100 protein-coding genes, 1 tRNA gene and 1 riboswitch (1 of these 102 running past the window's edge) are annotated in these 115,343 nt (G+C 43.7%); of the genes, 30 read left to right on the top strand and 71 right to left on the bottom strand.

Annotation, left to right across the window (positions count from 1 at the left end; genetic code table 11):
- Positions 1-843 carry the 3' portion of a metallophosphoesterase gene (locus tag MHH60_RS07070; protein WP_341161122.1) on the top strand. Its footprint begins 129 nt before the window's first position, so only the last 843 of its 972 coding nucleotides appear in the window; the start codon falls outside the window, past its left edge; it ends in the stop codon at positions 841-843.
- 368 nt (positions 844-1,211) lie between these two features.
- On the opposite strand, the gene MHH60_RS07065 is transcribed toward MHH60_RS07070, so the two are convergent.
- From MHH60_RS07065 to MHH60_RS07050, 4 genes are all read right to left on the bottom strand, one after another.
- Positions 1,212-2,624, bottom strand: coding sequence for an amino acid permease (locus MHH60_RS07065; RefSeq protein ID WP_076132853.1), 1,413 nt, complete (start codon positions 2,622-2,624; stop codon positions 1,212-1,214).
- A gap of 147 nt (positions 2,625-2,771) precedes the next feature.
- A riboswitch (glycine riboswitch) is annotated at positions 2,772-2,854 on the bottom strand.
- Between the two features lie 281 nt (positions 2,855-3,135).
- Positions 3,136-5,034 (bottom strand): AraC family transcriptional regulator, encoded by a 1,899-nt coding sequence (locus MHH60_RS07060; RefSeq protein ID WP_076132855.1) that lies wholly within the window; start codon positions 5,032-5,034, stop codon positions 3,136-3,138.
- Between the two features lie 6 nt (positions 5,035-5,040).
- Entirely contained in the window at positions 5,041-5,748 is a 708-nt protein-coding gene (locus MHH60_RS07055) for a DNA alkylation repair protein (RefSeq protein ID WP_076105124.1), read from the bottom strand.
- Between the two features lie 70 nt (positions 5,749-5,818).
- Positions 5,819-6,373 carry a TetR/AcrR family transcriptional regulator gene (locus tag MHH60_RS07050; RefSeq protein WP_076132857.1) on the bottom strand — a complete coding sequence of 185 codons (555 nt, stop codon included), beginning with the start codon at positions 6,371-6,373 and terminating at the stop codon, positions 5,819-5,821.
- A 166-nt stretch (positions 6,374-6,539) separates the two neighbouring features.
- Here MHH60_RS07050 and MHH60_RS07045 point away from each other — a divergent pair, with 166 nt between their 5' ends.
- The 3 genes from MHH60_RS07045 (at position 6,540) to MHH60_RS07035 (ending at position 9,653) form a co-directional block, all read left to right on the top strand.
- Positions 6,540-8,015, top strand: a complete 1,476-nt coding sequence (locus tag MHH60_RS07045) for a DHA2 family efflux MFS transporter permease subunit (protein ID WP_076132859.1) — start codon at positions 6,540-6,542, stop codon at positions 8,013-8,015.
- A 267-nt stretch (positions 8,016-8,282) separates the two neighbouring features.
- A complete protein-coding gene (locus MHH60_RS07040) occupies positions 8,283-8,858 on the top strand; it encodes a C39 family peptidase (RefSeq protein ID WP_076132861.1) in 576 nt (191 codons plus the stop codon).
- Between the two features lie 135 nt (positions 8,859-8,993).
- The gene (locus tag MHH60_RS07035) at positions 8,994-9,653 is read left to right on the top strand and encodes a hypothetical protein (protein ID WP_076132863.1); all 660 of its coding nucleotides are present in this window, start codon (positions 8,994-8,996) and stop codon (positions 9,651-9,653) included.
- Between the two features lie 153 nt (positions 9,654-9,806).
- Here the strand turns inward: MHH60_RS07035 and MHH60_RS07030 are convergent, their stop codons facing one another.
- Positions 9,807-10,355 carry a pyridoxamine 5'-phosphate oxidase family protein gene (locus MHH60_RS07030; protein WP_076132864.1) on the bottom strand — a complete coding sequence of 183 codons (549 nt, stop codon included), beginning with the start codon at positions 10,353-10,355 and terminating at the stop codon, positions 9,807-9,809.
- 153 nt (positions 10,356-10,508) lie between these two features.
- On the opposite strand from MHH60_RS07030, the gene pdxR reads away from it, so the two are divergent.
- On the top strand, positions 10,509-11,939 hold the full coding sequence (gene pdxR, locus MHH60_RS07025) for a MocR-like pyridoxine biosynthesis transcription factor PdxR (RefSeq protein WP_076132866.1): 1,431 nt from the start codon (positions 10,509-10,511) through the stop codon (positions 11,937-11,939).
- Between the two features lie 457 nt (positions 11,940-12,396).
- On the top strand, positions 12,397-12,969 hold the full coding sequence (locus tag MHH60_RS07020; protein WP_076132868.1) for a DUF4352 domain-containing protein: 573 nt from the start codon (positions 12,397-12,399) through the stop codon (positions 12,967-12,969).
- Between the two features lie 270 nt (positions 12,970-13,239).
- Here the strand turns inward: MHH60_RS07020 and MHH60_RS07015 are convergent, their stop codons facing one another.
- The 7 genes from MHH60_RS07015 to MHH60_RS06985 all read right to left on the bottom strand — a co-directional run bounded on the left by MHH60_RS07015 (position 13,240) and on the right by MHH60_RS06985 (position 22,048).
- Positions 13,240-14,604 (bottom strand): MATE family efflux transporter, encoded by a 1,365-nt coding sequence (locus MHH60_RS07015; protein ID WP_076132870.1) that lies wholly within the window; start codon positions 14,602-14,604, stop codon positions 13,240-13,242.
- 75 nt (positions 14,605-14,679) lie between these two features.
- The gene (locus tag MHH60_RS07010; protein ID WP_036682374.1) at positions 14,680-15,339 is read right to left on the bottom strand and encodes a dihydrofolate reductase family protein; all 660 of its coding nucleotides are present in this window, start codon (positions 15,337-15,339) and stop codon (positions 14,680-14,682) included.
- Positions 15,340-15,359: 20 nt separating this feature from the next.
- Positions 15,360-16,496 (bottom strand): sugar ABC transporter substrate-binding protein, encoded by a 1,137-nt coding sequence (locus MHH60_RS07005; protein ID WP_076132872.1) that lies wholly within the window; start codon positions 16,494-16,496, stop codon positions 15,360-15,362.
- A 15-nt stretch (positions 16,497-16,511) separates the two neighbouring features.
- Positions 16,512-18,452, bottom strand: a complete 1,941-nt coding sequence (locus tag MHH60_RS07000) for an alpha-amylase (RefSeq protein WP_081388818.1) — start codon at positions 18,450-18,452, stop codon at positions 16,512-16,514.
- Positions 18,453-18,488: 36 nt separating this feature from the next.
- Positions 18,489-19,529: a zinc-dependent alcohol dehydrogenase gene (locus tag MHH60_RS06995; protein WP_076132874.1), complete on the bottom strand. Its 1,041-nt coding sequence runs from the start codon at positions 19,527-19,529 to the stop codon at positions 18,489-18,491.
- Between the two features lie 271 nt (positions 19,530-19,800).
- Entirely contained in the window at positions 19,801-21,183 is a 1,383-nt protein-coding gene (locus tag MHH60_RS06990; protein ID WP_076132875.1) for an SMI1/KNR4 family protein, read from the bottom strand.
- 121 nt (positions 21,184-21,304) lie between these two features.
- Entirely contained in the window at positions 21,305-22,048 is a 744-nt protein-coding gene (locus tag MHH60_RS06985) for a glycoside hydrolase family 16 protein (RefSeq protein ID WP_076124265.1), read from the bottom strand.
- 148 nt (positions 22,049-22,196) lie between these two features.
- Between MHH60_RS06985 and MHH60_RS06980 the strand changes: the two genes are divergently transcribed.
- From MHH60_RS06980 to MHH60_RS06955, 6 genes are all read left to right on the top strand, one after another.
- Positions 22,197-23,117, top strand: a complete 921-nt coding sequence (locus MHH60_RS06980; RefSeq protein ID WP_076124267.1) for an ABC transporter permease — start codon at positions 22,197-22,199, stop codon at positions 23,115-23,117.
- A gap of 18 nt (positions 23,118-23,135) precedes the next feature.
- Positions 23,136-24,020, top strand: coding sequence for a carbohydrate ABC transporter permease (locus MHH60_RS06975; protein ID WP_038573901.1), 885 nt, complete (start codon positions 23,136-23,138; stop codon positions 24,018-24,020).
- 8 nt (positions 24,021-24,028) lie between these two features.
- The gene (locus MHH60_RS06970) at positions 24,029-25,747 is read left to right on the top strand and encodes an extracellular solute-binding protein (protein WP_143766618.1); all 1,719 of its coding nucleotides are present in this window, start codon (positions 24,029-24,031) and stop codon (positions 25,745-25,747) included.
- Between the two features lie 147 nt (positions 25,748-25,894).
- The gene (locus tag MHH60_RS06965; protein WP_076132879.1) at positions 25,895-27,733 is read left to right on the top strand and encodes a sensor histidine kinase; all 1,839 of its coding nucleotides are present in this window, start codon (positions 25,895-25,897) and stop codon (positions 27,731-27,733) included.
- A 3-nt stretch (positions 27,734-27,736) separates the two neighbouring features.
- Entirely contained in the window at positions 27,737-29,308 is a 1,572-nt protein-coding gene (locus MHH60_RS06960) for a response regulator transcription factor (protein WP_076132881.1), read from the top strand.
- A gap of 136 nt (positions 29,309-29,444) precedes the next feature.
- Complete coding sequence (locus tag MHH60_RS06955; RefSeq protein ID WP_076132882.1) at positions 29,445-32,066, top strand: family 16 glycosylhydrolase; 2,622 nt, start codon at positions 29,445-29,447, stop codon at positions 32,064-32,066.
- Between the two features lie 187 nt (positions 32,067-32,253).
- Here the strand turns inward: MHH60_RS06955 and MHH60_RS06950 are convergent, their stop codons facing one another.
- The 4 genes from MHH60_RS06950 to MHH60_RS06935 form a co-directional block, all read right to left on the bottom strand.
- Positions 32,254-32,634 (bottom strand): FlxA-like family protein, encoded by a 381-nt coding sequence (locus MHH60_RS06950; protein WP_038573907.1) that lies wholly within the window; start codon positions 32,632-32,634, stop codon positions 32,254-32,256.
- A gap of 199 nt (positions 32,635-32,833) precedes the next feature.
- A complete protein-coding gene (locus MHH60_RS06945) occupies positions 32,834-33,544 on the bottom strand; it encodes an ABC transporter permease (RefSeq protein WP_038573909.1) in 711 nt (236 codons plus the stop codon).
- On the bottom strand, positions 33,541-34,386 hold the full coding sequence (locus MHH60_RS06940) for an ABC transporter ATP-binding protein (protein WP_038573911.1): 846 nt from the start codon (positions 34,384-34,386) through the stop codon (positions 33,541-33,543). Before MHH60_RS06940 ends, MHH60_RS06945 begins: the two co-directional genes overlap by 4 nt.
- Before the next feature lie 104 nt (positions 34,387-34,490).
- Positions 34,491-35,426 carry a LytTR family transcriptional regulator DNA-binding domain-containing protein gene (locus tag MHH60_RS06935; protein ID WP_076132884.1) on the bottom strand — a complete coding sequence of 312 codons (936 nt, stop codon included), beginning with the start codon at positions 35,424-35,426 and terminating at the stop codon, positions 34,491-34,493.
- A 673-nt stretch (positions 35,427-36,099) separates the two neighbouring features.
- On the opposite strand from MHH60_RS06935, the gene MHH60_RS06930 reads away from it, so the two are divergent.
- Genes MHH60_RS06930 through MHH60_RS06910 form a run of 5 tightly spaced genes read left to right on the top strand, consistent with a single transcriptional unit; the run spans position 36,100 to position 43,441 of the window.
- On the top strand, positions 36,100-37,497 hold the full coding sequence (locus MHH60_RS06930) for a radical SAM/SPASM domain-containing protein (RefSeq protein WP_076132886.1): 1,398 nt from the start codon (positions 36,100-36,102) through the stop codon (positions 37,495-37,497).
- Positions 37,494-38,954, top strand: a complete 1,461-nt coding sequence (locus MHH60_RS06925; protein WP_076132888.1) for a radical SAM/SPASM domain-containing protein — start codon at positions 37,494-37,496, stop codon at positions 38,952-38,954. Before MHH60_RS06930 ends, MHH60_RS06925 begins: the two co-directional genes overlap by 4 nt.
- An 18-nt stretch (positions 38,955-38,972) precedes the next feature.
- The gene (locus MHH60_RS06920) at positions 38,973-40,205 is read left to right on the top strand and encodes a hypothetical protein (RefSeq protein ID WP_052097394.1); all 1,233 of its coding nucleotides are present in this window, start codon (positions 38,973-38,975) and stop codon (positions 40,203-40,205) included.
- Complete coding sequence (locus MHH60_RS06915) at positions 40,165-40,878, top strand: ABC transporter ATP-binding protein (RefSeq protein WP_036682398.1); 714 nt, start codon at positions 40,165-40,167, stop codon at positions 40,876-40,878. Before MHH60_RS06920 ends, MHH60_RS06915 begins: the two co-directional genes overlap by 41 nt.
- 7 nt (positions 40,879-40,885) lie before the next feature.
- Positions 40,886-43,441 carry an FtsX-like permease family protein gene (locus tag MHH60_RS06910; protein WP_051491238.1) on the top strand — a complete coding sequence of 852 codons (2,556 nt, stop codon included), beginning with the start codon at positions 40,886-40,888 and terminating at the stop codon, positions 43,439-43,441.
- 126 nt (positions 43,442-43,567) lie between these two features.
- Here MHH60_RS06910 and MHH60_RS06905 read toward each other — a convergent pair whose 3' ends face one another.
- From MHH60_RS06905 to MHH60_RS06890, 4 genes are all read right to left on the bottom strand, one after another.
- Entirely contained in the window at positions 43,568-44,101 is a 534-nt protein-coding gene (locus MHH60_RS06905; RefSeq protein WP_076105142.1) for a YceI family protein, read from the bottom strand.
- A gap of 251 nt (positions 44,102-44,352) precedes the next feature.
- Positions 44,353-44,787, bottom strand: coding sequence for a MarR family winged helix-turn-helix transcriptional regulator (locus MHH60_RS06900; protein WP_036682401.1), 435 nt, complete (start codon positions 44,785-44,787; stop codon positions 44,353-44,355).
- A gap of 1 nt (position 44,788) precedes the next feature.
- Positions 44,789-45,745, bottom strand: a complete 957-nt coding sequence (locus MHH60_RS06895; RefSeq protein WP_036682403.1) for a quinone oxidoreductase family protein — start codon at positions 45,743-45,745, stop codon at positions 44,789-44,791.
- Positions 45,746-45,917: 172 nt separating this feature from the next.
- Positions 45,918-48,794, bottom strand: a complete 2,877-nt coding sequence (locus MHH60_RS06890; protein ID WP_076132889.1) for an S-layer homology domain-containing protein — start codon at positions 48,792-48,794, stop codon at positions 45,918-45,920.
- 314 nt (positions 48,795-49,108) lie between these two features.
- Here MHH60_RS06890 and MHH60_RS06885 point away from each other — a divergent pair, with 314 nt between their 5' ends.
- The gene (locus MHH60_RS06885) at positions 49,109-49,579 is read left to right on the top strand and encodes a pyridoxamine 5'-phosphate oxidase family protein (protein ID WP_076132891.1); all 471 of its coding nucleotides are present in this window, start codon (positions 49,109-49,111) and stop codon (positions 49,577-49,579) included.
- Between the two features lie 16 nt (positions 49,580-49,595).
- Here the strand turns inward: MHH60_RS06885 and MHH60_RS06880 are convergent, their stop codons facing one another.
- From MHH60_RS06880 to MHH60_RS06860, 5 genes are all read right to left on the bottom strand, one after another.
- A complete protein-coding gene (locus tag MHH60_RS06880) occupies positions 49,596-49,772 on the bottom strand; it encodes a hypothetical protein (RefSeq protein WP_179088844.1) in 177 nt (58 codons plus the stop codon).
- Positions 49,773-49,784: 12 nt separating this feature from the next.
- The gene (locus tag MHH60_RS06875) at positions 49,785-52,028 is read right to left on the bottom strand and encodes a U32 family peptidase (RefSeq protein WP_076132893.1); all 2,244 of its coding nucleotides are present in this window, start codon (positions 52,026-52,028) and stop codon (positions 49,785-49,787) included.
- 100 nt (positions 52,029-52,128) lie between these two features.
- Positions 52,129-52,383, bottom strand: coding sequence for a hypothetical protein (locus MHH60_RS06870; protein WP_076132895.1), 255 nt, complete (start codon positions 52,381-52,383; stop codon positions 52,129-52,131).
- A gap of 338 nt (positions 52,384-52,721) precedes the next feature.
- Positions 52,722-53,201 carry a 23S rRNA (pseudouridine(1915)-N(3))-methyltransferase RlmH gene (gene rlmH, locus MHH60_RS06865; RefSeq protein WP_036677839.1) on the bottom strand — a complete coding sequence of 160 codons (480 nt, stop codon included), beginning with the start codon at positions 53,199-53,201 and terminating at the stop codon, positions 52,722-52,724.
- A gap of 257 nt (positions 53,202-53,458) precedes the next feature.
- Positions 53,459-53,809 (bottom strand): ArsR/SmtB family transcription factor, encoded by a 351-nt coding sequence (locus MHH60_RS06860; protein WP_076132896.1) that lies wholly within the window; start codon positions 53,807-53,809, stop codon positions 53,459-53,461.
- A gap of 142 nt (positions 53,810-53,951) precedes the next feature.
- On the opposite strand from MHH60_RS06860, the gene MHH60_RS06855 reads away from it, so the two are divergent.
- Positions 53,952-55,364, top strand: a complete 1,413-nt coding sequence (locus MHH60_RS06855; RefSeq protein ID WP_076132898.1) for an MFS transporter — start codon at positions 53,952-53,954, stop codon at positions 55,362-55,364.
- Between the two features lie 98 nt (positions 55,365-55,462).
- Here the strand turns inward: MHH60_RS06855 and MHH60_RS06850 are convergent, their stop codons facing one another.
- From MHH60_RS06850 to MHH60_RS06815, 8 genes are all read right to left on the bottom strand, one after another.
- Positions 55,463-55,630, bottom strand: coding sequence for a CxxH/CxxC protein (locus MHH60_RS06850; protein ID WP_063829780.1), 168 nt, complete (start codon positions 55,628-55,630; stop codon positions 55,463-55,465).
- 231 nt (positions 55,631-55,861) lie between these two features.
- Complete coding sequence (gene cydC, locus MHH60_RS06845; protein WP_076132900.1) at positions 55,862-57,613, bottom strand: thiol reductant ABC exporter subunit CydC; 1,752 nt, start codon at positions 57,611-57,613, stop codon at positions 55,862-55,864.
- Positions 57,610-59,376, bottom strand: a complete 1,767-nt coding sequence (gene cydD, locus MHH60_RS06840; protein WP_076132902.1) for a thiol reductant ABC exporter subunit CydD — start codon at positions 59,374-59,376, stop codon at positions 57,610-57,612. The genes cydC and cydD overlap by 4 nt, the downstream gene beginning before the upstream one ends.
- Entirely contained in the window at positions 59,376-60,392 is a 1,017-nt protein-coding gene (gene cydB, locus MHH60_RS06835) for a cytochrome d ubiquinol oxidase subunit II (RefSeq protein WP_076132903.1), read from the bottom strand. The genes cydD and cydB overlap by 1 nt, the downstream gene beginning before the upstream one ends.
- Complete coding sequence (locus tag MHH60_RS06830; RefSeq protein ID WP_036677831.1) at positions 60,379-61,782, bottom strand: cytochrome ubiquinol oxidase subunit I; 1,404 nt, start codon at positions 61,780-61,782, stop codon at positions 60,379-60,381. The genes cydB and MHH60_RS06830 overlap by 14 nt, the downstream gene beginning before the upstream one ends.
- 221 nt (positions 61,783-62,003) lie before the next feature.
- Complete coding sequence (locus MHH60_RS06825) at positions 62,004-62,231, bottom strand: cold-shock protein (RefSeq protein WP_036677829.1); 228 nt, start codon at positions 62,229-62,231, stop codon at positions 62,004-62,006.
- Positions 62,232-62,323: 92 nt separating this feature from the next.
- Positions 62,324-62,524: a cold-shock protein gene (locus MHH60_RS06820; RefSeq protein WP_019914582.1), complete on the bottom strand. Its 201-nt coding sequence runs from the start codon at positions 62,522-62,524 to the stop codon at positions 62,324-62,326.
- Between the two features lie 419 nt (positions 62,525-62,943).
- Entirely contained in the window at positions 62,944-64,191 is a 1,248-nt protein-coding gene (locus MHH60_RS06815; RefSeq protein WP_076124305.1) for a S1C family serine protease, read from the bottom strand.
- Positions 64,192-64,580: 389 nt separating this feature from the next.
- Between MHH60_RS06815 and MHH60_RS06810 the strand changes: the two genes are divergently transcribed.
- Complete coding sequence (locus MHH60_RS06810) at positions 64,581-64,787, top strand: hypothetical protein (protein WP_036677826.1); 207 nt, start codon at positions 64,581-64,583, stop codon at positions 64,785-64,787.
- Here MHH60_RS06810 and MHH60_RS06805 read toward each other — a convergent pair.
- From MHH60_RS06805 to rpsF, 21 genes are all read right to left on the bottom strand, one after another.
- Entirely contained in the window at positions 64,756-65,562 is an 807-nt protein-coding gene (locus MHH60_RS06805; RefSeq protein ID WP_076132904.1) for an MBL fold metallo-hydrolase, read from the bottom strand. The two genes, MHH60_RS06810 and MHH60_RS06805, sit on opposite strands and share 32 nt — an antisense overlap.
- A 14-nt stretch (positions 65,563-65,576) precedes the next feature.
- Positions 65,577-66,317, bottom strand: a complete 741-nt coding sequence (gene yycI / locus MHH60_RS06800) for a two-component system regulatory protein YycI (RefSeq protein ID WP_036677823.1) — start codon at positions 66,315-66,317, stop codon at positions 65,577-65,579.
- A 38-nt stretch (positions 66,318-66,355) separates the two neighbouring features.
- Positions 66,356-67,648 (bottom strand): YycH family regulatory protein, encoded by a 1,293-nt coding sequence (locus MHH60_RS06795; RefSeq protein WP_036677820.1) that lies wholly within the window; start codon positions 67,646-67,648, stop codon positions 66,356-66,358.
- Entirely contained in the window at positions 67,645-69,474 is a 1,830-nt protein-coding gene (gene walK / locus MHH60_RS06790) for a cell wall metabolism sensor histidine kinase WalK (protein ID WP_036677817.1), read from the bottom strand. The genes MHH60_RS06795 and walK overlap by 4 nt, the downstream gene beginning before the upstream one ends.
- Entirely contained in the window at positions 69,474-70,205 is a 732-nt protein-coding gene (yycF, locus tag MHH60_RS06785; protein WP_076124308.1) for a response regulator YycF, read from the bottom strand. The genes walK and yycF overlap by 1 nt, the downstream gene beginning before the upstream one ends.
- 191 nt (positions 70,206-70,396) lie before the next feature.
- Complete coding sequence (locus MHH60_RS06780; protein WP_076132906.1) at positions 70,397-71,944, bottom strand: M23 family metallopeptidase; 1,548 nt, start codon at positions 71,942-71,944, stop codon at positions 70,397-70,399.
- A 315-nt stretch (positions 71,945-72,259) separates the two neighbouring features.
- Complete coding sequence (locus MHH60_RS06775; RefSeq protein ID WP_076132908.1) at positions 72,260-72,904, bottom strand: hypothetical protein; 645 nt, start codon at positions 72,902-72,904, stop codon at positions 72,260-72,262.
- Positions 72,905-73,094: 190 nt separating this feature from the next.
- On the bottom strand, positions 73,095-74,381 hold the full coding sequence (locus MHH60_RS06770) for an adenylosuccinate synthase (RefSeq protein WP_076132910.1): 1,287 nt from the start codon (positions 74,379-74,381) through the stop codon (positions 73,095-73,097).
- A gap of 211 nt (positions 74,382-74,592) precedes the next feature.
- On the bottom strand, positions 74,593-75,954 hold the full coding sequence (gene dnaB, locus MHH60_RS06765; RefSeq protein ID WP_036677807.1) for a replicative DNA helicase: 1,362 nt from the start codon (positions 75,952-75,954) through the stop codon (positions 74,593-74,595).
- A gap of 1 nt (position 75,955) precedes the next feature.
- Positions 75,956-76,402: a 50S ribosomal protein L9 gene (rplI, locus tag MHH60_RS06760; RefSeq protein ID WP_036677804.1), complete on the bottom strand. Its 447-nt coding sequence runs from the start codon at positions 76,400-76,402 to the stop codon at positions 75,956-75,958.
- Positions 76,399-78,405, bottom strand: a complete 2,007-nt coding sequence (locus tag MHH60_RS06755; protein ID WP_076132912.1) for a DHH family phosphoesterase — start codon at positions 78,403-78,405, stop codon at positions 76,399-76,401. The genes rplI and MHH60_RS06755 overlap by 4 nt, the downstream gene beginning before the upstream one ends.
- Positions 78,406-78,416: 11 nt before the next feature.
- Positions 78,417-79,334 (bottom strand): DUF2232 domain-containing protein, encoded by a 918-nt coding sequence (locus tag MHH60_RS06750; protein ID WP_076124314.1) that lies wholly within the window; start codon positions 79,332-79,334, stop codon positions 78,417-78,419.
- Between the two features lie 6 nt (positions 79,335-79,340).
- On the bottom strand, positions 79,341-79,643 hold the full coding sequence (locus MHH60_RS06745) for a MazG-like family protein (RefSeq protein ID WP_170914153.1): 303 nt from the start codon (positions 79,641-79,643) through the stop codon (positions 79,341-79,343).
- Between the two features lie 223 nt (positions 79,644-79,866).
- Positions 79,867-80,292: a CBS domain-containing protein gene (locus MHH60_RS06740; protein ID WP_036677795.1), complete on the bottom strand. Its 426-nt coding sequence runs from the start codon at positions 80,290-80,292 to the stop codon at positions 79,867-79,869.
- A 194-nt stretch (positions 80,293-80,486) separates the two neighbouring features.
- On the bottom strand, positions 80,487-81,512 hold the full coding sequence (locus tag MHH60_RS06735) for an LCP family protein (protein WP_076099795.1): 1,026 nt from the start codon (positions 81,510-81,512) through the stop codon (positions 80,487-80,489).
- Between the two features lie 322 nt (positions 81,513-81,834).
- Entirely contained in the window at positions 81,835-82,779 is a 945-nt protein-coding gene (locus MHH60_RS06730; RefSeq protein WP_036677789.1) for a D-alanyl-D-alanine carboxypeptidase family protein, read from the bottom strand.
- An 84-nt stretch (positions 82,780-82,863) separates the two neighbouring features.
- On the bottom strand, positions 82,864-84,582 hold the full coding sequence (gene opp4A, locus MHH60_RS06725; protein WP_076132914.1) for an oligopeptide ABC transporter substrate-binding protein: 1,719 nt from the start codon (positions 84,580-84,582) through the stop codon (positions 82,864-82,866).
- Between the two features lie 193 nt (positions 84,583-84,775).
- Positions 84,776-86,725, bottom strand: coding sequence for an endonuclease MutS2 (locus MHH60_RS06720; RefSeq protein ID WP_076132916.1), 1,950 nt, complete (start codon positions 86,723-86,725; stop codon positions 84,776-84,778).
- A 514-nt stretch (positions 86,726-87,239) separates the two neighbouring features.
- The gene (gene rpsR / locus MHH60_RS06715) at positions 87,240-87,512 is read right to left on the bottom strand and encodes a 30S ribosomal protein S18 (protein ID WP_036651767.1); all 273 of its coding nucleotides are present in this window, start codon (positions 87,510-87,512) and stop codon (positions 87,240-87,242) included.
- A gap of 21 nt (positions 87,513-87,533) precedes the next feature.
- Positions 87,534-88,040 (bottom strand): single-stranded DNA-binding protein, encoded by a 507-nt coding sequence (gene ssb, locus MHH60_RS06710; protein WP_036677780.1) that lies wholly within the window; start codon positions 88,038-88,040, stop codon positions 87,534-87,536.
- Positions 88,041-88,088: 48 nt separating this feature from the next.
- Complete coding sequence (gene rpsF / locus MHH60_RS06705; RefSeq protein ID WP_036677776.1) at positions 88,089-88,373, bottom strand: 30S ribosomal protein S6; 285 nt, start codon at positions 88,371-88,373, stop codon at positions 88,089-88,091.
- A gap of 217 nt (positions 88,374-88,590) precedes the next feature.
- On the opposite strand from rpsF, the gene MHH60_RS06700 reads away from it, so the two are divergent.
- Complete coding sequence (locus tag MHH60_RS06700) at positions 88,591-88,788, top strand: YjzC family protein (RefSeq protein WP_036677774.1); 198 nt, start codon at positions 88,591-88,593, stop codon at positions 88,786-88,788.
- Between the two features lie 367 nt (positions 88,789-89,155).
- On the opposite strand, the gene MHH60_RS06695 is transcribed toward MHH60_RS06700, so the two are convergent.
- The 4 genes from MHH60_RS06695 to MHH60_RS06680 form a co-directional block, all read right to left on the bottom strand.
- Positions 89,156-89,246: transfer RNA gene (locus tag MHH60_RS06695), tRNA-Ser, on the bottom strand.
- A 43-nt stretch (positions 89,247-89,289) separates the two neighbouring features.
- Complete coding sequence (locus MHH60_RS06690; protein ID WP_076132917.1) at positions 89,290-89,502, bottom strand: DUF951 domain-containing protein; 213 nt, start codon at positions 89,500-89,502, stop codon at positions 89,290-89,292.
- Positions 89,502-90,542: a mechanosensitive ion channel family protein gene (locus MHH60_RS06685; RefSeq protein WP_076132919.1), complete on the bottom strand. Its 1,041-nt coding sequence runs from the start codon at positions 90,540-90,542 to the stop codon at positions 89,502-89,504. Before MHH60_RS06685 ends, MHH60_RS06690 begins: the two co-directional genes overlap by 1 nt.
- 21 nt (positions 90,543-90,563) lie before the next feature.
- A complete protein-coding gene (locus MHH60_RS06680) occupies positions 90,564-90,809 on the bottom strand; it encodes a DUF3343 domain-containing protein (protein ID WP_076124321.1) in 246 nt (81 codons plus the stop codon).
- A gap of 119 nt (positions 90,810-90,928) precedes the next feature.
- Between MHH60_RS06680 and yyaC the strand changes: the two genes are divergently transcribed.
- Positions 90,929-91,537 (top strand): spore protease YyaC, encoded by a 609-nt coding sequence (gene yyaC / locus MHH60_RS06675; protein WP_036677770.1) that lies wholly within the window; start codon positions 90,929-90,931, stop codon positions 91,535-91,537.
- Here the strand turns inward: yyaC and MHH60_RS06670 are convergent.
- The 12 genes from MHH60_RS06670 to rpmH all read right to left on the bottom strand — a co-directional run bounded on the left by MHH60_RS06670 (position 91,509) and on the right by rpmH (position 102,995).
- Positions 91,509-92,009, bottom strand: coding sequence for a DUF4446 family protein (locus tag MHH60_RS06670; protein ID WP_036677768.1), 501 nt, complete (start codon positions 92,007-92,009; stop codon positions 91,509-91,511). The two genes, yyaC and MHH60_RS06670, sit on opposite strands and share 29 nt — an antisense overlap.
- Before the next feature lie 36 nt (positions 92,010-92,045).
- Entirely contained in the window at positions 92,046-93,191 is a 1,146-nt protein-coding gene (locus tag MHH60_RS06665; RefSeq protein WP_076132921.1) for an aminotransferase class V-fold PLP-dependent enzyme, read from the bottom strand.
- 196 nt (positions 93,192-93,387) lie between these two features.
- Positions 93,388-94,230, bottom strand: a complete 843-nt coding sequence (locus MHH60_RS06660; protein ID WP_036677764.1) for a ParB/RepB/Spo0J family partition protein — start codon at positions 94,228-94,230, stop codon at positions 93,388-93,390.
- Positions 94,223-94,984 carry a ParA family protein gene (locus tag MHH60_RS06655; protein ID WP_036677762.1) on the bottom strand — a complete coding sequence of 254 codons (762 nt, stop codon included), beginning with the start codon at positions 94,982-94,984 and terminating at the stop codon, positions 94,223-94,225. The genes MHH60_RS06660 and MHH60_RS06655 overlap by 8 nt, the downstream gene beginning before the upstream one ends.
- 178 nt (positions 94,985-95,162) lie before the next feature.
- Positions 95,163-95,978, bottom strand: a complete 816-nt coding sequence (gene noc / locus MHH60_RS06650) for a nucleoid occlusion protein (protein WP_036677760.1) — start codon at positions 95,976-95,978, stop codon at positions 95,163-95,165.
- Between the two features lie 414 nt (positions 95,979-96,392).
- A complete protein-coding gene (gene rsmG / locus MHH60_RS06645) occupies positions 96,393-97,118 on the bottom strand; it encodes a 16S rRNA (guanine(527)-N(7))-methyltransferase RsmG (RefSeq protein WP_076132922.1) in 726 nt (241 codons plus the stop codon).
- Between the two features lie 3 nt (positions 97,119-97,121).
- Positions 97,122-99,008 (bottom strand): tRNA uridine-5-carboxymethylaminomethyl(34) synthesis enzyme MnmG, encoded by a 1,887-nt coding sequence (mnmG, locus tag MHH60_RS06640; RefSeq protein ID WP_036677754.1) that lies wholly within the window; start codon positions 99,006-99,008, stop codon positions 97,122-97,124.
- Between the two features lie 39 nt (positions 99,009-99,047).
- Positions 99,048-100,424 carry a tRNA uridine-5-carboxymethylaminomethyl(34) synthesis GTPase MnmE gene (gene mnmE / locus MHH60_RS06635; RefSeq protein WP_076132924.1) on the bottom strand — a complete coding sequence of 459 codons (1,377 nt, stop codon included), beginning with the start codon at positions 100,422-100,424 and terminating at the stop codon, positions 99,048-99,050.
- Between the two features lie 109 nt (positions 100,425-100,533).
- Positions 100,534-101,268, bottom strand: a complete 735-nt coding sequence (gene jag / locus MHH60_RS06630) for an RNA-binding cell elongation regulator Jag/EloR (protein ID WP_036677749.1) — start codon at positions 101,266-101,268, stop codon at positions 100,534-100,536.
- Positions 101,265-102,134 carry a YidC/Oxa1 family membrane protein insertase gene (locus tag MHH60_RS06625; protein ID WP_036677747.1) on the bottom strand — a complete coding sequence of 290 codons (870 nt, stop codon included), beginning with the start codon at positions 102,132-102,134 and terminating at the stop codon, positions 101,265-101,267. The genes jag and MHH60_RS06625 overlap by 4 nt, the downstream gene beginning before the upstream one ends.
- An 86-nt stretch (positions 102,135-102,220) precedes the next feature.
- Positions 102,221-102,571, bottom strand: coding sequence for a ribonuclease P protein component (gene rnpA / locus MHH60_RS06620; protein WP_036677842.1), 351 nt, complete (start codon positions 102,569-102,571; stop codon positions 102,221-102,223).
- Between the two features lie 289 nt (positions 102,572-102,860).
- Complete coding sequence (gene rpmH / locus MHH60_RS06615; protein ID WP_036677745.1) at positions 102,861-102,995, bottom strand: 50S ribosomal protein L34; 135 nt, start codon at positions 102,993-102,995, stop codon at positions 102,861-102,863.
- Between the two features lie 675 nt (positions 102,996-103,670).
- On the opposite strand from rpmH, the gene dnaA reads away from it, so the two are divergent.
- The 6 genes from dnaA to gyrB all read left to right on the top strand — a co-directional run bounded on the left by dnaA (position 103,671) and on the right by gyrB (position 109,999).
- Positions 103,671-105,017, top strand: coding sequence for a chromosomal replication initiator protein DnaA (gene dnaA, locus MHH60_RS06610; RefSeq protein WP_036677741.1), 1,347 nt, complete (start codon positions 103,671-103,673; stop codon positions 105,015-105,017).
- Positions 105,018-105,214: 197 nt separating this feature from the next.
- Positions 105,215-106,357, top strand: a complete 1,143-nt coding sequence (dnaN, locus tag MHH60_RS06605) for a DNA polymerase III subunit beta (protein WP_036677739.1) — start codon at positions 105,215-105,217, stop codon at positions 106,355-106,357.
- Positions 106,358-106,405: 48 nt separating this feature from the next.
- Positions 106,406-106,633, top strand: a complete 228-nt coding sequence (yaaA, locus tag MHH60_RS06600; protein ID WP_036677736.1) for a S4 domain-containing protein YaaA — start codon at positions 106,406-106,408, stop codon at positions 106,631-106,633.
- A gap of 23 nt (positions 106,634-106,656) precedes the next feature.
- Complete coding sequence (gene recF, locus MHH60_RS06595) at positions 106,657-107,775, top strand: DNA replication/repair protein RecF (protein WP_076132926.1); 1,119 nt, start codon at positions 106,657-106,659, stop codon at positions 107,773-107,775.
- Between the two features lie 17 nt (positions 107,776-107,792).
- On the top strand, positions 107,793-108,041 hold the full coding sequence (gene remB, locus MHH60_RS06590) for an extracellular matrix regulator RemB (RefSeq protein ID WP_036677731.1): 249 nt from the start codon (positions 107,793-107,795) through the stop codon (positions 108,039-108,041).
- A 47-nt stretch (positions 108,042-108,088) separates the two neighbouring features.
- A complete protein-coding gene (gene gyrB / locus MHH60_RS06585) occupies positions 108,089-109,999 on the top strand; it encodes a DNA topoisomerase (ATP-hydrolyzing) subunit B (RefSeq protein ID WP_036677726.1) in 1,911 nt (636 codons plus the stop codon).
- Positions 110,000-110,079: 80 nt separating this feature from the next.
- On the opposite strand, the gene MHH60_RS06580 is transcribed toward gyrB, so the two are convergent.
- A complete protein-coding gene (locus MHH60_RS06580; RefSeq protein WP_076132928.1) occupies positions 110,080-110,955 on the bottom strand; it encodes a YheC/YheD family protein in 876 nt (291 codons plus the stop codon).
- 356 nt (positions 110,956-111,311) lie between these two features.
- Here MHH60_RS06580 and gyrA point away from each other — a divergent pair, with 356 nt between their 5' ends.
- Together gyrA and MHH60_RS06570 are read left to right on the top strand one after the other, a co-directional pair.
- Entirely contained in the window at positions 111,312-113,885 is a 2,574-nt protein-coding gene (gyrA, locus tag MHH60_RS06575) for a DNA gyrase subunit A (RefSeq protein WP_076132930.1), read from the top strand.
- Between the two features lie 256 nt (positions 113,886-114,141).
- On the top strand, positions 114,142-115,239 hold the full coding sequence (locus MHH60_RS06570; RefSeq protein WP_076124333.1) for an HD-GYP domain-containing protein: 1,098 nt from the start codon (positions 114,142-114,144) through the stop codon (positions 115,237-115,239).
- The last annotated feature ends 104 nt before the right edge of the window (positions 115,240-115,343 follow it).

Here is a 115,343-nt window from a genome sequence, read left to right as displayed (position 1 = left end):
GTCCTCCCTTTTCCTACACCAGCACGTGTTATTTTTCATACAAGGTCCGTAGTATTAATTCTAGTCATAGGATTGGTGTCCTATGGGATTTATAATGCGAATCATTTAAAAGAAGTCACCTATCCGCTCCAAATACATAAAAACACTTCATTAGATCAGTTAAATATCGTCCTGATCAGCGACTTACATTTAGGCTACGTAAATGATGTAAAGTTTATTGAAGACGTTGTTGATCGTATTAATGGACTACAGCCGGATATGGTGTTGATGACAGGAGATATATTTAATGGTAACTACTATGCGCTCTCTAATCCTTCCAAAGGAATAGAGTTATTAAGCACTATTCAGTCAACCTATGGGGTTTATGCTTGTTTAGGTAACCATGATGCAGGACGCTCATACGATCAGATCGTGAACTTTATAGATAAGAGTAATATCAAACTTCTAAATGATGAGCATGTCGTTATTGATAATCAATTCGTTGTTGTGGGTAGAAGGGATTCCTCACCGATTGGTAATCAAGGGAACCCCAGAGCGATTACTTCAGAGGTGATGAGTGACATTGATACAAATATGCCCGTTATCGTAATGGATCATCAACCAACCAATAGGATTGAATACGCAGATGACGTTGATTTGATACTTAGCGGACATACGCATCAAGGACAAGTATTCCCTGCAAATCTGATCACTAATGCTATGTTTACAGTAGATTATGGCCACTATCAAAAGAATCCAAACAGCCCTCACGTCATCGTTACATCTGGTGCAGGGACTTGGGGACCGCCATTACGAATTGGCACGAATAGTGAGATAGCACTGATCAAAGTGGATTTTAAATAGAGGAGATTTTTTAGACTGATTAAAAAAGCGGCCCGCCTATGGACGAGAAGTAACGTCATAGACTGCCGCTTTTTTTTGCTCAGCAACATAAAAAACATGGAAGAATAACGGAAAAGACTGGAGTAGCATCTTACTAAACTTCGGCAAAAATGCAGCAACTCGTAAGGATTGGATACAGGAATACAAAGAGGATTTAACAAAACAAATTGGCAATATCCCCAGTGAGAACAGATTCCAAAATGCTTCCACTGCCAGCCTGAGCGAGTTTGTGGGAGATATCAAGGATATGCTTACCCAAGCAGGATTTAAGAATAGTGGATTTCTCTGACTGCCTATCTAACTGTAATATCAGCAAGCACCCTCATCGACTAATCATGCCGGATCTCCGTGTTAGTCCGAATACCTTCGAGACGATCTCTTGGATCAGGCGTTATTCTTTCCCTCTTTCTTCTATTTATTGAATACAAAACAAATAATAATATAAACCATAAAGGCGTCAACAATAAGGCCGGACGAGTTTCATCAGCAAATAGCATAATTATGAGTATGATTGCAAACAAGGCTAGAACAACATAATTCACAAAGGGTGTAAACGGTGCTTTGAATTTTGATTTGGCCTGCAATTCCGGCTTCGTCTTTTTATATCGCAAATGGCATATTAGAACGACGCCCCAAACCCAGATGAAACAAATGGCACTAATCGTTGTTACGATGCCAAAAGCCGTCTCCGGAATCAGCTTACTCAACAAAGCGCCTACAGATAAGACAAGCGTGGATATAAATAAAGCATTACTGGGTACATGATTTTTATTAAGCTTTGCAAAGTTGGCTGGAGCCTGATCATTTCTGCTTAGATTGTATAGAATCCGGCTTGTTGAGAACATCCCGCTGTTACAAGCGGACGCAGCTGAAGTTAATACAACGAAGTTAATAACCCCCGCGGCAATCGGAATCCCCACTAAACTAAATGTTTTAACAAAAGGACTTTCTGCCGGGTTTAGTTCTGTCCATGCGTTGATGCATAATAAGGCAATAATAGCACCCACGTAGAAAAATAGAATTCGTAAAGGTATTTTATTAATCGCCGATGGGATAGTTTTTTCTGGATTAGAAGTCTCTGCTGCCGATACGCCCACCAATTCCACACCCACAAAAGCAAACACAACCATTTGAAATGAAAGTAAGAACCCTGAAATCCCGTTTGGAAATACTCCCCCATGTGCCCAAATATTACTGAGCGCAACCGTTCCGGTAGTTGTTTTGAATCCAATCACCAGTAGAACTACCCCGATGGCAATCAATGCGAGAATAGTGATTACCTTAATTAAAGCAAACCAAAATTCCAATTCGCCAAAGCTTTTTACCGTCAATAAATTGAGTCCTAATAAAATAATTAAACAAATGACTGCGGGTATCCATTGCGGGATATCAAACCAATATTGTACATAGACCCCGACAGCTATAATATCGGCCATAGCCGTCATGATCCAACAAAACCAATAGGTCCATCCGGTTACAAACGCTGCCCGCGGTCCAAGATAGTCTTCGGCAATGTCTGTAAAAGATTGATAACCTGCTTTAGACAACAGAAGTTCTCCCAATGCCCTCATTACAAAGAAAATAGCGATACCCACGATTAAATAAGCAAAAATGATCGATGGTCCTGCCAGCTGTATAGCTTTACCTGATCCTAAAAATAATCCGGTACCGATGGTTCCACCAATCGCAATGAGCTGAACATGCCGATTCTCTAAATCTCTCTTTAATTCTTGTGCTGCCATTTCGAACTCCCCCTTATGCGAAAAAAATAACAAGTAAAAATGATAACAAAAAAGAGATTGGATACGCTCCAATCTCTTAGGTCTAAGAATAATAAATAAAATACATTCCTTTATTCTGACGATGATCAGAATAACAAATGAATTATCTAGTACTCTTCTGTCCTTTTGCCTGAGATTGTGAACCCTTCGGCGCCGGGGGAATCCCCCACGGTCTCTCCAGAAGCTGCTCCTGCTATAGTGTGATCCATAGCAATCATAGCTTGCGAATTATTTAATTGTTATGCCGCTAACTTCATTTTTAATATTTTTCAATACTAATCATTGTCAAATATTTTGTCAATAACATTAATTACCGCTGAATTTAAATGCATAATACGCGAATATCATGCCTTGCTTCGGAAACATCGCAACCAACAGACCAAGATTGGCTGATGGTTAATATGAAAAAAGGGCTATCTCATTGTAGAATTCTACTCCTGAGACAGTCCCTTTATGTTTGAAACACACTCAATTAGTGGCTTGTCAGCCAATCCGCCAACTCTTCTGTCTGACTCAGAATAGCTATTGGATCCCAGTAGCCGGAACGATCGCTTGTCCAAAGAAATACGTGATCATTTTTGACTGCTGGCAGTGCGCCCCAGATCGGGTCGGCTTTAAGTTCATCCAGCTTTTTTGAGTCAGAGGTAAGAATGACATAGTCACCGGCATACTTTGGTAAGACCTCAGCAGAGAATGAAGCCCAACCCGGATCGGCCATTTCGGCGGCGATATCCGCGGGAGGCTTAAATCCCAATCCATTATAGACCGGCTGTCCACCTTTACCGAAGTCTGTTCCGACGGCCATCAAGCTGTTTTCAGACCATTCAATAATGGAAAATGTGCTGTCTGCAGGCACAACCTTCAATACACTCTCCTTGGCACTGGCCATACGGCTGTCATAGTCTGCAAGCCAGGTTTTTGCCTTATCTTCTTCACTAAGCAGCTCTCCGAAATAAGCCACTTCCTCATGTACCGTTTTTAGGGAAGCGTATGGAATAACGACCGTAGGTGCGATTTTTGACATCTGCTCATTTAGCTCAGGATAGAAATCATCCATTATAATCAAATCAGGATTTAGCGACAGAATTTTCTCTACATTTCCATTCCCGTCCCCTATATTCTCAACGTCTTTCAAATACTCCTGAAAATATGGATTTTTAATATGATGTTCGGAGGTTCCGATAGGTGTAATGCCAAGCGCAATTAAGCTGCCAAGATATTCACCTGCAACAATTCTCTGGGGATGAAGGGGGATCTCCACCTCACCGTTAACCGTTTTAACGATTTTGGTCTTCGGCTGCTGTGAGACAGCATTTTCCGTAGCCCCGTTTGTACCACATGCGCTCAGCACCAAAATGAAGCTTAGCAGCAGTACCGATGCCAGCGTAGGCCTTGAATGTTTAAACATGAATGAATCTCCCTCTTGATCAAAATGATACTGATAATCGTTATCAATATAATCAGTATAGTGAAATGATTCAAGGGCGACAATGGAGGATTCTATGTTTGTGGCAGGACTATCTTCTAGTTTGTTCTTTCTGGAATGCAATTCTCTATAGCTAATCGGGGAAACTCCCTTGTACTTTTTGAACAGCCTGCCCAAATAACTAGGGTCTTGATAACCGACACCCACTGCAATTTCCTTCAGCGTAGCATCTGTTTCCAGCAGCAGTGCCACCGCTTTTTCGATGCGCACCTTAATTAAGTAATCAATCGGGCTAAGTCCAGTACGGATTTTGAAGTAGGAAGATAAATGGGGGACGCTATAGTTCAGGCTTTCCGATAATGATTCCAGCGTAATGTTATCCGTATAATGTTCATGAATGATGTCGGCGACTCGGGCGGCCAGATTGCGCTTAGTCGTATTAACCCCTTGCACTGACATTTGATGGAGTAGCTCATACACAAACTGATGGAATAAAGTGCGAACATGCAACCGCGCAAGCGGCTGCTGCTTTCCCCACTCCTTAAACATTTCGCTCACTATACGATACAACGTTACCGAATGGTCAGGCGTTATGCTGTACGAATGATCAAGGGGTTGAGCACCCTCGTATAGCGTAGCAATCTCTAAGGGTAGTGAGGGATGCATACTCACTTTATAATAAATGCTATAGTAATCCAGCCCTTCGCTGCCTGCATCAATGTTGAGCACAGTTCCTTTGCCTACGTGAAGCACTGTAAAGCGCTGTAAACGATGAACTTCGCTTCCCAGATTAACTGTAGCATTACCGCGAATCGACATAAGAAACAGCCTTGAGGGGACGTAATAGGAAGGTATAGATTCGCCAGGTCTATGGGTCATCCGACGAATATCAACTACTTTGCAATTGGCGTGATTCCATACAGCAATAAGGTCATTGATGTCCATCACTGACTAACACCTTACATGTTTTCGTTTGAAGCCGAGCTGCGATTTATCAACTGCCTTTTGAATATTAATTGAAGCATTCAAAATCTTGCTTTTTGCACTACTGGTATGGACTTCCACCGGGCCAACTTCCTTTGCAATCTCAACCGCTTTATCATGAAGCGGCAGATAGGATACGCCCACAGTGTAAATGAAATTGTTCATTGCGTATTTCGTTCGCTCAGGAGCATCATGAATCGTATTTTTAGCAAGCTCCAACATAGCGGCTAATTTTTCTGCGGAAAATTCACTGTCCGGGCGATTTCCGAGCAGCCAGCAGTAACAGTTCCAGCCCGCCGACATTTTCAGCTCTATCTCACTTGCAATCCATTTATCAGAAACCTCTTGCGCAATATCCGTCTCCGCCAACGTTACTGCCACCACAAAGTCCGATAGCATATAGAAATAAGCCCCAGCAATCCACCGCTCAAAATCCGACTCGGTCATTGCTTTAGGCTCCGCGATCACCCCGGCAAAATACATAGCGTCGTAATTTCCCGTAGCATAAAGCTGCTCGGCCAAGGGTTGATTATGTTTTATTTTTCTGAAGATAGGCTTCATCTGGCCTGTGGCCACACCAAAAAGCGGTTCGTGCGCGCCATTGGATAGATATATTTTCTTGGTGCGTTCCTTGCCGAGAGCTTCAAGCTCTTGCATGACCGTTTCTAAATCCATTGTTCGCACTTCCTTTTTAATGAATATTGGCTAGGGACTCAAACTTTACTTGAATATATCATAAAAGCCCTTATAAATACCTTCTTTTATACATCAGGGTAATTTGCCCCGCTATGTATTCAGCGCTATATTGGTTGCCATCCTTAATCCACCACATAATAATCCCCAGTAGTGAGGCTGCAATAATATCAACGGAGACTACCTCCTTAGTAGAGTCAATGTTCCTCATGTTTCTTCGTTTATTGACAGTACTTTTTAACAGGTTGGTCAAATGTTTTTTGAAGCCTTTATGCTCAATCAATACAGCAAAAACTTTCCGGTATTCATAAAAATAATTTAAAAAGGTGACCAGCTGCTCCTGTTCGTTGTTGCTCTTCATTTGTAATAGCGGTTCAACCTTCATGGATAGGTCATCGAAGATTTCATGTACGATCTGCCGCAATAAATCGTTAATATCCTCATAATGCAAATAAAACGTTGCGCGATTTAGTTCCGCACGGTTGGCGATTTTTTGGACGGTCAATTGCGAAACCTCCACATTATCGGCCAATAATGAAAATACAGCGTTCTTAAGCATCTTTTTTGAACGAATAGCTCGTGGGTCAACTCTTTTATGTTCAGTCATTTCATCCCTCTATTATCGTTAAAATGGCCTTTCATCAACTAATTTGCCTATTCTGTCGATTAGTCGACATTTTCAATAAAATTGCAAATAGGAATACTATATAAATCCTGATATGATTTATTTTATTGACACTATGTCGAAAAAGCAATGAAGAGAGGACTGCAACATGCAAGAAGACACTAAGAAAATAAATAAAGGGATCTTACTAACCATCTTAATCTTTGGTTGTTTCTTATCCACACTCAATCAGACGCTTTTAAATGTCGCCTTAAGTAGTCTGATGGATGTTTTTGATGTCACGGCAACAACCGTACAATGGATTTCAACAGGATTTATGCTGATCAACGGGATTTTGATTCCGATTACGGCCTATTTAATGAAACGTTTTACAACACGGCAATTATTTATAAGTGCCATGTCATTTTTATTAATCGGTTCTATACTTTGTGCAGCAGCGCCGAGCTTTAGTCTACTCTTAATCGGACGGATGATCCAAGCTGCCGGTGCTGGCATTATAATGCCGCTCATGATGAGTGTTGTGCTGGCGATCTTCCCCGTTGAAAAACGTGGCAGCGCTATGGGACTGCTTGGACTGGCGATGATATTCGCTCCGGCTATTGGGCCAACGCTCGCGGGATTTGTTGTCGAATACCATTCTTGGCGCTGGTTATTTATCGGGCTTATTCCACTTGTCCTCATTGTAATAACTTTGGCGTTGAAGTATTTAGTGAATGTATCTGAGACGTCTAAGTCGAAGCTTGATGTGGTAAGTGTGCTTTTATCAACCGTCGGATTTGGCTTAATTTTATACGGCTTCAGTAGTGCAGGCAGTAAAGGCTGGGATGATGTAATCGTAATCCTGACCTTAGGGATTGGAGTCGCGGTAACAGCTGTATTCTGTCTTCGACAAATCAAATCGGATGATCCACTGCTAAACCTGTCGGTCTTCAAAAATAAAGTGTTTACGATGACATCTCTTATTAACGTATTAATCACAATGATGATGTACGCAGATATGATCTTATTGCCTATTTATCTGCAGAATGGTCGCGGGTTTACAGCATTTGATGCAGGACTACTATTGTTGCCGGGGGCACTCGTAAATGCGTTCATGTCACCCGTCACCGGTAAATTATACGACCGTTTTGGTGCGAAACCGCTGTTCATCATTGGCCTACTGTTTATTATTCCATCTATGTGGGCGGTAACAGATTTATCTGAATCGACCACGTATACTTATCTAATGATTCGTACCATTGGCCTGCGAATTGGATTAAGCTTCATTACTATGCCACTCAATACAGCCGGACTAAATGCATTGCCCAAACAACTCGGCACTCATGGTACAGCTGTGAACAATACTGTTCGCCAAATTGCCGGGGCCATTGGTACTGCTGTCGTAATTACAATTTATACAGTGCAGGCAACAAGTCATGCAACTACAGTGATGCTGAACAATCCCTCCACTACTCCTGAGATTCTTAAATCCCTTACATCGATTCTTGGGGCAAGTGACGCCTACTACTTCATGATGATTTTATCCGTTGCCGCATTTGTTATAACCTTATTTATGCCCACGAAAAACAAACTCATGACTGAAAAGAAAGCAAACCTAGTTAGCAAGGAAGAACCTCAGTTGTAACTAGTAATTGCAGAGTAAATAAAGAAAAGCCATTCCTTAGCGGAGTGGCTTTTGTTATGAATGGCTTGCTTTGGATCATTGGAGCACGTATTCCTACGAGCATCAATATTTCCTTATCCATATCAGTATCCCCCTCTCCATATCAAATGTGTAGACTCTATTATAAAAGCGAAAAAATATTTAAACTTTACACATAAGTTAATATATGGTATTTTAATAGTGTTATTAAAAGGAATATTAATCCATAATAAGGAGCTGATTCCATTCATGAAATTATCTTTAAAAAAGAGATTGATGCTTGTTGGAACCTTTGTTTCAGTCTTTCTTTTTTCTTTTGTTTCCCAAGCATATGCGACTAATTTAATTGGCTACCCTACAGCTACACAAGCTAAGAATAATTGGTGCTGGGCTGCGACTAGCGTTACCATACTTCAATATTACGGAATCTCTGTAAGCCAATGTTCTTTTTATGATCATGTGAAGGGAACCTCCGGCTGTACAACAGACGAGAGTGAATCTTATGGAACTGTTCAAGAAGGCATTCATGATTATGGTGTCTCCAGTTGGAATCATACAGGAGCACTATCTTACAGCGATGTAAAAAACCAGATTGATAATGTTGGCAGTCCTATATATGTAAGCTGGAAATGGAATAGTGCTACCGGTGGCGGGCACGCAGTAGTTATCTATGGGTTCGACACATATAGTGGAAATGATTGGATTCAACATATGAACCCGAGTGGGGGCACAAAAACCTCCATGTTATACACCAACGTTAAAGGTGGCTCCAGCTACGATAGAACCTGGAGATGGGGACTTCATGGCTTCAACAAATATATTTAAGGAGGGCTTCCCATTAAGAAAACGCTGCTGTTAACTGTAACTTCATTCGTTTTATTTCTGACTTTTTTCTCACCTGTATGGGCTCAGACCGTAACTGAAGATGTTGTTTCTTTTGCAAATACAGAAGGATTAACATTGATTAAAGAAGGGCTATCTAAAGATCCTGAAGGATATGGTTACAACAATGAAGCAGAGATTAGTGAAATTACCGTAGGTCAAGGAATGCAGATTCATTTTATTGATGGCGCTAAGCTTAGGACGGCTTCCGATAGTCTGATTGAAACGGTCACCCCCCAAGACAACTGGGAGTTTCTTATTTTATCGGGCGGAATACCCAAATCTAAAATGATCATTCAAAAGGATGCTAACGGGTCCTATCAAGTTACTGAGTTTGGAGGAAATCCTAATACTTTGGCCTATGCTATTCATTCACTACAAGCTGAGGGTGAAGTGAGTGAGCCTACACTTATCCGTGAGCGGGACGAATATATAGCTGCCTTCAAGAAAGACAATCAGGAACTAATCATCGCCCCACAACAAGTCTCATCAGCAGAAACAAAAGGACTAAGCAATATTTCGGAGCCTCAAGCACCCGGGCATTTAATAGATGTGTTACAAACGATGCAGAACGATTCTTCCGATGACGAGCAGGATGGGTCGGGAACCATTGCTTCCGCATATTATGCGGACGATAATAATCACCTAACAAGGTCTATCACCATTAGCGCCATTATTGCTCTAGTAGCGGTATTTGTGTTCTGGGCCTATCTCAGAAGACGTAAACAACCTAAATAAATGTAAAAATAAGTAGGCCGCCCTCCTTCATTGGATTGTGGCCTACTTTGATAGATAGTACCTCTAAAAAGCCTCCCTCTCCCCATCTGATTAGGACATAAAGGCTGCCAAAGACCTCGTTAGCATAACACCATTTGTAATGGTATCTTGCGGCTAAACATCTCGTCCAGTACCCATGCCCCTTTTATACATTTTTTCTGCTTCAATTGGACTTTCTTTTGCCGTGATATGATGCGGAATTACCCGATAAACTTGAACCGGACCGCCAAATACAGCCGATCTATATTTTTCCACATGCTGCTTGGACAAGCGGCGATTATAATAACCCGGTACGTATTTATTGATCAATTCCTGAAGTACATGTGTGGCTTCATCCAAATCTGAAATCGGCTCTGCTTGTCCAAATATCATTACGCTCATATAAGCTGTATCCGTTTTGGCTGGTACCGGATCTGTAATAGTTCCGTATTCCTCACATACCGTAAAACATACCTCCGGATTATCACGCATGACCTGATTACGTCTTCCATCTCCAGCCCCGTGAATATACAGTTTCCCTTCAGTCCATACATAATTAAGTGGCACAACATAAGGGAGGTTCCCATCAACCAACCCCAGATAACCTAATCTCGTTTGGTGAAGGAACCTTTCAATCTTCTCTTGATCTAGGCATTCCCTGGTCTTGTAACGAACCGAATTCATATCGAATCTCTCCTTTTATTTAAATTGCGGATACCAGCGTTGTTACGGTAGTATATCAATGAATGGATTGCATTAAAATATCCATAATTCGCTGTTTAGAGCAATCCATAAATCGCTTTTTATGATTGGCGTTTCTATTTGGAGGTATGTACGATGATGAAAGTAATTCGTAATGATAAGAGACCCATCTGGCAGCAATTGCTTGATCAAGCGATCCATAATATTACTAGCGGAGTCTGGGCACCAGGAGAACTACTGATTCCTACCCGCGAACTTGCGCACATCGTAGGTGTCTCCCGCTCAACTATACAGATCGTCTATGAGGAATTGTTAAGCCGGGGTTATACAGTTACCTCCCGCCGGGGAGGGACGCGAGTTAGTACATGGAAGCAAGTCACTATATCAACGAAGGAGATAGAAACAGAGGGCCCCATACCTCCTTCACTGTCCTTGCTAGACTCAGCTGTTGATCAATTACATGACTGGTTCAGGGGTAAAGAACCGCTAGAAGTGGATATTGATTTCAGTCCCCATGAACCCTATTTGGATGAACAATTTCAAAAAAACTGGCGGCAATCGCTGCTTCAGGCATCCGCTGAAATGGATTTATCAAGCTGGGCTTACGGTAACTGCTACGGGTACACACCATTACGTGAGCAAATACAGCGTTATTTATCACTTGAACGGGGCATACATGTCCAAACCAATCAGATTCTGTTGACCTCAGGAGCTCAGCATAGTATTGACTTAATCGCACAGTCACTTTTAGCTGATGGGGACACTGTCTCAGTAGAGGATCCAGGTTTCCCAGCTGCTTGGATGGCAATGAAATACCGACGTATGAATGTGGTACCCGTTCCTGTTGATGAGTATGGTCTAGTGGTTGAGCATATTCACCCGCAATCCAAACTGGTCTTTGCCACCCCTTCCCACCAGTGCGCAGTAGGGGTCGTTATGTCGGAGCCCCGCCGGCAACAATTGCTGCATAAGGCCGTTCAAGAACGATTTTGGATCATTGAAGACGATTATGATAGTGAATTTCGATATCGCGGGGAGCCGCTGCCAACGCTGTTTAGTCAGGCATCTAATAATACTTTGTACCTCATGAGTTTCTCTAAAATGATTGCACCAGGCATTCGTATTTCGGCTATTGTTGGATCAGTCGAGGCAATTGCTCAGCTAGCGAAGGTGCAGGAACTGACTTACCGTCATCTTCCGATTATGGATCAGCTAACACTAACCCACTTCATTAAAAATGGTCATTTTATGCGCCATATGCGAAGAGTCAGAAATGTGTACCGGCGAAGACACGAGGTCATGGCAAAAGCTATTATGGCTAGCGGATTAGGGGAGCGCTTCACGCTCAGTGGAGTAGAAACTGGATTACATATGTTATTAGAAGCTGAGGAAACATTCGACGAAGAAACTGTGACAAAGTTAGCCCTACAACATGGAATACGTGTGTACCCTCTTGGGCCCTATTGTTTGGATAGCAAAAGAAAAGGATGGGTATTAGGGTTTGCAAAAGTAGATGAGGCAGCGATTGAGCAGGGCATTCATCGTCTTGCGGAGTTGATCCTATAAAATCACCTCCGCAGCACTCACACAATTTGTTGAACAGTCCATAGACTATTTTAGATTTATGAAACCATTGCTTCCGCGTATTACGCGGACGATAATAATCACCTAACAAACTCTATCACCATTAGGGCCATTATTGCTCTAGCAGCAGTATTTGTGATCTGGGCCTATCTCAGAAGACGTAAGCAACCTAAGTAAATGTAAAAAAAATAGGCCGCTCTCCTTCATGGAGTGCGGCCTATCTTTCTCTCATCTACGGCTCGCGAGAAATATTCAAACACTGCACAAATACTATTAAAAACTTACCAAGAAACTACTCAAAGGCATATCGGTTTACTCAACTTTCCTTATAAACAATTTTTTTCAAAAAAAACATAATCCTTATAAAGAATTTTCTGGAATTTCCGATATATTTATAGTACACATAATGGTTCAAATTACCTAATTGGGAGGGTTTTATTTGAAAAAGATTTTTAAAATCGGGTGTCTGGGATTCATCGCTTTAATTGTACTAATCATTGTCATTGGTATATTTGCTAAAGATAAGGATAGTTCAAACGACACAACTAGCAAATCTAATAACACCGCAAACTCTGTAGAAACAAAGGGCACCTCAAAAGAAGATGCGAAAAAACTAGCAAAAAAAGGGGAAGAATTACAAGTTGGCGATGTTGTTTTCAAAGTTAACAAGGTAACTACTACCAAGGAAATTAAAGATGGAAATTACTTATCCTACTCACCTAGTGCTGACGGAAGTATTTTCCTAGTAGTAAATGTAACTGTTAAAAATGCTGGTAAAAAAATGATTACCACAGACTCATCATACTTTCAGCTCCTAAAAGATGAAGTTACGTATAACCCGTCAACGTTGATTACTACTTCCGGAGACTATTTTTTATATGAAGGAATCAATCCTGGATTGGCTCAAACAGGCAATGTAGTATTTGAAATCCCAGAAGATATGACTGGCTTTCTTTTGAATGTCCAAACTGGGTTCTGGGGAACCGAACAAGGACAGATTGAATTGAAATAATACTATATGAATCGTAAACCACCAATGTAAGTTGGTGGTTTTTTGTTACTTCTTCGACGTAAAAATTCTACTTTATGATCAAAATAACCGTCAACGAAGTAACTGGTGCTTTAAAACGTAGTAGTTAAGATACTTGGCAGTTAACAACTGAATATTTAAAAATCAATGCAAAAGGCACTACCTTGAGGCAGTACCTTTTGCATTGTTAAGTGAAGAGATATCCAATTTAGGTGAGGTTAATACTCCACATCAATTCAATCAGGTCCTACATTACATAGCTTTTTCAGCCAGATCGCTAACTAAATTTCTCATCCACTTACGGGAGTAAATCCGGGCGTAGCCGAAGCCAAAGCGGACAACCTCCTCCAGCGAGATGACGAGATACACAAGGTAGACAGGTTGCTTCCAAATGTATGACAGCAACAGCCCGGATGGGACACCTATCAGCCACGTTGCGGTAGACTCCATGCCGAATACGAACTTGCTGTCTCCTCCGCTGTTTAGAATACCGCCGGCTATAATCATATTGGATACTTTGACCCAAAGAAATCCAGCAAACACGATAACGATATACATGCTCATTTGTTTAGCATCCTCGGAGATATTGAACGCAGAGACATACAGCTTCGAGCCTGCCGCAATGATAACCCCGACGATCAGAGAGATAATGATGCCTAGACGAATGAACCGTTTCGCATGATCGAGTGCGATATCGGATTCATTCGCACCCAAACGGTTGCCAACCATTACCCCTGCTGCACTAGCCAGCCCCGATAATAAACCAATGCAAAGACCCTGAAGTGGGAAAGTAATGGTCATCGCAGTCATTTCCATCGTCCCCATACGGCTATAAATGACCGCATATGCTGTTTCACCCAATACCCAGATCAATTCAGTCAACAGCAGCGGATAGGTCGTTCCAAAAAACTTGCGGATGAGCGGTTTAGGAACGATGAATAAGTTCTTTAACCCGACAGCTCCCGGTAAACGATACCGGTACACGGCACCAATGATCAACAAGCATTCGAAGACTCTAGAAATAAGAGTAGCAATGGCAGCGCCCTTCAGGCCAAGCGCAGGAGCACCGAAATGACCGTAAATAAGTACGTAATTCAGTATAATATTCAAGCCAACTGCAATTAGACTTACATACATCGGCCACTTGGCATGGCCAGTACTGCGTAAAATCGCGGAATACATCATCGTGAGCATGACAGGCACAAAACCGATCGACATTATCTGGAGAAAGATATATCCCTCATCTATTACATTCACGTCTGTAGTGAATAGGCTCAGAAAGAGCGGCGAATCGATAAAGACAGCCGCAGAGAACAGGAACGAGAACGCAAAGCCGGTGATCAGTCCGAGACCCAGTACTTGAGAGACACTTTTGGAATCTTTATTTCCCCAAAACTGGGCTGCATATATGGATACACCCGTCGATAAACCGGCCAAGACAACCGCGATGATCCCGTATATTTTGGTCGACATCCCCACCGAGGCAATTGCCACATCTCCCAACTGCCCGACCATCAATTGATCCGTCAAATTAAGCAACGCCATCAGCAAGCTTTGAAGCGTAACGGGCACAGCGATTTTATACACACTTTTGTAGAAATCTTCTTTCTCTGACATGTATCGTTCACAACCCCCATATTCTCGATTTTTCCCGAACTCATTCCCATTCGCAGTCTATGACTTAGTGTGAGGTTAGATCACCTTTTTGTAGCGCATGAGCGTGTAGTTATCTTTTGGTTGAATTTCTACAACCTTGAACTTTTTCGCAAAGTTCAATTGCTGGTACCCGTCTCCATCCACTAAAGTAATGTTTGTGGAGCCGCCTATGATGATTGGAAGCTGCATTAGAATAATCTCATCGACGATATCCTGATTGAAAATATGCCAGTTTAAGAATCCTCCGCCTTCGACCATCAGACTGGTAATCCCATAGTTCTCCTCCAACTGACGTTCAAGCTCCACAAAATCTACTTTATCCTCGCCGCAGATAAGGCACTCCTTCCCTCTTTGCCGGATCTGTTTGATTTTTTCTTCATCCCGTCCTTTCTCGGTCGTGACAATAATTGTCTTCCCTTGGTCTGAGAGTACATTGCAATCTAGCGGAATATCCAAAGTAGTTGTCGGAATGATACGAATTGGATTTTTATTCTCCTCATACCGATTAGTAAGGAAGGGATTGTCCGTCAAAATTGTATTTTTGCCGACCATAATTCCCTGCACCTTCCCCCGGAATAGATGAATAAATTCCATATCCTCACTGGAAAATAAAGAAAAAAGCTCTTTACTCGAATTACCAGCGCCCATAGTGAGCTTTCCATCAATAGAAATTTGGCTGAATATCGTTGTTTTCATTTGGCTCTCCCCATCTCTAATTAGCTTTTAAATGCACCCCAAGAGGCTTGAATAGTCTGTTCTATTTTGTTCAATGCTTGTTCAGGATTGCTCAGGGGCAGCTCAATAAGACCCGCATTTAACGCCTCCCATACATGGATCATGAAGGGATAAGTCGGCATCGGCCGTGAATGATCCAAAAGCGATAAAATCATCTTTTTGTTAGGCGCAGCAGAGGCAGCTAAACGGTTTAGCACCTCTTCCTGAGCTGGAATCCGCTGTACACCCAGCGTCCACATAGTTTGGCTTTCGTCACTCAGCATAAAGCGTGTGAATGATAAAATATCTTCCCGCTCCTCGGACGTTAATGAATGATTAGGGTAGATCAGACCGATAGAAGAAGACATGGATAACGATTGCCGTCCTTCGATGCTCGGAAGCTGGCAAACCGCAAGCCTATTGTTCATATGCTTATCTAGATGGTTATAAATCCACTCGCCACAAATAATGGCACCGATCTTACCGTCAATGAACTGCTCAAGCAGTCCTGTAGAGCCGTCGAGACTAACGAGCACGCCTTGATCCATCTTGTCGCTAATAAACTGAAGCGCCTGCTTCATTTCAGAGGTGACGATATTCGGCTTTCCATTCTGTACAGGCCAGCCGCCGAAAGCTGTGAGGAACGGAATAAACCAATATCCTTGCTGTAAGTCTGCTCCAATCGGTACGATACCTTGGGCGGATAACCTTTCTGCTGCCTCTTCGAACACGTCCCATGTCGTCGGCGCACTAGGGTAAATCGACGGGTTGTAATACACAACCAGATGATTGCCCCGCAATACCGGTATACCATACTGAACACCATTCATTTGCATCGTTGAAAGGGCACCCTCAGTCAGCGTATCGCCTAATAGCCCGCCCGGCACTTCGGAGTAAAGACCGTTCTCAACATAGGAGGACATGTCGGCAGGAACCATCGCCAGATGCGGACCTTGCTGGGTATCCTTAATTTGGTTCAGGCGCGCAGTCAGCTCCGTAATATTCATGACTTGTGGCGTAATTTGTACCCCAAAGCGCTCTGTATACAGCTTACAAATTCCCTCCAGCACCTCAATCGAGGTATCTCCCGGACCATCAAACTCATGCCATACCACGACTTCCTTATTGTTTTTTTCCATTGCAGCCTCTCTCCCTTACCTAAATTGTCTATGATTGTTTACGAGCACTAAAGCCTGATTAGGCGCAAGCAGCAAGCAGTCCAACGCCTGACCTACGCTGCTACCCGTTAAGGAACTATCCAGTGTTACCGTCATTGGGCATCGGCCAGGTACGGCTACCTTCAAATCAACTTGGCAGAAAGCATCAGCACTCAAGTTAAAGCAGCACAGCAGCGTCTCATCCCCTTGCATATACCCGTACAAAACAATACCTTCCGGGGATTGAGCCACGAAAAAGTTTTCCGGCTTCACTAGGTGGCGCCAATCTTTCTTGAGTTCACTTAGCTCTGCCAACAGCGGCAGCATCGGTGTAGGATTGGTCCAGTTAATTTGCATAACGTTAAAAAAAGCTCGGGAAATCTCCTCACCATTCGTGTTATCTCCAAGACCACAGTTGAGCGGCTGCTCCTCATTCATTTCATAACCCGTCGTCACGTATGGAATTGCATTCGGAAGAAATTGATTAAATACCGCGATCATCCGAGCAACCTCTACACCGCCACGGCTGGTGATCCGAGGAGTATCTGCTGTTTCTGCACAGGCAAATACATGAATATTTAACTCAGGCAGCTCTTCTAAGAATGAAACGAGATTCTCTTTATTAATTTGTGTCATGACGTTCCATCCACTGCCAAGCATAATGTTATAGCCGGTGTTTGCTGCCTTCTTGTGGTTGCGATTGAACAAATCTTCACTGATTAAGATCGCATTGGGATTCATCTCTTTAACCGTTTCAAAAATACGAGTCAACAACGGAATAGGTAGCACGTGTCCGATATCGATGCGGAAGCCGTCAATCCCATATTTTTCGAGATTAACCCGTACTGCCTCCTCCAGAACATCCCACAGCTCCAGATTCGGCTCCTCTCCCGGGTAGTCATTGCATTTAATCGTATCAAAAAGGACATATGGCGCCTGATCCGGACTTATAAGATGTCTCACTTGCGGAGAGAAATCCTTGTAGAGACGTAAGAACGTAATGTCTGTCCAAATCGGCTGCACATCATTTATCCAATCCGAATGTGCTGGAGCAGTCGTTATCCCCATCTCTTGCTCCACCAAAGTTAATAGCTCATCCCCTGTTTTAGCAGCTTTCTCTTTCAAGTGCTGCCAAAGGATTGGATGAAGTTCATTGGGCGGTGGCGTGAACTTCCGCAGAAATACTGCTGTCTCCTGGCTACGGTAGACCGTCTCCAATTTGTCCGGCGTACACTCCTCAAAAAATCCAAGCTGGGGAATTGCGGGCGGCGCAAAGCCTTCTAATTCGTCCATTTTGATCCAATACACCCATTCAGGATGCTCGGTAATGAACACACTGTTTTTCGCCGTCACACGGGGAATGAAATCAACAACAGTCTTAATATCAAGTAAATGACAAGCCTCTACCAAAGCGCTGAGCTCATCATGAATCGTAAACTCCTCCATATCATCCAATAGGCTATCATGCAGGTTCTCGTCCAAATGGAATAACGATTGCACCGCGTAAGGGGACCCCATATCCCCCTTCAGATTCAACTTGCTGTACTGGTTAACTGGAAGCATGTACAGAATATTGATGCCCATTTTCTTTAGCAGCGGCAGAAGCATAAAGAATCTTAAAAAAGTACCCGATTCAATTTTTCCGTCATGGTTGTAATCCCAAGCGGTCGAATAGCGAATAAGCGAAGAATAGATCGCGCTATCGTCCAGATTTGTACGTTCCTTAAGCAGATATCTCCACGAAAGCCTGTCCACATAATTCAAATGATCTGTCAAAAAATCATACGGGTGTACACAAATTTCACCCTCTTTTTCTAAGAGAACACGCTCATATTGGCACTCATTCCACACTGCGGGTATCCAAATTGGCTCTACGTCTTTGGCCTTGTGTGCAGACAAGTAGTCTTGAATTAATCTGAATTTGCTGTCGTTGCTCATTAACAGTGCCACCTCTCATTGAATGTAGTTTTACGTTTAGGGAACAAAAACCGTCTTAACGGTTTCACTTCCAACCACCTTCAAAGAGTTCAATTCATAGCCGATCAACTCGTCTATCGCTGCTTCATGCTCACTGAGCTTAACTTTTCTAGTCACTAGTTTCTCCATTTCAGGAGTTTCAGCGGCAAACCGCAAAGCTTCCTCGAACATGTAGCGGTATTCACCTGCTGCTATAATTTTTATTGCATGCTGCACGAATTTAGTAGGGGAAAAGGTGTAGCGATACTTCGCATTAATACCAAAAGGAACGATGCGGCCTCCACGTTCAATCCACTTTTCCGCCATTTCGAGTTGAGTGCCCACCGTATCGATAATCACATCAAACTTATGTCCCGCACAGATTTTGTCTACGATAGCTTGATTTAATTGGGCAGGTGTTAAAGCAAAATCTGAGATCTCTCTGGCAAAAGCTAGCCGATAGGGATTAACTTCAGTCGCTACCGTGAGCGCAGATTTCGACTTGCTCACAATTTGGCTTAACAGTCCCATTGGACCCGATCCAAGAATGAGCACCTTGTCGTCTGCTGTGACATTGGCTTCTTTGAAATTGTGCAGTACACAGGCAAGCGGCTCAATCAAAACCCCCGTCTCCCAGCTCATATGATCGGGAAGACGGTGTGCAAACGTTTGTGCAGTGGAGTAAAAAAAAGTGAATGTCCCATTTCGATTCAAACCCGCAATAGGCATCCCATTTCCATCGATGCCCGTACAGAGGTGCGGCTGTTTCTTCAAGCAAAAATAGCATTCATCACAGCTTTGATTCGGATCGATAACTACGCGGTCGCCTACCTTAACACGATCAACGTTGCTGCCGATTTGAATTACAGTCCCTACTGCCTCATGACCACGAATGACCCCTGGAACCCCCTCCTCTTTCCCGGTGATGACTGCTAAATCTGTTCCACATACACCTGTCATCTCAATCCGGATCTTGACTTCATCCGGTGCTGCAATCTGCGGCTCTTCCCATTCGCAGAGCTCCAGCTTATGATTGGATGTCCACACCAATGCTTCCATACTCATTCCCCTTTCTCTTTTTTGTTATCCATATTCGCCCAGAATATATCATAACTACCATGTAAAAGTAAGGTGAATGTTGTCGAAAAATGTTAATAATTACATTTTTATATAAACAATTCACGAGTAAGCGCTTTAATTTTTTTTTGCTTATTATGCGGAGTGACTGTCTGAAACGGCAAGTTTAAGAGCCATCCTTTGTGGGATGACCCTTAAATACTATCGTGATCAATCGAGCTCCGCGAGGAAATAAATCCCGAATCAACGTCTCCTATTTTGCAGCTTCCGCTTCCAGCCGTGCAATGACCTCAGAGCGGGCTTGATCTGTGAAGCAAAGCACGCCGTTTTCCTGAACGATCAGTCCTTCCCGTATTCGGCCATCCAGCCAATCGCTGATCCAGCCGGGAGCATATCCGCCTTGGCCGAACTCGCCGCCAAAAGCAATCATTTCTTCATATACATCCAGATACTGTTGACGGCTTGTATTTGGATAAGAACTTGTGTATAGCCAGAACTGCACATCGTACATCAGAGTAGAAAGCTCATCCGCATGAAAGGAGAAGTGTCCCTTCTCTTCAACGATTCGGGTACAGACTTTACGGATCTTCTGCTCAAGCTGATCTACCTCAGACACATGGCTGCACAGCTTCGCAAGCAATGGTGAGAATTGGCCTACGGCTACTTTGCGCAAATCCTCCTCTTTATCTTCTTCAGAGGTGTCGTATTCCTCATCACTCACCAGGCCGCGTATAAACGTCTCGAAGTCTGGGGCCAGAAACGTAATCTCATAATTATCTTCCTGATCCACATGAATTACCTCGGGTTCGCCGCCCCTCCCGCAGTTCCGGTAATCCAGCATCACGACATCATGGCCTGCCGAAGGGCAATCACAAATTACCACGCCAATGTCAGGGTATCCCCACTCCTCAATCATAAACGGACTGCCGAGATCGCCGCAGAGTGAATAGCTTTTCTCACGTCCGATGCCCATAATGCCCGTAATCGCAATATGATCCTCAGCCCATGAGGTCGCATCCTCCGTGGGAAAACAAGTATTATAAGGCACTCCCCCATTGTGCTGCTTCATCAGACTGATATAAGAGGCAGGGAGCTTGTAACCCAGTTCTTCTTCTACAGAAGTAATCAGCTCATCCGTAGGCGGGGCAGAAACATATTCTTTTAGCGCATAATCGCTATCTTTCCAAAATTCGGAGAGGTCCATCCCTTCAAAAGGAGTTGCAGTCGTCCCCGAATCATTATGTTGCTCTCTGATTGCCTGTCTGGCTGCGGCGTGTTGTTCTTTGCGTAGCTTACGCTGGCTGAATTTCAAAAACATGGCCGTATTCTCATCATCCGGATCGAGGTCGTGGGCAATACCCAGCACTTTCACTGCTTCCTCATATCGATTCAAATAATAGTAGGAATATCCCACACGAAAATGCCACAGATAATCATTCTGCCCTTGTTCCGCAATCTTCGCGAAGTGTTCAAGGGCTTCTTCATAACGTTCCAGATTGTTATACGCTCTTGCCAGACTGCTGACCATCTCGTAATCTCTGTCCGCTGGAGGAATCTCCATCAGAGTGTCTACAATCTTCTGGTGTTCATCATCTTCATGCCACTGTGTCAGCTGTGCGATTAGTTCTTTGTCCATGGTCTACCTCCCCAAGCTTATAATCAAGTTGCTAGAATATAGAGAAATATGGTTTTCCCTATTCTACCAGATGGGATGTAGGTATTGAAAATCGATAATATAACCTCACAAAGATTCTTAATTATGGGTACAGCCATATCCCTGAAACCGTCATCACCGCTGGCAGGGCAGCCTCGTCAACCGCTACATTGTCATACCAGCCGCCCACTGCAAGGTTCAGCACCAGATAAAATGACTCGTTAAAGGGCATAACGCCTGGCTCCAAGCAACGCTCGGCAAAGCAATGTCCATCTACCAGCCATCGTATCGAACTGGCGGTCCATTCCAGTGCATAATCATGGAATTCATTAATGGTTCCGCTTTCAAAATGGTGCGAGAACTCCTCGACGATTTGATGTTCCCAATCCTTTCCGTAGTGCAGTGTTCCGGATATTTGCTGAGGCAAGCGGCCTTTGGCTTCCATGATATCAATCTCGCCGGAAGCTGGCCACGGTCCGTACGCCTGTTCCTGCGGAAGCAACCAGATGGCAGGCCAAACCCCTTGCCCCACCGGCAGCTTTGCACGCACAACTAACTTCCCATAGCAAAAGGAAAAATGGTCCTTTGTATCCAAACGAGCCGAGGTATATGCAAAATTGCGCCCATCCTTTCCAATGGATTCACTGCGTGCGCATAGGTTTAGGCCAAATTCATCGATGTACAGATTGCTGGAATGATCCGTGTAATACTGCTGTTCTCCGTTGCCCCAACCTGGGTCTATGGGATTACCTTCATTATCTAATAAGTCGTTGCCAAGGCGGATATTCCATAGCTTCAAATCGGCATTTCTATCTAAGAAATTCTGTTCCCATATAGGTTTATTCATCCTTTGCACACTCCCTTCATTTAATCACAGCATACTTAATTTTTGCGGCTGGTCAAACAAATCTAAAAAAATGGGATAGGGTCGATAATCATGGGCTTTTTTTCCTATGCGCTTTTTCATACGATGAAATAGAAAGGGGGCACGGAAAATGTTCCAATACAGAACGGAACAAATGAAAGCGCTTTTTAAGCAGTGGCAATTGCAAAGCATGGTTATCCCGGGAATCATCTGGATGTTTATCTTTTGTTATATCCCTATGTTTTGGCTCATTATTGCATTTATGGACTACAGCATCGCCAAACCCTTACTAGAATCACCGTTTGTCGGGCTGAAGCATTTTCAGGATTTTTTGACGGATGAGCGTTTTTGGCGTTCGATTCGCAATACTCTGGGGATGAGCAGCATCAAGCTGGTCCTGGGTTTTCCCATTCCTATCTTGTTTGCCTTGCTGCTGAATGAAATACGGAGTCTTCGATTTAAGCGAACGGTACAAACCATTTCGTACCTGCCGCACTTTATTGCCTGGACGATTTTTGGCGGCATTGCGCTCAATTGGCTGGGCGAGGGCGGTGTGATCAATCAGTTGATGATGGCGATCGGGCTCCAGGAACGCGAAATCCTGTTTAACAGCGACCCTAAGTACTTTTGGTGGATCACCTTTTTCACCGATACGTTAAAAGAAACCGGCTGGAGCGCCATTATCTACATAGCGGCAATATCCGGCATTGATCCGGGGCTGTACGAAGCGGCTGAGCTGGATGGCGCAAACCGGCGGCAGCGGATGTGGCATATCACCATTCAGAGCATACGCCCCACCATCGCTATTTTGTTCATCCTCGCTGTCAGCGGGATACTCGGCAGTAACTTTGAGCAGATCTTTATGTTGAAGAACAATATGAACATGAGGATGGCGGAAAGCCTAGACTTGTATATCTACAACATGGGGTTGGTCTCCGGGCGCCATTCCTTCTCAACAGCTGTCCTGTTCGCCCGCTCTATTGTGGCGCTAGGTTTGTTGTTTTTGGCAAATCACACATCCAAAAAACTAACCGGCGACAGCATTTTTTAGAAGGGAGAGGACAGAGGTATGGAAAGACGCAAAAGATTTCGGCAAATTGGAGTATTTGAGGTCTGCAACACCCTGCTAATGCTGGCGGTTTGCTTTTTAACACTGTACCCGATGTGGTTTGTATTCATTAACTCGCTTAATGCGCCGCAGCAGGCATCCCTGGGCACCGTCAACTGGTTTCCCAAAGAATTATCGCTGGCCAGCTACAGCGTTGTGTTCAATGATAAGACAATGATGAACGGTTTTTACATTACCACTCTGCGCACAGTGATCGGGACAGCAACGCATGTGTTGTTTACAGCCATTATTGCTTACGGAATGAGCAAGTCTAATCTGATCGGACGCAAGCTGTATCTTAAAATCGCATTGGTTACGATGTTGTTCTCAGGCGGGCTGATCCCTACATTTATTCTGATGACGAAGCTGGGCTTATATGATAATTTTTGGATATTCATCATTCCCTCTATGTACACTTTTTTTAATATGGTCATTTTCATGAGCTTCTTCCGCACCATACCCGATAGCCTGGAGGAGTCTGCGAAGGTAGACGGTGCTTCAGACTATGGCGTCCTGTTCAGAATCGTATTGCCCAATAGCATGGCTGTCATTGCGACTATATCGCTTTTTTCAGCCGTTTATCATTGGAATGATTATTACCAGGGGGTCATCTACATCCGTTCGCAGGAATTACTGCCACTGCAGACCATGCTGTACAAAATCATTGCGGAGAACTCTATGTCCTTCATGCAGCAGCAAGCTATGGCGCAATTCGGCGCAAGACTTCCCGGCAACTCTATTAAATTTGCATCCATGATGGTGGCCACACTGCCTATTCTGATAGTCTATCCTTTCATTCAACGCTATCTGGTCAAAGGCGTGATGATTGGCGCCATTAAGGGATAAGAGTGTGAGTGTCTAGAAACTGGTATACAAAAATTCAGAAGCAGCAAAGAAAGGATGATTATGTCATGAAACGCAATCTCATTAAGCCGGGGTTGACCCTCGTTCTGGCCGCAAGCCTGATGCTAGGCATAGCCGCGTGTTCCAATTCAGCGAATAGTGAAAATAAGCCGACATCACAGCCTACAGATAGTACACAGCCGCCGAGTGAAGCAAAGCTCAATCCCGATGATCCGGCATGGAAGCTGGATACCAGCCCTGTTGATTTGACCTGGTTCGTAGGTGCTAACTGGTATGCCCACACTTGGGGAGACAGCTTGACCTCCAAGTACGTAACGGAAAAAACAGGCGTAAACATCAAGCTTGAAGTACCTTCCGGTGAAGCCAATGAACATATTACCCTGATGATGACCTCGGGCAAGCTGCCAGACTTGATATCAATGGGTTCGTGGGAAACCGCTGTCAAAAAGCTGTGGGAAGGCGATCATGTCTACGCCTTAAATGAATTAGCTGACAAATATGATCCTTACTTCTTCAAGGTGGCCGGGGACGGTACACTGAAGTGGTATCGTCAAGAAAATGGCAATACCTATGGCGTTCCGAATGATTCATATAGCCCCAACCTGATGCATGAAACTGGCATGACGGCCGCCAACCAGACTTTCCTGGTGCGGAAAGATCTGTATGAGGAGATGGGCAGCCCGGACCTTAGCACTCCAGAGGGCTTTCTGAACGCACTGCAACTGGTAAAGGATAAGTACTCCCAATATAAAGGCCAGCCCATCAGTCCCTTTTTTGCACAAGGGAACGTCCCTTACGGGATGACCGAATATCTGCAGAACCTACTGGCCGTTCCGCATGAGAAAGACGGAAAAGTATACGACCGCATTACCGATCCCGATTATATTGCCTGGCTAAAAACCTTCCGTACGGCTTACGAGCGCGGGTTGATTAATGTGGATTTCCTGGTGGATTCCGATACTCAGGTAGAGGAAAAAACAAACAACGCCCGCTATTTCATGATGGTCCGCGAGTGGACCGGTATGTCGGCTGTCAATCCTATGCTGGCTGCTAGCGGCAACCCGGATTCTTACTACATCGCAGTCGATGGGCCAAAGAACAGCAAGGGCGATAACCCTAAGTTATTCCCTGGCAACATGGACGGCTGGATGGTGACGATGATTAGCAAATCAACCGAAAACCCTGAACGAGCCATCCGCTTTTTGACCTATCTGGCCAGCGAAGAAGGCCAGCGAGATTTATTCCTTGGCAAGGAAGGCGAAACATGGGAGATGGTAGATGGCAAGCCGCAACTGAAGCCTGAAATGGTAAAATTACTCGACACTGATATTGAGAAGCTGGAGAAAGAATACGGCATCATGGATACCTATTGGATGATGCGAAACCCTGTAATCGTCAACCAGTGGAGACCGGAGAAATCTCCTGTCATTAAGCAAATGGAAGACTTCGCCAATAAGCAGGCCGATATTGATAGCGGTATCTATAAGGGCTTAGACCCACAGGGCGATTCTGATGTGTCGGTAGCCTGGTCCCGTATTTCGCAAAATTGGGAGGAAGTACTCCCTGAGCTAATTACGGCCAAAAATGAGGCTGAATTTGATAAAATCTTCGACAATTTCCTTGACCGCCGCGAGAATTACAACTTTGGCAAGGTGATGGAATACCGCCAGGCTGAACTGGATGTGCGAAAATCCAAAATGGCAGAGTAATAATGCCCGTATTAAGATTGCTGCCGGCCGCCGAAAGGGTGGCCGGTATTCCCTTTTTCGCTTCTTTAACCATTTAACAAAACAGCCTAGTTACCTACCGGGCAGTTTGTAATATATGGTATATTACAAGGGTAGGAGGCTACTTAAATGAAGTATCTGCTGACTAAAATGAGGAAGCTGTACCGTAATTCCCGAATCTCCCAAAAGTTGTTTCTGGCTTTTAGCATGATGATTGCCATCCCTGCGATTGTGGTATCCTTTTTATTTATCCGCACACAGGAAAGTCAGCTATACAAGGACGCTATGGCTACCGGCAGCAGCCATGTCTCAAGAATTAACGAACAGCTGCGCAGCAAAATGGGCATTATTGAGAACGCTTCCTCTACTGCGCTGAATCAAAAGGCATTTGTAGATTTTATTCACTCCAATATGCGCGGGGATGGCCTGCGTCTCGTAAAATTTAGACAAAATCAATTTGAGCAAATGCATAATATCATTCAAAGCTACGAGATGATCAGCGAGCTCAGTTTCTATGTCGATAATCCAAACCTATTTGAGATTTGGCCTGAAATCTACCATTATGACAAGTTCTGGCCGAAGGACTACTGGGTGACACTTCGGGAGGAAGGCGGTGCGGCATACCGCTTATTTGCTTTTAAAGATGGAGAGCATACGCTATCCTATTACCGGCTGGTACGCCTTCAGGGGCAACAGCAGAAACTCCCTACCATTATGGAAATCCGCGCCCAGCATAGCGTCTTTTTCAGTGACCTGCTTGAGGATAGCGGGGGGGATTTCTTTTCTGTAGTGATGGATGGAGCCGACTCTTCCCGATCTGTATACAATCCTGAGCATATCTTTTCTCAAAATGCCGGTGAAGAATTGGATGAAATTCTAGGCAGCATTCACCAGCGGCTGGATGTGCTGCAGCAGAGTAGCCCCATTAAGGTCAAGGTAGGCGACCATACTTACTACGCGTTGTATCGCTACATCACCCCACTGAACGCCTATGTAGTGGATATTGCCTCTCATCAAGCGCTGATGAAAGGCCCACGAAGCTGGTATTTGCTCGTAGTAGCGATCACATTGTGTGTATTGCTGCTAATGTTACTGCTCGTTTCACATACCACTCGGCGCATTTTCCGCCGGCTCGACAGGGTGCTGGCTTCTATGCGCAAGGTGCGGCAAGGCCAACTGGATGCGAAAATTGATACCGGCCTGGATAAAAACGAAACCGGTGACGAAATCGACGAGGTGGCCGTCAGCTACAATAATATGTTGGACGAAATCAAACATTTGATGACCCAAGTGGTAGATAAGCAGCTGATTGCCAAAAATGCACAGCTGCACTCGCTGCATTCGCAGATCAATTCACACTTTTTATATAACGCGCTGGAATCCATCCGTATGCTCGCGGAGGTTCAGCGACAGCCCGCTATCGCCGAAGCGTTGGTGTCTTTAGGCTCACAACTGCGATACAGCATGCAATGGCGCAGCGATACGGTTGCGCTTAGCGAAGAACTTGCCAACATACACAGCTATGTCCGATTCATAAACTTTATGGAGGGTGGCAGCATTGAGTTGACGGCGGATCTCCCGCAGGAGGTACTGCGTTATACAATTCCTAAAATGTGCATGCAGCCCATCGTCGAAAATGCCGTTCATCATGCAGCGCCCTCGGGCGGCAGCGTACGTATCCATATTACCGTATCGGTAGAAAATGAAAGCCTTCTGCTAATTGAGATACGAGATGATGGCGCAGGTGTTGACCCGGAAATGCTGTCCAGTCTGCAGGCTGTGCTGCGGGGCGACTCAGATTCACCGGTTGTTACCAGCAAAAACGGACTGGGCTTGGAGAACGTGCATAAGCGCATACAGCTTCATTATGGTAAGAACTGCGGTCTTTGGATTGACAGTGTGCAGGGTGCCTATACTTGTGTAACCATACGTTTGCCTTGGGAAAATGTGAATCTTGGAGGATGGTAGGGCATGATCAATATTCTAATTGTGGACGATCAAAAGCACATTCGTGATGGGCTGCAGGCGATGCTGCGCCAATTTCCGCTGCAGCTGGACAATATTTACTGTGCAGTAAACGGGATTGAGGCCTTAGATATATTGAGTCAGCACAACATCCAACTGGTGATTACTGATATCAGGATGCCCGATATGGATGGACTGACGCTGATGGCGAAGAGCAAACAGGAGCATATTGAGGTGGATTACCTGATTATTAGCGGCTATAGTGATTTTGCCTATGCTCAAAAAGCCATCGAACTTGGAGCAAAAGGCTACCTGCTCAAACCTGTGAAACGTGAAGATCTGCAAACCGCAGTAGAACATGTAGCAAATGAGATAAAAACACGGCAGGCGCTCTCGCGTAATATGGAGCATATCTCCCGCCGCGCCCGGGAGACAGACCGCAAAGAACTGAGTATGTTCATGCAGGGTGCAATGATTGATGAGGCGTGGGTTCTCCAGACCCAGCAACAGAATCCAGAGTTGTGGAGTAATTACCGCCTGTGTCTGCTGCGGGAGGAATTATGGATTAACCAACCGGGGGCCGACAGTAGCCACAGTATGGAATCCCTTGCCTACCGTGTGTATGGCAGACGAGGGTGTATATGCCTGCAACACCGCCCGTACCTGATTCTCGCGGTTGATGCGGCCGTAGATACGGGAGCCTTCCCGGCCGCCCTCAAAGCAGGACAGATAGATGCCATTACTGCCATGACCAGCCCGCAGCAAGGATTGAAGGAGTTGCCCCGCAGCTATACACAAGCGCTAGAGCTCTATCGCCACAGTTACCTGTTTCCAGAGAAGAGCTGCATCTTGCCAACACATATTGAGCGACTGGAGCAGCAGTGGGAGCTTCCCTATGAGGAGTTATATGCCCTGTTCCAGTTAATCGGCACCAAAAACAGCGGTACAATCACCCAAGGCATTTCTATGATATTTCACAAAGATACATTGCAACGTTATCACATCCAATACACACAGCAGCTATGCCGTGCCATTGTACAGATGCTGGAGGAATCTGTGCGTGTAATCCGCCCGTACATGGGGGAAGAAGCGCTGGACATCGAATGTTTACGTAATCTATTCGATTATCCGGGTATTCGCGATTATATTCAGGCGCTGCAACAACAGCTGCTTCGGCTGAACCAATTTTATTATGAATATAAGTGCAGCTATCGCAACTCGCAAGATTTGAATGAAGCCATACGCTTTATACACGAAAGCTATCATAAACCCCTGGATCTCGCGATGGTATCGAACCACGTGTCGCTTAATTATGCCTATTTTTCTAACCTGTTCAAAAAAAATATCGGCAAAGGCTTTGCAGAATACTTGCGCGATGTGCGCCTGGATAAAGCCCGGCGGCTGCTGGCCGAAACCGATCATAAAATTGTAGAGGTAGCCACCATGGTAGGGTATGAAAGCTACAAAAGTTTTACACGATCATTTCGGGATGTCATGGACATGCAGCCCACAGAATACCGGCAAATGATGCGCCGGAAGCACGACAGCGAGGAAAAGTTCCGTGACACAGCGCTATAAATAATCAAAAGCCAAAAAATTGGGTTATAACAAAAATAATTGTACCTTTTAGCTGATTATTATATTCGATAGAATAGAGATGACCCTAAATGTAAGCGGTTTCGTTTCTTCATTATTTTATTAAAGGAGGGCAAGTATGAAACGACTTTACAATACGGAAAGTGGTTTTAAGCAGAAGGTATTTAGTTTGTTCTTAGCAGTAGTACTGTTGGCTGGGGTTGGTCTATTGCCGACTTCTAAGGTGCAGGCAGCAGGAACCACAGTTACCTCTATGTCTTACTTTTCAGCGGCAGACGGTCCTGTCATCTCAAAATCAGGGGTTGGGCAAGCTAGCTATGGTTTCGTCATGCCCACATTCAATGGGGGCTCTGCCACCTGGAATGATGTTTCCGATGACGTCGGTGTAAAAGTAAAAGTTGCTGGAAACTGGGTGGATATTGACAATGCAGGCGGCTATACCTACAACCAAAACTGGGGACACTGGAGCGACGGTGGCTTGAATGGCTATTGGTTCACTCTCTCCGCAACAACGGAGATTCAGCTGTTCTCCAAGGCTAATGGAGTTACACTTGAGTACACCCTGGTATTTCAAAACATAAACAAAACGACCATTACTGCTATGGCCCCTACACAAGGGCCGCAGATTTCAGCAGGATTTACAGGAAGTGCAGGCTTTACTTATCCTACTTTCAACAATGATCCGGCCGTTACCTATGAAGCCGTAGCTGAAGATCTGAAGGTATATGTAAAACCTGTAAGCAGCAGTACATGGATTGATATTGACAATAATGCAGCCAGCGGCTGGATCTATGATAACAACTTCGGACAATTCACCGAAGGCGGCGGTGGCTACTGGTTCACCGTAACAGAGTCTATCAACGTCAAGTTAGAATCGAAAACCTCAACGGCTAACGTCGTTTATACCCTCACCTTTAATAAACCTGTAAGAAATTCATATGTCTTAACTCCTTATGAGGGAACGACCTTTACCGCAGATGCAAAAGGTGTAATAGGTGTACCGCTACCTAAGATTGATGGGGGCGCTCCAATAGGCACTGAACTAGGAAATTACGTATACCAAATTAACATCAACGGACAATGGGTTGCTATGAGTGATTCCAGCCAGAGCGGATTTGTATACGCCGGCAATGGCTATAACAACATGTCCGATGCCAACCAGTGGGGCTATTGGGCTGACTACATCTATGGGCTTTGGTTCCAGCCTGTCCAAGAGGATGTGCAAATCCGTATTGGCTATCCATTAAATGGACAGGCGGGCGGAAGTGTCGGCAACAATTACGTCAACTATACCTTTATCGGTAATCCAGATGCCCCACGTCCGGATGTATCCGATCATGATGACATTGCCATCGGAACACCAAACGACCCGGCGATAGAGGGCATGAATCTCATTTGGCAGGATGAATTTAACGGAACAGCACTCGATACGAGCAAATGGAGCTACGAACAAGGTTATTATATTACTGACGATCCGAATAGCTGGGGCTGGGGCAACGCGGAACTGCAGCACTATACAGACAGTACACAAAATGTATTTGTACAGGACGGAAAGCTGAATATCAGAGCTTTGAACGATTCAAAATCCTTTCCACAGGACCCAAGCCGGTATGCCCAGTACTCATCCGGCAAGATTAACACCAAAGATCAGTTGTCCTTCCAGTACGGCAGAGTAGATATTCGTGCTAAGCTGCCTACAGGTAACGGCGTTTGGCCAGCACTTTGGATGCTTCCGGAAGATGCCGCTTATGGAGCGTGGGCCGCATCCGGGGAAATTGATATTATGGAAGCCAAAGGACGCTTGCCCGGCACGACCAGCGGGGCCATACACTTTGGCGGACAATGGCCTGTAAACAGATATATTGCTGGTGAATATCACTTCCCTGAAGGTCAGACCTTCGCCAATGATTATCATTTGTACTCCATGATCTGGGAAGAAGATAATATGAAATGGTATGTGGACGGCAAGTTCTTCTTTAAAGTCAGTAGAGATCAATGGTATTCCGTAGCTGCACCTAACAATCCGAACGCCCCATTCGATCAACCCTTCTACATCATTATGAATCTGGCGATCGGCGGGCACTTCGACAGCGGTCATACCCCAGATCCGTCGGATATTCCTGCAACAATGCAAGTGGATTATGTTCGTGTCTATAAAGAAGGCAACAGCGAGAATCCGGTAAACGTGCCGGTTACCGGTATTTCTCTGAATCAAACCACTGCGCAGGTGGAGGTCGGACAGACTGTGCAGTTGAACGCCAATGTTGCCCCGTCTAATGCAACCAATAAGCAGGTCACTTGGACCGTATCAGGTACCAACGTCGCTTCCGTGAATCCGAACGGTCTCGTGACGGGACTCACTCCAGGCACAACAACCGTAACGGCTACAACAGCCGACGGTAATAAAACAGCCCTCTCCACCATCACTGTTGTACCGGCAGCATCATCCGGTGTTATCATTGTCGGCGATGAGGTGCGGGGCCTGAAGAAAATAGGTGACGACCTGCTGTTCTATGTGAACGGCGCAACCTTTGCCGACTTACACTATAAGTTGAATAACGGTGGGCAGCTAAACGTAGCCATGACCCCGGCAGGGAACGGTAGCTATACCTACCCTGTAAATCACCTGCAACACGGGGATACCATCGAGTACTCCTTCACCTATAATCCGGGACAAGGGGCCGTCGATTCCCCGACGCTCTCGTATATCCATGGGGTAACCCAAGGAACACCAGAATAAAATAGTTGAACCCTAAGCAACTGCATGAACACAAATAGGCGAGGAGGAAGTGTTGAAGCTTCCCTCTCGCCTATTTTGTTGTTTTTACCGTGCTGCGGGTCTTCTCGGTGGAAGCTCGGCTAGCTAGCCTCATGATTATGGAGTGTCAGTTCATCACCTGACGCTTTCCGCACCTTCGCTCGCTTGCCTAAATTAACGCGTCGAAATGACCCTCCGCGTCCACCGTCGCCGTCCGGGGATCAGTCAGGCCGATGCCCTTGAGGCCTCCCTTTCCTTCATTTCCCCAAAGGGGGAGGTGATCTTGAAGCGGAGAAGCAGGCACAAAATTTACGGAGGTACTGCTCCCGCTTTTCTGTACCAGTTGGGACTCCAGCAGCCGGATTTGCCGCTGCAGCTGCTCCCTGCGATAAGGAGTCTGCATCTCACTTCCTTGTGCCGCATTCACTTTATCCAGTTCCATCATCAGTCGGTTTCGCTGTTTCTCCAGAGAACTGACATCACTCTGTGTACCGCCGTAGGCCGCAATGGTCTGTACGGAGCTGATGCCTGATACTGTCTGTGCCGCCATGATCTTTCCCCCGTTTCCTTGACTCCCAATCCAAAATCAGCCAAATTTGAAAGTTCTAATCATCTTTATTACCCGGCAGGCCCCGTCATGACAACATCACAGCCTCAATTGGAAAATAATCGTCGTATAGTCTCAGTCGGCTTGTTTCAACCCTACCAAAGACCCACCGAAGGCTGGCTAAAGTCCCTTCAGAGCTCCCTTACTCGTCCTTCAACCGCCGCTGATATAAAATGACAGACACTACTGTTAGCACAACCGTCCATGCCAAATTAATGAGGAGTGGTTTCACTACATCGCCCGTCGTATAACCTGTATTGCTTAGACCCAGCAGATGCACAAGCTGACTGCTTGGCATGTAATCCAGCACTTTGAAGACCGGATAATCCTTCACTAGTACTTCTCCCCACGGTGCCCCCATAAATATGAACGCCACAGGGAGTATAGATAATGAGGATTCAAGCAACGTCTTGGAGAATAAACCGCAGATCGTCCCGGCTGCAGTGTACAGAATAATCGAAAGAATGATTACTGCCACAAATGCCCATATATTAGCTGGCTCATAGCCAAATAATAATGTAGAAATAGCGAGAACAACAGCAGACATGACAAAGACCAAACTGCTTTTACCGATTAGTACATCCATGGTCGTAGCCGGTGTCATCATTAATGACCGTAAAGTGTTACGTTCCTTCTCTTCCGCAATCAAGCAGGCTTGTGCGAAACATGTTAGCAATACAAACGAACTATTAAAAAGAAAACCGCTGGCTCCAGGTAAAGACGCACCTGCCCTCTTGAAAATCAGAGCAATAATAATAGGAAAAATCAGCATAATGGACAGCGCGTAGTTACGTGAAAACTCTTTGTAATCCTTCACAAATATCGCCCGGGCACGTTTGTATGAGATACTCATAGTAGCTCACTTCCTGTCATTTTAATAAAAATATCACCTAGACTTGGCTCTTTCGTTTCTAACCGGTCAATTAGCCCCCGCTTCATCCAATCCGCGATTTGGTCAGCCGCCCCCTCATCGATCGGGAGCTCGTAGGTTTCCCCATTGATTAAGTCCACACTAATTACGTTCTCCCGGTGCTGCCGTTTAAGTTCCTTCGGTGAACCGATGGTTTGGATTTGACCCTGATACAGAATCGCTACACGGTTGCATATCAATTCTGCTTCAGACATATCATGCGTAGTCAGAAAAATCGTAGTTCCTTTCTCATTTAAGTAGCGTAAGCCTTTATAGATATGTGCTGTGTTTACCGGATCTAGAGCCGAAGTTGGTTCATCCAGGAATAATAATTCCGGCTCATGGATAATCGCGCATGCCAGCATGACACGCTGACGCATCCCTTTGGATAAGAGGTTAGCTTTCTTTTTGCGCTCCCCGCTTAAGTTTACAAACTGCAGCACCTTGTCGACCGCAGATTTGGGAAGATCATATAACTTACGATACAACTCCAGATTTTCCTCAATACTTAACCTCTCATATAGACCACTGTTATCCGTCAAAATGCCAAAACGCATCTTCTGAGCAGACTGCTGCATCATCTCCGCCGGCTGGTCAAATACACTTGCCTGTCCACTTGTCGGATTTAACTGTGCCGTTAGAATCTTAATTAATGTTGTTTTGCCTGAGCCACTCGGGCCAAGGAAACCAAAAATTTCACCCTTAGGAATTGAAAAAGAAACATCTGCTAACGCATCCTTTTCTCCAAATCTCTTATGGATACGTTCTACCCGGATAACATTCATTAACTCCACATCCTTAGTGTTGATGGCTTAAACATATACAGATTACATGCTTCCTGCCATCAAAACGCGCCGAAATGTAGCTGTAAGCGCCTGAATGGTACCCTTTAAATGTTAAGAAGTGCTTTTAATTCAGGCAATTTTGAACGGGATAACGGAACCACGGCATCTTGACCTGTATTTAATCGCAAGCTGTAGCTATTTTTCGTCCATGTAATAATCTCTCTTACTTTTTGCAGATTAACAATGTAAGATCGGTGACACCTAAAAAAACCGAAATTTAATAATCGCTGCTCGAGCTCGGTCAGCGTCAACGCACAGTCATAATTTTCACCGCCCACATGAACAAGGATTGACCCCTCTACACTTTCTATAAAATCAATTTCAGGCGGATTAAATAAAATCACTTTATCATTTCTTTTGGTAGAGATCTTCTGCAAGGTTATATTGGCCTCGTCTTGTTTCTGTACTTCCTGCTTATCCTCGTCGAAGTCCCGAATATCCAATGGATGAAATCCCGATTCGTTCAACCGATAAATGGCATCACAGGAAATAAGGGCATCCTCTAAATTCGAAGTTAAAATTAAAATCTGCTTTTCTTGAGAAAGATCATCCAGAATCCGTTTGAGTTGACGACAATCTTGCTCTTCCAAGTAAAAATAGGGTTCCTCCAGTACAAGTGTAGGCTGATGCGCAAAAAAGACACGCAGCAATGTCACATACATCCTTTTCGATGAGCTTAGATCCTTGATCTTTACCTTCCGTTCTTCTTTTAAAGCAAAATAATCTATCAACGAAGCGGTACGCTCATTCCTCTCCGTTACTCTGATTAGAAAAGTGATTAGTTCCTCCACCGTTAAACGCATATACTCGTTTTGCCCAGCCTGAAATAAATAATATTGGGAATGATCCCCTAATTGATTCATTAAAAGCTGCTTTCGCTTCAAGTCCGTTATGATGCCAACCGATTGGTTCGGTGTCATATTTAATTCGATCTTCGGTAGAAATAATTCCCCATTATAATAAATTGGTTGAAATTGCATGCCATCCTCCCGGTCAGTGCTGCTATAGGGTATACTTTTTCAATTTTGTTCCTGTTATTTCCTCCTCGATAAATACGATTTAGGTAATATTTAATGCAAATATTAGTAGTCAAGGCATCTAGTTTACCGCATCTCTAGTGAGCAGGAATTCCCTCAACTTAAATTCCTCACTGAGATTTAATACATTTATTTCGAAAATTTTGGAAGAGTTTTGATTTTGTGACTAAATTCACATAATAAGTAGATTTAAAATTATAGAATAACATTGTAAATAAATGGGTTATTAGGGTATCTAAAGAATCAATGGATGTCATTAGGTTTGGGTTAACAATTTTATCTAAAAGCATCTTTCTTCTAGATAAAAATAATATAAAGGAGGTTTACATATGTCGAGTGAAAATCAATTCAAAACTCGCTCCGTGAACGACGACAAGGATCTATGGACAGAATTATTTGATCAGGTAGAAACATTGGAAAATCGTGACGAAATGGCCTGCATTAATCTTTGTTGCTGGAATTGTTGTTTCCAAATTTGAGTCGATGAAAAAAGCCGTTCTCTGCGGCTTTTTTTTACGAATAATTCTTTAATACCCAATATAAGTGATTCACAATAAATTATACAATTAAACAATATTTTTTAATAATTCCAAAATTGTATAGAGGTGAAAATATCATGATAGTAAATAAATACCATTTAAGATATGAGTTTGATGAAAAAAACCTTGTTATCAATACTTTGACAGGTGCTGTAGATTTTTTCTCTGCAGAAATGCTTGATTTACTGGATTCAGCAGAGAGTTGGGAACTATCTAATTACCCGCCTGAGCTTAAAGAAGACGATATCGAGTTCTTATTGAGGAGAGGCTACATTTTTGAGAATAATGAAGATAAGGAGCGACGATTAAACCAAGCATCACAAATCATGAATTATGATCAATTCATGCATTATATTATTTGTCCGACTTATGCCTGCAATTTTCGTTGTACATATTGCTTTGAAGATCATTTGCTTCATGAGAGTACACGCTTCATTACCGAAGAACAAATAGAGCATGCGTTTTCCGCAATTGATATTCTGCATAAAGAAAGCGGAATGGACAAAGGATTAATTAACCTATTCGGAGGTGAGCCCCTCTTACCTCCCGCCAAGAACATGGTAGAAAAAATCTGCGAAGAAGCGGAAAACCGAAATTTTATAATCGGTTGTAATACAAATGGTTATCACTTGAAAGCTTACGCCGACATTTTAGAACGCTTTCGCGATTGTTTAAGTGTTATGGTTTCTGTCGATGGCCCTGAGGAAATACATGATAGTCGGCGCTTTTTATCTGGAGGACAGGGTACATTTCAACGGATACACCAAGGCGTTAATGAATTATTAAACCGTAACATCCCTGTTATGATCCGGATTAATATAGATCAAACTAATATTAAAACTGTACCTGAGTTAATAAAGTACTATCATCAATGCGGCTTCTTCGGGCATCCTTCCTTCTCAATAACCTTTGCTCCTGTAACAGATCATACTTGTCTAGGTCTGAGTTCTACTTTGATGAAAGGTTATGAGATTGCAAAGTCTTTAATCCGACACGTCCCTAACTTTACAGAACTTGAAAAACAAAAGAAGATTGGCCTTAGTCCTGAAATGTTCCGTTTCTTCCGGACAGGCATGTTACTTGATCCTGAATTACAAGATAGAGTTGGGATTATTTCGCCACAACTTGTCTACTGTGAGGCTACTGAAGGAAAAACCTATGCTTTTGGACCTGATAATAATATGTATGCATGTCCGGATTTAGTGGGAAAATCAGAATATCGCATCGGCCAGTTCTCCCCTGTTTTTACAAAGGAACCCGTTTTTGACCAATGGAGAAATTTTAATGTTCTACAAATACCCAAATGCAAAGACTGCTCTGCAGCAATGATTTGCGGCGGCGGCTGCGCTGCACAAGCTTTATCAACATACGGAGATCTGGACCTTCCTTGTTGTCCGGATGCAAAGAACATGCTTGGTCAATATCTACACGAATTGCAGGAGGAAGCTGCACAATACGAGGAGGTTAAATCATGATCAAAAGCACATATAATTCTATTCATCCTATTAACAATGGGAATTATATCTTGATTAATTCTCTTAGTGGAGCAGTAGATGTAGTGGATGGTCTAGTAAAGGAACGGCTAGATCGGATTGAACAGACTAATCTGCAACGAGATAATCAAGATGAGGTTGAACTACTTACTTTTTTCAAAAAAAGAGGGTATATCTTTCATAGCCTTGCAGAAGAACAACAAATACTTTTTAAAGTTAAAGATGCAATGGAAAAAATGACGGCAAAGAGTAAATGGGGTATGACCTTCAATGTTTGTACAACATATGCTTGTAATCTAAGGTGCCCCTATTGCTATCAAGGCCATCAAATTCATGACCATAATCATGCATTAGACTCAGATGAAATAACCAAAATGTTCGAAGCTATTACTCAAATTATTAAAATGGAAGAAAATCGTGGCCGCTTCATAGGAGCACAACATCGTATGGTTTTATATGGAGGAGAACCACTTCTTCCGCAGACTAAAAATACAGTTAAAGAAGTGGTAGAACGTGCTGTTAATGAATATGGTTTCCGTATGTGCGCTATTACTAACGGGACATTCTTGCATCAATTTTTAGATATTTTTCAACCTTACCGTGACCAATGGGATTTCTTTCAAATTTCACTTGACGGCCCCAAAGCTGTTCACGATAAACGGCGTATCATGGCTGGTGGACAAGGAACATTTGATCGTATAGTCCAAAATATTGATATGGCCCTGGAACGAGGCTTTGCCGTTGCTACTAGGACAAATGTTAACAAAGACAATCTGGGTCATCTGGTCGAACTGGCTAATTTCATTGAACAAAAGGGCTGGAATAAGTTCCCCCACTTTGGTTGGCAAGTCACGCCTGTTACTAATCACTTCAGTGAACCAATGCCCGACCACTTACCTGAACATGAACTGTTGATAGCCCTATATGAAATGTTCGGCGACTTGGATTCTTTTATTGATAAATACAACGCAAGACTGGGATCAGTGATAAACATGCGCACCTCACGAATTAGAAACACGATCCGATCTTTTGATTGGAGCAGGATGGACGATATGGATGCTTGTACTTCCTCGGGGGTCACTAGTGTTCCACATTTTAAAGAATGCAGCGCGCGCGAACAACGTTTCTATTCATTTGGGACAGAAGGACTTATCTATGCCTGTCCCGACTCTGTAGGCCGTGCAGAGACCGCCGTTGGATCATTTTTCCCAAAATATGAGCTGAATTCTGAAGCTCATCAGCAATGGGACCGGGGAATTACAGATTCCAAGGAATGCACGGAATGCTCTATCTCTCTCTTTTGTGGTGGTGGTTGTGCTTATGCCAATTTAATGAGGAATGGAGATATTACAAAGCCCTATTGTAATTATGCCAATGAAACAATAGATGTTTATATCAAACATAATAAACACCTTTTCGAAGAATTGGGTACCGTCTAAAGAAAGAGGGGGATAATTATGAATGCGATAGCAGCAACAAAATATCCCCAATTGATACCCTATATTATCCATGAAATGGATGTTTGGGAAGAGGGGGCTCGCTATTTAGTTCACTTTGACAATGGTCTACAAATGAAAGTAACAGAAAAGATTTTAACTATTTTTAACTGTATGGACGGAAAAAAGTCGCTTTTAGAGATTTCTGAGCAATTATTAGAGAAATATGAAGTTGCCCCACGCTTAGAAGAGCTACAATATTTATTAGAACATCTTCTAACTGAGAAGGGTATCGTTGTAGGGAGCGAAAAAATAGCAGAACATTCCTCGGCCATCCGTTTTCGTACTCCACTATTAAATGCAAGCCGACTGGAAGGCTGTTCCCAACCCTTTCAGCATCTTTTTTCTTTAAAAGGTATTTGTATTTTTGGAGTTCTTATGAGTATTGCCCTCTACAACTACATAATAAATTTAAGTCTTTCTGCAAATAAAGCAGATTTAGGTTCTTATCTTTTTTGGATTATTACTTTTTTCATGATTTTGTTTTCGGCTATATTCCATGAATTTGGGCATACAGTGGCGGCTTTTAAATATAATGTTAAACCAAGAGATATGGGGATCGGATTGTTTTTTTTAGCCCCTGTTCTTTTCGTGGATTTGAGTGATGCTTGGAAAGCAAGTAGAAAAGAGCGAGTAGTGATCGACCTTGGAGGTATATATTTTCAATTATGGATATTTATTATATATGAATTATCATCTATAATAACAGGGAGCAATATACTATTTACTGCCAACCATTTTATTTTGCTTTCCATTATTAGCAATCTAAATCCATTATTACGTCTTGATGGTTTCTGGGTACTTACAGATATCCTCGGAATTCCCAACCTGCATACTAGAACTTTTACATTGGTAAAACAAGGATTATTGGGATATGTATGTAGGAAACGACTTTTCCGCGAGAAATTTAGATTAAATATTATCAATATGAGCAGTACTTACAAGAAAGTGTTTTTAGCGTATTCCTCTTTATACTTAATTGTTTTCAGCATTGCTTTAATGTATATGTTACGTTTTATTTTTTCATTTACTTCCCTCTTTCATTCTTGGAACTGGACAAACTTCAAAGGCCTTTTGATAGTGATTGTGATATTAATTCTTCATTTCACCATATTACTTATTAAAAAAATTAACAGAAAGAAGGAAAATTCAGTTGATTGTAGAACAACCGATTCTGGCCATCCAAAATCTTAACAAAGAGTACGAATCCGAAGCCGGCATAATATCTGTTCTTAAGGGAATAAATCTGAAGTTTTACAAAAGTGAGATTGTAAGCATTATGGGACCCAGCGGCAGCGGAAAATCAACCCTGCTTGGGATTATGGGATCCCTAGATAAGCCTAGTACAGGGAAAATCGCACTTGAGGGTAAGTCAATCGAATCTTTATCTGAAGAAAAACTTTCTGATTATCGCGCACAAAAAATTGGGTTTGTTTTTCAATCCTTCAATCTAATCTCTACAATGACCGCTCTTGAAAATGTAATGCTTCCCATGTTCTGCATCAAAGGCACCCGACATAGTGAAATACGTAAAAAAGCAGAAGAAATGTTGAAGCTTGTGGGGATGGGCGATCGGATGAAGCACCTGCCTAATCAACTATCCGGCGGACAACAGCAACGTGTCGCTATTGCAAGAGCTCTGATTAATAAGCCCTCTCTAGTCATTGCTGACGAGCCAACCGGCAATTTAGATCGTGATTCCGGACAGAAAGTTCTTGACCTTATCTTCCGCTTAAAACAGCAAATGAGAATGACCTTCATTATTGCTACCCATGATCCAGAGGTTGCTTCAAAATCCGACCGAGTGATTTACATTAGAGATGGAAGGGTTGAAACTGAGGATCCTTGTCTGAGTAAAGGAAGGTGAATATCTGATGATATGGCTGAGCTCTGCCGGGAGAAGTTTATTACGTAACAAATTAAGAACAATTTTCACTATATTGTCTCTCATTATTGGAAGTGCAAGTTTCTTTAGTATGTTCCTATTATCTGAATTGGCGCCACGTTCTATTGAGAATTCTGCCAAACTGCTATTAGGTGGGGATGTATTAGTCCAGTCCTACCTTAAGCCACTACAGAGCAATATAGTGAATGATATATTCCAAGACATGGGAGAAATCGACAGCCATTCATCTTCATATGTCGGACAGAGCATGGTGCAATCCAAAAATAAAACAACAAGCGTGATCTTGAAGGGAATTGATACGAAGACTTACCCTTATTATGGGGAAAATCAATATCCTGGCATCCGTTCACTTCAAGCAAATGAGGTCCTTCTTGCTGATAATGCAGCAGATCGCCTACAGGTAAAGGTTGGAGAAAAAATTTGGTTGCCGAGCGCGTCTGATGGAAGTCTGCATGAGTACAAGGTAAAAGGATTAGTACTTAATGTTCAAGAGTCTTACGGAGATGCGGATATTTTTGGAGCTGCTTATCTTCCGTTGAATGAAGCAGCTAATCTGCTAAACGCTCCAGCCGGAAGCACAAATGAAATTCTTATCCATTGGAAAGCGGGCACACCAAAGACTTCTTGGCAAGCAGAACTTGAGAAGCATCTGCCAAGTGCTACACTAACGGACACGAAAGAGCGGACAGACGAAAGCTTGGCTCAAGCCAAGACCCTTCTTTTACTTTTACAATTGTTCAGTCTGCTTGCACTGGGAATCAGCGCTTTGACAGTTTCAAATACAATGAAGCAGGCAATGAGCACTAGAATGCGCGATATTGCAGTTATGAAGGCAATAGGTGTACGCTCTCGCTCAGTTGCCGGTACCTTTTTAACAGAAGGTATTCTTATCGGGACGATAGGAACTATTACTGGAATAGTAACAGGTCTTCTAGTGAGTACTTGGTTAACTTCTTACGTAGGCAAAATGTTAGCTATACCGTTGTCTTGGGAGTTTTCATGGAAAGTCACAATTGTTACCTTCGCAGTAGGAATGCTAATGGCACTGATATCAACATGGATTCCTCTAAAAGGAATGCTCATCGTCTCTCCTATGCAGCTATTGCTTGAAGGAAACCATCAGATCCCTTCTTATCGGGTACGCTTTTGGAAAAGAGGACTCTTATTATTACTGATTTCGCTAGTTGTAGCATTCTACTTACAAAAAACACTTTTTCTGGGTTCAACCGAATCCATTAGTTCTAGAGTCGTTCTATCTTTTTTAGGGATTCTACTGATTATTATATTGGTAAGTATATTTGTGAAGGTATGTTCTTCTGCTTTCTCTTTCATTTTCAGAGTGGTTGGAAGCATGAGGAAACTCATCTCTCCTCGTTGGTTTATCCCTTTTCATAATTTATCATCTGGAAGAAAACGATACGGACTATTGGCTCTTATCTTGAGTGTTGGTGTTGCATCAGCAGTATCAAGCGAACTTTTCGCTGATAACTTAACTCAGTCTGTCAGTCAACAGTTAGAGACCGAGGCCAAAGGAAATCTACTCATCACAAGCTCCTTAGTAGAGTCTGAAGCAGTCAAGGAAGCTTTTCAATCTCTCGATATTAAAAAGTGGACAGAGGGTGTCCAGATGAACGGTCTTTTAAGTTCAATTAACGGAAGTGAAGCAACTTCTCTTTTTCAGCAAAAGTCAGACGGGAATAAGTTCTTCGCTTCCAATAAATTGAGCATTGAAGGTGTTGACCCTTCACTTGCATCAAGGTCCTATTCCATTATTGGTGGACGTGACCTTATAGAAGATGATTCATCGCACAAGACCGCATTATTATTGGAAGATTATCAACAGTTGGGAATTAAGACAGGCGATACAGTTGAAGTTACAATGGGAGAAAAGAAGATTCCTTTCAAAATTGTTGGCTTTTTTGAATCAGGGTTCGTAAAAACAGTAGGTATGAGAACAACTAAAGATATATTGTCTAAATATGGGGCGCCTAACCGGGTAATGTTTTCTATTGACGGAGGGACCCTGACTACGGGTTTACTCTCTGAATTAAACGGTGTACTTCCAGCATCCGCTATGGCGTATTCAGTATCAAGTACAGCCTCCGAAAGCTTAAATTCAATGATACGTATGATAAGTGTATTCTTCTCTATAGTGACTTTATTTGCCTTCATTACAGCGATACTTACCATCGGGAATCAAATTGTGATAAGCCTTTTAAGAAAACGCAGAGAAATTGCAATCATCAAAGCAGTGGGAGTATCCAATGGTAAGACATTACGGTCAATCTTGTTAGAGAACTTTGTTTTATCTTTAGTCTCAGGAACTGCTGGTACAGGGATAGCTTTGTTGTTAACGACTGTAGCTCTAAAACTTATGTTCAAGTTACCTGTCCTGGTTGATGTTAAATGGGTGATTTATGGGATTGGCCTATGTGTTATAACCACACTCTCAGTGGCTTGGATAGCGGCGAGGCCTGCTCTGCTTACTAAACCTACGCAGCTCTTACAGACCAACCAGTTATGATCTAATAAGGCTCTAATGAATTGGTACTTAAATAGTTACTGTCCCTCTCTATTACGCAGAGAGGGATTTTTTTATACCTTGTCATAACTACGTTTGGTGTAAAAATACATTAATTTGTGATACGGTTCACAGTATTTTAATTGCCTCAATACAAAGCTCGATCCTCACTTCATTTCCGACTATAATTCCACCCGTTTCCAGAGGCGAGTTGAATTTCAAACCAAATTCATTACGATCAATACTGGCTGTTGAATGAAATCCTACACGTTCCCGTCCGCGTGGGTCCTTGTTTAGTCCTTCAAATACAGTATGAAAAGTAACAGATTGGGTTACTCCATGCAGAGTTAGATTGCCTGTAAGTTCATATTGCCGCTCACCAGCAAAGACGCAGTTGGTGCTTTGAAACGCAATGGTTGGATACTTGGCAGCATGAAGGAAGTCGTCGCCCCTCAAATGTTCATCTCGCTGCGCTTGGCGAGTTGTGATACTATTTGCGTCTATGGAAGCCTGAATACCCATAGTTGTTAACTCGTTGGGATCAAAACTTAAGATCGCCTGGAAACGCTCAAATACTCCTTTGATTTTATTAATCATTAAATGCGTCACCGAAAACTCGACGGAGCTGTGGTCCGGATCCACTTCCCATTTGATATTACTCATGAATAAATTCCACCTCTATAATAAGATTATGAGCAAGGTCACCCTATCTCCAAAACACTGCGCTACTCGCTATACCCCTAATATACAAAAACGCTACTGACAACGTTGTGTCAGTAGCGTTTTAGCATTTTTGCGGCTTCCTCGTAAATCCGATTTCAGAATGGTTCCCCATTGAATCCGTAATTCCTTTTACCCGAATATCCACCATCGCAATAAACATTGAGCTGTGTGTGAACAGTCATAATCTGCAACTAGTCGAATCTTTGCAACGATTCAAATAAACGCCTTAAGTTATTCAATAAGCTGTTCTTTTCCTCTAGAGTCCAGTCATCCAAAGCTTCATGCAAAATGCGTTCACGGGTGAGGCTAATCATTGCATTGATTTCCTCCCCGCTTTTCGTCAATTCAGACACACGAATGCGGGAATCTGCACTTGATGGATACGTATGAACCAACCCCGCGTTTTCTAACTTATCAATTTGCCGGCTAACACTCGAATAGTTTTTTCCCATCATGGCGGCCAAATCACCAACACTAGTCGGTTGGAGATGCACGATGCCCACAAAGACACGAAAGGTTGCTGCTTCCAAATTTACGCCAGCATTAGCAATCATCTTCTTATCACGGTCTGGCCTATTGATAATGGAAACTAAATCGATCAGTGCTTTAAAAATATCGTTTTCCATTTTATTTCACCCTTACAACAGGACGAGGCATTAGCGGGGCATTCCAAGCCTCTTCAATATCTTCTAGAGCGAACTCTTTTGTGGTAATTTTTATCTTCCCCTCGGCAGCCATTTCAAAGACACCTCTAACAGCAGATAGCATATCAGCTTTAGAAACACTCTTATCTCCGCTACCTACGAGTTCGATTGTTGATGAGCGTAAAAGAGATGAAGGTAAATGAATGCTTTCTTGGCCAGATGAAGTTCCAATGCTTACAAAACGAGTTGAACGATCCGTTTTCGCCTTAACAAGAGCTGACATGATAGCGAGTGCGCTGTCGCCCCAAAGATAATCCAATATAACATCAACACCTTCAGCAATAACTGGCATTAGGGCGTTTTCAAACATTTTTTGACCGTTGTCGGCTGTCATATCAAATGCAATAGCCTCATCAGCTTCAAGTGCTTGCAACTTCGATTCGTTGCGTCCTGTTACAATGACCTTCTTGGCCCCCAGACCCTTAGCAATCTGAACTGCTAAACTACCGGATGCACCAGTAGCGCCATTAATCAATACAGTTTGACCGGATTTAAAACCAGCTCGAAATACCAATGCAGCCCATGACGACATAGCAGGGTTGGCGATAGCGGCAGCAGTGAGATCATCAATACCATCTGGTAAACGGACAGTCAGCTTTTCGTTGACGATTGTTTGCTCAGCCAAACTGCCATATGGTGCAGTAGGCAGCGCAAAGTAAACACGAGACCCATCTTTCAAAGTTCCTACACCGTCGATACCGGCTACAATTGGAAAGTTAACTTCAGAAGAGTAGTGCATACCCATTGAACGGAACTTGCTAACTCGACTCAAGGCTGTGGCCGTAACGTTAATTATAACTAGCCCCTCTGTCCCAACAGGGGAATCACAATGACCCATTACGGGAATCGTCCCCTTATCCTTTACGATTGCTGCCTTCATATTTACACCCTTCTTCCACCCCATATTATGTGCATATTGCACATAATAAAGTATAACACAAATTATGTGCAATATGCACATTTTATTCGGAATTCATATCCGAACGCAAGTCCATTAGCTTATTTCCAAAAGAAACGGCTGGTCAGGTTCCCCTGATCCAGCCGTTTTTTGATTATTTTAATATTACATTATCGATTAGTATTGCCGTATCGTAGATACTGTCTCCTTGATCCCAAACATGGAACCGAAGCACAATGGAGCCCTTGCCGGCAAATTGGCTGACATCAAATTGTACATGCTTCCAATTCGTCATGTATGTTGTATGATCCCCGCCGTAGAAATCAATCGCTACTTTGTTCTCTTCAATCCAATAGGCCGTGGATTCATTAATCGATTCAGCCCCGATAATAACAGAATCATTACCATAGACACTGGACGTCACTGTATTGCCGCCATTCATGTGAGAAGTAATGAGGGAAGCCGTATTAATGTATACACTGGAAGTTACCGTTGCTCGGAACGTGTCATTGAATTTGCTTCCAACGAATTCCTTAGGCTCCTCAGAAATGAAATTGTAATCGAACGATAGGGTTGTTGCACCCGCCGGAACAATGAAACTTTGCTCGATATAACTATCTGAATTGTAGTCATATCCTCCTTGATCATTGTTTTCATACCCAAGGCCAGTGCTGATAATAGCCATGTAGTTCCCCTCTGTCGGTTTAAGCGGTCCCAGCTTGGAGATCACCCGAACATCGCCGTTTCCATTCCAGCCGGTCCAAGTTCCGTTTTCAAAGGTTCCGTTGATGACCCCTTCGGTCTTAGTGCCAATGCTGCTTCCTTTCATGAAGAATGCTGCCAACCCATCGTTTGCTCCATGGGCAGCCACTGCTGCTTGAAAGGCTTTTTCGGTTGTCATGTTCTCATCGTTTAAAGCGGTAAATACGGATTTAGCAATAGCTTGATCATATGCAAGCTTTACATAATCGGTATATCCATAATAAGTGCCAGCACCATTGTTGATGAAGGCATCTGCCATGGAATCGTTGTACGCGCTGCGGCAGCTGCCATTATATACGATGGTATCAGGAAGCATATCGTTGTACCGTGTAATAAAAGACGGTGTAATAGCATAATAACCGGATATAATAGCCAATCTTCCCTTTTTCAAGTCCAACTCATAGGTCTTTTTGCTCTCTGTCGTTGCCTTTTCTCCTGTCAGGAACATGACTTGCGGTCCAGCGTATTTGAAATCAATGCCGTATTTATTATGGAGCTTTTGAAGCACTTTTTCATCATAGTAAGTATCTCCGTGGGTATCCAAGACCACGACGCCATACTGATTCAGCCCTTTAAAGAAATTAACGCCCGCTGCGGTGTCCTTTACTCTTTCCACAAGGAAAGGGTAACTCGACTGGTCGAAGCTGTCATATACAGCGTCATATACAGTCGAAGATGGAAGTGTGCCGGAGAACGGAGAAATTACAGCAACCCGCTGGCTTCCTATGGTGGCCACGGTTTGTTCCACATTTTGCGTTAGCGCCTCAGCCGCCAATGCAGTACTGGACGCAGCCTCTTCTACGGTGCTGCTTAACCCTTTTGTATTCTCAGGAGCTGCGGATATCCCCCCTAGAATCCCGTTGTCCAGCAAATACCAGATGCTTCCTCCTTCACCCGAAATTCCAGCATGCTCTACTTCTGCTTGGGTTTGGAGCCAAGCCACAGTTTCTTCCTTTGCTTTTTGCAAATTACCATATGAAGTAGCCAGTTGATCAAGCTTACTCTGTGTATTATTTTCAATGATTTCCGTTTGTGCAAGCTGTTCATCCGTAAGATGCTTCATTACAGATAATTTAAAAACTGTGCTGCTTGGCACATCTCCCACAAACGCCTGCAGATTTATGTAACCCTCCGTACTTTCAGTCAATACTGCTTTGCCACTGTACAGCCCGTCTGCCTCAAGACTGTCTCCATGGGCTTCCAAACCGTCATCGTACAACGAAATGATTTGGGAAATCACTTTGCCGCTGTCATCTACTTGATAGACACTAGCGATTACCGTTCCTGCCGCATTAATCGATGAGCGGAATATAACTTCTGTTGGCTCTTCCACATAAATGGCATCTGAACTCTCCCCCTTCACCACAACCTGGAGAGCATTTGCCGGTGCCGGGGTTGCCGGTGTCGGTGTTGGTGTCGGTGTTGGTGTCACTGGTGCTGGGGTTGCCGGTGCTGGGGTTGCCGATGCTGGCGTTCCCGGACCTGAAGCTCCCGGCGCTGGTGCTGTCACAGAGGTCCCGCGGTCAGTTGTTGCCGGGGTGGCAGTCGGTGTTACCTCAGGACTCTTGCCCTTATTAACCTCTTCAGCCAGAAGCAGTTTGGATTTCTCGACATATACTGACTTATTGGTTTTGAACTCATAAGCCAGACGAGCCAGAGCCTGGCGCTCCGCATGCTCTTTGGGTTTGAATTTCAGGGTGCCGTCACTGCCTTGGACCCCGTTGATGAAACCATTTTTGAAGGCAAGGGATACTTGCGCTTTTGCCCATTCGGACACCTCTGAGATATCTGACAGCTTGCTATCAACCGGAAGCTTCTTCGCTGTTTCATCCAATTCGAAAGCTCGGATGAAAAATACGACCAGCTCTTCACGGGTGACATTTGCATTAGGACTGAAGGTGGTCGCCGATGTCCCCTCCGTAATGCCTGCCTTTACCAATGCACCTACATAACCGCTATACCAACTGTTCGCGGCAACGTCTTTAAACGGTGCGGCTTGATCAGCATTTGCTTCTAGACCTAACGACAGGACTATGATTTTCGCCAGTTCGGCACGTGACATAGCCTTTTTCGGTTTAAAAGAGTTATCTTCATACCCTGAGATTATTCCTGCTTCAGTTAATGAATGAATCTCCTTTTGCGCATAAGAGCCTGTGATGTCTTTGAACTGCGCGGCCTCACCAAACACCATATGTGGCGTAAGAGTGCTTACTAATAGGGCAAACACAATCATCAGACTGAGTTTACGGCGTGCTGCTTGGAATAACATTGTTTCTTCCCCCTTCTTACTCTAAAAATATCAATGAGTCCGTCGTCCTAGTGAGTTCCAAGGATGGCATTTTACACCATTATTCGACAACTTCTTGATTCTACAATAGGACCAGGGTAATTTACAATGTCTATTGCATAAAAAAAATAGATATATTTGTAGACTGGAGATTAAATGGAAAAAAAGAGACCATCGAGTATAAGCTTGGATTGATGGCGATTTAATCTTTTATCGTATTATTCTTCACATGCACTAAGATTTTACAATGATAAGCTTAATAATGTATGCCTTATGACACTTTAGGAGGTTATATAATGAGCAAGTACGACGAAGCCATGAAGCTGCTGGAAGAACAAGCGGGTAACAAGGACGGCCTAATCTCATTGTCCACCATCGCGCTGGAACCGGGGGCCAATGGCAAAAGCCGTCCCGCCGCCCGCATTGTGGACGCATATTATGAGGACGGCGCGTTCTACACCGTCACTTACGCGACCTCAGGCAAGATGCAGCAGATCGCCCAAAACCCCGAAGTTGCTGTTTGTATCATCGTCGAAAACTTTACGGCCGATGGTATCGGTGAAAACTTGGGCTGGGTATGTGACGAGAAAAACGCGGAGATGATGAAAAAGCTGCGCACAATATTCGCCGGGTGGTATAACGAAGCCAATAACGACGAAGACCCTAACACATGCCTGCTGCGCATTCGCCTGACAAAGGGCCTGTGGAATGACGCCCATAAAGGGATCAGAAATGAGATTGATTTTATCAATAAGACGGCAAATTAAGTGGTCTGTTGTAGATTCAACGATAAGGGGATTTCTGCTGAAAAGCAGTCGGCCTCTCCAAAAGACTTTTCCTTACTTCTGACACGTTCACTGCGATGGTTGAAGCGACAGGTTTTAGAGCCGCCCGGTTCTGGGCGGCTCTTTCTTGTTCTTTTATGTTAAGCTGAACGATTAGCAAGGAAGACAGCGTCATCCCTTTGGCTACCTACACAATCTCTTTATTAAAATGTCCTCTCGTGTCTGTTTCCTGATTAAAGACTGCATTATTCATAGAGCCATTTAATTTGCCTGAGGCCATATTAATGACTTCCACAACCTGCTCTTTGGATTCAACTGTAAAGTTTAATCTGAGCGCCTCAATTCCTTGGATATCTTGTAGCTCATCTAAAAGATTAAGCGTCTTCCCGTTAAGGAGAGTCGTTGTACAATCATCATGGGAAATGATAGGGAACGTTCCGTGCTCATCTTTTAACTCATAGCTCTTCGTTTTGCAAATTCTGCATTGATTCATTTTTTTCATCGGACAATATTTCGTAAACATCAAAGGAGCCCTGCCATATACAATCATTTCCAGTGCAGGATAGCCGTCATTTTCTTTAACATAGGCATTCATTAAATCTTCAATTTGGCTTTTATTCAATTCATAAGATAAAGTGACTCGCTTTGCACCTAATTTATATAATTCATAGCAACTAGTGGCATTAATAACATTTAGAGAATAGTCCGTAACAAACGGGTTTGTTTCTCTATAGTGATTAATCCCCCCATATCCTCCAATTAGTAGCTGTCCTTCTTGTTCCTTATAATCATTCTGATTTCTTCTAACCACATTTTCGTAATAGATTTCCTTAATTCCACAGCTCACGCAAGCATCATACTGTTCCTTAGTCGTTACAGAGGCCGTAAGGTATGGTTTTCCAGGGGCAAAGCTTATTTTTTCTTTTGCTTCCAAAGCCTTGGTTCTTTTCTGCTGGCTGTTAAGCTTTAAGTCATACAAGCCCAGTACAATATCTCTTCTTGCGGCATTTAACAGTTTAGCTGGAATAAATGCATTGCATTCCTCATACTCAACATGATTAAGTTCGAATATCGTATCATTTAATCTTGAGAATTGCTTGATGACCTGGTCTTTTGTTGTTGGATTATTAATGGCTTCGCCCAGTATTTCCTCGCTTTCATAGGAATAATTAAAGCCTAAGCCTTCCGCATCTATGAAAAGCTTTGAATCTGGACATGCATATACACTAATATCGAGGTCAAACCGCTTAAATTCTTTTTCCAGTGATGCTTCTAATTCTTTGTTATAGAAATAATCCTTCGTTTTATATACTAAATCTCCCTTAGACATCTTTTCTTTGATTTTGATATAGCAGACATCCTCTGCTTTGTTGATTAATTCGCCATCTTTATCGTACAGTTTGGCAACCGTTAAATTAACATCTTCATTGTTGTGACTGATTCGAATGGTATCGTTCTGATTTAAAGGACGTGTAAGTGTTATTTCATACATGTCTTTAACAATCCCGCTGATTGTTCCAATTTCATAACCAAAGTTATTAGGTTTTAAGATGTTTGTAATATTTCTCCTGTCTTCGTGAAACAAATACCCTTTAGTAAATGTTCTATTGAATGTTTTTTTCAAATTTTCTTTGTCTTCTTCGGTTATTTTATGATCTAAGGCCTTGCGATATTTGGATACAACATTAGCAACATACGTAGGCGCCTTCATTCGGCCTTCTATTTTTAAAGAATCGATTTCTTTTAAATCATGGATATAATCGATGGTGTTCAAGTCCTTAGTAGATAGAATATAGCTTTTCCCTAAAGATGTATCTGTTGTCTTATCGATTAGTTCATACTCCTTACGGCATGAACCCACACATCTTCCGCGATTTGCGCATCGATTGCCGAGCAATCCTGACATTAGACAATTCCCCGAATAAGATACACATAAAGCACCGTGAACGAAAATTTCTAAAGGGATTTCAGCTATTCTTTTGATCTCTTTTACTTTTTCAATCTTGACCTCACGGGACAGAACAACTCTTTTCGCACCAAGTTCTTTAAATAATAAAGTTCCGTCTACATCGTCTATTCCCATTTGAGTTGAACAATGTGCTTCCATATCAACAAAGTTTTTAACGATATAATCGAAAGCAATCAGGTCCTGGACAATAATGCCATCAACACCGATTTCATTTAATTCCTGTATCTGCACTTTCATCTCTTCAACTTCGTTTTCGAAAACGATGGTATTCATGGCAACATAGATTTTAACGTTCCTCAGGTGCGCATACGTAACAGCCTCTTTTAACGTTTCTAAATCAAAATTAGACGAGTATGCACGTGCACCAAATTTTTGCATTCCTAAGTATATTGCATCACAACCATTAGATATTGCAGCTTTTAAAGCTTCCATATTTCCTGCTGGAGCTAGTAATTCAGTCATTTCTTCCTCCTTATGACCCATAAATCAAAAAAATTTGTAGTTACTTGTGATACGGTTCAGCGCTTTGTCTGTAACGGCAAGTTTTGCATGCCGCTCCCGTTTAAATTAATAAGATTATTAGAAAATCAAATTTCAGACTATTACCATTAATCATAAAATAAGAACTATACTTAAGCTGCAGCAAAACGCACAAGCCAATGGCTTGTGCGCTTGTTTTAAATGACCTCATTTGCTCTGAGCGACGTATCTCATAATAATTCTTTAAGTACATTTTCGCCACGCGTATCTTCTCATCATTAGCGTCACGAAGCATACCTACAATATCCTGAATATCGCTCTCAGCTGAGGTAACCATAAACTCTTCACTCCTCATAGGGGTCTAGATATGACGGTAATCTACCGAACGATATGGAAGAACAACGATAACGTTAATGCTTGGCAGCGCTTATATACAAAATGTCTTCCTACATTTGGATATAAGTGCCTATCATTTCCAAGTAGCAAACATTTAATTTTACATAAGTATGAGCGAGCATCTGGCGCATTGATTAGCAGCCTTAAAAGAGCCTCCACTAAAATCGAAGTGGAGGCTCTTTTTACATTTTTGTTATTTCAATGTGTTGGCTTTCAACCGTTATGCTGTGCAGTTGAAGTCATTTAAACTAATATTGAGTTCTGTTCTCCGCTTTACCACTATTTATGATACGGTTCCCCCCGATTGATCTTCACCGCGCGATACACCTGCTCCACCAGCACCAGGCGCATGAGCTGATGAGGCAGCGTCATGCGCCCGAAGCTCATGCGTTGCTGCGCGCGTCGCATGACCTCGTCGGAGAGCCCGTGGCTCCCTCCGATGACGAACACGACATGGCTCGTCCCGTAGGTGCCGAGCCGGTCAATTTCTGCGGCAAGCTCTTCCGAGCTCCACAGCTTGCCGTCGATCGCGAGCGCAATGACATGCGCCTCGCTCTTAATCTGCGCGAGGATGCGTTCGCCCTCGCGTCCCTTTACCTGCACGACCTCTGCTTCGCTTAGAGAATCGGGTGCTTTTTCATCTGCCACCTCAATGACCTGAAACTTCAGGTATGGTGTCAGCCGTTTTGCATACTCCGCGATGCCATCGATCAAGTACTTTTCCTTCAATTTTCCTACGCCAATAATTTGAATAAGCATAAGTGCCTCCTGTCATAATCCTCTATAGAAATAGCAAAAGGACGCGCACTGGGCGTCCCTTGTAGTTTTAGTAAGTACCTTCTGTTCTATCACATATTTGGTGGAAAAGAAACGACAATTAAAACGACCTACTCTTGCGCAGTCCCTAAATGTCCTATTTTTCATGCAATCTATGGATCTCCTGATCCCACGTATTCCTAGATTGCCTGAATCTAGAATTTCATGTATTCCTGGTCCTCAGCAGGTTCAATCCATCCCTACTTACTATCTTCCTGCTCCTCCATCACAAAATCCGGTTTCCCCCCAGCTTCATAAGCGCTCAATATAGAGTCCAGCAAGCCTGGGAAACGTGCATTAAGATCCTCAGTCCGCAGGGACAACATGCGCTGTGTTCCTTGAACTCGTGTAAAAACAACCCCTGACTCGCGCAAAGTACGGGCATGGTGAGACATGGTGGATTTTGCGATCGGGACGTTGAAGCCGTTGCAAGCCTGTTCTCCATTTAAGTGAATATCCGATACAATATGTAAGCGAATCGGATCGCTGAGTGCATACAATACGGAGGCAAGCTGAATGTCCTTGCGATCCGGATGAAATAGTATTTTCACGGATGATTATCCCCTTTTGTCGTACAATGAATGCGAAAAAAATATTTTTGTTCCTAATTGCATTTTATATCAACGCATGCTATATTTCAATTGTTCGTAAGTAATCGAACTATTAAACAATAATAAAAGGAGTGCTTCGCACATGACTTCAGTAAATAACCTCTCCGCGAATGGGGATCATGAAGCCTCCGTTCCGGAAGCGCCTCTTCCACGAGAAGGCCTGCTGACCCTGCTGTTCAGTGTCGCTGTGGTTCTCGTCATCATGAATACGGCTATGTTCAATCTGGCGCTGCCTGATGTGACCGAAGCCTTCGGGATTACGGCTGCGTCCGCTTCTTGGATTGTCACCGGGTATTCCATTATGTTCTCGATTGCCTCAATCACGTACAGCCGGCTTTCTGATTTTCTGCCAATTCGCCGTCTGTTAGTTATAGGCTTGTTGACGCTGGGCCTCGCGGCTGTTGCCGGATTTTTCAGCACCAACTTTATCTTCCTGCTTATCGTACGCATTCTCCAGGCCTCAGGCGCGGGCGCAGTAATGTCCTTGTCGCTTGTCCTGTTTACCCGCTATATCCCGCAAGCCCGCCGCGGCAAAGCAATGGCGACAATTATGTCAGCCGTCTCGCTGGGTCTAGGGCTTGGGCCGGTCGCGGGCGGAGCCATCGTCGAATATCTCGGCTGGATTTGGCTATTCTCTGTAACGGCAGCTATTCTGCTTCTAGTGCCGCTGTTCCTTATCCTGCTGCCCAAAGAAGTACCCACCCGCGGCTCCTTTGATGTGCTTGGCGGGCTGTTCTTGGGCGTCGGCACGACCGGGCTCCTGCTGTTCCTGACCAGCGGGCTGTGGATTGCCTTGATCGCCGGAATTGTCGCCATTGCTTTATTTGTTGGCCGTATCCGCAGCACACCTGATCCATTCGTGATGCCGGAGCTTTTCCGTAACCGCTCATATCTCGTGTTGGCTCTGATCGGAGTTGCCTCCTACCTGTGCAGCTTTGCCACGTTATTCCTGCTGCCGCAGATTCTGACTCACCGTTTCGGCTTCAGCGCAAGCCATGCCGGGCTTGTGATCTTTCCCGGTTCGCTGCTCGCCATCTTTGTCTCCCGCTCCGTCGGGCGAATCATTGACCGTTATGGCAATGCGGGAATTTTGCGTTTTGCACCATTGCTCGTCTTGACCGCTACCATCCTATTCGCTTTCTTTGCTGGGCGGTCATGGATTGCCGTCATGTTCATCTATATGATTATGAGTCTGGCCTTCACGACACTGTCCAGTAGTGTATCCAATGAAATCTCTCGGATACTGCCATCTTCGCAAATCGGCTCTGGGATGGGCCTGTTCCAGCTGCTGCAATTCTTCAGCGGCGCCTTCAGCGTGGCTATGGCCGCAAGCGCTCTGGAATGGCAGCGCGGACTGCCGCTTTCTGCAGCCTACTCCAATATCTACTGGGGACTCTCTATTGCCGCATTGATCGCCATCATCTCAGCTATTCTCTACCGCCGAGGCAACCGAAGCAGCTCGCTGACCGACATAGTAGATGCAGCAGATGCATAAGACCTAATTGGCTAACACATATATTATTTCATGCAAAAAAACACCCTGCGGCCCATTTCCGGGACTGCAAGGTGTTTTTAATAAATTTTAACAGTCCTTTAGACCACTAAATATTCCGCATTCTTCTCACATTCCGCACATTTGGCCGGCGGGTCCCAGTCCGAGAACTCGGTCTCCTTCAAGTCCACAATATCAGGTGCATCCTCATACTCGTCCACAAATTTGTCGATGGCTAACTCTACATGTTCTTTACATACTACATACATTCAACCAAGCATCCCTTTCTGTGCCGCTGCGGCCTAATACTCCTTCTATTGTTCTACCATACTTCCCACGAAAATGGAACTCCTATCTATCCATTCCAGCAATCTGTTCATCCATTGTCTATATTCTTGCCCTACCGAAAAAAAAGATTCCTCCCACCCCAAACGGGCAAAAGGAATCTCTTCACTAATCTCTCTCTAATTTCTATAAATGTTATCTACAAACTCTCCATCTTACCCTAGAAACTCCACTGGACGATCCAGCTCATACAATCTGCGGTAACGTGGTTCTTTTTCCATCAGCTCCGCATGGGTTCCACGCATTTCTACCGAGCCATTTTCCATAAAAATCACTTCATCCATCTGCTCCGCACCAACCAAATGATGCGTTACCCAGATCAGAGATTTACCGTTCATAGCTTCAAACATCGTCTGCAAAAGATCACGCTCCGTGCTTGGGTCCAACCCTACGGTCGGTTCGTCAAGAATGACGACAGGTGTATTTTGCAGCAAAATACGAGCTAACGCTATCCGCTGACGCTCTCCACCGGAGAAACGTTGCCCCGCTTCACGGACAAAGGTATTGTATCCCTCTGGTAACGAGGAGATCAGCGTATCCATTTTGGCTAATGCGCCAGCTTCTTTAATCGCTTGTTCGGAAGCCTTCGGATCACCCATGCGAATATTGTTCGCTACCGTAGTATCAAATAAGTGTGGGCTTTGATTTAGCACCGCTATAATAGACGGAATGTTATCGCCATAGGCAGCCGCCGCGATTCCATTAATCATAGCCGAACCTGCAGAAGGTTGGATAACCCCTTGAATAGCCTTTAACAACGTCGATTTCCCTGCCCCGCTACGGCCAATGATGGCAATTTTTTTGCCTTGTGGGATGTCGAGGCTGAGATCACGAACCGACCAGTTATCCTCTGATCCATAGCGGTAACCCACATTTTCGAGCTTGATATGAGCGATTTTTATGGCCTGAGGTAGAACATCGACTACAGATGCCTGTTCGGAAACTATATTCTGCTCTTCTCCGACCACTCCAGACAACCGCTCCAGCGAGTTACGGTACTGCGGGATTTTCTCCACAGCTTCGGATACTGGCAAAAAAGCATCTGCTACAGGAAAAACAACCAAGACAAATGCCGCAATCAACGTACCTGCAATAGCACCATCCGCATACTCCCCGGCGGCCCAATATAACATCGAAAGCACGCCAACTCCAACAACTGCTTGCCCGATGAACGCACGTAGACGCGCCCAGCTGCGCAGCGCTGCATCCGTTTTGGCCACTTTTTTCTCATCTGCTTCATAGGTCTCCACGAACTGGCTTTGCCGTCCACTAATGACCCAATCGCCCATACCGAGAACGGCGTCAGTCAGCTTTTGATAGAGGCGATTACGCTCTACCTTCACTTCACGTTGACGTTTCTGGGTGAACAACAAAGAGATAAGCGGCAATACCACGACCAACACCAAAATATACAAAGCCATTAATAACGCAAAACCGATATCAAAGGTGCCCAACGCAATCACTGCAACCCCGTAGATCAATAAAGCAATAACACTTGGAAATACAGTTCTCAGATATACATTTTGCAAATATTCGATGTCATCAGCTAACATCCCGAGAATATCCCCAGTACGGAAACGCGACGACAGGAACAAGGCCTGTGGCTCCAAAATATTGTACAGGCGCACACGCATTTTAGAAAGAATCCGTAAAATGGTGTCATGCCCAATCAGCCGTTCCACGTAGTGAATGACTGCTCGGCTTGTTCCGAACGTACGTACACCAACAATCGGCACGTAGATCATCAGGATATTTTCGACCGGTGTAGACGCTTTTGAGATCAGAAATCCTGAAGTATACATCAATGAAGAGGCTGTAAATATCGTCAACGCCCCAAGCACAATAATTAGCACAAAACGCCAAAAATACGACGATACATAGGGAGCAAACCATCCTTCACGTTTCAATGGATTCCCTCCAATTGCGACCCAATCAACTCATAATACGCACCCTTGCGGGCAAGTAACTCCTGATGGGTACCGATTTCTGCCACTTGGCCTTGCTTCATTACTACAATAATGTCCATATCTAGCATCCAGTGCAGGCGATGGGTAGCCAGAAAGACCAGCTTTCCTTCAAAAAGAGGCACCATCGTCTCCTTCAGCTCATATTCCGTTTCAATATCCAGATGCGCCGTTGGCTCATCTAGAAGCATAATTGGACGGCTGCTAAGCAGTGCCCGGGCTAATGCCACCCGTTGCTCCTGGCCACCGCTGAACGAACGGCCGCCGCCACCAATCATCTCATCTAAACCATGCGGAAGAGTATCCACCAGCCCCGATAAACCAGTAGCTTTCACTGCCGCGGCAACAGCTTCCATAGAAGCCTCAGGGTAATAAAAACGTATATTATCAGCTAACGTACCGCTAAAAATATACGGACGCTGAGGGATATACGAGGTCTGTTTTCGCCAAGCCTCATCCGTTAATGCACTAACCGTTGTACCGTTAACTGTGATACTTCCTGAAGTAGGATGTAAGAAGCCACCTAATATATCCACTAAAGTAGATTTACCGGCCCCGCTCTCTCCGATAATCCCAATTTTGCTAGCTCCTTTAAATTGTAGGTTCAGCGCTTCCAGCGAAGAAAGCCCTGCTTCCTCATACTTCATGCTAACGTCATTTAATGTGAGCACGCTATTTTCATGCCAAGTGAATATTTGTTCCGATGTTTTTGCTGCAGAACCGACAGATAGATTACCGTTTGGACCGATTACTTCAGCCTTCACCTCATCTTGATCTATAATGCTCTTCATTGCTTCAGCGGCTTCTTTCCCATCCAAGGTGGCATGGAAATCTGAACCCACCAATCTTACAGGCAGGAAGTATTCCGGAGCCAAGATTAGAATCGTTAAGCCTGTAACCAATGTCATTTGTTCATTTACAAGCCGCAAACCAAGACTTACCGCTACAGATGCTACAGACAGCATAGTGAAGAAATCCAAGGCGAACGATGACAAAAAGGCCACTCGCAGCGTACGCATCGTCGCCGAGCGGTAACGATCGCTGACCGTAGCAATGCTGTCGCTATGACTTCGGCTGCGCCCTAGAAATTTTAAAGTTTCTAGTCCACGTAGTGAGTCTACGAAATGATTAGATAATGTACGATACGATTTCAATTGCCGATCCATTTGCTTACGGGCCGTCATCCCAATCAAAATCATAAAAACAATAATAATCGGCATAGTTACCGTAAGAATAATCCCGCTCGTAGTGTCCATCGTAAAGACGTAAATAAGCACCAAGATCGGTGTAACAGACATCCCTACCATTCTAGGAATGATCGCTTCCAGATACGTGCGGAATTTAGTTACGCCTTCCAGCACTAGTGTAACAAGATCCCCGGTTCCACGCCCGCCCACCATTCTAGGGCCAAGCTGGAAGAGCTTGTCCATCATTTCCCTCCGCATAGTGCTGCCCGTTGCTTCCGCGAAGCGGTAAGAGACACGGCTCATCAGCATAGCACAAGCATGGCGCACAAGAAATGCAAGAAGGAACAATAGCGCAGTGCCCCATTGTTCCTTCAGAGGTTCTCCCGCAAATAGCGCAGAGATGACTTCTGCCAGCGATTTAGCCAGCAGAAGTATGGACAAGCTTTGCACCAGGGTAAGGAAGCCTACAATCAGAAAGACTGGCTTAACTCCTTTATACCCAAGCAAGTTTTTATCCATTAGTATTCAAGATGCTCCTTCTCGTGAACCCGTTTATGAAAGACAAAGTAACTCCAAATTTGATATCCCAATACGAACGGAAGGATGGTCAGTGCCACAATCGTCATTACCTTCAAAGAGTAATGGCCCGAAGCCGCATTAGTAATCGTCAAATTAAAAGCTTGATCAATTGAACTAATCATAACACGCGGGAACAATCCTACAAAGATAGAAGTTACCGAAAGCGCCATTACCGCTCCTGTCATTCCAAAAGCGTAGCCATCCTTCTTCTTCGTCATGAAGTAACCGGACAGTACAAAGGCGATAACTCCCAGGGCTACAATAATCATAAGAACCGTTCCACGTTGCTCGAAAATATCCGTCATATTATAAGTCATAATCACAAAAGCAGTAAATAAAGCTGCGAGCGGTATTAGCAATTTTTGAGCCAACTTGCGAGCGCGAGCCTGTAGATCACCCACTGTACGCAGTGTTGTGAACATGAGACCATGCACCAGGCACAGAAGGACAACAGTAAGCCCTGCTATTACAGTGTACACATTCACGATATCTGTGAACCCTGCATACATTTGCATATCCCCATCAATAGGCAACCCTTTGATAAAGCTTGCAAATACTACTGCCAAGAGGAATGGTGGCAGGAAGCTACCGATAAAGATACAAGCATCCCAAGTTCTTTTCCAAGCTAATGAATCACGTTTACCTCTGAATTCAAAAGCGACACCACGCGCTATCAGAGCTAATAAGGCAAATACAAAAGGAATATAGAATCCACTAAACAGCGTTGCATACCACTCCGGGAAAGCCGCAAACATTGCACCCGCAGCTGTGATAAGCCATACCTCATTCCCATCCCAGAAGGGTCCGATCGAGTTAATCAGAACACGGCGTTCTGTATCATTTTTAGCGAGAATTTGTGTTTCCATCCCTACGCCGAAATCGAAACCCTCCAGGAAGAAGAACCCTATAAACAGAACTGCAATCAGCACAAACCACAATTCATTAAGAGATATCATGGGAACCCTCCTCGTTATATGGATCATTCGAATCGCCGTGATCGTTATCCATCGCATAAGGACCTTTTTTAATCACTTTAATAAACAATCCGACCAACACTAATCCTAGAATTAAATAAATCGTTGTAAAAGAAATCACGGAGAACAGAACTTGACCACTTGTAATATTAGGCGACACACTGTCTTCCGTTGTCATCAGTCCGAATACCGTCCATGGCTGACGCCCGAATTCGGTCATAACCCAACCGGCTGTATTCGCAATCGGAGGAAGCAACAAGCCCCATAACATAAACCGCATGAACCAAGTGTTCGGACGATCCATTTTTTTGCGCCACATTAAGTACATAGCGTACATTCCCAATACAATCATTAACGTTCCTGCTAGAACCATGATCCGGAAACTCCAGAATGTCGTACGTACAGGTGGAATATAGTCACCGGGGCCATAGGTTTGCTCATACTCCGCTTGCAGCTCAAGCATACCTTTAACTTCACCGGAAAATTTACTGTATGAAAGGAAACTCAGCATATAAGGAATTTGAAATTCTCCAGTACTGATTTGATTCTCTGGATCAATGTTTGCCCATACGGTCCAAGGTGCCGGGTCACCACTCTTACCCCACAGTCCTTCGGAAGCTGCCATTTTCATTGGTTGAGTTTCAACCAAATATTGCGCTTGGGCGTGACCAGCAACAGCTACACCAATAGAAGAAATAATCCCTACGATGGCTGCAATCTGAAAAGACTTCTTAAAGAAAGAAACCTCTTGTTTCTTCAATATTTTATAAGCACTAATACCAGTTACAAGAAAAGCACCTGTTGCATAAGCAGCCAGTACGGTGTGTGGGAATTCAACCAGCAATTGTCCGTTCGTAATAAGCGCGAAGAAATCATTCATTTCTGCACGTCCATTATTTATCTCAAAACCCACAGGATGCTGCATAAAAGAGTTAGCCGCTAGAATCCAGAATGCAGATAACATCGTACCGAATGCTACCAGCCAGATGGACAGTAAATGTACTCGCTTGGACACCTTATCCCAGCCGAATATCCATATCCCAATAAAAGTAGACTCCAGGAAAAAGGCTGCCAATGCCTCAACTGCAAGTGGAGCCCCGAATACATCACCAACAAAACGTGAATAATCCGACCAGTTCATCCCGAACTGAAATTCCTGCAATATCCCTGTAACTACCCCTACTGCAAAATTGATGAGGAATAGCTTTCCCCAGAACTGCGCCATTTTTTTGTACTCTTCATTACCTTTTCTAACGTACATTGTCTCCATGATTGCAATCAAGAGCGCTAGTCCGATTGATACCGGTACAAAGAAATAGTGGAATATTGTCGTCGACGCAAATTGTATACGCGACAGCATTACTGTATCCATATTTGTCCCTTCCTTCTCCCCTTTTCGTTAATTATATTCTGTCAAAAATTTAAACTTCTTTTTGTGATAAATGTCACATAAAAATAGTCATTTAACGGTGAAATTCAAATGATTTGTGACAAAGATCACAATTTAGCATAAAGAAAGCAAAAAAAATAAGACGGTTTACCCGTCTTGAGTGGTTCGTCGTTCTATAAATGCTTGACTCATTTAGGTATTGGTTAGATAGAAATACCCTTCTTGAGCGATTTGAGATCGCCATTCGAATTAAGCAATTGGGGTAGCATCTTCGTGCTGCGAACCATTGGAGAGTCACATAGACGGCAAGAAGGCGCATGTTCAAATGCGAAATTATCCCTCATCCATCCGTTGCATCCCTCATTGGTACATGCCCAAATTGCGGTATTTTCTTCCGGTATTTCTTCCAAAGGTTTCTTCCGGTAGTTCATTGCCGTTCCTCCCATCCTGTAAGTCAATAGTGAGTAACTAGATATAAAAAGACCGTCCCAACTTTCACAAGCTGGGACGGTTTCTTCTATTATTACAGTTTTACAACGTTTTCGGCTTGTGGTCCACGGTTGCCTTGAACAACGTTGAATTCAACGCGTTGGCCTTCGTCCAAAGTTTTGAAGCCGTCGCCAGTGATTGCGCTGAAGTGAACGAATACGTCGCTTCCGCCTTCAACTTCGATAAATCCGAATCCTTTTTCTGCGTTGAACCATTTAACTGTACCTGTTTGCATGTGTGTTACCTCCACAAATTTAAATTAATATGTTCTTTTTATCTTCAAACAAAGAAAAAATTCACACATTGAAAAAGGTTGTATTACCGAATATGACAGCCCTTTTCAATGCGAGAATTAGGGACTAAATGTATGATTGATATCATATTACCACACCTGATTAGCAAAGGCAAGCAAGCATCCGAATATATCCGGTTTTGCCCTAATAAGTATTACCTTCCAATGTAAGGGCTGCCACTTAGTGTTTATTCCCTAAATAGATCCTTTTTCTGGCATAATTATCATGGTTTTAGAAAAATAGCTTTTCCAAAAACGTTACTTTTATCCGCTTTTTCAAGAAGGTACCCCCTCGGAATCGAAGGGGTAGTCCGCTCTACTTGTCGCAACTGCTATATCATTATATACCGACTTCCAGCATATTATTCCTGTGGTTTTTCAAGAAGTTTAACTGTTGCCTGTTTGGCCTCGCCGTTTCGATAGTAAGTAATTTTCAGATCATCACCGATCTTCGTATGATTATATAAGTACTTGCGAAGAGAAAGGGTAGATATGATGGATTGATCATTAAATTTGGTAATGACATCATTGAATTGCAGTCCAGCTTCCTTCGCAGGGCCAACGGCCTCTAGAACAACTACTCCATCCTTAACACTGTTCGGCAGGTTCAATTCATTGCGTTGATCTTCTGCTAGTGGAACGTACGGATTGTTCAAATCAACTGAATATACACCCAAGTACGAACGGGCAATATGTCCTTTTTCAGCCAGCTCATTAGCGATATCTATCACATGATTCGCAGGAATTGCAAAGCCCAAACCCTCTACACCCGTGTCTGAAATCTTCATTGTGTTAATTCCGATGACCTTGCCATCCAGATCCACTAATGCGCCGCCACTGTTTCCTTCATTAATCGCCGCATCGGTCTGTATCACTTCTTGTTCCCAATCATATACGCCATCCTGATTAAGGGATACGGGAACCATCCGTTCAGTATAGCTAACAATTCCCGAGGTCAATGTATCGCCAAGTCCTAGCGGATTACCGATCGCAATGACCGTTTCACCTAGACGAAGCTTAGAGGAATCACCGAGCTGCGCGATGGTATCGATTCCTTTGGCATCAATAGAGAGTACCGCAATGTCGCTTACTTTATCCGTTCCAACGAGTGTTGCCTTACGAGTCTCTCCGTTCACTGTAACTACCTCGAGATTACCGGAGTCTTCGATGACATGATTATTAGTAATGATAAATGCTTTATTCCCTGTCTTTTTATAGATCACTCCTGAGCCTAGTGCAGACTCATCCAGAATGTTTAATTCTTCATTATCTTCTTTATGATTGATAATACTTACTACTGCAGGGCGAACCGTGGCAGCAGCTTGAATAATCCGGTCAAATGGATCACTGCTGCTTGGGGCAACATTTCCAGTTGCTACAACCGGCTTCTGAGCAGTCTCATGACTCATCTGGCCTGTAAACATACTGAATAACAAAACTGCCACCACAGCGCTGACTAAGGAGCAAACGGCGGATATTTGCCAGGTAGATAAACCCTTACGCGATCTGCGTACAGAATGTCTACGATTAGCAAACGATCCCTTTGATGCTTCATCCCCTCTGGACCGCGAAACTTTAGTTGAATAGAAATCATCATCAAACAATCCCACCGAAAATCTCCCCCTTCTATTGCCAAGCGTTCACTGTTGGTAAGACCTGAACCTATAGCAACCACGTCCGAACCAAACCTCTGTAACCATTAGACTCCAAATATCACTAAAAAGTTTCACTTTATCCATTAACCCCACAAGAGTTTCGATCAATCGTTAGATTATGATAATCTTTTAATATATCTTCTCTATTAGGAATATTTTGCAACTTAAAAGACTACAATAAAATAGAAGTGTCCCTAAAAATTTTAGCTTTGCTCATCACGCTTTTAATTGTATCACAGGCAACCTGCAATTCGGGATTTTCCTCAGCTAAAACACCTGCGAATTTTTTACAGTTTTCAGTTCTAATTACACTATATATTCACACTATTAAAGGAGGATTAATTATGAGTTCTTTTTCAACAAGTATGGATTTAGTCGAGTTTATCGGTAAGCTTGGTGACTTAAAGGATGAACACTACCACATGACCCTTGCCTTTAGCGCAATGATCGAATTGATGATTGAAAAAGGCCTAATCTCCCGCCAAGAATTAGATCGCAAGACCGCTGAACTTGATCAGCTTATGACTGGCTCAGCTTATCCCATGGCGTAGGTAGATCATAATACGTATCACACAGTCTGAACTCACTATCTTTGAAAAAACAGCCCCGATCCTCCATTGCGCCGCGTACCGACATTTTTGCCAAATCCATCATATTGTGATCCCGGCTTAAATGCGCCAAATAGGTCCGTTTGGTCCGCCCTGTAAGAATTTCGCTAAGCGCAGCTCCAGCTGCCTCATTGGAAAGGTGACCCATGTCGCCTAGGATGCGCCGTTTCGTATTCCACGGATAACGTCCCATTCTCAGCAATTCGATATCATGATTCGCCTCCAGCACCAATACATCTGCATCTGAAATTGCATCTCTAACCTTATCACTAACATAGCCCAGGTCTGTAGCTACACATAACTTCTCTTTTCCATCATAAAAATTGTAACCCACTGGCTCCGCCGCATCATGAGAAATCGCAAAGGATTCTACTCGCATGCTACCGAAATCCTTGTGCTGGCCAGACTCCATGATCATACGGTTATACTCCGGTATTTTACCAATTCCCTTCTCGATAGCTCCCCAGGTATTGGTGTTCGCATAAATCGGAAGATCGTATTTACGGGCCATGGCCCCCAGTCCCTTGATATGATCAGAATGTTCGTGTGTAACTAGAATCCCGTCTATATCATTACCCGTTAGTTCACGCATGGCCAACAGCTCATCGATCCGCTTGGCACTAAAACCTGCGTCAATCATAAGTGTTGTCTCCCCGTTTCGTACCACCGTTACATTGCCGGTAGAACCACTGGACAGTACTGTAAATGAAATCCCCATTTTCCTTACTCCTTCTACTCTGTTGTCTTAGGACTGATGATGTCCGCACTAATAGCATCCACATAATAGGCATTGCCGTTCTCCAGCATAAACCGCCACATCGGCGAAGCTACCTGACTTTCCGAGTTGAACAGCTCACCGTAATACCCCAGCTCAATCTCCTTCACTACGGAATCTGCCGGGAAATACTTCTCTATCAAACTACTAAGTGCTTGCGATGCTGGAAGCACCTTCTGTTCTTTATCGCTGCTGCTTGTCCCTATTTCAATCTTCGGCCAGCGGTAAGCTACGATTTTTTGATCACTGTTAATCAACTCTAGCCTAACACGGAACAACGACCACTGATTTTGAACCAGCGGATGAAGAACAAACTTCCCAACCTCACTTTCCTGTGAATCAAAGCGATAATTGGAAATGTCAGGAATCTTATCCTCAAGCGCCTTGCTAAGCTCTGAGAAGGAAGAATAGATCAGCTTGCTGTCTATAGGTACATCTAATTTAATTGGTGGTTCAGTCTGCTCTTCAGCAGAATAACGATAAGTAATGTTAGGAAGCTGCGGGGTAGAAGCCGGAATGGGACACAATACACGAATCCCTTTCTGCTCCATTACGGCTTGGGTCTCAGCAGACAGGGAAGTAAAATCAAGATTAGCACTAACCTGATCGCGCAAATCGACCCACAGCTGGTAACATAGCAGCAGATTCAGACCTAAAAAGGCGCAAATCAGTACATTTTTAGCTCTTCCCCAATCCATACCCGAACCTCCTAAATGTTAAATGAACCTCTTGCCCATTAATTTAAAGTAAGAACGCTGCCATCACTAAGTGTAACTTTCCAGACAGGTATCAGCTCCAGATGATCTTCCTTCACCTCAGGCACATAGGCAGGCGTTAAATCCTTCACTGCCGAAGTTTTACTGACCAGAGACAACCTATACTCCAGATCCGCACCTCCAGATAGCTCCACTACCTTTTTTACGGCCTTACTTTCATCTATATAGATTAGAGAACGTTCATAAGAGGATACTGTTCCCTGCTGCAGTTCCAGATTTATTACACCATACTGTAATGATGAATTGCTCATTATCGGATAGGAGCCGTACGGATAGGAGCCATAATATTGTTGAAAAGAGACCTTTCTCTCCTGTCTCCCTTCCTCTGTAGCCTCCAAACGGTAAGTTCCATTCCATCCGCCATGCTGGTTCACAAACTCTACAGCTTCCAAAGCATCCTTGGCAGGAGTACTTTCTCCAGCTGGAAGCGCCGCAGGGTCGCTATAGCTCATCCAGTTCTTACCCTGGTCCACCTGAAGGCTTCGTTTGCTGTCCGTATAAATCTCCGAGCCGTTTTTCTCCCGGATATATCTAGTGCTTCCAACATCGAAGAAAAGATTACTCTGCATTTGCTCTATGGTGTACATCCCGGAAGGCATGTCTACCTGAACCAGAGAAATCTTACTGTCTGGCACATAATAATCCCCGCTTACGGTCTTGTAAGGCGTCCAATTCTTACCGAAATCAACATGCTGCTGCACATCCTGAACCGTTAAATCCGCTTTTGCCGCTTCGTATATGATGTCGCCTCTCGTACTGAAGAAAATAGCATGGGCCTTGGAATCATTCTTAATGTTATAGATCCAAATGCGATCGATGCTTTCTCCTTCAAAAAGGGAATCTGGCGATAACTGCATCACCCGCTGCAATAACGTTACCGGAATGCCTGCTCCGAACGAAAGCTCAATCCCAGGGTTCTCATTGCGGATCTTATCCCAATCATAATCCTGTACCGAGTGCCGTTGGAAGCTTTCGAAGCCACGACCTTTTAAGCGATTCATGATCAAGCTATAGAACGTAGAGTCCGGATAAAAAAGCGTATGCTTGCCTTCCCCCATATGGATGATCATTTTGTCAGGGTATAACAGGTTCTCTACCTTCTCTTCCGGACCCATATTATCTGTCTTCACATACAGGTTCTCAGAAAGCACTGCAGAATCAGCACCAGGCAAGCGGTAGATCAAATAATAGCTTTCAACCAGGCTTCCGAGCACGAGCAAGGCTAGAATGCATGATTTGATTCGTTCCTTCACGCCTCACTCCCCCTTTGCTCATTCAAAGGCAGGGTAAAGGTTACCTTTGAACCTTCATTTAGCTCGGATTGCAGGGAAATGGAGCCTCCATGTGCCTTCACAATTTCCCGGGCAATGGAAAGGCCAAGTCCGGTGCCTCCCATGTTCCGCGAACGTGCCTTATCGACGCGATAAAATCGTTCAAAGATCCGCTCGATATCTTTTTTTGGAATCCCTATCCCCGAATCACGTACAGAAATGGAGAGCATTCCATCCTCATTCTTCAACGCTTCCAATTCAATTGTACCGCCTTCTGGCGTATATTTTAGCGCATTGGAGACCAAATTCCCCAAGACCTGATCGATCTGATCGCGATCAAGCCACGCCGTGGTAACATCTTTGCGGACCCTTGTACTAATATCTATACGCTTCTGCCGAATCTGAAAAGAAAAACGATCCGCCACATCCTCCAGCATCTCGGTAATATCCGTCTGCTGAATTCGAAGAAGAGCTTCCTTGGAATCCAGACGGGAAAGATGCAGTAAATCCGTGACCAGACGAATCATCCGTTCCGTTTCGTTGCGAATAACCCCAACAAACCGAACCGCCAGCTGCGGATCTTCAAGTGCTCCATCATCCAGTGCTTCAACATAGCTTTTAATAGTGGTAAGTGGTGTTCTTAGCTCATGCGAAACGTTCGCCACGAACTCCCGGCGTGATTCCTCCAGATTCTCCTGTTCGGTGACATCCTGCAACACAGCAATTGTGCCGGCAATTCCACCCTCACGACGATGAATCGGAGTAAACGTCACTCTTACGATATTAGAATCTTCTCCACCCATATGGGTCAGATGAAGCATTGCAGATTGGGCATTACCTTTAGCCAGGGATCCGCTTTGTTCGTAATCTAAGCCCAACAGTTTATCTAGAGGAGCGCCTTCCGGCAACGGGCCTTCATTTCCGAGCATCAGTGCTGCCCGCCGATTCATCAGAATCACTACTCCGTTCTCATCTGTAGCCACAACACCATCACTCATGTTCGTCAGAATAGAGGTAAGCTTCTCCTTCTCCTCTTCATTCTGCGAGAGTGCTTCCCGCAATCTACCGGTCATATAATTGAACGCCTGACTGAGTTGTCCAATTTCATCATTGCCTAATACAGGCATTTTACGATTGAATCGGCCTTCAGCGACAGCCGTAGCATGCCTCGTCATTTCCTTAATAGGCTGCGTGATGGTGTGCGCCAGAATGACGCATAAAACAACCGTTAACGCTAGAGCTAACAGCAATCCTGAGATAAATACACTATTGATCCGGCCCATCGTGGCGTATAGATCCTTCATGTCAGCAGCAATATAGATTGCGCCCACTACCTTGTCCCCCGAGAGCACAGGCTTAGCCACAACCTTTTTCCGCACATTATCATCCGCAATAATATATTCCTCGTTATCACTGATGCCCTGCAAGGCCCGATTCACAACTGTCTGGGTGTTACGCTGCCCGACATAGTCATTCTGCGAGGGAACGGAAGTGGTGATGATTTTGCCGCTGGCATCCAGTACCTGAATCTCAGCCCCGTTAATGTACAGATTATTGACCATCCCGCGCAGACTTTCCACAGCGGTTTCCTCATCTGCCGTTCCAGCCTCACTACCAAATTTATCAGCAGTCAGGATAGACAACATCTCAGCACGCGCCTTAAGGTCCTTGGTGAAATTATCTGTTAACGAGTTCTTCATCGAGCTGACAAAATAAACCCCGATCAACTGCATAGCTATCAGAATCAGCAATACGTAAATAATAATAAGTTTCGCCTGAATTGTCCGGATAAAGGACCGCCACTTCATCACAGTCCTCCATTTTTAGGGCTATGCATCAAATAGCCAAGTCCACGCCGAGTATAAATATATTCGGGCTTGCTGGGGTTCTCCTCTATTTTCTCTCTTAGACGACGGATCGTCACGTCAACGGTCCGCACATCACCGAAATACTCAAATCCCCACACTGCCTGCAGCAAATGCTCCCGAGTCATCACCTTACCGGCATGTTTGATCATATAGTAGAGCAGCTCATATTCACGATGGGTCAAGTCAAGCGGCTCCCCGCCCTTATAGACCATATACATATCTGTATCTATAAACAGATCAAAATGATAAATGCCCTGCTTATTCTCTGCTGGTTCACTCGCCATCCCCTGTGGTGACGGTTTATGCTGTCTCCGCATCTGGGCTTTAACTCGGGCCAGCAATTCACGTGTACTAAAAGGTTTGGTCACATAGTCATCAGCACCAAGCTCCAGGCCAAGTACCTTATCAATCTCTCCGTCCTTGGCTGTAAGCATAATGATAGGAATGTCCAAGTGCGCAGAACGCACCTCGCGGCAGACGTCCATGCCATCTTTGCCGGGCAGCATAAGATCAAGCAGCATAAGATCGGGCCTTTTGGACAATGCCAGCTCCACTGCACTGTTGCCATCAAAAGCACAAATAACCTCGTAGCCTTCTTTTTCTAAATTAAATTTCAATATATCAGCAATAGGCTGTTCATCATCTACTACCAGAATCGTTCCCATCTGCATGTCCCAGCTTCACCTTCCTATCCTTACTTAATGATCATTCCTTTATTTTAACATACCTGTCTAACCGTCACATCCTACGAAATAAGCAATCCCCCTGCCCAGCAAAAAGAAACGGCTTTGCCGTCACTCGTAGATTTAAAAAAATAAAAACCGCCCGATTGAAATCGAGCAGTTAAAGGATAAAGTATGAATTATTGCAAATACTTCATTGGATTTACAGCAGTGCCATTCTTTCGAATTTCAAAATGAAGATGTGTACCCGTCGAACGTCCGGTGCTGCCCATTACGCCAATCTTGCCACCCTGCTCCAAGCGTTGGCCTGTAGAAACCGAGATGCTTTTTAAATGACCATAATAGGTTTGGTATCCATTGCGATGATCCACAATAACTACATTCCCGTATCCACTTTGCACCCCTGCAAAGATTACAGTCCCGGCATCAGAAGCTTTTATATTCCGATTGCTAGATACCATATCAATACCCTTGTGGGCACGGCTCCAACGCTCGCCGAAGCTACTTGTCAGGGTTGCCCCGCTTACCGGCCAACTGAACATGCCTGTTCCTTCACCAACAACCTTCGTTCCCCGATAAACAACTTCTGGCAGCGAGGCTTTTATAACGGTCTGGCCTAACCATTCTTCTTGAACGACCGTACCGTTTTCCTTCGTTACCCGATACTCCATTTCCTTAAGTCCAGTTTGCCCTGGACGAACCACTTTACTTTTGCCTGCCGCTAGCTGATCGCTCGAACGCACAACCACTTCCGGCTCAGTCACTATCTGCTCAGTCACTTTTTCCACTGTTACTACTGTAACATCTGGTTGGGGTACCTTCAGCTTCAGTGTATCTCCAATCTTCAACGTCAGCTCTTTCACGTTAGGGTTGTTACTATAAATCTCTTTTTGGGTGATTTCAAACCGTTTGGCAATCCCCGAAATCGTATCGCCCTCTTGAACAGTATAAAGAAGGGGGGCCTCTTTACCTTCGGTAAGTGTCTGGACCGCTGCCTCCACATCCAACACTTTATTAGGATCTGCTTTGATAGGAACGATAGAAATATCTTCACTAATCTCTACCGACTCTACTTGCTCTGGAGCCTTCGCTTTTGCAGCAGATGAGCTGGAAGCAGCCGTTCTTGTTAGCTTACTAGCCGTCGTTGCTACTTCTGCTTGTGGGACATAATGATTTTTTACCCCTTCAAGCACAGCATTTGCAGTTTCCTGATCCTTAACTATGCCAACGGCCTTGCCATCTACCATCAATTGCACGCCTACCGCATAAGCTTTCAGCATTCCATCTAGTTTAGTAAGTGTCGCCTCACTATCAACTTCTGGCTTGTATGCCTTCTGCTCTTCTATTGTTATGCCCTCTGTTTGCAGCACCATGGTTGAGTTCGGATATTTCTCCTGATATTCTCGTTGTTTCTTATCGTATAGCTGGTTAAGCTGCGTCTGATCGGTAAGTCTTCCGACTTCTTCACCCTTCACCAACACTTGATAATAGGTAACCGTGTTAGCAGCTACATACTTTTTCTCTGCTCCAACCAACACCGTAGCTAGAAGCACAAGGCCGACAGATCCCAAAATCCAAGCACGCAGAAATCTGCGAGTACCTTTCTCTTGTTGAAAGTGTTTGGAGTCGTGATCGAAATTGTGGCTCTGTTGAACATTCGCCTCGGACTCTGCTGGATGTCCATCCTGCAGCTTGCTCATCCGACGCATGAACTTAAATCCCTTCATGAAACTCTCCCTTTCAGTCCGCTTTTACTTCCGACAAAAGCGGCCAAGCTAATTGTACGACCTCGATTATATAGATTACGTCATGTAAATTTCTGCGTATACTAGTGCTTAATTCCTGCTTCTAATGAACCTATAAAAAGGTTGTTAAGGAGGTTACAAAAAATTAACCTCTTGAGGTCCTTGTTTACTGTACCATAGCTTAGAGAAAAATTTCAACTTTAGACATAACAAAAAACCCGCGTATTTGGCGGGTTTTTTGCGCAAATATGAAATTTTAACCTTTTTCATGTGTCTATAAAGTGACAATTACAAATGCTATTGCGTAGATTCTGTAGTTGGTGTAAGCATTTTCATTATGCTCTCATATTCGTCTGCATCAACATATTTTGCAATTACCTGTTGCAGCTCTTTAACCTCATCTTCTGTTAATCCATCCTCCATCGCTGTTGAAATTTTTGCCATCTCATCCTGGGGTAGTTTGGACATCAAAATATTGAATATATTTACCTTCTCTTCCGATGGAAGATTATCTTTGAAGTCACTGAGTGCCTCAGGTGTCATTACTAATTGTTGGTCACCAACACTTCCACTTCCGTTATCAGCTGAACTTTCGGTTGTAACTTGACCCATAACTGGTAAGGCATCAGTCGGAGTATTATCATCTACGGGCTCACCCTTGCCTTTAGCTGGCGAATCCGTGCTTTTGTCGGTCTCCTTGCTAACTGTACTCCCTGTAGTTACTTCTTTATTGGCTGTATCCGAGTCAGATTTGTTATCCATGCCAATGATGCTCCGAATCATTCCTCCAAATCCCGGACCGGGAGTATTCACTTTAATATCGAAGCTAGCCAGTACCGACTGAATATAAGCATTTACAACCACGCCCGTTGTTAGAATTGAAAGAGTGCTAGCAAGTACCACAATCAGACATACGCTAAGTGCACGCTTCACGATCTTCATCTTCATTTCTCCTCTCACCTATGTTCAAGCCTATCTGGTAGATCATGTACATGTTCTTCTATACATCCAGTATTGACTAGAACCGGCCTCGGGAAACGTCTAGGCATAAATCTAGGCCCCAAAAGAGAGAGATATAGTCCTCAGAACAAAAAAAAGAGCCTCTAACGAGGCTCCTTAGTATAACTAGGTTTTAGATATAAATTGGCAATACTTGATTCGTCTGCTCACGGTTACGACCCACTGAGAAGATAGCAATCGGAATACCTGTAAGCTCAGATACACGTTCAACATATCTGCGTGTATTTGCTGGAAGATCATCCAACGTTTTTGCAGAAGTAATATCTTCGCTCCAGCCTGGAAGCTCTTCATATACCGCTTCACATTCTGCCAGCATTTTGAGGCTAGCAGGGTAATGAGTAATTACCTCACCACGGTATTTGTAGCCTGTGCAGATCTTCACGATCTCAAGTCCGCTAAGTACATCCAGCGAGTTAAGAGAGAGCCCTGTGATTCCACTTACACGACGAGCGTGGCTCACAACTACACTGTCGAACCAGCCTACACGGCGCGCACGTCCGGTAACTGTGCCATATTCATGACCTGTTTCACGGATATAATCACCTGTTGCATCATTCAGCTCTGTAGGGAACGGGCCATCTCCAACACGAGTGGTATAGGCTTTTGCAACCCCAATAACCTGTTTGATTTTGGACGGTCCCACACCAGAACCTATGCACACTCCACCGGCAGATGGGTTGGATGAAGTAACAAACGGATACGTACCTTGATCGATATCAAGCATTACTCCTTGCGCACCCTCAAACAACACTTTGCGATCCGCATCAATGGCATCATTAAGAATAACAGAGGTGTCTGTTACATAATTACGCAGCACTTCTGCATATTCCAGGTATTGAGTCAGAATCTCTTCTACGTTAAGAGCTTCGGCACCATAGACCTGCGTAATCACTTGGTTCTTCTCTTGCATCAAGGGGCGGAGTCTCAGTTCGAATTCCTCAGCGTCCATCAAGTCAGCAATACGGATACCGTTGCGTGCTGCCTTATCCATATAACAAGGACCGATACCTTTACGTGTAGTACCAATCTTGTTCGGACCCTTACGGTCTTCTTCGAGAGCATCCAGCACCATATGGTAAGGCATAATGACATGAGCACGATCACTGATCACTAAGTTCTTAGTATCAAAACCGTTCTCGTGAATATAATTAATTTCTTGGATTAAGGCAGCCGGATTAATAACCATTCCGTTACCAATTACACAAGTTTTCTCTTTATAAAATACACCTGAAGGGATCAAGCTGAGCTTAAACTTCTCACCGTCAATCAGAATCGTGTGACCGGCATTATTGCCCCCTTGATAACGGGCGACCACATCTGCACTTTCTGCTAGAAAGTCAGTGATTTTCCCTTTACCTTCGTCTCCCCATTGTGTTCCCACGACGACTACCGTTGACATGTTCATTCCTCCGTAGGTGCTACTTAGCACCATTATTTTTCATAATATGGACCCTATACGTCATTCTTATGTACGTGGCCCTCCGGACGCCAAGCAGATTTAACCCGCTAAAGGACAATTCTCAGTGTAACAGCGGTTTTTTTCAAAGTCAAATAAAACGAACGATTACACAAAGAAATGTGCAATCGTTCGGGAATTATACATGTCAGGTTTAACCAGCAAAGGGTTCCGCATGTGCTCGCTCGTAGTTAACGAACTTGTTGAAATTTTTAAGAAAGACCAGTTCTACCGTGCCTACGGGACCATTACGCTGTTTAGCTATAATGATCTCAATAATATTCTTCTTCTCCGTATCCGCATTGTAATAATCATCACGATACAGAAACGCAACAATATCGGCATCCTGCTCGATAGAACCCGATTCACGCAAGTCACTCATCATTGGACGTTTATCCTGACGCTGCTCTACACCCCGGCTTAACTGCGACAGGGCAATAACCGGCACATCCAGCTCACGGGCAATCTGCTTCAATGTACGAGATATATCCGATACTTCCTGCTGACGGTTCTCTCCGCCTTTACCGCGGCCCTGAATGAGCTGCAAGTAGTCGATGACGATCATGCCAAGTCCTTTTTCCTTCTTCAGTCTCCGGCACTTTGCACGAATATCGGTTACCGTGATACCTGGTGTATCGTCGATATAAATCTCCGCTTCAGATAGAGACTGAATACCCATCGTCAGCTTGGACCAATCATCATCACTCTTGAAGTCACCGGTACGCATAATATTGGCATCTAAGTTGGCTTCAGCACAAATCATCCGCTGTACCAGCTGTGGCGCTGACATTTCCAGACTGAATATCGCAACAGTTTCTTTAGCGCGTACTGCCACGTTCTGTGCAATATTCAGGGCGAATGCAGTCTTACCAACAGATGGACGAGCCGCAACAATAATCAGATCGTTACGTTGGAATCCGTTAGTCATATGATCTAAATCCACAAATCCGGTTGGGATACCTGAGGTACCCCCCTTATTTTGATGAAGCAACTCAACCTTGTCGAACACTTCCATCAAGACATCGCGGATCGCAATAAATCCACTGCCGCTCCGCCGGTTGGAGATTTCAAGAATGCGCCGCTCTGCATCACTCAGCATATCGGCTACATCTTCACCGCCCGTATAACCTTCGCTCACAATTTGCGTGGCTGTGCGAATCAAACGGCGCAGCATGGCTTTCTCTTCGATAATCTGGGCGTAGTATTCTACGTTAGCAGCAGTAGGCACGGCATGCGCCAGCTTAGCTAAGTAGCTAACCCCACCAATATCTTCAAGCTCTCCTTTGTCCTGCAGTCTGGACGTAAGTGTAACAAGATCAATCGGCTGGCTCTCTTCTCCGAGCTGCACCATCGCCTCAAAAATCATTTGATGCGCTTTATCGTAGAAGTCTTCGGTATTCACCCGTTCCATTGCAGTAATGAGCGCTTCATCCTGCAATAGAACCGCACCAATTACCGCCTGCTCGGCTTCAAGATTCTGCGGGGGAACCCGATCGAAAAAGAGATCTCCACCCATGTTACTCCTCCGTTACCTCAACCTTAAGTGTGGCCTTTACTTCAGTATGCAATTTTACGCTTACTTGAAATACTCCTATATGGCGAATTGGCTCACCTAATTCAATCTTGCGCTTATCAATAGTAATTCCTTTGGTGGAAGCCAGTGTCTCAGCAATCTGTTTGCTTGTAATAGCGCCGAATAAACGTCCGCCTTCACCTGATTTTGCTTTCATTGTCAGTGTTAGCTCGTCAAGCTTCTTACCCAATTGCTGTGCTTCTTCTTTTTCGTTATCTTTACGGCGTTGTTCAGCAGCTGCTTGATTCTCCAGCGTCTTCACGTTACCTTCCGTTGCCGGCCGAACCAATCCACGTGGCAATAAGAAGTTAGAAGCATAACCTTCGGATACCTCTTTAACCTGACCTTTTTTACCTTGACCCTTAACATCTTTTATGAATATGACCTTCATTCGAATAACCCCTCTTTCGATTCGATTTCAGCCAGCACTTGCAGTAATCTGGCTTCTGCTTCTTTACATGTTCCTTCAAGCTGTACCGCGGCATTGGACAGATGCCCACCGCCGCCTAATTTCTCCATCACGACCTGTACATTCATACGTCCGAGTGATCGGGCACTAATGCCAATCAGGCCGTCAGGCCGCTCGCTGATGACGAATGAAGCGACTACGTTGGTCATCCCAAGCAGCGTGTCCGCAGTCTGAGCAATAAGAAGCTGCGGAATTTTCATGCCTGGTGCCGTAACTACGAGCGCGATTTGGTCATACACCATTCGCGCATGTTTGATAATTTCGGCTTTGGAAATATACTCCTGTAAATCCTCCTTCAGCATGCGCTGAATAAGTACGGTATCGGCACCATTCCGGCGCAGGAAGCCTGCGGCCTCAAAGGTACGCGAACCCGTATGGAGCGCAAAGTGCTTTGTATCCACCGTGATCCCCGCTAACAACATTGTAGCATCCAGCGGACTGATCTTTACCTTCTCATGGATATACTGAAGCAGCTCTGTCACCAGCTCACAGGTCGAAGAAGCGTAAGGTTCCAAATATACCAATACAGCATCATTAATGAACTCTTCACCTCTGCGGTGATGATCCACCACTACGATTCTGCTGGCATATTGTACTAGCCGCGGCTCCATCGTCATAGACGCCTTATGTGTATCCACAACAATTAGCAGGGTATGCTCTGTCATGATCTGTAGGGATTGCTCCGTTGTGATGAATGACTTATACAATTCATCATCCTTACGAATCTGCTCCATCATGTTAGTTATCGATGGATTAGGAGTCTCCATCACAATGCTAGCCTCTACATTATACATCTGCGCAGCCCTTAACAGGCCGATTGCAGCACCCACAGCATCGATATCCGGTGTCCGATGACCGAGGATCAGCACACGATCGCTCTCCTGCATCAGATCCCGCAAAGCATGCGCAATGACCCGCGCCCGCACTCGGGTACGCTTCTCAGCAGCATTACTCTTGCCACCGTAGAAGGATAACCGTTGGCCTGCTTTTACAGCCGCCTGATCACCACCTCGGCCAAGCGCCATGTCTAGACTGGATTGGGCCAATGCCCCTAATTCACTTGCGGAGTCTGCGCCAAAGGCCAGACCAATACTCAGTGTCATAGGTACCTTGAGATCAGCAGTCATTTCTCTGACTTCATCTAGAATCACGAAGCGGCTCTCTTCCAACGCTTGCAGGCTACGATGATTAAGCAGCATTAGATAACGTTCCGAGGACAACCGCCGCAGATAAACCTCAAACTGCTTACTCCATTCAGTGATTTCACTCGTCACCTTAGCAATCAGCGAGGTTCGCTGTTGATCATCCATTCCTTGAGCGGATTCATCCAGGTTATCCATCATCACTATGCCAATCGCCAGCTTCTCATCCTCATACCGCTCACGTAACACCACAAGCTCAGTGATATCATACAAGTAAAGAATACGCTCACTCGGAATAATGACAGCTTGATAAAATCGTTCATCCACGGTGATCTCAAGGCGGGTGTCATGGAGCACACCTTCTTTGGCGACCTCCCGCTTACCCGCTGCAGCACCTGTGAAAAAAGACTGCATATCAGGCAATAATTCTTGCAGTGACTCCCCAACTAAAGACTTGCGTGCGAAAATATCGCCGGCATAGCGGTTATTCCATTCCACCGTTCGATCCTCGCTAAACAGAATGATTCCAAGCGGCAGCATGCTGACTGCTTCGCCCTCTACCCGCTTAATGCGGAAAGATAGCCCATTAATATATTCCACCAGATTACGGCGGAACGAGATCTCCGCTTTCAACATATAGAAGCATAAAGTACCTGACAGAAACAGGCCGACGACCCCAAGCGCCCAGTTATAAACACTGACAATTATAATAAGGACCAACAGCAGCATGAACGCCCATACGGTATGATAGCCGTGCCAGCGTCTTTGCAGAAATTTAGGCATGAACTCTCACCCTATCGTTTCGATTTGGTCACATACTCCCGCAGTGGGAACGCAAGATCAATAATACCAATAATGCGCAGCGGCGGCAGTAAAATAACCGGTATCGCTAACAAAACGGCAGACATCTTGTTCCATTTGCGTTCATGCGCCAGGAAGAAGAAAAATCCGATGGCCTGAATCATAAAGCCAATTCGCAGCAATGGCAGAAGATTGGCAGAAATCATGAGGATGAAATTGTTCTCTGACCCTGAGAAGAAGAGCTGTAGAACAACACCAATCAGATAGTACCAAATAAACGATCTCGAAAGTCTCCATTCACGTGCAGGCTTCATCTTAGGCACTGCATAATTCATACTGTTCAGAATCGGGCGGGCAATAGAATGCGTAATCACAGCAATCATGAAGGAGCTTACGATTAGAGTCATAGGGATCATTTGGACCGTCATATGACTTATCTTGTTTACATCCTCAGTTGAAAATCCAATATCAGTGAGCAGAGGATTGGTAGTTCCGAGCTCGGACAGAGGTGAATTAACCATTTGCAATACATCGTTCACATAGGTAGACAGGTCAAAATTAAATAATGCCGTACCCAGCAGCAAAAGCAGCAGGAACTGTGCAAGAATCGTAACCGTACCTGCGATCACAGTAGACATAGCCGGGGCATGTCTTTTATACCAGCGCCCCATAACCAGAGCCGGTATTAAGAAATACGCAGCTATCAACAGATAAATTGGTGTAATCAAGCCTACAATCAGCAACACCGGCAATACATGCAGCACAAATTGTCTCGTGTTCAGGGTAGTAAACAACACTACTGCCGGAACAATCATAAACAGGGTAGTGATGATGAGGAGTGGAGTCGTTAAACTAAGCAGCAAAAGTAAGTATGCTACGCTCCAAGCCACAGATGACCAGCGAAATTTCAACAGTATTCACCTCTTACGCATATGTTCTTCTAAAGCAGATATATCTTGGTACCAATCTTCCAGTTGATGCCCTTCCTGCTTGTGCTTTCTAAGCTTCTCCAGTAGCAAGTCATCTAAAGAACGATAAGGAATCCCTAGTCTGCGGCCCAAAATATAAGAGCTCATAATCAAGCTAGCCAGACTGTCACCGACACGGGTAGTACTGCCTTCCCATAACGCTTTAAATAACCTTGAAACTTGATCAATCACTTCGGTTTTCAGCCATTCAATTACCTTGGCGCGCTTGGCTACATCCAGATCCTTCGGCACATTGGACACGTCTCTCTACCTCCGGCAAAAAGCTTTATTCTCCATTATAGCATAAAAAATTCGGTGTCACACTGGACGCCCCGCGCCCCTTAAGTATGCTTCAATCCATGCTGACTATGCCTCTTTTTGGAGAGGAGCTTTCTTTAAAAAAGACCCGCATTCCGTTATCGCCGGAAATACAGGCCTTGTTCCGATAGCTTCTATAACCGCGAATACACTGGGACTATAATGATTCCTGTGATTGTCTTGTTACAAATTTCTCGCAATATTCTATGACTTGACTCCGGCGAACAATTCCAATAAACCGGTTCATATCATCGACCACAGGTACAAAGTTCTGCACCTTAGCCAAATTAATTAGATCTTCCATATCCGCATCAATCGAGACCGGCTTGTTATTCATACGTAATGGAACGTCCTTCAGCAAAAATTTTGAAGCGTTCTCAAACGAAACCTTACCCTCCGACTCTTTCATGTACCAGAGCAGATCACCTTCCGTTACCGTGCCGGCATACTCTCCATTACGGTTAAGAATCGGGACTGCTGTATAGCGGTGAAACTCCATCCTCTCAAGCGTTTGGCGCAGCGTAGAGTCGAGCGTTACGCAGGCCACCTCCTGTTTCGGAAGTAAAAAAAATGCAATATTCATCTCTTGATCCTCCTCAAAGAGTTCCGAAGGAATTACGGTTCTTTAACTTCCTTTTACTGCCATGCCAATGTGATTATACGTAGCAGCTAAATAATAGTTCCAACTCATTATAACATGAAGACAGTAAGCAGCAGCCATGAGAATGTTTATGGCTGCTGCAATTTATTTATATGAGTTTAGCTTTCCAATTAGAATTACTGCGTAACTGCTGTCGCTTTGGGCTCGAGTGCATTACTTGCTTTTCCCGGCTCAATCAGTTGATCTACTGGTGTTCCTGCATTCATCCAATTATCAATCAGCGCCTTAGCTTCGCGCAAATCCTCTTCATCAACGATATCATAATAAAGTCCGTCAATACGTTTTCCTTCGCCCATTACCGTAAAGCTTGAGATATCCATATCTTTGCCGCCCATAAATTTCTTGGCTAGACTAATGATCATTGAAGGCTCAATATCGGTCTTAAAATTATCGCCCATAATATCCAGCAGCTTAGGAATATTGCCAATTTGGCTGATCGATAACATTTTATTAGCTACGACATCAATAAAAACCTGTTGGCGTTTGGTCCGGTTAAAGTCACTATCTTCACGGTAGCGTGTATAGTTAAGTGCTTCTTGACCGTTATAATTCGACTTTCCACCCTCGATCGTAAACTTCTCATGGTCCTTGCCCTTGTTTACAATGTCCTTCTTGATAGGCAGCGGAACGCCTCCAATAGCATCAACGGCATCCTTGAGCCCTTGAAAGTTAATGGTGGCATAATACTGAATATCATGCTCCAGCAGTGCTTCCAGAGTATCCTTAGCCATTTGCTGCCCACCGAAAGCATAAGCATGGGTAATCTTATCTTTTTTATTATCGTTATGGCCAATAATCTCGGTATACGTATCACGTGGAATAGAAATAAGCAGAATTTTGTAATCCTCAGGGCGAACAACAGCATACATCATAGTGTCCGAACGTGCGGTTTCATTGTCGCGTTGATCAGTCCCGAGCAGCATCAGCGAGAATGGATCGCTTTTGTATACAACCGGCTCTGGCTTAACCTTATTCTCATCCTTAAGTGGCTGGTAAGATTCTTCTTTCAGCTTGCTTTCTACCCGATCGGACAAAAAGAGGTCAAAAGCTAATACGGCCAAAGAATTCCGAAAGAGAAAGCCTCCCGCTATAACAACGACGAGAACAATTAGCGCAATGTATCTTTTCTTTATTTTTTTCATCTTTGATTCCTTCTTTATTGTAGAATAATTACACATACCATATATTTACAATGCCTCCTGATCGTTCTCAGGCAGTCATGGTTTTATTTCTCTCGGCGGCGAATTTACTGTCCCTTATTCCATTATCTTATTGTCCCCCCTTTCAGGAAATTCGGGTCATTCTAAATTATAGAAAAAAGTTTTTTTGCGTTTCTAAAATAATATGGGATAAAACAATATTTCTATTGTAATCACTAAATGGATAAAAAGAAACAACAAATACCGACATGTATAGGGAAAAAGCACCATACCAAGTAATAATTACTGGTATGATGCTCCAAATTTAACTTCGAATTCCAAGGGCATGTATAATATGTTTTACCCGTTCTCCATAATGTAAACCGCGGAAAAACCCATAATCGAACAATTTAGCAGCACCCTCAAATCGGCTGCCATAAGTCTCCGCCCCCATAACGACCGCAATAAGCCGGTGCCCCTCTCGCTGGGCTGATCCCGCAATACAATATCCCGTCTGGCTATCATATCCAGTCTTTAACCCATCTGCTCCATCGTATGCGTAAGCGCCGCCCATACCTGGAAGCATAAGGTTGCTATTACTAACATATAACCCTTTATCCTTTAATTGCATCTGTGTACGACCGGAAATATTCAGTACGTCAGGATGATTATGGATTAGCGCAGCTGCCAATTTGGCTGTATCCCTCGCTGTCATCATCGTCTGGCCACCGATATGCGTAGGCTGACGAATGATACCAAGATCCTTGCTCGACAATCCAGAGGCGTTGGTAAATACCGTATTAGGAGATAAACCTAAACTACGTGCTCTATCATTCATCATAAGTACAAAAGAATCCTCTGATCCTGCCATATATTCTGCCAATGCAACTGCAGCATCATTAGCAGAATAGATGGTGATGCCTTCGAATAGCTCCCTTACTGTATAGAAATCTCCACGTTTTAATGAGAGACTCATACCTCCCATTTGACTGGCGTAAGCACTAATAGGGACTCTATCCTCCCACCTAAGGGTTCCAGAGGTTATGTGATCCAGCACAATCATTTCAGTCATTAATTTAGACACACTGGCCGGTGGCATAGGCACATCGCCGTTGATATTGACCCATATGTCTCCACTATCCATATCTAGCAGCACTGCTGAACCCGCGTCAATATCCGGTTTAAAGCCCAGCTCGATAGGCCTCCACACCGTAATTAAGACAACGACTATCAAAGCTGCACCAGCCCATATCAATATCCGTCTCTTCATCGTTGTCATCCTCCATAATATATATGACGAATGAAACAGCAATTTGATTTCACTTTTTGCGTAATTTTTTTTATTTTTTTTAATTTAGTCCTTTATCCACCATTTATTAGGCTCAATTATGGAGCCCAAAGAGTCAACACGCACACCTTGTAGACGTTTATTGACAGCAGTAATGCTTTCTCTTTCCGCAAAAAAGATCATTGGAACCTCTTCATTCACTAGCTTCTGCCATTCATAATAGATTTGTTGTCGATAATCTCTATCATACGCCTTCATACTGGTGCCATCGCGAATCAATTCTTCATTCCGCTCTGAGGACCAACGTGGGTAGTTCCACAAATCATTCTCTCTCCAGAGACCTGAAGGATCAGGATCATTAGCTAATCCCCATACCCCGTTAAACAACTCAATAGACGGATCATCAGCCTCCACTGCTTCGTAGAAGGTGTTGAGCTCTTTTAACGCCCCACCATTAAGCTGCACATCAAGTCCCACATTTCGCCAATCCTCCAGAATAGCAGCAGTTCGTAACTCTGCAGAATGACTGCCTAGCATAGAATCATAATGAATAACTAACTTTTCTCCTTTTTGATCCTCACGCAGCCCGTCTCCATCAACATCTACAAAACCAGCCTCATCAAGCAGCTGCTTTGCTTTTTCCGGATCATAGGGATACGTATTAATCTGACTGTCAGGGATCTTCGCCCAGCTTGCACTGGAAACCGGAGTTTCTATAGGCTTGCCTAACCCATGAGAAAATGATTGAATGATCCCCTCCCGATCAAGTGCATAATACATCGCCTGACGTAATCTTTTATCCGCAAATTTAGGGTTATCCATTACGATTTTTTCAGCTTCACTATCCCAATACCCAAATTTAAACCCTATATACTCATAAGCAAGCTCATTTGATTGTAAAATATTAATATTATCGAGTTCGCTCAGCTTTTCATAAGTATCTCGTGGAGCATTCTCTATATCAATAACGCCTTGTTCAAACAGGCTGATGATTTCCTTGTCATCAAATACCTTATACAAAACACCATCCAACAAAGCCTTACCTTTATAGTATTGATCAAAGCGCTTCATCTCCACCCGCTGGCCAGGTTCAATAAGGCTCACCTCAAAGGGGCCAATCCCAATCGGATTTTTTCGCATCTGATCACTCTCAGGCATATCCTTAACGGCGACTCCAGTATAATATTTTTTATTCATCGGATATGGCCATAAATTATCAATCGTATTTACGCGGGCAGCTGTCATTGTTATTTTCAAAGTATAAGGATCTATAACCTTAAGACCTGTTATAGTCTTCGCCTCACCTTTATGATAGGCTTCTGCACCTTGAATCATTTCCACACTATAATAACGCGATCCGGTATAGTCTGGACTAGCAATAGTCTCCATCGCAAATTTCCAGTCTTCTACGGTCAGTTCATCTCCATTATGCCAACGGATTCCCGGTTTAATTTTAAAGGTAAATATTCTATGATCCTCGGACTCCTGCCAAGTGGCGATATTAGGAACCGTTGATAAATCATCATCTATCGTAAACATGGCCTCAGTAATAAACTCCAGCACATGAAAATCATCTTCACCTTCATAAAAAGCAGGCTCAAAGAAGCCCATAAACGGCGATGAGTATCCATAAGTAACTACTCCGCCAGTCTGTGGCTTTTCGACCACCTCATTGTGATGTAAAGATAATGAATTACTGCTGGTACCTGCTCTGCTGCATGCTGACAATACTGTAGTCATCACGAGCATTGTTAACAAGAACCCGCATATCTTCTTATTCTTCATGTGTTCCTTCCCTTCTCTAGTTGAACGTATATCTACATCTAAGCTATGGAATAAATATTTACTGTAACAAAGTTTTAGAATGGTTACAATAACTTCTAAGCTTTAGGCCTATACTCCTGCTTGAATTTACGCATTTTTCATAGTATTTATAAAAAAAGAGGGACCTACCTCATAGGCTGATCCCTTTATTACATTATTCTTCATCCTTATGCGTAATTCTCAGGCCTTCGACATGCTTACGCTGCATCAATTTCCGCTTTTTACGGGTATCCTTGCTCTCAAAAATTATATCAAAGTCATATTCCTCAGGATATAGCTCATCTTTGGATAGATATGGCTTTAAACGTTTATGATTAATCCGCATTTTTTGCTTCTGGATCATCACTCCGACCATTCCTAAGTGATCTTTTTTCTCATAAACAATGCCTATCCGCCCTAGTGAAGTTACAAGAACGGCATCACCAATTTCATATTGGGTCTGCTTCTCCTTATCGCTCAGTGATTCCGCAGACTTTTCTTTTTTTTCAAAATCCTCTATAACGGGGGCAGTCTTCCCTTTCTCTCCCTCTTTGCTAAAAAGACTTGCCCATGCCGACCCATCACCTTTCTGCAGCCTTTGCTGCTGCGCCTCAACGATCTCCCAAGATCGCTTGATAACGTTATCCTGGATACCCAGCTTTTTGGCAATTTGCAGAGCGTAACTCTCCCCCGCTTCTCCGATAGTCAGATGATACAACGGCTGCAGCGTTTCTTTGTCGAATTCCATTCGTGCATTTTGAAAACCGGCTGTCGCAGCAGCAAAGGCTTTTAGCTCATTAAAATGGGTTGTGACGATAATATTCGCCCCCTTACGGCTCAGCTCTTCCAGAATGGCGATTGAGAGGGCGATTCCTTCGCCAGGGTCTGTACCTGCCGCCAGCTCGTCAATGAGCAGCAGCACCCCTTTAGAGGCATCTCTCAGCATTCCCTCAATACTCTTCATTTGTGCCGAAAATGTACTCAGTGATTGGGCCAAACTTTGTCCGTCTCCGATTACACTGATCACATCCGTAAAGACTGTAAACTCACTGCCCTCCTCGACCGGAATCAACAGCCCGGATTGAGCCATGAGGGTCAGCAGCCCGAGGGTCTTGAGCACCACCGTTTTACCGCCTGTATTTGGACCTGTAATGATTAGGGATCTATATCCCTTCCCAATCTCCAGGCTAATTGGAACCATGCCCTGCAGCATGGGATGTCTACCTCCGTTCATCCTTAGAAAACCCCTATCATTTAGAGTAACCTCAGATGCTCCCAGCGTTCGTGCGTACTTTGCTTTGGCAAAAATAAAATCATAGGTGCCAGTGACCTCGATATTTAGGCGCAGTGCAGTTTGTTCCTGTTCTACCATGTTGGTCAGCATACTGAGGATCACAGCTTCTTCGCGCGCCTCTTCTCCTAATAACAAATCCAGCTCAATCTGCATGGAGGCGATCTCATCTGGTTCAATGAACACCGTCTGTCCACTTGTGGATTGATCGAGTACCGATCCCTTTATTTGCTTATGATACTCCCGCTTTACGGGGATAACATAACGTCCACCACGCTGGCTATAAATATTCTCTTGCAAAATCGATTGATGGCGCGACATGATCCCGTCAATTTTTTTATGAAGACGTTCTTTAGCTACGGCAATCCGTTTACGAACCCGCTCTAACCCCTTACTAGCTCCATCATCAATCGCCCCAAAGCGAATACAACGATCAATTGCTTCCCGCACATGATTTAATTCCAGCAGCGAGGAAGCATAAGCAGCAATCCGGGGAGCACTTTGCTCTTTAGAAGCCATATATTTGCGCAATTGACTACAGCTCTTTAGAAATGTAGCCACTGCAGTGAAATCTTGCTCACAATACAAATATCCAGTCCCCATTAGTGACATGATCCACTCAATCCCCTCTAATGAAGGAATCGGTACACTGGAACCCCGCTCCAGCAGTTCTTTAGCTTCAGTCGTTTCCTCCATCGCTCTTTGAATCGAAGACAAATAGGTCATAGGCATAAGCTCTTCTACAGTTTTCTTTCCTACATAAGATACCGCATGACGGCTAAGCTCGGTTTTAATAATTTCGTATTCCAACGTGTTTAGACTTTGTAAATTCACAGCAAATCCTCCTTATTGATCTAACTATTTTTGGAACTAAATCTCCCTAACACAAAAAGGACAAAGAATGCCACTATGGCAGTCCTTGCCCTTCTTTTTATGCTATTGTTCTCTGGCGTTTTAAGGTCCCCCTATAAAAGCCAGGGTGGCCGAAAAACAAAAAAACCGTGCTCTAAGAGCACGGTTAATTACAAAGAGAACAATAGCCGTAAAGAGGCCATATGACGCTTCGTGTGTTCTTAACTAAATCATCCACCGTTAGGAACAACAGACATCTGTGCGAGACGGACTCAAATAGAGCACGTGAACGCCAAAAGACGAGCCTGCTAAAGCCTTCCTAATCCAGTGTTATGAAATTGCTAGTTAAGAACGGTCACCAACATCAATATTTCCCCTTTTATTATAGGATAGCTGTAATTTAACACATTCCAGATTGAACGTCAAACGTAATCCACTCGCTGGCTTTTCACAACAAAAAAAGCAGCCGGTTTCCCGACTGCTTCTATAAAACGTCCTATTCCGTTGTGTAAGGAAGCAACGCGATTTGACGCGAGCGTTTTACAGCAATGGTAAGAGCGCGTTGGTATTTTGCACTTGTACCTGTTACACGACGTGGCAAAATCTTTCCACGTTCGCTGATGAACTTCTTAAGAAGTTCAGTATCTTTATAATCAATGTGAGTAATCTTGTTCACAGTGAAAAAGCAAACTTTTTTACGCTTGTTGCGTCCACCACGACGTGCTGGTCTTTTGTCGTTGTCAGCGCCTTCTCTTGGTTTAAAAGCCATATTCTTTTCAGTCCTTCCTAATTAAAATGGCAAATCATCATCCGATATATCAATCGGTTTACCATCGCCCGAAAAAGGATCTTGAGTATTGTTGTTACGCGAGAAATTATTGTTGTTATTTCCGCGTCCAGCGTTACCACCGCCACCATATGCTGGCTCTTCAGGCATACTACTTGCACCACTTGAAGTATTTCCACCTTCACGGCTCTGTGAAGATTCCAGGAAACGAACATTATCAGCAATAACTTCAGTTACGTATACACGTTTACCTTCGTTATTCTCATAGTTCCGCACTTGGATGCGTCCTTCCACTGCTGTCAGACGACCTTTGCGCAAATAATTGGCACAGGTTTCTGCTAGCTGTCTCCAGGTAACAACCGGGATGAAGTCTGCCTCACGTTCACCGTTCTGGCCCGTAAAGTTACGATCTACGGCAAGCGTAAATTGAGTTACGGCAACACCAGCGGGAGTATAACGAAGTTCCGGGTCACGGGTCAACCGTCCGATCAAAATGATACGGTTCAACAATTCTGGTCCCCTCCTTTAGAGCGATTCATTACAAAGCTTGTCAAGATCTTAAGCAACGTCGTTCGTAATGAGATAACGAATAACTTCGTCAGAAATCTTCATAAGACGTTCTAATTCAGTAACTACTGCAGGTTCTGCATTGAAGTTAACCAAAACATAAACGCCATCACGGAATTTCTTGATCTCATACGCAAGACGGCGTTTACCTTGCACTTCGTGCTTTGTAATTTCCCCGCCATTGGAGATGATGCCTTGGAATTTATCGACTGCTGCTTGAACAGCTTCTTGTTCAATGTCAGGACGAATAATGTACATCACTTCATATTTGCGCATAATTTTCACCTCCTTATGGTCTGAGGCCCCTAATCACGTCAGGAGCAAGGAACGAGCACAAACATAGACTCGCACCTGATTAATATACCAAAACGAGCAGCAGAGTGCAAGCAATATTAATACCGGACAACCCTCCACCCTCTTTTTACATGAAAAAAACCCTACCTGCGCACAATAATCAGTGAATTCATCTGCACTTAAGAAAGGAGCGATAATGATGGGCGAAAAGACAGAATATGAAAAAGGCGACAAAGCCCCCAATCCAGGCATGTATACAGAGGTAGGTGAAGCGCGAAGCTTCCATACCGAAATTCAGAATCCACAACATATTAAAATGGAAAAAGGGGACACCTTCCCCGAGACCAGCAACAAAAATCGGAAGTGGAAAAAGGTTGAAAAAGCACGTGTACATTAAATAAAAATAAATGTGTATAAAAAAAACGATATTACACATACTATACTCAGGCAGTACAAAAGAGAGGTGTGGTTCCGTTGGCCGTCGTAGACGAACACAATCACAGGATATCTGATTCAGCATCTATTGTTAGCTGGGAATAGTAGTGGGTTATTGTCTAAAAAGCAGTAACCTCAGCAACGCCTAAATCACTTTAGTCGCTATATACAGAGAAATTCCAACATCATTGATGTACTGCCTCTTGAAGAAGGACCCGAAAGGGCCCTTCTTTTTGCATGTTATGATCTTTTGCAAACAGCTCAGTGGACACAAAAAAACCTCCGTTACAGGAACGAAGGATTCATTAAAATGTTATATTATGCTGAAGTGGCGGAGAGGGTGGGATTCGAACCCACGCACGCTGTGACACGCCTAACTGATTTCGAGTCAGCCCCCTTGGGCCTCTTGGGTACCTCTCCGCAGCAAAAATAATTGTATCATGCAGACATGCCATTTGCAAGCTTAATTATTGTCTGTATTTCCCTCTACAGAACGCAGTACCTTCTTCATATTCTTCTCGAATTTCGCCCGGGGAATCAGAACACTATGCTGACATCCTGTACACTTAATGCGGATATCCATCCCCATTCTAATGATCTCCATTTCATTAGAACCGCAAGGGTGCTGTTTCTTCATCTGTACAATATCTCCAAGCTGAAAAACTTTACGTTCCACTACCCTTCCCCCTTTTTCCCCTCTTGTGTAGCTGCGATTTGGCGTCTCGATCCAGTGTCAGGCGTATCCGATACTTCCTGCTCATTTTCTGTTTTTGCCAGTTCAATTTCAGCCTTTGCTTCTTCCTCTGCCTTCAAACGCGCTTCCTCTTCGGCTTGAGCAGCTTGGGCCTGCTCTAGACTGCTTAGTTTCTCTAGTGCCTGCTTAATATCATTCTGAATCTGTCTCTCCGCAACCTCTTTTGCATTAGGTAAACAGCTAGCCGCTATACGAATTACATATTCCGAAGTACTCATGGACTGTATACCGAGCACATTAGGATAAGCAAGAACATTAGAGTTACGCTCTTCTATTCCTTTTAGCGCTTCTCCAATCAAACCTAGCGTGGCCTCCAAGCTGCGCTCCATTTTTACAGGAACATCAACTACAGCTAATGCATTCGAGAGAGAATAATTGGTCACGTTCGTGATTAATCCATTCGGGATAATAAATACTTCTCCAGTTGTGCTTAACAGTCTGGTTGTTCGCAGTCCGATTAATTCTACCGTTCCTTTATAGGTCCCCGTTTGAATTACATCACCCACTGCAAATTGATCCTCTAAAATAATAAAGAAACCTGTAATAACATCCTTCACCAAACTTTGCGCCCCAAAACCCACTGCTAAACCAAGCACACCCGCTCCAGCCAACAATGGTGCCAAATCAAAGTGGAACTCAGAAAGCACGAGCATGATCATCACAAAATTACAGATAACCGTCACTACATTTTTCATCAATTCCCCAACCGTAGTAAACCTTCGTGTGTTGGACAGAAGTCTGCCACCGGTTTTGCGCTCAAGCGAACGATCAATAATATTAGAAACAATTTTAATAATAACCCGGGTTAAGAGAAAAATAACAAGAATCCGTAGACCGGCAAATAATACATCCGCCCACATATCAGCATCGGTAAACCAATTCCACACCTTATCTTTAAAACGAATGGCATCTTTTAATGTATCCGCACCGGGTGTATCAGCCTCCAGTATCCACATATTCATCGCATGTACTCCTCCCTACCCCTAAATCAGTATGTAATTCTCGTTGTGTTTTCCGTAGATGCCGCGTATTTCTATTTCCTGTTCAACTATAATTCTTTTTACCTCTTCCAGCGCATTTTGAAAAAACTGAATGGAAATTGCGCAGCCTGCGGTGATCTCCTTCGGAGTCGGAAATATATCAATTTCTATTTCAGCATACTCAAGCAGCATTTCAGCACGAAGCGCCTGCTGGGTGGAGTCAAACGCTATTAACATCTCATCCTGCATATACGTCAAGCCTCTCCATAGGTTTATCGTCCTATCTCTTGCTGCTGTAGTATAAAACCCCTCTTCTATCCATATACTAGATACCAACAAATAGAATCACCTTTAGAAAGGAAGATGGTATGAACTCCTCATCCAAGGCTACAGCAGCGCAAGAAACGTCTTGTTTAAAAATATCACATACAGATCCCGATATCTATTCCGCAATTACTCATCGACTGCTTTTTCACTTTTCACGCACTCGTCCAGAGACTCAAATTATCGTCATCTGTGTAGGCACTGATCGCTCCACCGGAGACTCTCTCGGTCCTCTTGTTGGTACTGCATTATCCCGTTTTCATAGTCCATTGTTTCATTTATACGGTACCCTTGAAGAACCGGTTCATGCTGTCAATCTTGAAGAGACCTTGTCTCTAATTAATGAAAAATATAATAACCCGTTTGTCATCGGAATAGATGCCTGCTTAGGTCACTCTACTAGTGTTGGCTGCATCCAAGTCGTTGAAGGTCCCCTCAGACCAGGAGCTGGCGTAAATAAACAATTGCCGCCGGTTGGAGATATCCATTTGACTGGAATCGTTAATGTCGGCGGCTTTATGGAGTATTTCGTATTGCAGAATACACGACTAAGTCTAGTCATGCGATTATCTGATATCATCGCTACAAGTCTATATTCTGCTTTAAAACAATGGAACCTACATGCTACTTCTGCTGCAACGCGAGAGTTATAACTTCTTTTTCTTCAGGCGATAAGGCATATTGTGATTCCCCATTTTGCATAGGCTTGGAGTAAATATATGAGTTCTCACGATTATGAAGGCTGGTTAATACAATGCCACTGCTATTGTCATCCAGAATAGCCACCGAGAAGCTCAAATCATTACCACGTTCACCGAAGGCATTATAACGCTTCAGAGCGATATTTGACTTCATGCCGCGGATTTTGACTTGGGTAGCTTCTATCAACGCTTTTTGCTCACGTTGTTCTTCTTCCAGCATGTCGCTTTGGTTCTTCAGATCAACCAGAAGGCCTTCCAGATCCTCCACACCGCTTCCTGCCATCATGGCCTCATATTTGCGCCGTATAGTCCGCAGCTTAGCTCCCTGGGCGATTACAGTCACTATCAGTACTAGCATAATTACTACGAAACCAAACACAAACCACTGCAACTGTTCATTAATTAATTGATTCATTTCAGACATGAATGGACCATCCTTTTTATTTATCTGCTGCGGGCATCAGCCATATAACTCATCCATAGCAGCTAGCATTCTGCTTATATTATGCTCTGTTGTATCAACGCCTACACTCGCCCGAACAGCACCACTCTCTAGTGTATCAACAGCCTTATGTGCCAGTGGGGTACAATGCATACCCGCTCTGACGGCTATTTTATACTCACGATCTAGACGGTGGGCTATATTCGCCGATTCTTCCCCATCCACTACAAACGACACAATCCCAGTTCTCGGAGCCCCTAATGTGGGTCCTAATAGTTTAATGTTTGGAATATGGGACAACCCCTCCATCAGCAGTTGAGTCAGCTTCCACTCTCTTTCGTGGATAACGTTTGTCCCTATCGATTTTACCTTTTGAACACCAGCTAGTAAACCAGCAATTCCTACCGCATTTTGCGTTCCCGCTTCATACCGATCTGGGCGAACAGAGGGTTGTTCACGATTCTCAGATTGACTGCCTGTGCCTCCATGCATTAAGGGCTCAAGATCCAATTCAGGTGATATATAGAGCCCACCAGTCCCTTGTGGTCCAAGCAATCCTTTATGCCCAGGAAAAGCTAATAAGTCAATATTCATCTTTTTCACATCAATATCAAGCGAGCCTGCACTTTGAGCAGCATCCACTAGAAATATAGCACCCTTTGCTTTAGCTAGATCTCCGATTTCACCAATGGGAAGTATACTACCTAGTAAGTTGGAGCTATGATTACAAATTACCATTTTAGTGTTTGGTCGAAACGTTTTGCCTAATTCGTTCAAATCCAATTGACCTGCCCGATCCACCTTCAGATAATCAACACTTATCCCTAGTGACTTACGTAAATATTCCAAAGGTCTCCGCACAGAATTGTGTTCAGTCATTGTAGAAATTACATGGTCCCCTGCTTTGAGCGTACCTCTAATCGCCATATTTAATGCCATCGTAGTGTTTTGGGTAAACGCTATGTCTTGTGCATTAGAAACCCCAAACAACTCCGCCAGCAAACTCCGGGCTCTCACCAACACCCGTCCGCTTCCCATGGCCAGCGAATAATTCCCTCTGCCAGCATTTGCTCCCGACTGCAAAGCATTCATCATCGCAGCTGCCACCTCTGGAGGTTTAGGCCAGGACGTAGCCGCATGATCCAAATATACGAAGTCTTCCATAACCCCGCTCCTCGTCTCATACTCTTTTTCATTAAGAAGAAATAACGTTGTCGCCCTTTATTGATAATAACCTTATCTGTCGAAAATATAAGGATAATATTCAGCTGTACTTTATACATCCTTATATTTTGAAAAAACATACCCCTACTATCCGATTACGGATAGCTCAGGATATGTTCTTGGCATAGATACCCATTTAGTTACCCAATAATTCCAACAATCTTTCTAAGTCCTGCGCACTGTAGTAATTCAGTTCAATCTTTCCTTTTTCCTTACCTTGTTTTATCTTAACCGTTGTTTTAAACCGTTCACGCAATACTTCCTCTACATTATCAATATAGGGATCACGTTTAACAACTTTAATCTTTGTACCGTTCGTTGGCTTTCGATCCAGATTTTTCACTGTTTCTTCAAGCTCTCTTACGCTCCATTGCTGTTCCACGCATTGTTCAGCCAATTGTTTAATAACTTCCGGATCTTTCAGGGCAACAATAGCTCGTGCATGTCCCATAGACATTGTTCCACGTGAAACATATTCTTTTACTTCTTCCGGTAAAGTAAGCAGTCTTAGGAAGTTAGCGATGTGGGATCTGGACTTCCCAACTTTCAGAGATAGCTCTTCTTGTGTGAGTGAAAATTGATCCATCAAACCTTGATAAGCAACTGCGATTTCCATTGCGTTTAAATTTTCACGTTGCAAGTTCTCGATCAGGGCGATCTCCATAACCTGTTGATCACTTAGATTTCTTACGACTGCTGGAATCGTAGGTTTACCACAATATTGCGAAGCCCGAAATCTGCGTTCACCGGCAATGATTTCATACCCCTTCAAAACACTCCGTACAATGATCGGTTGAATCACGCCATGTTGTCTGATGGACTCAGCCAATTCCTGGATTGCTTCTTCATTGAAATCCTTTCGTGGTTGATAAGGGTTAGCTCGCAATTGAGCTAATGGGATTTCTACTACCTTATCATCTTCATTAATAGATAAAGAAGGAATCAGAGCATCCAGACCCTTCCCTAAACGTTTACTCATAAGAAATCACTTCCTTTGCCAACTCTAAATACACTTCTGCTCCCTTTGAGCGAGGATCATAAGTAATAATGGATTGTCCATGAGACGGCGCCTCACTTAAGCGGACATTCCGAGGAATGATAGTTCTGTAAACTTTTTCCTGAAAATACTTTTTAACCTCTTCGATGACTTGGATCCCTAGATTCGTACGGGCATCCAACATGGTTAATAGTACTCCCTCTATTTTTAAATGCGGATTAAGATTTTTTTGCACTAGACGCACAGTGTTTAAAAGCTGACTCAACCCTTCGAGCGCATAATATTCACATTGAATCGGGATGATTACCGAATCTGCTGCTGTAAGGGAATTGATCGTCAAAATCCCAAGGGATGGAGGACAATCAATGATGATGTAGTCATAATTATTTTTAACCGCATTTAGGGCTTTTTTCAATTTCAACTCTCTGGAAATCGTTGATACTAATTCGATCTCAGCCCCCGCTAATTGAATAGTCGCCGGGATGATGTGCAGTCCTTCATTTTGAGTTTCAAGTATCGTTTCTAGAGGATTTACTTCATTAATGAGAATGTCATATATACAATTCGCTACGTCCGCCTTGTTGATGCCAACGCCGCTGGTAGTGTTGCCTTGAGGATCGATATCAACTAGAAGCACTCTTTTTCCTAATGTAGCCATACCGGCACCTAGGTTCACAGAGGATGTTGTTTTACCGACACCGCCTTTTTGATTTGCTATGGCAATAATCTTGGACACTAATTTCACCTCGAATAGTTAGGAAGAATCTTCTCGTAGATCGCAAGTACAAACGGCCAAACTATATTACTTTATATAGGCTAAAACTCTAAAATGCAGGACTGAGCAATACATCCTGGTTAAAGTCACACAAAAGGCGGCCAATCACTTTAAGGCCGCCTTCAGCTTTTGAAACAATTTATCTTTTGGGGATTTGGATTACAATCTCGTAATGGTCACCACGGTCATTTTCTGACGTTTTGATTTCCATACCTGAGCCTGACACCATATCAATAGATTGACGAATTGTATTAAGAGCTAGACGAACATCCTTGGTATAGGAGACCCGTTTTGACTTTTTAGTTTGCGAAACTTGTTTATAGAAAGCAATACGAGCTTCCGTTTGTTTAACATTTAATCCTTTTGCAATAATCTCTGCCAAAACTTTCAATTGCATTTCCACACTATCCAGTGATAAGAGTGAACGCGCATGTCTTTCGGAAATCTGACGTTCCATCAACGCTGTCTTAACCTCTTCAGGTAAGTGGAGTAAACGAATCTTATTCGCTATAGTCGACTGACTCTTGCCTAAGCGTTGTGCTAAGCTTTCTTGTGTTAATTGATGAAGATCAATTAACTTCTGATAAGCAACAGCTTCTTCTATGGAGGTCAAACCTTCACGCTGTAGATTTTCTATGAGCGCAATAGATGCAGCCTGAGAATCATTGAACTCACGGACAATAGCAGGGATTGTCTCTAAACCAAGCTTTTTAACTGCCCGCCAGCGCCGTTCGCCTGCGATGATCTCATATATAGAATCTCGCATACGTACAACAATAGGCTGAATGACACCATGAGTTTTAATTGTCTGACATAACTCATCAATTTTGTCATCATCGAATATAGTCCGTGGTTGGTAAGGACTGCTAACGACCTCATGAACTGGTATTTGTTTGATTTCTTCTCCGCTGCTCCGCTCGTTAAACCCAAATAGCTTGGTAAATTGTTCTTTCATTCCGTTCATAACCACCTAATTTCGTTATAGTACGATCTTCTTGACCTTCTTCACGGAAAGCATATCGTACAGCAATCTAAAACATTCTGATATTATGGAATTACCTGTAATGAACAGGCATCATAATCTCTCCTTCTTTCGAACAAGAGTACAGAGAAGGAGTTATATACAAAATTAAAGTCTACTATGCTATTCTATCACTTTTCTCTACATAATCATATTCTCCGTAAAGACCTATTTTTCCTGCATTTTTACAGGTGCAACAACCAAATCAGCTTATAAATCTAATTTTTGTCTAATTTGATATTTATCGATTTTTGTTTTCATCATTTTCATAAAAAAAGAGCATTCCCTTTGTTTAAAGAGAATGCTCCTAAAGGAACTTTGAGTAGCGGTAATGTTTCACGTGAAACATTATTTTATCAATGGCATTTTGGCAGGAACTCCCGCTTTTCTTGGATATTTAGCTGGTGTTGCTCCTGTCTTACGAATCATAACAATATGTCGATCCGACTCCTCCACGGGTAAGCTGAACGACTCCACTTTGCTGAGTTCAGCACGAAGCTCTTTTAAGCTGTACTTAGCTTCGCTTAATTCCTCTGAAGGATCGCTACCCTTCATTGCAGCAAACACCCCATCTTTGCGTGTGAAGGGGAGACAAAATTCATTCAATAAAGATAGTCTTGCTACCGCACGTGCTGTAACCAAATCATAGGCATCACGATGAGTGAACTTGCGCGCGACATCTTCTGCCCGCCCATGGATCAATTGTACATCAGTTAATCCCAATGTCGTACTTACATGCTGCAGAAATGAAATTCGTTTATTGAGCGAATCAACAATCGTTAGCTTCAAATGAGGAAAACATATTTTAAGTGGGATTCCTGGAAACCCAGCTCCTGAACCGATATCTGCGAGATTGGTGATCTCGTTAATATCAAGGAAAAAAGCTAATGAAATAGAATCATAGAAATGCTTCGTATATACCTGCTCTCGCTCAGTTATACCCGTCAGATTCATTTTTTCATTCCAGGTTACGAGTTCCTTATAATACAGATCAAATTGTGCTAACTGTTCTGCTGTAAGGGATATGCCCCGTTCCTGTAATAGTTGTGTGAATTGAACTTCCGTATTATCCATACCTTATCCTTTCGCCGCGGTTACCCGGTTGTAATGCTCAAGATATACAAGAAGAATGGAAATATCAGCAGGTGTAACTCCCGCAATCCGAGAAGCCTGCCCGATAGAGATCGGGTGAATCTTAGTCAGCTTCTGCCGCGCTTCCATCGCTAATCCATGGATTTCATTATAATTAATGTCATCTGGAATTTTCTTCTTCTCCATCTTTTGCAGGCGCTCCACATGTTGAAGTTGTTTTTCTATATATCCGGCATATTTAATTTGGATTTCTACTTGCTCCTTCATTTCTGCGTCCAGCATCTCTGGTGATGGTGATACTTGATCAACAAAACTATATACAAGCTCTGGGCGCCGCATCAGAACAAGCAAATTGCTGCCATCTACAATAGGTGCCGATTCATATTGCGCTAGTACTTGATTTACATCAACAGGTTTAACCTTTGTTTCTTGCAGACGAACAATTTCACGCTCCACCCGTTCTTTCTTATCTGTGAAGTTATCAAAACGTTCCTGTGTGATCAAACCAATGTCGTAACCGATAGGTGTAAGTCTTAGATCTGCATTGTCATGGCGAAGCAACAAACGATATTCTGCACGTGAAGTAAGCAGACGGTAAGGTTCATTCGTTCCCTTAGTCACGAGATCATCAATGAGTACACCAATGTATCCCTGTGAACGATCTAGGATTACGGGTTCTTTGTCTTGCACTTTGCGTGCTGCATTAATTCCAGCCATAACCCCTTGGCCTGCTGCTTCCTCATAACCGGAAGTGCCATTGATTTGTCCAGCAGTGAACAGACCTGGAAGACGTTTAGTTTCAAGAGATGGCCATAGCTGTGTAGGAACCATTGCATCATATTCAATAGCATAGCCGTTACGCATCATCTCTACCTTTTCCATACCAGGGATGGAACGCAAGATAGCTAACTGTACATCCTCAGGAAGACTAGTGGACAGACCTTGTACATAGTATTCCGATGTATTTTTTCCCTCTGGCTCTAAAAAGATCTGATGCTTAGATTTATCACTAAATCTTACGACCTTATCTTCTATAGAAGGGCAATAACGTGGGCCAGTTCCTTCGATAATACCTGTGAACATTGGCGCACGATGAAGGTTATCATTAATAATCTGATGAGTAACCTCAGAGGTATACGTTAACCAACAAGGAAGCTGTTCGTTATCGGATGATTTCGTTTCGAACGAAAAGAATTTCGGTTCATCGTCTCCTGGTTGAATTTCTGTCTTAGAGAAATCGATCGTATCACGATGTACACGTGGTGGAGTACCTGTTTTAAAACGCACCAATTCAAACCCAAGCTCCCGCAAGTTCTCAGAAAGCTTCACGGATGGCTGTTGATTGTTAGGTCCACTTTCATATGTTAGCTCACCCATAATCACTTTACCACGCAGGTAAGTACCTGTTGTCAGGATAACAGTCTTACTATGGTATTCAGTGCCAGTCTTCGTAACTACACCTACACAACGTCCATCCTCAACGATTAAACGCTCAACCATCCCTTGACGAAGTGTCAAATTAGGCGTTTTCTCCATAGTTTCCTTCATTGTATGTTGATAAAGGAATTTATCAGCCTGTGCACGTAAAGCATGTACTGCTGGTCCTTTACCTGTATTCAGCATACGCAGTTGAATGAATGTCTTATCTATATTGCGGCCCATTTCTCCGCCAAGCGCATCAATTTCACGCACTACATGTCCTTTGGCAGGTCCGCCTATGGACGGATTGCAGGGCATGAATGCAACCATATCCAGGTTAATTGTGATCATTAACGTACTGCAACCCATCCGGGCTGCAGCCAGTGCTGCTTCACAGCCAGCATGACCAGCGCCAATGACGATAACGTCATAGTTGCCTCCATCATAACTCATGTCCTGTTTCCCCCTTGAAATTATATTAAATCGTGAATCTTATTTTCCTAAACAAAATTGTGAGAATATTTGGTCTAACAAAGAGTCAGCTGCAGTATCGCCAATTATTTCCCCAAGCTGTTCCCATGCGAGTCGTACATCGATTTGAATCATATCAATCGGTATATACTGTTCTGCAGCATCGTATGCATCTTGAAGTGATTTATAGGCTTTTTTGAGCAGGGCTATATGTCTCACATTACTCACATATGTCAAGTCACCCGATTCCAGCTTTCCACCAAAAAAGAGTGTCGAAATGGCATCTTCAAGTTTGTCTAGACCTTCCTCTTCCAGAACGGACATCGGTACAATGTTTGACTCCTCAAAAAACGAGAGCAACTTATCCTTATCCAGTTTGGACGGTAAGTCCATTTTATTCATGATTACTAGGCACTGTCTACCGTGGATTTGTTCCATCAATGCCAATTCATCCTCATGCAGCTCTTCATTAGCATTCAGCACAAGTAGAATCAGGTCGGCGTCACTAACTGCCGCTTTGGAGCGCTCCACCCCAATTTTCTCAACAACATCCATCGTTTCACGAATTCCCGCTGTATCGAGCAGCTTAAGCGGTATATTGTTTATCGTTATAAATTCTTCTATTACATCACGTGTTGTTCCCGGAATATCTGTTACAATCGCTTTATTCTCACGCGCTAATGCGTTCAGCAATGATGATTTACCAACGTTCGGACGTCCGACAATAGCTGTCGTAATCCCTTCACGAAGTATTTTTCCTTCATTAGATGTCTTAAGCAGCTTTGTTATTCCCTCCATAACCTCACTGCTTTTATCTTTAATAAATTCAGCTGTCATGGATTCTACATCATGTTCTGGATAATCTATATTCACTTCAATATGAGCCAGCATTTCAATAAGTGTATGGCGTAAAGCATGAATTCGATCCGATAAGGATCCGCTAACCTGTTTTAAAGCTACAGAAAAAGCCCGGTCAGACTTAGAGCGAATCAAATCAATAACAGCCTCAGCCTGCGATAAGTCGATACGTCCGCCCAAGAAAGCACGCTTGGTGAACTCCCCCGGCTCGGCTAACCTTATCTCCTGCTGCAGAAGTAAATCCATCACTCTTCTTACAGAAATTACACCGCCATGAGCACTGATCTCTACTACATCCTCTGTCGTAAAAGAACGTGGTCCTTTCATAACGGTTACCAACACTTCTTCCATCTTCTCTCCGTCATCAGGACTTACGATATGTCCGTAATGAACGGTATGTGATTCCGCTTCAGTTAATGGAATTCGACTACGAAATAATGGTGCCACTTGGGAAATAGCCTGTGGGCCACTTACCCGAATAATAGCAATTCCTCCCTCGCCTAATGCCGTCGATACGGCAGCAATGGTGTCACTAAGCATGCTGTTTTTCACCCCAAAACTTATATTTTTTGAATAGAAACGTTCTTTTATTTTAAAAAAAACAATGACTCCTTACATTGGTCAAGGAGTCATTGCATCCATATAGTCTTTACTTCAAGGTTATAACGACGCGGCGATTTGGCTCTTCGCCTTTGCTGAGGGTACTCACTTGCCGGTGATCCTGTAACCTGGAGTGGATAATCTTGCGCTCCTGAGGAGACATTGGCTCCAATACAACCTCTTTACGAGTGCGAATTACACGTCCGGCTAAACGATCAGCCAGCTCTTCTAGCGTTTTTTTACGGCGCTCACGGAAGTTCTCTGCATCTAACACAAGCCGTATAAAACTGTCGGAATAACGGTTAGCTACAATATTAGCCAAATACTGTAGAGCATCGAGAGTTTGTCCTCTTCTGCCAATTAACAGTCCCAAATCTGGACCGGAAATTTGCAGAATCGTGGATTCCTTGGTGTGGACGATTTCTACCTCCACTTCGAGCCCCATGCTCTTAGCGACATCCACAATGAAATGAACGGCTTCTTGGTAAGCTTCCTCCACCGGTTGTCCGGAATCTTGGCGTGGCACACCGCCGATGGCCTCCTGTTTGCTCTCTCTTGCTGACTGTTGAGGCAGTGACGGAGCACTCGCCGCTGATGCCGGTGCGGCTTCGGCTATCAAGGTTAGTTCAACCTTGGCACCTTTCGCACCGATCAATCCCAGGAATCCTCTTGATGGCTGCTCAAGTACGTTGACCGTTACCCGGTCCTTTTGAACTCCAAGCTGGGTTAGTCCCCGTTCTACAGCTTCTTCAATGGTTTTCCCTGTTGCGACGACTTTGCTCATTTTGACTTTTTGGCTCCCTTCGATGACTTGTTGCCGCCTTTGCTCTTCGGAGCAGGACTGGAGTCATCTGTACTTTTTACAGCACTTGCGATTGCCAATTTGTGTTTATCGTTGTTGCGGTATAAGAAGTAGTTCTGAATAATAGTGTAAAGGTTACTGTACACCCAGTATAATGGCAAGGCTGCAGGGAAGTTGTACGACATAACGAAGATCAGAACTGGATAGATCATCATCATGAACTGCATTGGCCCTTGTTGTTGCACTGGGTTCATTTTGGTCATCATTCTAGTTTGAATAAATGTTGTTAATGCTGCTAGTACTGGCAAGATAAACAGATGATCTGGTTTACCAAGCTCCAGCCACAAGAAGGTATGCTCCCGTAGATGTGGATTATAGTAGATCGAGTTGTAGAGAGCGATAAAGATAGGCATTTGTACGATCAGCGGTAAACAACCCGCCATTGGGTTAACCTTATTTTCTTGGAACAAACGCATTGTTTCTTGCTGCACCTTTTCAGGTGTGTCTTTATATTTTTTCTGGATCTTTTGGAGTTCCGGTTGAATGGCTTGCATTGCACGCGAGCTCTTCACCTGTTTAATAGTAAGCGGAAGAATCAACGTGCGGACAATAATAACCATCACAAGTACGGCTAAACCATATTCTCCGTTAAACCAATCTGCAAACTTGTCCAAGGCAATGGCGAAATAATACACTACATTACTTTGCCAGAAGCCTCCATTCTTCAAATCCTCCGTAGTGTGCGTGACAGCAGTCGACGGAGCGCATCCCGACAGAACAGCTAACGACAACACCATTACCGTGATGAGGAGAAACCATTTTCCTCGTCTAGTCTTCATTAGAGACACTTCAAAACCCCTCTCTTAAACATTCCATTCCACCGTAAATCATACCATAATTATGAATACAAATAAACAAGCCTCTTAAGCACCCTTTATTTGCGGGAAGCCTTGAGTAGCTTGGCTTTACGAAGCACATGCAGCACACTTTTTTCGAGCTCTGCATACTCCATGGAAAGCGCTCCTTTTCTTACGATAAACACCATGTCTAAGCCACCTGCAATCTCAGGTTCATGGTGACGGACGATTTCCTTAACTAATCTTCTCATACGGTTACGGACAACCGCGTTTCCGACCTTTTTGCTAACAGACACACCTACTCTAAATCGCTCTACCTCTTTTTTGCCAAACCAATACACTACAAATTGATGATTCGCAAATGACTTCCCATGGCGGTATACACGACTGAAGTCGGCACGGTTTCGTAAACGTAACTTTTTGTGCACGGGAATCTCCTTCATAAAAATCCGGTTTAAGTGTCCCTCCGAATTTTTTCTTCTAATAGTATAGGCATTTGCAAGCAGCCATAAACGACCACATTTGCTGTGCTGAAATTAAGCTTCTATATATAGTAGGAAAAATAATTTCAACTTCTCACAAAATATTTCTCAATATACGTTAAATAGCCCCGCAAAGTGTAGCTAGCGCATTAAGCGAGATCCTAGACTTTTGCAGAGCAATAATAATAAAAAGCAGTAAAAAAAGACCACCGCAGTGGTCCCTTAGTGGCCTAACTTACGCACTCAAAACTTTTCTGCCTTTCAAGCGGCGAGCTGCCAGCACTTTACGGCCGTTTTTCGTGCTCATTCTTTTACGGAAACCGTGAACCTTACTACGTTTGCTCACATTTGGTCTAAATGTCGGTCTCATAATTGCACCTCCCTTACAGGAACTTAATTACTGTCATATAAGCAGAAACGGACTAAGCCGTCCTTATAGTAGGGACAGTATCTACAAGAATCATCATTTTTATATATCGAGACATATCCTTACAGAAAACACCTTTATATATTTAAACATATTTTATGAGCAAAAGTCAACCTAGTTACCGGCTTGTTCCTCCCCCTCAAGCTCAGGTGTTTATCCACAACTCTCCCCAGAAAAAAAGTAATCCACAAGATATGACAGTTATCCACCTGTGCTCAAAAAATAAAGTCGACTACTCACAGTTGAGCACAACCTGTGTATAAAATTATCGAACCTTTGGCGTAAAGTGTCGAACCGTAAACAAATTATCAACAATATGTAGTGGTGTTCCTAATAATTGTACACAAGTGCTTGAATTTGTGGATAAAATAGCCCTGCTCATTGAAAAATAAGGGGCGTTTTGCTATGATGGTATTACTTTTGAATGTGAATAGATTTGTTTGTTCTCTTAATTATCAACAAGCTGTGGATAAAGTTGTGAACAAATCAAATTTATCCATATTTTTTTGTCTCTTCATATTGCCTACTGGGGATAAATATCAGCACCAACCTATTTTCTTCGACATTTCCACTTCATGGCTGATGCCACATTTGGAAGATTTAAAGGAGTGACAGTCTGTGGACAGCCATACTTCCGAATTATGGCAGCAAATTTTATCGATTATTCAAACCAAATTAAGCAAGCCGAGTTTTGATACCTGGTTTAAGGCTACTAAAGCGATAACCTTCAACTCCCAGGTTCTCATTATCTCGGCACCTACAACGTTTGCAGTAGAATGGCTGGAAAGTCGTTACACCAAACTGGTAGGAGCAACCGTCTACGAAGTCACAGGGAAACAAGTGGATGTAAAATTCGTGATTGAAGAAAGCAAGCCGCCTGAGCTTGTGGTTCAACAATCCGCTCCGACTCCCGTAGTATCAAGAGAAGAAGCACAAACCCATCTGCTTAATCCAAAGTACACTTTTGACACCTTTGTAATCGGCTCTGGGAACCGCTTTGCGCACGCAGCCTCACTGGCAGTGGCCGAAGCACCAGCCAAAGCATACAATCCCTTGTTTTTATACGGTGGTGTAGGTCTGGGCAAAACCCATTTGATGCACGCAATTGGGCACTATGTCCTGGAACATAACCCAAATAACAAGGTAATTTACATCTCGTCTGAGAAATTCACGAATGAATTTATCAATTCGATCCGTGATAACCGCGGTGAAAGCTTCCGTAACAAGTATCGTAATGTTGACATTTTGCTTATCGACGACATTCAATTCCTCGCTGGAAAAGAGTCTACACAGGAGGAGTTTTTCCATACTTTCAATGCGCTCCACGAAGAACGCAAGCAAATTATCATCTCCAGCGACCGACCACCAAAGGAAATTCCCACACTGGAAGAACGGCTGCGTTCCCGGTTCGAATGGGGCTTGATTACGGATATTCAACCACCAGATCTGGAGACCCGGATTGCGATTTTACGCAAAAAGGCTAAGGCAGAGAACCTTGATATCCCTAATGAGGCCATGATGTATATTGCCAACCAGATTGACACCAATATTCGTGAGCTTGAGGGTGCATTAATCCGGGTAGTTGCTTATTCTTCGCTTACCAATCAGGATGTAACCACTCATTTGGCAGCTGAAGCGCTCAAGGATATTATTCCTTCCAGTCGTCCCAAGATGATCACCATCGCTGATATTCAGCAAAAAGTCGGAGAATACTACAATTTGCGCCTTGAAGACTTCAAAGCACGCAAAAGAACCAAAGCCGTAGCGTTTCCACGTCAAATCGCAATGTATCTATCCCGTGAACTAACGGATTATTCATTGCCTAAGATTGGTGAGGCTTTCGGAGGACGTGACCATACGACCGTAATTCATGCGCACGATAAAATTACACAGGCATTAAAGGTCGATCAGGAGTTGTACAAAGTGGTAAATAATCTTGCGGAGAAAATTAAAAATCCTTCCTAAGAGGAACAAAGAGCCTATACACAATCTATACACATGTGGGTAGGCTTAATTTTATGCTGTTTGGTGGGGTTATCCACATATTCGTCGCCCCTACTACTAATACTATTAAATAACTATAATAATTCATCATGTAAAGACGCGTAATTAACAGACTCGAATCCATCGAAATTCCCAATTTTTCAGCTAGGAGTGAAATCATGAAAATAAGCATTCTTAAAAATGAGCTCAACGAATCCATTCAACACGTATCCAAAGCTATATCCAGCAGAACAACAATCCCTATTCTGACCGGTATTAAACTGGAAGTTAGCCATCAAGGCGTCACATTAACTGCAAGTGATACCGATATTTCTATTCAATCGTTTATTCCAGCAGAGAATGACAGCCACACCATCGTGAAGATAGATCAGCCAGGAAGTGTTGTTCTTCCCGCTAAATTTTTCGTCGAGATTATTAAGAAGCTGCCCTCCAAAGAAATCCACATGGAAGTAAAAGAAGGATTCCAAACGTACATTTCTTCCGGATCCACTGAGATTCAGATGGTTGGTTTAGACCCTGAAGAATTTCCTGTGTTACCGAGCATTGAAGAGAATGACACGATCTCTCTACCAGGTGATTTGCTGAAAAATATGATTAAACAAACAGCCTTTTCTATCTCTACCCAAGAGACAACTCCGATATTAACGGGTATACTATGGAATCTGAGCGACAATGAGTTTAAGTTTACAGCGACTGACCGTCACCGCTTGGCAACAAGAGCTGCTAAACTTGAAGGCACGGAAAATGTCAATTTCGGAAATATTGTTATTGCCGGTAAAACACTTAATGAGCTCAGCAAAATTATCCCTGACCAAAATATGCTGGTTGATATTGTCGTTGCGGATAATCAAGTTCTCTTCAAAATCGACAAAGTACTGTTTTATTCACGGATCCTAGATGGGATTTATCCTGATACTTCTAGAATTATTCCAACAACCTACAAAACAGAACTAACTTTAGATACAAAAAAATTAAGCGAATCGATTGATCGTGCTTATTTGCTGTCCCGGGAAGAGAAAACAAATATTGTTCGTATGCAGACGCTTGATCAAGGCGGTATTGAAATTTCTTCAAGCTCATCAGAGCTGGGTAAAGTTCGCGAGGAACTTGAAGTCATTGATTTCAAAGGTGAACCTCTCAAAATATCTTTCAACTCGAAATATATGCTTGACGTATTAAAGGTCATAGAGAGTGAGCAGCTCGTTATTGCATTTACAGGGATGATGAGTCCGATCATTTTGAAACCACTTGACCAAACCAATAGCTTGTATATTATTTTGCCTTACCGTACAACAAATTAATGCCAACATTCATGAACATGTGGATAAGTGGCTGAAAGGATAAAAACCATGAAAAAAATACTTATCCACAGTGGATACATTAAGCTGGACCAATTTCTGAAACTCGCAGATTGTGTATCCACAGGTGGAATGGCCAAAGCGTTATTGCAGGAAGGTCACGTTCTGGTCAACGGAGAGGTAGAGGAACGGCGCGGCAGAAAACTTTATCCGGGTGACAAAATTGAAGTGCAGGATAACGGGACCTTTGAGGTTGAAGGCGGAGGAGTAAAAGAGTAGTACGCTAGGGGAGGAACCATTTCGTGTTTGTTAAAAATATCGGTCTGCAGCATTATCGGAATTACGGGCTGCTGCGTCTGGAGAGCCTGGGCGATGTGAATCTGATTCTGGGTCAGAACGCCCAAGGCAAAACAAACCTCATGGAGGCATTGTTCGTCCTGGCGATGACCAAAAGCCACCGCACCTCTAAGGACCGCGAACTTATCTCCTTCGATGCCCCCGGAGATGCAGCTCAGATCGTTGCCGAGGTAGAACGAAAGTATGGCGATCTCAGGCTGGAGCTCACCCTATCTGCCAAAGGTAAAAAAGCCAAGATCAATGGCTTGGAGCAGCGGCGCCTTAGTGAGTTTGTTGGATCTCTGAATGTGGTCATGTTTGCACCGGAAGATTTAGAGATTGTAAAAGGGACCCCTGGTATCAGACGGCGTTTTCTTGATATGGAGATCGGCCAAGTTCAGCCTAGTTATCTATTTCACCTACAGCAGTATCAAAAAATACTCTTGCAAAGAGGTAATCTCTTAAAGCAATTATGGGGAAAAGAGGCTGCAGGGAAAGAGCTTCTGGAAATCTGGGATGCTCAACTTGTAGAGCATGGTGTTAAAATCGTCAAAAAAAGGAAACAATTCATAAAGAAGCTGCAAATATGGGCTGAAAGCATTCACCGGGGGATTACGAACGGCGGAGAAGAATTGAAATTGCTCTATGTCCCCTCTTTCGGCGATCGGGATGAGGAAGATGAAGCTGTCTTATTAGACAATTTTATGTTAAAGTTATCACAAACGAGAGAACAAGAAATCAGGCGCGGCATGACGCTGACGGGTCCCCATCGGGATGACCTGTCCTTTTTTATCAACGGAAGGGAAGCTCAGGTCTACGGTTCTCAAGGACAGCAGCGTACCACGGCTTTATCGCTTAAGCTGGCGGAAATCGAGCTGATCCATGAGGAAATCGGAGAATATCCTGTGCTGCTTCTTGATGATGTTTTATCCGAGCTTGATCCTTACCGCCAGACCCAGCTTATTGAAACCTTTCAAAGCAAGGTACAGACATTCATTACCGCTACCGGAATTGAGGGTCTGAATGCCGATAAATTAAAGGGCGCCAGCCTATTTCATGTTCATGATGGAAAAGTTGAGTTATAAAAGAGCGGAGGACGATCATGTATATTCATTTGGGCGGGGAGAAGATCATTAGGTCTTCGGAGTTAATTGCTATATTTGATATTTCGATTGAGAAATCTTCCAAGGTATCTAAGCAATTCGTTATTCACTCTGAGCAGGATAAGAAGCTTGAGCGGATTGGCGAAGAGGAAGCAAAATCTATTGTCGTAACTAAAAATATCGTGTATTACTCCCCCATTTCCTCCTCCACTCTTAAAAAAAGAGCCAAAATTTTGCTCGAAATATAACTTGCATTTGGTAACAAAGAGATAATCAGAAAGAAGTAGGTGAAGGCATGTCAATGAATCAACCGACATATGATGAGAGCCAGATTCAGGTACTGGAAGGGCTGGAAGCGGTTCGGAAACGTCCGGGCATGTATATTGGTTCGACTAGTTCTAAAGGTCTCCATCACTTGGTATGGGAGGTCGTCGATAATAGTATCGATGAGGCACTCGCAGGTTATTGTGACCGGATTCAAGTGATTATACATGAGGATAACGCGATCACTGTTATCGATAATGGACGTGGCATACCTGTAGGTGAGAATGTAAAGCTTAAGAAGTCGACGCTTGAAGTCGTAATGACCGTGCTGCATGCAGGCGGTAAATTCGGCGGTGGCGGATATAAAGTTTCCGGTGGTTTGCATGGTGTGGGTATCTCTGTAGTAAATGCCTTGTCTGAAAAGGTCCTTGTTAAGGTCAAACGTGACGGTCATATCTACCAACAGGAATATAGACGCGGTGCACCGCAGTATGATATCAAAATTGTTGGCGATTCAGATGAGACAGGAACGACTACAACCTTTCATCCGGATCCTGAAATATTTACGGAAACCACAGTTTTTGAATATTCGACACTGCTTACTCGTATTCGGGAGCTGGCTTTTCTTAACAAAGGAATCGAGCTTTCGCTTCATGATGAGCGGACGGATGTCACCAACGTGTTCAAATACGAGGGTGGTATCGTTGAATATGTGAAATATTTGAATGAGAAAAAAGAAGCACTACATGAGGATCCGATCTACGTGGAAGGCTCACGCGATATGATCCAAGTTGAAGTGGCTCTCCAATATAACGATTCGTATACTGAGAACATCTACTCTTTTGCGAATAATATTAATACGCATGAGGGCGGAACGCATGAATCGGGCTTTAAAAGTGCGCTGACCCGTATCATCAACGATTATGCCCGTAAAGCGGGAGTACTGAAGGATAGCAATTCGAATCTGACTGGTGATGACGTGCGTGAAGGATTGACAGCCATTATTTCTGTCAAAATTCCAGATCCACAATTCGAAGGTCAAACGAAAACTAAGCTCGGAAATAGTGAAGTGCGGGGTATCGTAGAATCACTGTTCGGAGAGAAATTACAAGAGTTCCTGGAAGAAAACCCAGCAGTATCACGTCGCGTTCTGGAGAAGTCACTTTCCGCTTCACGCGCACGAGAAGCTGCCCGTAAGGCACGTGAGTTAACCCGTCGGAAGAGTGCGCTTGAAGTCAGTGCTCTGCCTGGTAAACTCGCCGACTGTTCATCCAAGGATGCATCGATCAGTGAACTATACATCGTCGAAGGTGACTCAGCGGGTGGATCGGCTAAGCAAGGCCGGGATCGCCATTTCCAAGCGATTCTACCGTTGCGTGGTAAGATCCTAAACGTTGAAAAAGCTCGCCTTGACCGTATTTTATCTAACGCTGAGATCCGCGCCATCATTACGGCTTTGGGCACAGGGATCAGCGATGACTTTGACTTATCGAAGGCTCGCTACCATAAAGTGGTTATTATGACCGATGCCGACGTCGATGGAGCCCATATTAGAACGCTATTATTAACGTTCTTCTATCGTTACATGCGGAAGCTAGTAGACGCGGGTTATATCTATATTGCACAGCCTCCTCTCTTTAAGATTGAGCGCAATAAGGTTATCCGCTACGCAGGCAGCGAGAAGGAACGCGATGATATTATCGCTTCTTTTGGAGAAAATGCTAAGGTTAACGTCCAACGTTACAAAGGTTTGGGAGAGATGAATGCAACCCAACTTTGGGACACAACGATGGACCCAGAGACCCGTATGATGCTCCAGGTTACGATTGAAGATGCGATGCTGGCAGATAGTATTTTTGATACACTTATGGGTGACAATGTTGAACCAAGACGTGACTTTATCCATGAGCATGCCAAGAACGTTAGATACCTTGATGTGTAAGAACAATATTTAATACAACCTCCGGCTTCTATTCCTAACGGAATGAGAACGCTGGAGGTTCTTTGATTTCAAGCTTCTTTTTAGGCTCTTGTAGATTGTTTATTGCGGTTCGAATAAGGGGATTTTCTTGCTTTTACACGTCCATAGGCTACGGCATAGCGATGTATTTTACGATAGATTGATTTATCTGGAAATAATTTGAATACAGCAATGGACGGAAGAGTGTTGACTTCCAGCAGCCACATATCCAGATGTTGATCCATGGCAATATCCAGACCAATCTCTTTGATTCCTGGATAGGCAGATTGAAGCTGTGCCGCGATTTGTATACCCAAAACTTTTAAGTGATTGATCGTAACTAGGACTTCAGAGGGCGGCATATAATTTTTAAGCAGAGTACTTACGGAAAGGATACTGCCTCCACTGTGATAATTGGTGACGATTTTTTGAGGGGCAGCTACTCTTCCAAGCATTCCTGTTGTTTGCCATACTCCTGACGGAGTTTTTTGGGTAAGAACCCGAAGATCAAAAGGGCGGTCTTGATGACGCAGAAGGTCAATTCCTTTTTGGATCAAATAGGTCCGATTCTGAATTCGTTTCTGTAAGTTCTCATACAGCTCTTCTGGTGAGAAAAACACTTCCGCAGTCTTCCCATATCTTAAAATATATAAGATCTGTTCTTCTGGCTCTTCTTTATTAACATTATCGAGGTCGGTACCGTGTTCAGCTTTCTGTTTGCTAGTGCTAAGAGTTACAGTACGCTGCTCAGCTCTCATTACACCGATACCATAACTTCCTCGATCAGGCTTAATATAGACCATTGTATATAACGCAAGCATCTCCTTAAGAGCATTGACATCGAATTTACGGGTATCAGGCACATATTGTAATAGAGAGTGATTTTGAAGGATGACTTTCGTTTTAGCCCATTTGCTTGGGACGCGTTGAATCTTCATTATCTTCCTCCTTATGAGTTTTGTGCAGGAATAGGTCCTTTGGGTTCCTTGTTGTAAAAAATGCAGTGGCAGCATAATCTTTGACAGCTGAAAATCAGGACAAGCTACCTAAACAATGGTATAATATAAGGATATGGGGTTATGCCTTATCGAACGATATTAGGATAATAAAACCGTGTTTCTTGTCTTTACAGTCTATGTAGTAAAGATATTTGCGGAAAGGGCAAATACCCTGATAAGCGCAAAAAGAAATCAATATTAGAAGATAAAAGGCTATCATGTTTAATTGTGCTACTTTTGTGAAAGTAATATAATTAAGGGTAGCGGTTTTTTAACTGAAGGAGGTCCAGCAACTCATGGCTGAACAAAATAACCCACAAGTCAAAGATCGGGACATTGGCGTGGAAATGCGTGAATCCTTTATGGATTACGCAATGAGCATCATTGTTAGCCGGGCTTTGCCAGATGTGCGGGACGGACTCAAGCCGGTTCACCGACGCATTTTGTTTGCGATGTCGGAGCTTGGAATGTCTGCGGATAAGCCTCATAAGAAATCTGCAAGAATCGTCGGTGAGGTTATCGGTAAGTACCACCCTCACGGTGACTCAGCTGTCTATGAAACAATGGTACGGATGGCTCAGGATTTCTCGATGCGCTATATGCTTGTAGACGGTCACGGGAACTTTGGTTCGATTGATGGTGATATGGCCGCGGCGATGCGGTACACAGAAGCCCGTCTTTCCAAGATTGCAGGCGAAATGCTTCGTGATTTGAACAAAGAGACAGTTGACTTCGCACCCAACTATGATGGTGAAGAGAATGAGCCGGTTGTATTACCAGCCCGTTATCCGAATCTGCTCGTAAATGGGGTATCTGGTATTGCTGTAGGTATGGCTACTAATATTCCACCGCATAACCTTGGTGAAGTTATCGATGGTGTGCAGGCGATGATTAAGAATCCTGATATCACGCCAATGGAATTGATGGAGTTTATCCAAGGTCCGGATTTCCCTACGGCTGGATATATTTTGGGTCGTGAGGGCATTCGTCAGGCTTATCGTACGGGGCGTGGTTCAGTAACCATGCGTGCGAAGGCAACGATCGAAGAGAACAACGGCAAGGCTCGCATCATTGTGCATGAGCTTCCATACCAGGTTAACAAAGCAAGATTGGTTGAAAAAATCGCAGAATTAGTACGTGAGAAACGTATCGAAGGTATAACGGATCTTCGAGATGAGTCTGACCGTAACGGTATGCGTGTAGTTGTTGAGATGAGACGCGATGTTAATCCAAATGTAGTATTAAACAATCTATATAAACATACTTCTATGCAATCCACATTTGGGATTAATATGCTTGCCATCGTAAATAACGAGCCGAAAATTCTTAATCTGCGTGATGTTCTTTATCATTATTTGCAGCACCAGATTGAAGTTATTCGTCGTCGTACTATATTTGATCTTAAAAAAGCTGAAGCACGCGCTCATATCTTAGAAGGTCTGCGCATTGCGCTTGATCATCTGGATGAAGTGATTGCGTTAATCCGTGCTTCGCGGACAACTGATATAGCCCGCGAAGGATTAATGAGCACCTTTAGCCTCAGTTTAGAGCAGGCTCAGGCTATCCTCGATATGCGGATGCAACGTCTGACCGGTCTGGAACGGGAAAAGATCGAGAATGAATATAACGAATTGATCGTTAAAATTGCAGAGTACCGTGAAATTCTGGCTAACGAGCATCTTGTACTGGAAATCATCAGCAATGAGCTGCAGGATATCCGTGATAGATATTCTGATGAACGCCGGACAGAGATTACGGTTGGTGAAGAAAGTATCCTGGATGAAGACCTTATTCCACGTGAAGAGGTTGTTATCACTATTACACATACAGGATATATCAAACGTCTACCTGTCAGCACCTACCGCAGTCAGAAGCGCGGAGGTCGCGGAGTCATGGGGATGGACACCAAGGACCAGGATTTTGTGGAGCATCTCTTCGTGAGTAACTCTCATAACTATCTGATGTTCTTTACCGATAAGGGTAAAGTATACCGGATTAAAGCTTACGAGATCCCAGAATTGGGCCGTACAGCCCGGGGGACGCCAATCATCAACCTGATTCAAATCGAACAAGGTGAGAAGATTAGTGCGGTAATCCAAGTAGAAGATGGCGATAGCGACAAATATTTATTCTTTGCTACCCGCGAGGGTATCGTGAAGAAGACGCCTCTTGGGGATTATAACAACATCCGTAAAGGCGGTCTTATTGCCATTAATCTTCGTGAAGAAGATTCCCTGATCGAGGTTAAGCTGACTGATGGACAGCAAAATCTCATTATCGGTACAGCTCGCGGAATGTCGATTACGTTCTCAGAGAATGATGTGCGTTCTATGGGACGTAGCGCGACTGGCGTTAAGGGTATTACGCTTGACGGTAATGACCATGTCATTGGTATGGACTGTGTCGATAAGGAGCTTGAGGTTCTGATTGTTACTACCAAGGGTTATGGTAAACGGACACCAGCCGGTGATTATCGTTCCCAGACTCGTGGCGGTAAAGGGATCAAGACCATTAATCTCACCGATAAGAATGGTCCTGTAGTGGGTCTTAAGGTCGTTAAGAAGGATGAAGACTTAATGATCATTACGACTAGCGGTACCCTGATTCGTACCAGCATGGATGGAATCTCTACTATGGGCCGTTACGCTCAAGGGGTTAAGCTGATTAACATCCGCGAGGATGACGCAGTAGCTACCCTGTGTAGAGCTGACAAGAACGAAGAGGATGAATCTGAGGAAGTGGAAGGTCTGGAAGGTCTGGAAGGCTTGGAAGGGCAAGAAGGCCTGGATGGGCAGGATACAGTCGAGGAATCTGGCGATATTGATCAGCCTGAGATCCTGACTGAGGACGAAGACACTGACCTAGAATAGGTTGAATTCAAAAAAGAGCAAGGGCTTCTATTCCAGAAGTTCTTGCTCTTTTTGTTGCCTTTTGAATGACCGATGCTTCAAAAAATAAAATAAATATTTTGAAAGAATAGTTTTCACTGCACTAGTGTCTTCCATTTATCCGTACTATAATTAGCCAATAGAATCCTATAAAGTACTAATTTCTCAGAAATTATCTGTCTTATCAATGTGAGGTAATGCTGGGTGTACGGCTTATAGAAATTAAGGGGCTGAGTATATGCCAAATATATTGGTTGGAGAAGTTAAAGCAGGCTCAAAGATAATAAAGGATGTAATTACACCTTTAGGGGGGACTTTATTCACTAAGGGAAAAATATTGCTCCCTCGTGATCTAGATATTTTACAGGCTTTTTTGATTGGGCAAGTGGAAATCGAAGGTGACCAAGGTGAGGCGAGTTCGGATGGAGCCAAAACAACAGCTAAGCAAGCTTCCCCTAAAGCTGGAGCCATTATCAACGAATCGATGTTGGCCAAGACTAATTCTCCTCTACATGATGAATACGATAAAATGCTCACTCTTATTAAGAACAGCTATCGATCGGTAACGGCAGCTTCACTTCCTATTTTTGAGCTTCGCAGTCAGTTAGAGACATTAATAGGTTATTTGAAGGATTATCATGTTTTGAAGTTTACACCGCGCACTTTAAAATATGAGGATTACAACTATCACAATGCTGTGTTGTCCGCGTTGACCTCCTATAAAATCGCTCAGTGGTGTGGGTACCCACAAAAGGATTGGATGCAGATTGCTTTTGCAGGATTATTACATGATATCGGTAATGCAAAAGTAGACAGCTCACTTTTACAGAAACCGGAGTCACTTAACAATAGTGAAATAGAAGAGGTACGCCGACACACTACATATGGTTATCAATTATTACGCAATGTTACAGCGATTAATGAAGGGGTAAGACTTGCCGCCTTGCAGCATCATGAGAAGATTGATGGCTCTGGTTATCCATTGAAGCTGGACGGCAGTCAGATTCATTTCTACGCTAAAGTAGTCGCAGTAGCAGATATATTTCATGCTATGACCTTAGAAAGAGCCTACAGAAGAGCACAGTCTCCTTATTTGGTACTAGAGCAGATTCTGACAGAAAGCTTCGGTAAGCTTGACCCAGTGATTGTGCAGACGTTTATACAGAAGAGTACTGATCTCTTTAATGGCACTAGAATCAAATTAAGCGATGGGCGTCATGGGGAGATTATCTTCACTGATCGCGCAAACCCTACACGTCCGATGGTTAAGATTGAGGAAACAATAGTTAACTTGATGCTGGAACGTGAATTGTATATTCAAGAGATCATTGCATAGGGTGTAGTTACAAGGGAATAAGGCTGTGCTAGCCACTCTATATCGCAGTATTGAGGCTTTTGGCAGCACAGTCTCTCATTTATCTATTATATTTCAAAAAAAGA

The sequence above is a fragment of the Paenibacillus sp. FSL H7-0716 genome, from assembly GCF_038002705.1.
Taxonomy (GTDB): domain Bacteria; phylum Bacillota; class Bacilli; order Paenibacillales; family Paenibacillaceae; genus Paenibacillus_AQ; species Paenibacillus_AQ odorifer.
Note: the sequence above shows the minus strand (reverse complement) of the source record. Positions and strands in the feature narration are given on the sequence as shown.

Excerpts from the sequence above, each read along its gene's own strand:
- MHH60_RS07065 (WP_076132853.1), bottom strand. The coding sequence starts at position 2,624 with ATGGCAGCACAAGAATTAAAGAGAGATTTAGAGAATCGGCATGTTCAG.
- MHH60_RS07060 (WP_076132855.1), bottom strand. The coding sequence starts at position 5,034 with ATGGACATCAATGACCTTATTGCTGTATGGAATCACGCCAATTGCAAA.
- MHH60_RS07055 (WP_076105124.1), bottom strand. The coding sequence starts at position 5,748 with ATGGATTTAGAAACGGTCATGCAAGAGCTTGAAGCTCTCGGCAAGGAA.
- MHH60_RS07050 (WP_076132857.1), bottom strand. The coding sequence starts at position 6,373 with ATGACTGAACATAAAAGAGTTGACCCACGAGCTATTCGTTCAAAAAAG.
- MHH60_RS07045 (WP_076132859.1), top strand. The coding sequence starts at position 6,540 with ATGCAAGAAGACACTAAGAAAATAAATAAAGGGATCTTACTAACCATC.
- MHH60_RS07040 (WP_076132861.1), top strand. The coding sequence starts at position 8,283 with ATGAAATTATCTTTAAAAAAGAGATTGATGCTTGTTGGAACCTTTGTT.
- MHH60_RS07030 (WP_076132864.1), bottom strand. The coding sequence starts at position 10,355 with ATGAATTCGGTTCGTTACAAGACCAGGGAATGCCTAGATCAAGAGAAG.
- pdxR (WP_076132866.1), top strand. The coding sequence starts at position 10,509 with ATGATGAAAGTAATTCGTAATGATAAGAGACCCATCTGGCAGCAATTG.
- MHH60_RS07015 (WP_076132870.1), bottom strand. The coding sequence starts at position 14,604 with ATGTCAGAGAAAGAAGATTTCTACAAAAGTGTGTATAAAATCGCTGTG.
- MHH60_RS07010 (WP_036682374.1), bottom strand. The coding sequence starts at position 15,339 with ATGAAAACAACGATATTCAGCCAAATTTCTATTGATGGAAAGCTCACT.
- MHH60_RS07005 (WP_076132872.1), bottom strand. The coding sequence starts at position 16,496 with ATGGAAAAAAACAATAAGGAAGTCGTGGTATGGCATGAGTTTGATGGT.
- MHH60_RS07000 (WP_081388818.1), bottom strand. The coding sequence starts at position 18,452 with ATGAGCAACGACAGCAAATTCAGATTAATTCAAGACTACTTGTCTGCA.
- MHH60_RS06995 (WP_076132874.1), bottom strand. The coding sequence starts at position 19,529 with ATGGAAGCATTGGTGTGGACATCCAATCATAAGCTGGAGCTCTGCGAA.
- MHH60_RS06990 (WP_076132875.1), bottom strand. The coding sequence starts at position 21,183 with ATGGACAAAGAACTAATCGCACAGCTGACACAGTGGCATGAAGATGAT.
- MHH60_RS06985 (WP_076124265.1), bottom strand. The coding sequence starts at position 22,048 with ATGAATAAACCTATATGGGAACAGAATTTCTTAGATAGAAATGCCGAT.
- MHH60_RS06980 (WP_076124267.1), top strand. The coding sequence starts at position 22,197 with ATGTTCCAATACAGAACGGAACAAATGAAAGCGCTTTTTAAGCAGTGG.
- MHH60_RS06975 (WP_038573901.1), top strand. The coding sequence starts at position 23,136 with ATGGAAAGACGCAAAAGATTTCGGCAAATTGGAGTATTTGAGGTCTGC.
- MHH60_RS06965 (WP_076132879.1), top strand. The coding sequence starts at position 25,895 with ATGAAGTATCTGCTGACTAAAATGAGGAAGCTGTACCGTAATTCCCGA.
- MHH60_RS06960 (WP_076132881.1), top strand. The coding sequence starts at position 27,737 with ATGATCAATATTCTAATTGTGGACGATCAAAAGCACATTCGTGATGGG.
- MHH60_RS06955 (WP_076132882.1), top strand. The coding sequence starts at position 29,445 with ATGAAACGACTTTACAATACGGAAAGTGGTTTTAAGCAGAAGGTATTT.
- MHH60_RS06950 (WP_038573907.1), bottom strand. The coding sequence starts at position 32,634 with ATGGCGGCACAGACAGTATCAGGCATCAGCTCCGTACAGACCATTGCG.
- MHH60_RS06945 (WP_038573909.1), bottom strand. The coding sequence starts at position 33,544 with ATGAGTATCTCATACAAACGTGCCCGGGCGATATTTGTGAAGGATTAC.
- MHH60_RS06940 (WP_038573911.1), bottom strand. The coding sequence starts at position 34,386 with ATGAATGTTATCCGGGTAGAACGTATCCATAAGAGATTTGGAGAAAAG.
- MHH60_RS06935 (WP_076132884.1), bottom strand. The coding sequence starts at position 35,426 with ATGCAATTTCAACCAATTTATTATAATGGGGAATTATTTCTACCGAAG.
- MHH60_RS06930 (WP_076132886.1), top strand. The coding sequence starts at position 36,100 with ATGATAGTAAATAAATACCATTTAAGATATGAGTTTGATGAAAAAAAC.
- MHH60_RS06925 (WP_076132888.1), top strand. The coding sequence starts at position 37,494 with ATGATCAAAAGCACATATAATTCTATTCATCCTATTAACAATGGGAAT.
- MHH60_RS06920 (WP_052097394.1), top strand. The coding sequence starts at position 38,973 with ATGAATGCGATAGCAGCAACAAAATATCCCCAATTGATACCCTATATT.
- MHH60_RS06910 (WP_051491238.1), top strand. The coding sequence starts at position 40,886 with ATGATATGGCTGAGCTCTGCCGGGAGAAGTTTATTACGTAACAAATTA.
- MHH60_RS06905 (WP_076105142.1), bottom strand. The coding sequence starts at position 44,101 with ATGAGTAATATCAAATGGGAAGTGGATCCGGACCACAGCTCCGTCGAG.
- MHH60_RS06900 (WP_036682401.1), bottom strand. The coding sequence starts at position 44,787 with ATGGAAAACGATATTTTTAAAGCACTGATCGATTTAGTTTCCATTATC.
- MHH60_RS06895 (WP_036682403.1), bottom strand. The coding sequence starts at position 45,745 with ATGAAGGCAGCAATCGTAAAGGATAAGGGGACGATTCCCGTAATGGGT.
- MHH60_RS06890 (WP_076132889.1), bottom strand. The coding sequence starts at position 48,794 with ATGTTATTCCAAGCAGCACGCCGTAAACTCAGTCTGATGATTGTGTTT.
- MHH60_RS06885 (WP_076132891.1), top strand. The coding sequence starts at position 49,109 with ATGAGCAAGTACGACGAAGCCATGAAGCTGCTGGAAGAACAAGCGGGT.
- MHH60_RS06880 (WP_179088844.1), bottom strand. The coding sequence starts at position 49,772 with ATGACGCTGTCTTCCTTGCTAATCGTTCAGCTTAACATAAAAGAACAA.
- MHH60_RS06875 (WP_076132893.1), bottom strand. The coding sequence starts at position 52,028 with ATGACTGAATTACTAGCTCCAGCAGGAAATATGGAAGCTTTAAAAGCT.
- MHH60_RS06870 (WP_076132895.1), bottom strand. The coding sequence starts at position 52,383 with ATGGTTACCTCAGCTGAGAGCGATATTCAGGATATTGTAGGTATGCTT.
- rlmH (WP_036677839.1), bottom strand. The coding sequence starts at position 53,201 with ATGCTTATTCAAATTATTGGCGTAGGAAAATTGAAGGAAAAGTACTTG.
- MHH60_RS06855 (WP_076132898.1), top strand. The coding sequence starts at position 53,952 with ATGACTTCAGTAAATAACCTCTCCGCGAATGGGGATCATGAAGCCTCC.
- MHH60_RS06850 (WP_063829780.1), bottom strand. The coding sequence starts at position 55,630 with ATGTATGTAGTATGTAAAGAACATGTAGAGTTAGCCATCGACAAATTT.
- cydD (WP_076132902.1), bottom strand. The coding sequence starts at position 59,376 with ATGGATAAAAACTTGCTTGGGTATAAAGGAGTTAAGCCAGTCTTTCTG.
- cydB (WP_076132903.1), bottom strand. The coding sequence starts at position 60,392 with ATGATATCTCTTAATGAATTGTGGTTTGTGCTGATTGCAGTTCTGTTT.
- MHH60_RS06830 (WP_036677831.1), bottom strand. The coding sequence starts at position 61,782 with ATGGATACAGTAATGCTGTCGCGTATACAATTTGCGTCGACGACAATA.
- MHH60_RS06825 (WP_036677829.1), bottom strand. The coding sequence starts at position 62,231 with ATGAACTACCGGAAGAAACCTTTGGAAGAAATACCGGAAGAAAATACC.
- MHH60_RS06820 (WP_019914582.1), bottom strand. The coding sequence starts at position 62,524 with ATGCAAACAGGTACAGTTAAATGGTTCAACGCAGAAAAAGGATTCGGA.
- MHH60_RS06810 (WP_036677826.1), top strand. The coding sequence starts at position 64,581 with ATGAGTTCTTTTTCAACAAGTATGGATTTAGTCGAGTTTATCGGTAAG.
- MHH60_RS06805 (WP_076132904.1), bottom strand. The coding sequence starts at position 65,562 with ATGGGGATTTCATTTACAGTACTGTCCAGTGGTTCTACCGGCAATGTA.
- yycI (WP_036677823.1), bottom strand. The coding sequence starts at position 66,317 with ATGGATTGGGGAAGAGCTAAAAATGTACTGATTTGCGCCTTTTTAGGT.
- walK (WP_036677817.1), bottom strand. The coding sequence starts at position 69,474 with ATGAAGTGGCGGTCCTTTATCCGGACAATTCAGGCGAAACTTATTATT.
- yycF (WP_076124308.1), bottom strand. The coding sequence starts at position 70,205 with ATGCAGATGGGAACGATTCTGGTAGTAGATGATGAACAGCCTATTGCT.
- MHH60_RS06780 (WP_076132906.1), bottom strand. The coding sequence starts at position 71,944 with ATGAAGGGATTTAAGTTCATGCGTCGGATGAGCAAGCTGCAGGATGGA.
- MHH60_RS06775 (WP_076132908.1), bottom strand. The coding sequence starts at position 72,904 with ATGAAGATCGTGAAGCGTGCACTTAGCGTATGTCTGATTGTGGTACTT.
- MHH60_RS06770 (WP_076132910.1), bottom strand. The coding sequence starts at position 74,381 with ATGTCAACGGTAGTCGTCGTGGGAACACAATGGGGAGACGAAGGTAAA.
- dnaB (WP_036677807.1), bottom strand. The coding sequence starts at position 75,954 with ATGGGTGGAGATCTCTTTTTCGATCGGGTTCCCCCGCAGAATCTTGAA.
- rplI (WP_036677804.1), bottom strand. The coding sequence starts at position 76,402 with ATGAAGGTCATATTCATAAAAGATGTTAAGGGTCAAGGTAAAAAAGGT.
- MHH60_RS06755 (WP_076132912.1), bottom strand. The coding sequence starts at position 78,405 with ATGCCTAAATTTCTGCAAAGACGCTGGCACGGCTATCATACCGTATGG.
- MHH60_RS06740 (WP_036677795.1), bottom strand. The coding sequence starts at position 80,292 with ATGAATATTGCATTTTTTTTACTTCCGAAACAGGAGGTGGCCTGCGTA.
- MHH60_RS06735 (WP_076099795.1), bottom strand. The coding sequence starts at position 81,512 with ATGAAAAAAATAAAGAAAAGATACATTGCGCTAATTGTTCTCGTCGTT.
- MHH60_RS06730 (WP_036677789.1), bottom strand. The coding sequence starts at position 82,779 with ATGAAGAGACGGATATTGATATGGGCTGGTGCAGCTTTGATAGTCGTT.
- opp4A (WP_076132914.1), bottom strand. The coding sequence starts at position 84,582 with ATGAAGAATAAGAAGATATGCGGGTTCTTGTTAACAATGCTCGTGATG.
- rpsR (WP_036651767.1), bottom strand. The coding sequence starts at position 87,512 with ATGGCTTTTAAACCAAGAGAAGGCGCTGACAACGACAAAAGACCAGCA.
- rpsF (WP_036677776.1), bottom strand. The coding sequence starts at position 88,373 with ATGCGCAAATATGAAGTGATGTACATTATTCGTCCTGACATTGAACAA.
- MHH60_RS06700 (WP_036677774.1), top strand. The coding sequence starts at position 88,591 with ATGGGCGAAAAGACAGAATATGAAAAAGGCGACAAAGCCCCCAATCCA.
- MHH60_RS06685 (WP_076132919.1), bottom strand. The coding sequence starts at position 90,542 with ATGAATATGTGGATACTGGAGGCTGATACACCCGGTGCGGATACATTA.
- MHH60_RS06680 (WP_076124321.1), bottom strand. The coding sequence starts at position 90,809 with ATGCAGGATGAGATGTTAATAGCGTTTGACTCCACCCAGCAGGCGCTT.
- yyaC (WP_036677770.1), top strand. The coding sequence starts at position 90,929 with ATGAACTCCTCATCCAAGGCTACAGCAGCGCAAGAAACGTCTTGTTTA.
- MHH60_RS06670 (WP_036677768.1), bottom strand. The coding sequence starts at position 92,009 with ATGTCTGAAATGAATCAATTAATTAATGAACAGTTGCAGTGGTTTGTG.
- MHH60_RS06665 (WP_076132921.1), bottom strand. The coding sequence starts at position 93,191 with ATGGAAGACTTCGTATATTTGGATCATGCGGCTACGTCCTGGCCTAAA.
- MHH60_RS06660 (WP_036677764.1), bottom strand. The coding sequence starts at position 94,230 with ATGAGTAAACGTTTAGGGAAGGGTCTGGATGCTCTGATTCCTTCTTTA.
- noc (WP_036677760.1), bottom strand. The coding sequence starts at position 95,978 with ATGAAAGAACAATTTACCAAGCTATTTGGGTTTAACGAGCGGAGCAGC.
- rsmG (WP_076132922.1), bottom strand. The coding sequence starts at position 97,118 with ATGGATAATACGGAAGTTCAATTCACACAACTATTACAGGAACGGGGC.
- mnmG (WP_036677754.1), bottom strand. The coding sequence starts at position 99,008 with ATGAGTTATGATGGAGGCAACTATGACGTTATCGTCATTGGCGCTGGT.
- mnmE (WP_076132924.1), bottom strand. The coding sequence starts at position 100,424 with ATGCTTAGTGACACCATTGCTGCCGTATCGACGGCATTAGGCGAGGGA.
- jag (WP_036677749.1), bottom strand. The coding sequence starts at position 101,268 with ATGAGCAAAGTCGTCGCAACAGGGAAAACCATTGAAGAAGCTGTAGAA.
- rpmH (WP_036677745.1), bottom strand. The coding sequence starts at position 102,995 with ATGAGACCGACATTTAGACCAAATGTGAGCAAACGTAGTAAGGTTCAC.
- dnaN (WP_036677739.1), top strand. The coding sequence starts at position 105,215 with ATGAAAATAAGCATTCTTAAAAATGAGCTCAACGAATCCATTCAACAC.
- yaaA (WP_036677736.1), top strand. The coding sequence starts at position 106,406 with ATGAAAAAAATACTTATCCACAGTGGATACATTAAGCTGGACCAATTT.
- remB (WP_036677731.1), top strand. The coding sequence starts at position 107,793 with ATGTATATTCATTTGGGCGGGGAGAAGATCATTAGGTCTTCGGAGTTA.
- gyrB (WP_036677726.1), top strand. The coding sequence starts at position 108,089 with ATGTCAATGAATCAACCGACATATGATGAGAGCCAGATTCAGGTACTG.
- MHH60_RS06580 (WP_076132928.1), bottom strand. The coding sequence starts at position 110,955 with ATGAAGATTCAACGCGTCCCAAGCAAATGGGCTAAAACGAAAGTCATC.
- gyrA (WP_076132930.1), top strand. The coding sequence starts at position 111,312 with ATGGCTGAACAAAATAACCCACAAGTCAAAGATCGGGACATTGGCGTG.
- MHH60_RS06570 (WP_076124333.1), top strand. The coding sequence starts at position 114,142 with ATGCCAAATATATTGGTTGGAGAAGTTAAAGCAGGCTCAAAGATAATA.